79 protein-coding genes (1 of these 79 running past the window's edge) are annotated in these 81,770 nt (G+C 59.7%); 25 read left to right on the forward strand and 54 right to left on the reverse strand.

Going from position 1 to position 81,770, the window contains the following annotated elements; translation table 11 throughout:
* A protein-coding gene (locus DW58_RS11385) for a histidine phosphatase family protein (protein ID WP_322785758.1) crosses the window boundary here: on the forward strand, positions 1–404 show its 3' portion. It extends 52 nt beyond the left edge of the window; the window shows 404 of its 456 coding nt (coding positions 53–456); its start codon lies off the left edge, out of view; the stop codon is at positions 402–404.
* 174 nt (positions 405–578) lie between these two features.
* Here the strand turns inward: DW58_RS11385 and DW58_RS11390 are convergent, their stop codons facing one another.
* The 4 genes from DW58_RS11390 to guaB all read right to left on the reverse strand — a co-directional run bounded on the left by DW58_RS11390 (position 579) and on the right by guaB (position 4,647).
* Positions 579–824 carry a DUF2543 family protein gene (locus DW58_RS11390; RefSeq protein ID WP_024548619.1) on the reverse strand — a complete coding sequence of 82 codons (246 nt, stop codon included), beginning with the start codon at positions 822–824 and terminating at the stop codon, positions 579–581.
* 56 nt (positions 825–880) lie between these two features.
* On the reverse strand, positions 881–1,357 hold the full coding sequence (locus tag DW58_RS11395; RefSeq protein ID WP_024548618.1) for a cold-shock protein: 477 nt from the start codon (positions 1,355–1,357) through the stop codon (positions 881–883).
* Between the two features lie 178 nt (positions 1,358–1,535).
* Positions 1,536–3,113, reverse strand: coding sequence for a glutamine-hydrolyzing GMP synthase (gene guaA, locus DW58_RS11400; protein WP_024548617.1), 1,578 nt, complete (start codon positions 3,111–3,113; stop codon positions 1,536–1,538).
* 67 nt (positions 3,114–3,180) lie between these two features.
* Positions 3,181–4,647 carry an IMP dehydrogenase gene (gene guaB, locus DW58_RS11405; RefSeq protein WP_024548616.1) on the reverse strand — a complete coding sequence of 489 codons (1,467 nt, stop codon included), beginning with the start codon at positions 4,645–4,647 and terminating at the stop codon, positions 3,181–3,183.
* A 170-nt stretch (positions 4,648–4,817) separates the two neighbouring features.
* On the opposite strand from guaB, the gene xseA reads away from it, so the two are divergent.
* The 3 genes from xseA to DW58_RS11420 all read left to right on the forward strand — a co-directional run bounded on the left by xseA (position 4,818) and on the right by DW58_RS11420 (position 7,649).
* Positions 4,818–6,197 carry an exodeoxyribonuclease VII large subunit gene (gene xseA, locus DW58_RS11410; protein WP_024548615.1) on the forward strand — a complete coding sequence of 460 codons (1,380 nt, stop codon included), beginning with the start codon at positions 4,818–4,820 and terminating at the stop codon, positions 6,195–6,197.
* A 76-nt stretch (positions 6,198–6,273) separates the two neighbouring features.
* The gene (locus DW58_RS11415) at positions 6,274–7,299 is read left to right on the forward strand and encodes a M4 family metallopeptidase (protein WP_024548614.1); all 1,026 of its coding nucleotides are present in this window, start codon (positions 6,274–6,276) and stop codon (positions 7,297–7,299) included.
* Entirely contained in the window at positions 7,299–7,649 is a 351-nt protein-coding gene (locus tag DW58_RS11420) for a protealysin inhibitor emfourin (RefSeq protein ID WP_024548613.1), read from the forward strand. The genes DW58_RS11415 and DW58_RS11420 overlap by 1 nt, the downstream gene beginning before the upstream one ends.
* On the opposite strand, the gene DW58_RS11425 is transcribed toward DW58_RS11420, so the two are convergent.
* The 9 genes from DW58_RS11425 to ndk all read right to left on the reverse strand — a co-directional run bounded on the left by DW58_RS11425 (position 7,646) and on the right by ndk (position 17,193).
* Positions 7,646–7,867 (reverse strand): zinc ribbon domain-containing protein, encoded by a 222-nt coding sequence (locus DW58_RS11425; RefSeq protein ID WP_024548612.1) that lies wholly within the window; start codon positions 7,865–7,867, stop codon positions 7,646–7,648. The genes DW58_RS11420 and DW58_RS11425 overlap by 4 nt on opposite strands.
* 162 nt (positions 7,868–8,029) lie before the next feature.
* Positions 8,030–9,505: a ribosome biogenesis GTPase Der gene (gene der / locus DW58_RS11430; protein ID WP_024548611.1), complete on the reverse strand. Its 1,476-nt coding sequence runs from the start codon at positions 9,503–9,505 to the stop codon at positions 8,030–8,032.
* 121 nt (positions 9,506–9,626) lie between these two features.
* A complete protein-coding gene (bamB, locus tag DW58_RS11435; protein WP_024548610.1) occupies positions 9,627–10,808 on the reverse strand; it encodes an outer membrane protein assembly factor BamB in 1,182 nt (393 codons plus the stop codon).
* 10 nt (positions 10,809–10,818) lie between these two features.
* Positions 10,819–11,439, reverse strand: coding sequence for a YfgM family protein (locus DW58_RS11440; protein ID WP_024548609.1), 621 nt, complete (start codon positions 11,437–11,439; stop codon positions 10,819–10,821).
* Between the two features lie 33 nt (positions 11,440–11,472).
* Entirely contained in the window at positions 11,473–12,747 is a 1,275-nt protein-coding gene (hisS, locus tag DW58_RS11445; protein ID WP_024548608.1) for a histidine--tRNA ligase, read from the reverse strand.
* A 115-nt stretch (positions 12,748–12,862) separates the two neighbouring features.
* Positions 12,863–13,981, reverse strand: coding sequence for a flavodoxin-dependent (E)-4-hydroxy-3-methylbut-2-enyl-diphosphate synthase (gene ispG, locus DW58_RS11450; protein ID WP_024548607.1), 1,119 nt, complete (start codon positions 13,979–13,981; stop codon positions 12,863–12,865).
* A 24-nt stretch (positions 13,982–14,005) separates the two neighbouring features.
* Positions 14,006–15,019 carry a cytoskeleton protein RodZ gene (rodZ, locus tag DW58_RS11455; RefSeq protein ID WP_024548606.1) on the reverse strand — a complete coding sequence of 338 codons (1,014 nt, stop codon included), beginning with the start codon at positions 15,017–15,019 and terminating at the stop codon, positions 14,006–14,008.
* A gap of 405 nt (positions 15,020–15,424) precedes the next feature.
* The gene (rlmN, locus tag DW58_RS11465; protein ID WP_024548604.1) at positions 15,425–16,591 is read right to left on the reverse strand and encodes a dual-specificity RNA methyltransferase RlmN; all 1,167 of its coding nucleotides are present in this window, start codon (positions 16,589–16,591) and stop codon (positions 15,425–15,427) included.
* A 170-nt stretch (positions 16,592–16,761) separates the two neighbouring features.
* On the reverse strand, positions 16,762–17,193 hold the full coding sequence (gene ndk / locus DW58_RS11470; RefSeq protein WP_024548603.1) for a nucleoside-diphosphate kinase: 432 nt from the start codon (positions 17,191–17,193) through the stop codon (positions 16,762–16,764).
* Between the two features lie 486 nt (positions 17,194–17,679).
* Between ndk and DW58_RS11475 the strand changes: the two genes are divergently transcribed.
* The 4 genes from DW58_RS11475 to DW58_RS11490 all read left to right on the forward strand — a co-directional run bounded on the left by DW58_RS11475 (position 17,680) and on the right by DW58_RS11490 (position 22,313).
* Positions 17,680–19,224: a PTS transporter subunit EIIC gene (locus DW58_RS11475; RefSeq protein WP_024548602.1), complete on the forward strand. Its 1,545-nt coding sequence runs from the start codon at positions 17,680–17,682 to the stop codon at positions 19,222–19,224.
* A 12-nt stretch (positions 19,225–19,236) separates the two neighbouring features.
* The gene (locus DW58_RS11480; RefSeq protein WP_024548601.1) at positions 19,237–20,601 is read left to right on the forward strand and encodes a 6-phospho-alpha-glucosidase; all 1,365 of its coding nucleotides are present in this window, start codon (positions 19,237–19,239) and stop codon (positions 20,599–20,601) included.
* Between the two features lie 93 nt (positions 20,602–20,694).
* Positions 20,695–21,537, forward strand: coding sequence for a 3-mercaptopyruvate sulfurtransferase (sseA, locus tag DW58_RS11485; RefSeq protein ID WP_024548600.1), 843 nt, complete (start codon positions 20,695–20,697; stop codon positions 21,535–21,537).
* A gap of 2 nt (positions 21,538–21,539) precedes the next feature.
* On the forward strand, positions 21,540–22,313 hold the full coding sequence (locus DW58_RS11490) for a MurR/RpiR family transcriptional regulator (protein WP_024548599.1): 774 nt from the start codon (positions 21,540–21,542) through the stop codon (positions 22,311–22,313).
* A 27-nt stretch (positions 22,314–22,340) separates the two neighbouring features.
* Here DW58_RS11490 and sseB read toward each other — a convergent pair whose 3' ends face one another.
* The 11 genes from sseB to trmJ all read right to left on the reverse strand — a co-directional run bounded on the left by sseB (position 22,341) and on the right by trmJ (position 31,319).
* The gene (sseB, locus tag DW58_RS11495; protein WP_024548598.1) at positions 22,341–23,120 is read right to left on the reverse strand and encodes an enhanced serine sensitivity protein SseB; all 780 of its coding nucleotides are present in this window, start codon (positions 23,118–23,120) and stop codon (positions 22,341–22,343) included.
* Between the two features lie 74 nt (positions 23,121–23,194).
* Complete coding sequence (pepB, locus tag DW58_RS11500; protein WP_024548597.1) at positions 23,195–24,484, reverse strand: aminopeptidase PepB; 1,290 nt, start codon at positions 24,482–24,484, stop codon at positions 23,195–23,197.
* A gap of 145 nt (positions 24,485–24,629) precedes the next feature.
* Positions 24,630–24,830 (reverse strand): Fe-S cluster assembly protein IscX, encoded by a 201-nt coding sequence (iscX, locus tag DW58_RS11505; RefSeq protein WP_024548596.1) that lies wholly within the window; start codon positions 24,828–24,830, stop codon positions 24,630–24,632.
* Position 24,831: 1 nt separating this feature from the next.
* Positions 24,832–25,167 (reverse strand): ISC system 2Fe-2S type ferredoxin, encoded by a 336-nt coding sequence (gene fdx / locus DW58_RS11510; RefSeq protein ID WP_024548595.1) that lies wholly within the window; start codon positions 25,165–25,167, stop codon positions 24,832–24,834.
* A gap of 1 nt (position 25,168) precedes the next feature.
* On the reverse strand, positions 25,169–27,019 hold the full coding sequence (gene hscA, locus DW58_RS11515) for a Fe-S protein assembly chaperone HscA (protein WP_024548594.1): 1,851 nt from the start codon (positions 27,017–27,019) through the stop codon (positions 25,169–25,171).
* Between the two features lie 38 nt (positions 27,020–27,057).
* A complete protein-coding gene (hscB, locus tag DW58_RS11520; RefSeq protein WP_024548593.1) occupies positions 27,058–27,573 on the reverse strand; it encodes a co-chaperone HscB in 516 nt (171 codons plus the stop codon).
* Positions 27,574–27,700: 127 nt separating this feature from the next.
* On the reverse strand, positions 27,701–28,024 hold the full coding sequence (gene iscA, locus DW58_RS11525) for an iron-sulfur cluster assembly protein IscA (protein ID WP_024548592.1): 324 nt from the start codon (positions 28,022–28,024) through the stop codon (positions 27,701–27,703).
* Positions 28,025–28,118: 94 nt separating this feature from the next.
* Positions 28,119–28,511, reverse strand: a complete 393-nt coding sequence (gene iscU, locus DW58_RS11530; RefSeq protein WP_024548591.1) for a Fe-S cluster assembly scaffold IscU — start codon at positions 28,509–28,511, stop codon at positions 28,119–28,121.
* A 28-nt stretch (positions 28,512–28,539) separates the two neighbouring features.
* On the reverse strand, positions 28,540–29,754 hold the full coding sequence (locus DW58_RS11535) for an IscS subfamily cysteine desulfurase (RefSeq protein WP_024548590.1): 1,215 nt from the start codon (positions 29,752–29,754) through the stop codon (positions 28,540–28,542).
* 124 nt (positions 29,755–29,878) lie between these two features.
* Positions 29,879–30,370: a Fe-S cluster assembly transcriptional regulator IscR gene (gene iscR, locus DW58_RS11540; RefSeq protein WP_024548589.1), complete on the reverse strand. Its 492-nt coding sequence runs from the start codon at positions 30,368–30,370 to the stop codon at positions 29,879–29,881.
* A 211-nt stretch (positions 30,371–30,581) separates the two neighbouring features.
* Positions 30,582–31,319 (reverse strand): tRNA (cytosine(32)/uridine(32)-2'-O)-methyltransferase TrmJ, encoded by a 738-nt coding sequence (trmJ, locus tag DW58_RS11545; protein WP_024548588.1) that lies wholly within the window; start codon positions 31,317–31,319, stop codon positions 30,582–30,584.
* 238 nt (positions 31,320–31,557) lie between these two features.
* Here trmJ and suhB point away from each other — a divergent pair, with 238 nt between their 5' ends.
* Complete coding sequence (gene suhB, locus DW58_RS11550; RefSeq protein ID WP_024548587.1) at positions 31,558–32,361, forward strand: inositol-1-monophosphatase; 804 nt, start codon at positions 31,558–31,560, stop codon at positions 32,359–32,361.
* A gap of 59 nt (positions 32,362–32,420) precedes the next feature.
* Here suhB and DW58_RS11555 read toward each other — a convergent pair whose 3' ends face one another.
* Both DW58_RS11555 and DW58_RS11560 read right to left on the reverse strand, forming a co-directional pair.
* The gene (locus DW58_RS11555; RefSeq protein ID WP_024548586.1) at positions 32,421–33,407 is read right to left on the reverse strand and encodes a nickel/cobalt transporter; all 987 of its coding nucleotides are present in this window, start codon (positions 33,405–33,407) and stop codon (positions 32,421–32,423) included.
* Positions 33,398–34,033 carry a DUF1007 family protein gene (locus DW58_RS11560; protein WP_024548585.1) on the reverse strand — a complete coding sequence of 212 codons (636 nt, stop codon included), beginning with the start codon at positions 34,031–34,033 and terminating at the stop codon, positions 33,398–33,400. The genes DW58_RS11555 and DW58_RS11560 overlap by 10 nt, the downstream gene beginning before the upstream one ends.
* A 136-nt stretch (positions 34,034–34,169) precedes the next feature.
* Between DW58_RS11560 and csiE the strand changes: the two genes are divergently transcribed.
* Positions 34,170–35,450 carry a stationary phase inducible protein CsiE gene (csiE, locus tag DW58_RS11565; RefSeq protein ID WP_024562672.1) on the forward strand — a complete coding sequence of 427 codons (1,281 nt, stop codon included), beginning with the start codon at positions 34,170–34,172 and terminating at the stop codon, positions 35,448–35,450.
* On the opposite strand, the gene DW58_RS11570 is transcribed toward csiE, so the two are convergent.
* Positions 35,447–36,586, reverse strand: coding sequence for a 3-phenylpropionate MFS transporter (locus DW58_RS11570; RefSeq protein ID WP_024549973.1), 1,140 nt, complete (start codon positions 36,584–36,586; stop codon positions 35,447–35,449). The two genes, csiE and DW58_RS11570, sit on opposite strands and share 4 nt — an antisense overlap.
* A 210-nt stretch (positions 36,587–36,796) precedes the next feature.
* Between DW58_RS11570 and DW58_RS11575 the strand changes: the two genes are divergently transcribed.
* The 3 genes from DW58_RS11575 to yghU all read left to right on the forward strand — a co-directional run bounded on the left by DW58_RS11575 (position 36,797) and on the right by yghU (position 39,751).
* Positions 36,797–37,417, forward strand: a complete 621-nt coding sequence (locus DW58_RS11575; protein ID WP_024549974.1) for a DUF2238 domain-containing protein — start codon at positions 36,797–36,799, stop codon at positions 37,415–37,417.
* A 297-nt stretch (positions 37,418–37,714) separates the two neighbouring features.
* On the forward strand, positions 37,715–38,731 hold the full coding sequence (locus DW58_RS11580; protein ID WP_024549975.1) for an alpha/beta hydrolase: 1,017 nt from the start codon (positions 37,715–37,717) through the stop codon (positions 38,729–38,731).
* A 153-nt stretch (positions 38,732–38,884) separates the two neighbouring features.
* On the forward strand, positions 38,885–39,751 hold the full coding sequence (gene yghU, locus DW58_RS11585) for a glutathione-dependent disulfide-bond oxidoreductase (protein WP_024549976.1): 867 nt from the start codon (positions 38,885–38,887) through the stop codon (positions 39,749–39,751).
* Positions 39,752–39,787: 36 nt separating this feature from the next.
* Here the strand turns inward: yghU and DW58_RS11590 are convergent, their stop codons facing one another.
* The 3 genes from DW58_RS11590 to glyA all read right to left on the reverse strand — a co-directional run bounded on the left by DW58_RS11590 (position 39,788) and on the right by glyA (position 41,905).
* Positions 39,788–40,168, reverse strand: coding sequence for a carboxymuconolactone decarboxylase family protein (locus DW58_RS11590; RefSeq protein WP_024549977.1), 381 nt, complete (start codon positions 40,166–40,168; stop codon positions 39,788–39,790).
* A 57-nt stretch (positions 40,169–40,225) separates the two neighbouring features.
* On the reverse strand, positions 40,226–40,588 hold the full coding sequence (locus DW58_RS11595; protein ID WP_024549978.1) for a MerR family transcriptional regulator: 363 nt from the start codon (positions 40,586–40,588) through the stop codon (positions 40,226–40,228).
* A 63-nt stretch (positions 40,589–40,651) separates the two neighbouring features.
* Positions 40,652–41,905, reverse strand: coding sequence for a serine hydroxymethyltransferase (glyA, locus tag DW58_RS11600; protein ID WP_024549979.1), 1,254 nt, complete (start codon positions 41,903–41,905; stop codon positions 40,652–40,654).
* Positions 41,906–42,216: 311 nt separating this feature from the next.
* On the opposite strand from glyA, the gene hmpA reads away from it, so the two are divergent.
* Positions 42,217–43,407, forward strand: coding sequence for an NO-inducible flavohemoprotein (gene hmpA, locus DW58_RS11605; protein WP_024549980.1), 1,191 nt, complete (start codon positions 42,217–42,219; stop codon positions 43,405–43,407).
* 68 nt (positions 43,408–43,475) lie between these two features.
* On the opposite strand, the gene glnB is transcribed toward hmpA, so the two are convergent.
* From glnB to purL, 5 genes are all read right to left on the reverse strand, one after another.
* A complete protein-coding gene (gene glnB / locus DW58_RS11610; RefSeq protein WP_024549981.1) occupies positions 43,476–43,814 on the reverse strand; it encodes a nitrogen regulatory protein P-II in 339 nt (112 codons plus the stop codon).
* A 98-nt stretch (positions 43,815–43,912) separates the two neighbouring features.
* On the reverse strand, positions 43,913–45,250 hold the full coding sequence (gene glrR, locus DW58_RS11615; RefSeq protein WP_024549982.1) for a two-component system response regulator GlrR: 1,338 nt from the start codon (positions 45,248–45,250) through the stop codon (positions 43,913–43,915).
* Entirely contained in the window at positions 45,247–46,041 is a 795-nt protein-coding gene (gene qseG / locus DW58_RS11620) for a two-component system QseEF-associated lipoprotein QseG (RefSeq protein WP_024549983.1), read from the reverse strand. Before qseG ends, glrR begins: the two co-directional genes overlap by 4 nt.
* A complete protein-coding gene (gene qseE / locus DW58_RS11625; RefSeq protein ID WP_024549984.1) occupies positions 46,038–47,474 on the reverse strand; it encodes a two component system sensor histidine kinase QseE/GlrK in 1,437 nt (478 codons plus the stop codon). The genes qseG and qseE overlap by 4 nt, the downstream gene beginning before the upstream one ends.
* A gap of 598 nt (positions 47,475–48,072) precedes the next feature.
* Entirely contained in the window at positions 48,073–51,960 is a 3,888-nt protein-coding gene (gene purL, locus DW58_RS11630) for a phosphoribosylformylglycinamidine synthase (protein WP_029592927.1), read from the reverse strand.
* Between the two features lie 267 nt (positions 51,961–52,227).
* Here purL and mltF point away from each other — a divergent pair, with 267 nt between their 5' ends.
* A complete protein-coding gene (gene mltF, locus DW58_RS11635) occupies positions 52,228–53,778 on the forward strand; it encodes a membrane-bound lytic murein transglycosylase MltF (protein ID WP_024550571.1) in 1,551 nt (516 codons plus the stop codon).
* Here the strand turns inward: mltF and tadA are convergent.
* The 4 genes from tadA to murQ all read right to left on the reverse strand — a co-directional run bounded on the left by tadA (position 53,669) and on the right by murQ (position 57,199).
* On the reverse strand, positions 53,669–54,172 hold the full coding sequence (tadA, locus tag DW58_RS20135; RefSeq protein WP_071789308.1) for a tRNA adenosine(34) deaminase TadA: 504 nt from the start codon (positions 54,170–54,172) through the stop codon (positions 53,669–53,671). The two genes, mltF and tadA, sit on opposite strands and share 110 nt — an antisense overlap.
* A gap of 112 nt (positions 54,173–54,284) precedes the next feature.
* Positions 54,285–54,920 (reverse strand): phosphatidylglycerophosphatase C, encoded by a 636-nt coding sequence (gene yfhb / locus DW58_RS11645; RefSeq protein ID WP_024550569.1) that lies wholly within the window; start codon positions 54,918–54,920, stop codon positions 54,285–54,287.
* Positions 54,921–54,923: 3 nt separating this feature from the next.
* The gene (locus tag DW58_RS11650) at positions 54,924–56,285 is read right to left on the reverse strand and encodes a PTS transporter subunit EIIC (RefSeq protein WP_024550568.1); all 1,362 of its coding nucleotides are present in this window, start codon (positions 56,283–56,285) and stop codon (positions 54,924–54,926) included.
* 17 nt (positions 56,286–56,302) lie between these two features.
* Entirely contained in the window at positions 56,303–57,199 is an 897-nt protein-coding gene (gene murQ, locus DW58_RS11655) for an N-acetylmuramic acid 6-phosphate etherase (protein ID WP_024550567.1), read from the reverse strand.
* A gap of 117 nt (positions 57,200–57,316) precedes the next feature.
* Between murQ and DW58_RS11660 the strand changes: the two genes are divergently transcribed.
* Together DW58_RS11660 and DW58_RS11665 are read left to right on the forward strand one after the other, a co-directional pair.
* Positions 57,317–58,165, forward strand: a complete 849-nt coding sequence (locus tag DW58_RS11660) for a MurR/RpiR family transcriptional regulator (RefSeq protein ID WP_024562425.1) — start codon at positions 57,317–57,319, stop codon at positions 58,163–58,165.
* A gap of 56 nt (positions 58,166–58,221) precedes the next feature.
* Positions 58,222–58,482: a YfhL family 4Fe-4S dicluster ferredoxin gene (locus DW58_RS11665; protein ID WP_024549696.1), complete on the forward strand. Its 261-nt coding sequence runs from the start codon at positions 58,222–58,224 to the stop codon at positions 58,480–58,482.
* Here the strand turns inward: DW58_RS11665 and acpS are convergent.
* The 11 genes from acpS to rpoE form a co-directional block, all read right to left on the reverse strand.
* On the reverse strand, positions 58,479–58,859 hold the full coding sequence (acpS, locus tag DW58_RS11670) for a holo-ACP synthase (protein WP_024549695.1): 381 nt from the start codon (positions 58,857–58,859) through the stop codon (positions 58,479–58,481). The genes DW58_RS11665 and acpS overlap by 4 nt on opposite strands.
* On the reverse strand, positions 58,859–59,590 hold the full coding sequence (gene pdxJ / locus DW58_RS11675) for a pyridoxine 5'-phosphate synthase (RefSeq protein ID WP_024549694.1): 732 nt from the start codon (positions 59,588–59,590) through the stop codon (positions 58,859–58,861). The genes acpS and pdxJ overlap by 1 nt, the downstream gene beginning before the upstream one ends.
* Before the next feature lie 89 nt (positions 59,591–59,679).
* A complete protein-coding gene (gene recO, locus DW58_RS11680; RefSeq protein ID WP_024549693.1) occupies positions 59,680–60,396 on the reverse strand; it encodes a DNA repair protein RecO in 717 nt (238 codons plus the stop codon).
* A gap of 11 nt (positions 60,397–60,407) precedes the next feature.
* Positions 60,408–61,319 carry a GTPase Era gene (gene era, locus DW58_RS11685; protein WP_024549692.1) on the reverse strand — a complete coding sequence of 304 codons (912 nt, stop codon included), beginning with the start codon at positions 61,317–61,319 and terminating at the stop codon, positions 60,408–60,410.
* Positions 61,316–61,996, reverse strand: coding sequence for a ribonuclease III (gene rnc / locus DW58_RS11690; RefSeq protein ID WP_024549691.1), 681 nt, complete (start codon positions 61,994–61,996; stop codon positions 61,316–61,318). The genes era and rnc overlap by 4 nt, the downstream gene beginning before the upstream one ends.
* Positions 61,997–62,276: 280 nt before the next feature.
* Positions 62,277–63,251 carry a signal peptidase I gene (lepB, locus tag DW58_RS11695; RefSeq protein WP_024549690.1) on the reverse strand — a complete coding sequence of 325 codons (975 nt, stop codon included), beginning with the start codon at positions 63,249–63,251 and terminating at the stop codon, positions 62,277–62,279.
* A gap of 13 nt (positions 63,252–63,264) precedes the next feature.
* Complete coding sequence (gene lepA / locus DW58_RS11700; RefSeq protein WP_024549689.1) at positions 63,265–65,064, reverse strand: translation elongation factor 4; 1,800 nt, start codon at positions 65,062–65,064, stop codon at positions 63,265–63,267.
* A gap of 204 nt (positions 65,065–65,268) precedes the next feature.
* On the reverse strand, positions 65,269–65,748 hold the full coding sequence (gene rseC, locus DW58_RS11705) for a SoxR-reducing system protein RseC (RefSeq protein WP_024549688.1): 480 nt from the start codon (positions 65,746–65,748) through the stop codon (positions 65,269–65,271).
* Positions 65,745–66,698, reverse strand: a complete 954-nt coding sequence (rseB, locus tag DW58_RS11710) for a sigma-E factor regulatory protein RseB (protein ID WP_024549687.1) — start codon at positions 66,696–66,698, stop codon at positions 65,745–65,747. The genes rseC and rseB overlap by 4 nt, the downstream gene beginning before the upstream one ends.
* Positions 66,698–67,339 carry an anti-sigma-E factor RseA gene (gene rseA / locus DW58_RS11715; protein WP_024549686.1) on the reverse strand — a complete coding sequence of 214 codons (642 nt, stop codon included), beginning with the start codon at positions 67,337–67,339 and terminating at the stop codon, positions 66,698–66,700. The genes rseB and rseA overlap by 1 nt, the downstream gene beginning before the upstream one ends.
* A 31-nt stretch (positions 67,340–67,370) precedes the next feature.
* Positions 67,371–67,946 (reverse strand): RNA polymerase sigma factor RpoE, encoded by a 576-nt coding sequence (rpoE, locus tag DW58_RS11720; RefSeq protein ID WP_024549685.1) that lies wholly within the window; start codon positions 67,944–67,946, stop codon positions 67,371–67,373.
* Positions 67,947–68,330: 384 nt separating this feature from the next.
* Here rpoE and nadB point away from each other — a divergent pair, with 384 nt between their 5' ends.
* A complete protein-coding gene (nadB, locus tag DW58_RS11725; RefSeq protein ID WP_024549684.1) occupies positions 68,331–69,950 on the forward strand; it encodes an L-aspartate oxidase in 1,620 nt (539 codons plus the stop codon).
* Here the strand turns inward: nadB and trmN are convergent.
* Positions 69,935–70,672, reverse strand: a complete 738-nt coding sequence (trmN, locus tag DW58_RS11730) for a tRNA(1)(Val) (adenine(37)-N(6))-methyltransferase TrmN (protein WP_024549683.1) — start codon at positions 70,670–70,672, stop codon at positions 69,935–69,937. The two genes, nadB and trmN, sit on opposite strands and share 16 nt — an antisense overlap.
* Positions 70,673–70,802: 130 nt before the next feature.
* Here trmN and srmB point away from each other — a divergent pair, with 130 nt between their 5' ends.
* Entirely contained in the window at positions 70,803–72,137 is a 1,335-nt protein-coding gene (gene srmB, locus DW58_RS11735; RefSeq protein WP_024549682.1) for an ATP-dependent RNA helicase SrmB, read from the forward strand.
* 47 nt (positions 72,138–72,184) lie between these two features.
* Here the strand turns inward: srmB and grcA are convergent, their stop codons facing one another.
* Positions 72,185–72,568 (reverse strand): autonomous glycyl radical cofactor GrcA, encoded by a 384-nt coding sequence (gene grcA / locus DW58_RS11740; RefSeq protein ID WP_024548819.1) that lies wholly within the window; start codon positions 72,566–72,568, stop codon positions 72,185–72,187.
* Positions 72,569–72,882: 314 nt separating this feature from the next.
* Between grcA and ung the strand changes: the two genes are divergently transcribed.
* Positions 72,883–73,566, forward strand: coding sequence for a uracil-DNA glycosylase (gene ung, locus DW58_RS11745; RefSeq protein WP_024548820.1), 684 nt, complete (start codon positions 72,883–72,885; stop codon positions 73,564–73,566).
* A 40-nt stretch (positions 73,567–73,606) separates the two neighbouring features.
* Here ung and DW58_RS11750 read toward each other — a convergent pair whose 3' ends face one another.
* The gene (locus DW58_RS11750) at positions 73,607–74,656 is read right to left on the reverse strand and encodes a tRNA/rRNA methyltransferase (protein ID WP_024548821.1); all 1,050 of its coding nucleotides are present in this window, start codon (positions 74,654–74,656) and stop codon (positions 73,607–73,609) included.
* 197 nt (positions 74,657–74,853) lie between these two features.
* Here DW58_RS11750 and trxC point away from each other — a divergent pair, with 197 nt between their 5' ends.
* The 5 genes from trxC (at position 74,854) to DW58_RS11775 (ending at position 80,575) form a co-directional block, all read left to right on the forward strand.
* On the forward strand, positions 74,854–75,273 hold the full coding sequence (trxC, locus tag DW58_RS11755; RefSeq protein WP_024548822.1) for a thioredoxin TrxC: 420 nt from the start codon (positions 74,854–74,856) through the stop codon (positions 75,271–75,273).
* Positions 75,274–75,340: 67 nt separating this feature from the next.
* Positions 75,341–76,042, forward strand: a complete 702-nt coding sequence (locus tag DW58_RS11760; RefSeq protein WP_024548823.1) for a tRNA-uridine aminocarboxypropyltransferase — start codon at positions 75,341–75,343, stop codon at positions 76,040–76,042.
* Between the two features lie 35 nt (positions 76,043–76,077).
* Positions 76,078–78,738 carry a bifunctional acetate--CoA ligase family protein/GNAT family N-acetyltransferase gene (locus tag DW58_RS11765; RefSeq protein WP_024562424.1) on the forward strand — a complete coding sequence of 887 codons (2,661 nt, stop codon included), beginning with the start codon at positions 76,078–76,080 and terminating at the stop codon, positions 78,736–78,738.
* Positions 78,739–78,852: 114 nt separating this feature from the next.
* Complete coding sequence (pssA, locus tag DW58_RS11770; RefSeq protein WP_024550666.1) at positions 78,853–80,208, forward strand: CDP-diacylglycerol--serine O-phosphatidyltransferase; 1,356 nt, start codon at positions 78,853–78,855, stop codon at positions 80,206–80,208.
* A gap of 43 nt (positions 80,209–80,251) precedes the next feature.
* Positions 80,252–80,575: a YfiM family lipoprotein gene (locus DW58_RS11775; RefSeq protein ID WP_024550665.1), complete on the forward strand. Its 324-nt coding sequence runs from the start codon at positions 80,252–80,254 to the stop codon at positions 80,573–80,575.
* Here DW58_RS11775 and DW58_RS11780 read toward each other — a convergent pair.
* A partial coding sequence (locus DW58_RS11780; protein ID WP_235810696.1) for an MFS family transporter occupies positions 80,572–81,770 on the reverse strand: 1,199 nt, incomplete at its 5' end. The genes DW58_RS11775 and DW58_RS11780 overlap by 4 nt on opposite strands.

Raw genomic sequence — 81,770 nt, forward strand, 5'->3', positions numbered from 1 at the left:
CCCTCTCCGCAAGCGACATGGCGGACTGGATTGCGCACTACGATCTTGTCGGTATCGTCCACGACATACCGCCTGACGCAGGCGGCGAACTGGCCCGCCGGGCGCGGATAACGGTCAGCAGCCCGCTTCCCAGGGCACTTGCCTCCCTGAAGGCGCTGGGACGCGAACCGCGTCTTGTTGATGAGGTTTTCAGCGAGGCAGCGCTGCCGGTCTACTCCCTGCCCGGCCTCCGCCTTTCGCCTGCGAGCTGGGCCGTACTGTTTCGCGTCATGTGGCTGTGCGGTCTGTCGCGCAACGTCGAATCCCTCACCATGGCAAAACGGCGCGCCCGTCAGGCTGCCGGGACGCTGATAAACATGGCAAACGAAGATGACGGCCCCGTATTGCGATGGGACACGGGATGATGAATCGGCTTATTGGCAGGGAGTTGATGGCGCAGGGCTGGACGACACGCTCACGCCATGGAAACGCCTACTGGAGCGCGGGCGTTTATCAGCTGGGGTAAGGTGCGGGCCCGCGCGACGGGTAGCAACGGATACCACCGCACTGGCGGTATCCGCATCGCAGGGTGACCGGCGTTACTCGTTGCCCCACTGGTTCAGGAAGTTGGCAATCTCATCGATGCGTCCGGCATCAATACCGGCTTCGTCAGCCATCGTCTGCTGTGCCGCTTCGTCGATCTCTTCGTTATTCATCAGCCGCTCGATCAGCAGCTGGAAATAGCGTGCCAGCGCGTCGCGTTCCGATTCGCTCACCGGCTTTGCCGTTTCCGTCGAATACTCATCCGCGATGTCATAAAATTTCAGCGGTATTTCCTGGTTCATAGGTCGTCCCCGAAGGTTAAAGTCTGTTATCCGCGTCTGGTCGGCTCAGGGAGGTTTTACACCTTGAGCATTTTCACCGTGGCATCAATGTCTATCTCATCTTCCGTGAAAATCAACGTATTCCCCTGGAAGGTTACGATCGCCAGTTTTTTCAGCGTGCGCATTTCATCCGGCTTCGCGGCGGATTTTGGTCTGATATTACTCATCAGGCTGCCCACGGAGAGCACCGCATTCTCTTTATCGATGCGAGTATCGGCCGGTACTTCTTCGCTGTACACCACGAAGGATTTGATTGACGCAAGCTTGAGGCGCTCGCCTGCGATAAAGATGTATTTGCTGTCCGGCACCACCTTCACCGCATAGGCCGACAGACCTTTGTTGTTGGTGGTCGGTTCGAACGTGACCGCCGCATCTTTCTTAATCAGCTCGGGATTGGCGACCTTAATCACATGAAAATAGCGGTTGTCGCCGTTCTCATCTTTGATAAATCCAAAGCCTTTATCTTTAAACCACGTTGTGATTGTTCCGTTCATCGCCCTTACCGCCTGATTGATCGTTTAGCTACGTAATTTTTGCAGGGCGCAGTGTAAAGCACAATGCCTGCGCAGACCATGCCTTTGCTTTTGCGATCGCGATATCGGCTTTCCGCCCGCCGGCCACAAAAAAGCCCGCATTACGCGGGCCTGATGTTTTAGCTGACGAGGACGGGGTTTATTCCCACTCAATCGTAGCCGGCGGCTTACCGCTGATGTCATACACCACGCGGGAGATGCCGTTGACTTCGTTGATGATGCGGTTCGAGACGCGGCCCAGGAAGTCATACGGCAGGTGCGCCCAGTGCGCGGTCATGAAGTCGATGGTTTCCACCGCACGCAGGGATACCACCCAGTCGTACTTACGTCCATCGCCCATCACGCCCACAGAGCGTACCGGCAGGAACACGGTGAACGCCTGGCTTACCTTGTTGTAGAGATCGGCGCGGCGCAGTTCGTCGATGAAGATAGCATCGGCGCGGCGCAGCAGGTCGCAGTACTCTTTTTTCACTTCGCCCAGCACGCGCACGCCCAGACCCGGACCCGGGAACGGATGGCGGTAGAGCATGTCGTACGGCAGGCCCAGCTCCAGACCAATCTTACGCACTTCGTCTTTGAACAGCTCTTTGAGCGGTTCGACGAGGCCCATCTTCATCTCTTTTGGCAGACCGCCCACGTTGTGGTGCGACTTGATAACGTGCGCTTTGCCGGTGGCCGATGCCGCGGATTCAATCACGTCAGGATAGATGGTGCCCTGCGCCAGCCACTTCACGTCCTGCAACTTAAGGGCTTCTTCGTCGAACACTTCCACGAACACGCGACCGATAATCTTACGCTTGGCTTCCGGGTCATTTTCCCCCGCCAGCGCGTCAAGGAAGCGCGCTTCTGCCGGCACGTGAACGATGTTCAGACCGAAGTGGTCGCCGAACATATCCATCACCTGCTCGGCTTCATTCAGGCGCAGCAGGCCGTTGTCCACGAACACGCAGGTCAGGCGATCGCCGATGGCGCGGTGCAGCAGCATCGCGGTGACGGAAGAGTCCACGCCACCAGAGAGGCCGAGGATCACTTTATCGTTACCGACCTGCTGACGAATGCGTTCTACCGCATCGTCGATGATTTTCGCCGGCGTCCACAGGGCTTCGCTTTCGCAGATATCGATAACGAAGCGCTCAAGCATACGCAGACCCTGACGGGTATGGGTCACTTCCGGGTGGAACTGCACGCCGTAGAAACGCTTCTCTTCGTTAGCCATGATGGCAAACGGACAGGTTTCGGTGCTGGCGACGGTAACGAAGTCGGACGGGATGGCGGTAACTTTGTCGCCGTGGCTCATCCAGACGTCGAGCAGCGGTTTGCCGTCGGCGCTCAGGGCGTCTTCAATCCCACGCACCAGCGCGCTGTCGGTTTTCACTTCCACCTGCGCATAGCCGAACTCACGCTCGTCGGAACCCTGCACGTGGCCACCGAGCTGCATTGCCATGGTCTGCATACCGTAGCAGACGCCCAGCACCGGCACACCAGCTTCAAACACGTACTGCGGGGCGCGCGGGCTGTTCTCTTCGGTGGTGCTTTCCGGGCCGCCGGAGAGGATGATGCCGTTCGGGTTGAACTCGCGGATCTGGGCTTCGGTGACGTCCCACGCCCAGAGTTCGCAGTAAACGCCCAGTTCACGCACGCGGCGCGCGACCAGCTGAGTGTACTGCGAGCCGAAATCGAGGATAAGAATGCGATGCTTATGGATATTTTCCGTCATTGACGCGTTTTCCAGAAAGTAGCTGACAATAAAAGTAACGCCCGGCGCAGGTGCCGGGCGAGAAAAATCAAGAACCCATACGGTAGTTCGGCGACTCTTTGGTGATGGTCACGTCGTGGACGTGGCTCTCCTGGATACCGGCCCCGCTGATGCGCACGAACTCGGCTTTGGTACGCAGCTCGTCGATGGTGCCGCAGCCGGTAAGGCCCATGCAGGAGCGCAGGCCGCCCATCTGCTGGTGAATGATCTCTTTCAGACGGCCTTTGTATGCCACGCGGCCTTCGATGCCTTCCGGGACCAGTTTGTCGGCGGCGTTGTCGGTCTGGAAGTAGCGATCGGACGAGCCTTTGGACATCGCGCCGAGCGAGCCCATGCCGCGGTAGGATTTGTACGAGCGGCCCTGATAGAGTTCGATTTCGCCCGGAGACTCTTCGGTACCCGCCAGCATGGAGCCAACCATAACCGCGCTGGCGCCTGCCGCGATGGCTTTGGCGATATCACCGGAGAAGCGGATACCGCCGTCGGCGATAACCGGAATGCCGGTGCCTTCCAGGGCTTCAACCGCGTCAGACACGGCGGTGATCTGCGGCACGCCCACGCCGGTGACGATACGGGTGGTGCAGATGGAGCCTGGGCCGATACCGACTTTCACGGCGCTCACGCCCGCTTCCGCCAGCGCACGGGCGCCAGCGCCGGTTGCCACGTTACCGCCGATGATTTGCAGGTCCGGGTACTTAGCTCGGGTTTCACGAATACGTTGCAGAACGCCTTCGGAGTGACCGTGAGAGGAGTCGATCAGCAGTACGTCAACGCCGGCGGCAACCAGCGCATCCACGCGCTCTTCGTTACCCGCGCCCGCGCCAACCGCGGCGCCAACGCGCAGACGACCCTGCTCATCTTTACAGGCGTTAGGCTTACGCTCTGCTTTCTGGAAGTCTTTTACGGTGATCATGCCGCGCAGATGGAAGCTGTCATCCACCACCAGCGCTTTTTCAACGCGCTTTTCGTGCATTTTGGTCAGCACCACGTCGCGGGACTCGCCTTCGCGCACGGTGACCAGGCGCTCTTTCGGCGTCATGTAGACGCTGACCGGCTGGCTCAGATCGGTCACGAAACGCACGTCGCGACCGGTGATGATGCCGACCAGCTCCATGTCTTCGGTCACCACCGGGTAGCCGGCGAAACCGTTACGCTCGGTCAGGGCTTTCACTTCCTGAAGCGTGGTGGTAGGCAGCACGGTCTGCGGGTCGGTGACGACGCCGCTTTCGTGTTTCTTCACGCGACGGACTTCTTCAGCCTGGCGCTCGATGGACATGTTTTTGTGAATAAAGCCGATGCCACCTTCCTGAGCCAGAGCAATCGCCAGACGCGCTTCGGTCACGGTATCCATGGCTGCGGAGAGCATAGGAATGTTCAGGCGAATGGTTTTGGTCAGATGGGTGCTGAGATCTGCGGTGTTAGGCAGAACGGTAGAGTGTGCTGGAACAAGGAGAACGTCGTCAAACGTCAGTGCTTCTTTAGCGATTCGTAGCATGGCAATATCTCAACCTGGGGGTGAATGAGAACAGATAAAATATTGCCGCGGCATTATACAGAGCGTAACCGATTGCTTCCACACTTATTTACCAAAAAACCTTGCTAATGCGCAGTTCCGCGTTACTATCGATTGATTAACTCCCTGATTTAAAATTTGATCCCGCTCACATGCCAGCATCTACCAGCGCCAATATTTTTACCGTTAGCCGCCTCAATCAGACCGTTCGTCTGCTGCTTGAGCAGGAGATGGGCCAGGTGTGGATCAGCGGCGAAATCTCGAATTTTACCCAGCCTGCATCCGGGCACTGGTACTTCACCCTGAAGGACGATACCGCCCAGGTACGCTGCGCGATGTTCCGCAACAGCAACCGTCGGGTGACCTTCCGTCCCCAGCACGGACAACAGGTGCTGGTGCGCGCCAATATCACCCTTTACGAGCCGCGCGGCGATTATCAAATCATTGTCGAGAGCATGCAGCCCGCGGGCGAAGGGCTGCTACAGCAGAAATACGAGCAGCTCAAACAGCGACTTGCCGATGAAGGGCTGTTCGCCCAGCATCTGAAGCAGCCCCTGCCCTCTCCAGCCCATCAGGTGGGGGTCATTACCTCCAAAACCGGCGCGGCGCTGCACGATATCCTGCACGTGTTACAGCGTCGCGATCCCTCGCTGCCGGTGGTGATCTACCCCACGGCGGTACAGGGCGACGACGCCCCGGCGCAGATCGTGCGCGCTATCGAACGGGCCAACCGCCGCAACGAGTGCGACGTGCTGATCGTCGGGCGCGGCGGCGGTTCGCTGGAAGATCTCTGGAGCTTCAACGATGAGCGCGTGGCGCGGGCGATCTTCGCCAGTCGCATTCCGGTGGTCAGCGCCGTCGGGCACGAGACCGATGTCACCATCGCCGATTTCGTGGCCGACCTGCGTGCGCCAACGCCCTCCGCCGCTGCGGAAGTGGTGAGCCGTAACCAGCAGGAGCTGCTGCGTCAGGTTCAGGCCGCACGCCAGCGGCTGGAGATGGCGATGGATTACCTGCTGGCAAATCGCACCCAGCGTCATACCCGGTTGCAGCATCGCTTACAGCAGCAGCACCCCCAGCTGCGTCTGGCGCGCCAGCAGAATACACTCATCCGTCTGCGCCAGCGCATGGGGGCGGCCATCGACAACCAGCTGCGCCGCGCCAGCCAGCGCGAGCAGCGTGCGGTGCAGCGTCTTAACCAGCAGCATCCGCAGGGCCGTCTGCACCGGGCGCAGAACCGCTTCCAGCAGCTGGAGTACCGCCTCACGCAGACCATCACGACGCGCCTGAGCGGCACCCGTGAGCGTTTTGGCAGCGCCCTGACCCATCTGGAAGCCGTCAGCCCGCTGGCGACTCTGGCACGCGGCTACAGCGTCACAACCGCCCCCGATGGCGCCGTCCTGAAACAGACGCGTCAGACGAAGGTGGGGGAGGTGCTCACCACCCGGTTGCAGGACGGCTGGGTTGAGAGCGAAGTAAAAGCGGTCACGCCGGTGAAGAAAACACGCAAGCGTAAACCGGATAATCCGTAAGGGCATGCCGGTCGGTCATTAACTATACTGCTGATATTCCTTTTTTTACGGCACGCGCCATAACAAGGAGATCGGCATGACAGCATCCCGCTTTGCTTCAGTAATCCCGCCCTACATTCTGCGTAAAATCATCGACCACGGGTCTGAGCTGCAGCAGCGCTGCGCGCGGCAGACCCTCACCCACGTCCAGACCCTGATGGCCCACGGCATTCCAAAGCCCGTCGCGCCGCACGTTTCGAAAGCGGGCGAGCTGAGGCGCGATATCTATGACGCACAGCACAAAGAACAACTGCCGGGCGAGCAGGTGCGCGCCGAAGGCCAGCCCTCCAACGGCGATGTGGCAGTGGATGAAGCCTATGACTACCTTGGGGTGACCCACGACTTCTTCTGGAAAAACTGGCAGCGCGACTCGCTGGATAATCAGGGGCTGGTGCTCTCCGGCACCGTGCATTACGGCCAGGAATACCAGAACGCCTTCTGGAACGGGCAGCAAATGGTGTTTGGCGACGGCGACGGCGAGATTTTTAACCGCTTCACCATCGCCATTGACGTGGTGGCCCATGAGCTGAGCCACGGCATCACGGAAACCGAAGCCGGGCTTATCTATTTCGAACAGGCGGGAGCGCTGAACGAATCGCTCTCTGACGTGTTTGGCGCGCTGGTGAAGCAGTACCACCATAACCAGACCGCCGATCGGGCCGACTGGATTATCGGCGAAGGGCTGCTGGCGGAAGGGATTCAGGGAAAAGGGCTGCGCTCAATGTCCGAGCCGGGCAGCGCCTACGATGACCCGCTGTTAGGCAAAGATCCGCAGCCTGCCCATATGAAAGACTTTATCAAAACCCGGGAGGATAACGGCGGCGTCCACCTGAATTCGGGCATCCCTAACCGGGCGTTCTACCTTGCAGCAACAACGCTTGGGGGTTATGCCTGGGAAAAGGCCGGTCGCGCCTGGTATGACACAGTTTGTGACCGCTCACTTGCGCAGAATGCCGATTTCGCCAGCTTCGCGCAGCTTACTGTCCATCACGGCGAAAAACGCTTTGATACGGCCGTTGCACACGCCATCGAAGAGGCGTGGAAGGCGGTGGGAGTGCTGTAATGAATCTGCCCGATCTCACCGATGATGCGGTGATTGAGCTGGCGCGTGAAGGCGGCGTCGCGTTTATTCCGCGACTCTCCGCCCCGCGGCGTATCGTGCTTGCCGAGCTGAGCCCGGAACAGCGGGAGCGGCTGGCGGAAATCCTGCGCCAGGCGCTACCCCAGGCGCATCCGCCCGGACAGCCTGATTCGCCCGGTCGCGGTGACCAGCGCTATTACCGTATTCAGATTGCCTGGACCCATCACGACAGTTCGGGCTATGCCGATATCGTGCTGCTGGTGCCGGAAAACAGCGCCCCGCCGGCGCTGCAAAACCTGTGGAAGCGCGGCGAGGACTGCATCTGCGATTAACGGGCCGACACGGCCCACTCAACGCGTTTTTTGGAAATCAGCCCGTGGCCGTGCTGACAGAAGTAATCCACCGCTCCGCAGGCCTTCAGTACCTCAAGCGACTGATGGCAGTCGGGGCAGCGCGCTTGCGCCGTGAAATCACGCTGGCAGTGTTCGCAGTGCGCGCCGTTCCCGGTTTGCACCAGTTCATTACCGCATTCAGGACAGACAGGTTGCATAGGGCCTCCGAGGTCGGTTTCCCTCATCCTGGTTTTACAGGGGTGATGCTCAGGGTGAGGTACGGCTGGTAACGTACTGCCCCATCGGGAGACAGAGCAGCGCAGCGTTCTGCCATCACAGGCATTTCCCCTCTCCCGCCGGGAGAAGGGAAACGTGAGGGCTTACTTGCCTTTCTTGAGGTGCTTAATCAGGCGCTTACGCTTACGCAGCTGGTTTGGCGTCAGGGTATTGCGCTTGTTGGCAAACGGGTTGTCGCCGTCTTTGAACTGGATGCGGATTGGCGTACCCATCACGTCCAGCGACTTGCGGAAGTAGTTCATCAGGTAGCGCTTGTAGGAGTCCGGCAGGTCTTTCACCTGGTTACCGTGGATCACTACAATCGGCGGGTTGTAACCACCGGCGTGCGCATACTTCATCTTCACGCGACGACCGCGTACCAGCGGCGGCTGATGGTCTTCTGCCGCCATGTTCATGATGCGGGTCAGCAGCGCGGTGCTGACGCGGCGCGTGGAGCTGTCGTAGGCCTCGCGGACCGATTCGAACAGGTTACCGACGCCGCTGCCGTGCAGGGCGGAGATAAAGTGAACGCGGGCAAAGTCGATAAAGCCCAGACGGTAGTCGAGGGTCTCTTTAACCTGATCACGCACTTCCTGGCTCAGGCCGTCCCACTTGTTCACCACGATCACCAGCGAACGCCCGCTGTTGAGAATGAAGCCCAGCAGGGAGAGATCCTGATCGGAAATCCCGGCGCGGGCGTCAATCACCAGCATCACTACGTTAGCGTCTTCAATCGCCTGCAGGGTTTTGATGACTGAGAATTTCTCAACCGTGTCGGTGATTTTTCCGCGCTTGCGCACCCCGGCGGTGTCGATAAGCACGTACTCGCGCTCGTCACGCTCCATCGGAATGTAGATGCTGTCACGGGTGGTGCCCGGCATATCGAAGACCACCACGCGATCCTCGCCGAGAATACGGTTAGTAAGCGTAGACTTACCAACGTTCGGACGACCGACGATAGCCAGCTTGATCGGCAGATCCTGCGGGTTGAAGTCGTCTTCCTCTTCCTCAACGCCTTCGCCGTTTTCCTGCTCGAACTGCGCCCAGTATTCGGCGTCTTCATCCACCTCTTCCTGCGGATCGACGTCGTCCATCCACGGCACCAGCACCTGCTCCAGCAGGCTGGTAACGCCGCGCCCGTGAGAGGCGGCGATAGGGTGAATTTCACCGAGGCCCAGGGAGTAGAAATCGGCCACGGCCTGATCCGGATCCAGACCGTCAGTTTTGTTCGCCACCAGGAAGGTCGGCTTTTGACGGGAACGCAGATGCTGGGCAATGGCTTCATCGGCAGGCATCAGGCCAGCGCGCGCATCCACCATAAACAGCACAACATCGGCCTCTTCAATCGCCAGCAGCGACTGCTCAGCCATACGGGTTTCAACGCCTTCTTCCGTACCGTCAATACCACCGGTATCGATACAGATGAATTCGCGCCCTTCTACTTCAGCACGACCGTACTTACGGTCGCGAGTCAGCCCCGGGAAATCCGCTACCAGCGCATCACGAGTACGCGTTAAGCGATTAAATAATGTGGATTTTCCAACATTAGGGCGCCCGACCAGCGCGACCACAGGTACCATTTTGAAAGCCTCTTAACTCAATAAATCATTATTTCGATGACGCGGAAATGCGTCATTTTTAAAAACAGCAAACGGCCCCTGCTCATTACAGGGACCGTTTTTATCGTCTTACACGTCGTAATTAACGCGTAATGGCGTACAGCGTACCGTCTTTCGCCTGAATAAGCAGTTTGCCTTCCGCGACGACCGGTTCGGTGCGCAGACCGGAGCTATCCAGTTTCTGCTGCGCGACAAAACGACCATCGGCAGTGTTCAGCCAGTGCAGGTAGCCTTCACCATCGCCGACCACCAGATTACCATTATACAGTACCGGCGCGGTCAGGTTACGGTGCAGCAGATCGCTTTGGGTCCAGAGGGTAACGCCGCCTTCGGTGTTCAGGGCAACCACGCGGTCGTTCTGATCCACCAGATAGATACGGTTGCCGTCGACGATGAAGTCGTGAACGGAGCCAATCTCACGTTTCCACATCACCTGGCCGGAGCGCAGATCCAGCGCGGTCAGGTTGCCGTTATAGGCCAGGGCGTAAACCACGTTGCCCGCCACAACCGGCGTGGTATCAACGTCGCTCAGACGGTCGATTTCAGTTGCGCCGGTCGCCTGGGAGATACGCTGCTGCCAGATCATCTGGCCCTGTTCCATCAGCACCGCGCTGACGCGGCCATTATCACCGCCCACGATCGCTGCACCGAATGCGGTTGCCGGCGCGGATTCACCGCGCAGCGACAGCGCAGGAATGTCCAGGTTCACGGTCCATTTTACCGCACCGTCATTTTCATTCAGCGCCTGCAGGATGCCGTTGCTGGTGTGAATCAGCACGGTACCGTCGGCAATCACCGGACGGGAGATCGCTTCACCGGCGACTTTGGTCTGCCAGGCAATGCCGCCGTCAGCAATGTTCAGCGCGTAGACCTGCGCTTTTTCACTGCCGATATAGACGTGACCACCGGAAACCGACAGGCCGCCAGAGAGCAGAGCCGGACGATTCGCCGAGAAGAAACCGGTTTTTTCTGCCAGATCCACAGACCAGACTTCGGTGCCGTCGCTCAGGTTAACTGCTTTAACTTTACCGTGACGGTCAGCCGCGTAGGCGATACCGTCCTGCACCGCGGGGTGGAGGTTAGAGTAGAAATCGCCGATACCATCGCCAACGGAGGTGCTCCAGTTGGTTTGCGGTTCGAACTGGTTTTCAACGGTCGGCAGCGGTGACATCTTCACCACGTCTTCTTCCCCGCTAAACAGGGAACAGCCACTTAACAGCGTTACGGAAAGCAGGCCTGGCAGGAGTAATTTACGCAATTGCATCGGGTCCCTCTCAGACGGACAAATTATTGATTTTCATCTGCAACATTTCGCTCAGCGCCGGGGAGGTATTCAACGCCGCCCCTTTACGCCAGGCATCAAGCGCACCCTGCTTGTCGCCTTTGCTGAGCAGTGCTTCACCGCGCAGATCGGCAACGATCATCGCCCAGCCTTCACCCTTGATAGTATCGAGCGTGGCAAGTGCGGCATCCGCCTGCTTCTGCTGTACCTGAACGCGGGCAAGACGCAGGCTCACGATGGCCTTCATGTTCTCATCTTTGGTGCCGGCCTGGGCCTGACTCAGCAGCTGCGCTGCTTTATCGAGCTGGTTTTTGTCCACGTGCTGTTGAGCAAGCTCAAGCGAGGCGAACACGCCGTAGATATTTTTGTTATCCGCAGCAAACTTCTCAACCGGCGCCAGCGATTTTGCATCATCAGCTTTTACCGACGACATGGCATTGTCGTAAGCCAGAGAAAGCTCGCGCGCGGACTCGGCCTGGTGATTGTTCCAGAAGCGCCAGCCAATCAGTGCAGCCACGCCCAGAACCACACCGACCGCGAGCGCTTTGCCGTTCTCGGCAAAGAAGCGTTTTACCGCTTCCATCTGGTCGTTTTCGTTTTCGTAGATTTCCACGCAGTCCTTCTCCTTAACGATAAATTACCGGGATTACCCCAGCAGCGCCTGAAGATGAGCCGCTACATCGCGCTGGGCGACGGTTTGCTGCTCACCGGTGCGCAAATCCTTCACCACCACGTCGCCGTTGGCCACTTCGGACTCGCCCAGCACCAGGGCCACGCGTGCGCCCCACTTGTCTGCACGAGCGAACTGCTTCTTGAAGTTGCCACCGCCGTGGTTGGTCATCAGTTTGATGCCTGGGACGGCGTCACGAATCTGCTCCGCCAGCCCCATCGCCGCCGTCTGCGTACCCGCACCGGAAGCCACCAGGTAAATATCGACAACCGAATCGGCTTTAAATTCCGGGTTCACGGCCTGAACCAGTAAAACCAGACGCTCCAGCCCCATGGCAAAGCCCACCGCTGGCGTTGCACGCCCGCCCAGCTGCTCAACCAGACCGTCATAGCGGCCACCGGCGCATACGGTTCCCTGGGAACCGAGGCTGTTGGTGACCCACTCAAACACGGTGCGGTTGTAGTAGTCGAGACCGCGCACCAGGCGCTGATTCACGGTGTAGCTAATGCCCGCCGCGTCGAGAAACGCGCACAGACCAGCAAAGTGTTCGCGCGATTCGTCGTCGAGATAGTCGCCAAGCGTCGGGGCATCGCCCAGCAGCGCCTGTACGTCCGGGTTTTTCGAATCCAGCACGCGCAGCGGGTTGGTGTACATCCGGCGCAGGCAGTCTTCGTCGAGCTTTTCTTTATGCTGTTCCAGGAACGCCACCAGCGCGTCGCGGTAGCGAGCACGCGCCTCAAGGGAGCCGATGGAGTTAATCTCCAGCGCCACGTGATCGGCGATGCCAAGCGCACGCCACCAGCGGGCGGTCAGCATGAGCAGCTCGGCGTCGATATCCGGGCCCTGCAAACCAAAGGCTTCCAGACCGAGCTGATGGAACTGGCGGTAACGCCCTTTCTGAGGACGCTCGTGACGGAACATTGGCCCGATATACCACAAGCGCTGTTCCTGATTGTACAGCAGACCATGTTCGATGCCGGCGCGCACGCAGCCCGCGGTCCCTTCCGGACGCAGCGTCAGGCTGTCGCCGTTGCGGTCTTCGAAGGTGTACATCTCTTTTTCAACCACGTCGGTGACTTCACCGATAGCGCGCTTGAATAACGGGGTCTGCTCTACAATCGGCAAACGGATTTCGCTGTAACCGTAGCTGCCGAGTACCTGCTTGAGGGTACCTTCAATGCGCTGCCAGAGGGCGGTCTCGGCAGGCAGGTAGTCGTTCATGCCGCGGATGGCTTGAATATTTTTTGCCACGTTAGTTCTCTGCTGTCTGATACAAAAAATGAACCCGTTCCCGGCGACACCGGCATGCCGGGCGCCTCGCGGGTTCAATCATACACGGGAAGCCATCGGCTTCCCATTGTTGAGATTATTTTTCAAGTTGATGGACGTGGATGCGCTGATTTTCATCCAGCATCGAGGCCTTGGCACGGATGCGGGCTTCAAGCTGCGCGATCATGTCATCGTTGTCGAGACGGTCCTTACGCAGGCCGTCTTCATAGAAGCCGCTCTTACGGTTGCCGCCGGTCACGCCAAGGGTTGATACCAGCGCTTCGCCCGGTCCGTTCACCACGCAGCCGATAATGGACACGTCCATCGGCGTGATGATGTCTTCCAGGCGCTGCTCCAGCGCGTTGACCGTGCCGATGACGTCAAACTCCTGACGGGAGCAGGTCGGGCAGGCAATGAAATTAATACCGCGTGAGCGGATACGCAGGGATTTGAGGATGTCGAAGCCGACCTTGATCTCTTCAACCGGATCCGCCGCCAGCGACACGCGCAGCGTATCGCCGATGCCTTCCGAGAGCAGCAGCCCAAGGCCAATCGCTGACTTCACCGCACCGCTGCGCGCACCACCGGCTTCGGTAATACCGAGATGCAGCGGCTGATCGATCTGTTTTGCCAGCAGGCGATAGGACTCCACCGCCAGGAAGACGTCGGAGGCCTTCACGCTGACCTTGAACTGATCGAAGTTGAGACGATCGAGATGATCGACGTGACGCATGGCGGATTCCAGCAGCGCCTGAGGCGTCGGCTCGCCGTATTTTTCCTGCAGATCTTTTTCCAGCGATCCAGCGTTAACGCCGATGCGGATAGGAATATTTTTGTCGCGCGCGCAGTCCACCACCTGGCGGATACGCTCTTCGTTACCGATATTGCCTGGGTTGATGCGCAGGCAGTCAACGCCGTACTCCGCCACTTTCAGGGCGATACGGTAGTCAAAGTGAATATCGGCCACCAGCGGCAGATTAACCTGCTGCTTGATGAGTCTGAACGCCTCGGCGGCATCCATGGTAGGAACGGAAACACGTACGATATCCGCACCGACGCGCTCAAGCGCCCTGATCTGGTTCACCGTCGCTTCCACATCCGTGGTGCGGGTGTTGGTCATGGACTGAACGGCAATCGGCGCGCCGTCCCCAATCGGGACGTTACCTACATAAATCCGTTTCGATTTTCTGCGCTGAATGGGCGCTTCGTTATGCATACATTCTCCCCAATCGCCCGTCTGTTACTGTGCTGTTGATTGTTCGGCATTGAGGGTAAGACGAGCAACCTGGTTTGTTCTGATAAAGCGGCTCAGATCGACAGGTTTTCCCTGGAACTGAATCTGAACGGCGGAAGGTGCGCCAATTTTAAGGCGGTACGGCGTCTGACCAGCGAGGCTGAGGTTGCCACCGCTGCGCTGCATGCCGCTGAACAGTTTTTTGCCGGTGGCATCGGTCACTTCCAGCCAGCAATCGGCGTTGAAGGTCATGACCAGGGCATTCGGATCGCCCGCCGGCATTCCCTCAGAGACGGTTGCAGGTGCCATGGCCGGCGTCTGGGCCGTGGTGCCGGTGTCGGTGTCGGTCTGGGTCGGCGCAACCACCGCCGCGGCAGGCGCGTTGGTGGACGGCGCGTCGGTCGCGCCCGCAGTGGCCTGTGCTGAGGATGCAGCAGCGTCAGGCGCTGGCTGAGCGGTGCTCTGCTCTACCGGGGCGGGCGTGGTTTCGGGAGTCGTGGCGGCGTCCGTGGAAGGCGTGGTGTTCAGTTCGATAGGCTGGCTGGTCTGACTGTCGTCATTTAACTGCGCGGAGGAGCGATCGGCCATCGTGGTGATCTCTTCCTGCTGCGCTTTGTGGTTTTGCCACCACCACGCACCGGTCAGACCAATCACGATAAACAGAACGAGCAGCGTAAAGCTCCACAGCCATCCATCACGTTTTTTACGGCGCTTACCGAGCGTCATCCCCTGCACCGTGTTCACTTTAGGACGGAAAGGCTCTTCCTTCTTAGCGGCAGGCAACAGCTCTTCTTCAGGGATATGAACGACGCGGGCATAGGAGCGGATATAACCGCGCAGGAACGTGGCCGCCAGATCGGCAGGCAGGTTGTCCTCTTCTATGTCACGGACGGTGGAGACCTTCAGGCACAAGCGTTCAGCGACTGCCTGCTGGCTCAGTCCGAGTTGTTCACGAGCGGTGCGCAGGCGCTGGCCCGTGGAGAGTGCTGTATTTTGTTCGTGAGTGGCTTCAGTATTCATTAGCTAGGACTGCTGATACGGTGATGTAAAGAACCTGGTGCAGAGCATGAACCCGTTGGTTCCAGCCCGCACCGCGTAAACGCTATGCGAAAAGCGGTGATTCCCGCTGCCCACCCGGAATAAGCGATGCATTCCCTGCAGATTAACCGTCGGCGCGATATCGGTATCGTCAGCTCTGTTAACCATAGACAGCTTTTTCGCCACTGTCTGCGCATGCCAGCCTGCTTCCGAGGGTGCCATTCTGCTAACCTGTTGTTGTGCCGCTACATACTGCCTTAAACCGGGAAAAAACGCACCGTAATTATTACCCCGGGCGGCACACCGCTTCCGTTAACCGTATTGATACGTCGATACCGGTATAAAAAAGGCCGTTCGTACGGGTGCTGAACGGCCTTTTACTCAGTCTCAGACGGCTTTCACGGCGATTGGTTCACCCTGCTGGCGCTTTTTCATCGTCCGTTTAGTACGGTCGATAACCTCACCCGCAAGCTGCCCGCACGCGGCGTCAATATCATCGCCACGGGTTTTACGCACGATAGTGGTAAAGCCGTAGCTCATCAGCACCTTGGAGAAGCGGTCGATGCGGCTGTTTGAGCTGCGATCGTAGGGCGCGCCCGGGAACGGGTTCCACGGGATCAGGTTGATCTTGCACGGCGTATCTTTCAGGACTTCAGCCAGCTGGTGCGCGTGTTCGGTGCCGTCGTTCACGTGATCGAGCATCACGTATTCGATGGTTACACGGCCCTGGTTGGCATTCGATTTTTCCAGATAACGGCGCACTGCGGCCAGGAAGGTCTCGATGTTGTACTTTTTGTTGATTGGCACGATTTCATCGCGGATCGCATCGTTTGGCGCATGCAGTGAAATGGCCAGCGCGACGTCAATCATGTCGCCCAGCTTGTCCAGCGCCGGCACAACGCCGGAGGTGGAGAGCGTGACGCGGCGTTTGGAGAGGCCGAAACCGAAGTCGTCCAGCATGATTTCCATGGCCGGCACCACGTTGGTCAGGTTGAGCAGCGGTTCACCCATGCCCATCATCACCACGTTGGTAATCGGACGCGTACCGGTCACCTTCTGGGCGCCGATAATTTTCGCGGCGCGCCACACCTGGCCGATAATCTCCGATACCCGCAGGTTACGGTTAAAGCCCTGCTGCGCGGTGGAGCAGAATTTGCACTCAAGCGCACAGCCGACCTGCGAGGAGACGCACAGCGTGGCGCGATCGTCTTCCGGGATGTACACGGTTTCGACGCGCTGATCGCCTACGGCGATGGCCCACTTGATGGTGCCGTCAGAGGAGCGCTGCTCTTCGACCACTTCCGGCGCGCGGATTTCCGCCACTTCCTTCAGTTTGCCGCGCAGCACTTTGTTGATGTCGGTCATCTCATCAAAATCGTCGCAGCAATAGTGATACATCCACTTCATTACCTGATCGGCACGAAACGGTTTTTCGCCTAACGTTTTGAGGAATTCACGCATCTGCTGACGGTTGAGATCCAGCAGGTTAATTTTTTCAGCTTTCGGGGAAAGCGCTGAGGAGGTCGCCTCAGGCGTGGTGGTGCATTCAGACATAATGTTCTTCCGGCCTCGTTGTTACACGTTATGGCCCCAGGAGGGTGAATAAAAAGGCCCCGGCAAGCGAGCTTGTCCGGGGCGCAGAATTATACAAATTTTATGATGGCGATGCCATCACTGAACGCGAACGGGGGGTAAATAAAATGTAACAGTCCCCTGCAACGCGATTAACGGGTGCGCGGGCACACTTCGCCTTCTGCGAAGAAGTAGGCGATTTCGCGGGCCGCAGATTCCACAGAGTCGGAACCGTGGGTGCCGTTCTCGGTGAAGCTGTCAGCGTAGTCTGCACGCAGGGTGCCTGCCAGGGCGTTCGCCGGGTTGGTTGCGCCCAGGATGTCGCGATGACGCTGAACCGCATTTTCGCCTTCCAGCACAGATACCACGATCGGGCCAGAGGTCATGAATTCCACCAGACCGTCAAAGAACGGTTTGCCGTCGTGCTCAGCGTAAAAGCCGCGCGCCTGCTCAACGCTCAGGTGCAGCATTTTGGTGCCGACGATTTTGAAACCCGCGGCTTCAAAACGCGCGAAAATTGCACCGATTACGTTTTTAGCGACGGCGTTCGGTTTGATGATGGAAAACGTACGTTCAATAGCCATGATTACCTCTGTGAGTTGTTCTGTTAGCACCAGCAACCGCTGCCGGTTTTGACGTGGCGCGGATTATAAAGGCCCGATGCGCCCTTGCCTATGGATGAAGGTAACATTTTTTTAAAATAAGACGACTATCAGCAACACTGCGCACTTAAGACGCAATTCACGGCGTTTCGCGACGTAAACCGCCGTCCGGCGGGGCTTTCCGCACTGACGTTTTCATCTTGTGCCGCTCAGGGCAGCGCAGCGGCGGCGCATTTCCGGACTTTCGCCAGCCACTCTCTTCACCAGCGCTCCCCCTCACCTCTGCGCCAGCCCTCCGCGCCTGGAAATGCTGTCGGGATCACATCCTGAAACGTTACATGTTACTTTCGGGGTTATTTGTTTTTAAAACAATCAGATAGTTAGCTTTCTTTCCTGCCACGTTGCTACCTTTATTGCATCTCGCACCCCGGTGCGCATTTTAGCCAGATGATAACAAGAGAGCGCTAAATGAGACGAGCCGTTAATGCCCTGCAAAACTTCGGTAAATCCCTCTACGGTCCGGTACTGATCCTGCCCATCGTCGGGCTGTTTATTGCCTTCGGCAATATTCTCGGAAACGGCAACCTGGCCGAGTACCTGCCGTTTCTTGGTCATCCGGCGGTGCAGAACACCGGGCAGTTTATCGCGAAGTCGGCGGTATCGGTGCTGGCGAACCTGGCGATGGTGTTTGCCGTGGGTATTCCCATCGGCCTTGCCAGCCGGGACAAAGGCTATGCGGCGTTGATCGGGCTGGTGACCTTTATCGTTTTCATCAACGCCATGAACGTCACCCTGCAACTTCAGGGCGATATCGCCCCGGCAGACCAGATGCGCTCCGCCGGACAGAGCATGGTACTGGGCGTACAGGTGCTGGAGATGGGCGTGTTCGCCGGGATCCTCACCGGGGCGCTGTCCGGCTATATCTACAACCGCTACTCCGGGGTGCAGTTCTCCGGGGCGATGGCGATTTACTCCGGCCACTGCTTCGTGGCCATCATTATGCTGCCGGTATCAATGGTGCTCGGAGTGGTCATGAGCGAGCTGTGGCCATTCGCCCAGCAGGGTATCAGCGCAATGGCCGTGGGGATTAAAGGCGCGGGCGCGTTTGGCGTGGCGATCTACGGCTTCCTGGAGCGCATTCTGGTACCGACCGGCCTGCATCACCTGGTCTATACCCCGTTCCTCTATACCGAGCTGGGCGGCACTCAGGAAGTCTGTGGCTCGGTGTATCAGGGTGCGCGTAACATCTACTTTGCCGAGATGGCCTGCCCCGGCGTGCAGCAGCTCAGTGCCACCACGGTGTGGGATGCACGCGGCATCAGCAAGATGTTCGGCCTGCCCGCCGCCGCGCTGGCGATGTACATGATGGCGAAACCGGAGCGTAAGGCTGCCGCCAAAGCCATTCTGATTCCCGCCGCCCTCACCTCAATGCTGGTGGGCGTCACCGAACCTATCGAGTTCTCCTTCCTGTTCGTCGCCCCGCTGCTGTTCGTGGTGCATGCGGTGCTGACCGGCATCGGCATGATGCTGTTCTACCTGTTCGGGGTACACGCCATCGGCGCCAACGGCTTTATCGATTTCATTCTCTATAACCTGCCGCTCGGCACCACCAAATCAAACTGGCCGATGTACATCCTGGTCGGGCTGATTATGGCCGCCCTCTACTTCGTGGTGTTCCGCTTCCTGATTGGCTATTTCAACATGAAAACGCCGGGGCGTGAGGAGGATGACGAAGAGACACGCCTCTACAGCAAGCAGGAGTACCAGGCGAAAGGCGATAACAACGGGCTGGGCGCGGCCATCGTCGCCGGGCTTGGCGGGCGCGACAACATTGACGTGGTGGACAACTGCTACACCCGCCTGCGCGTCACGGTGCGCGACGTCGGGGCGATTGATGAGCCACGGCTGAAGGCTACCGGCGCGAAGGGCGTCATCAAACAGGGTAATAACGTTCAGGTGGTCTACGGGCTGCATGTGAAGAAAATGCGAGAGGCGGTCGAGCCGCTGCTCTGACGGAGACAAATTATGCTGAAATCCCCTTTTATCTTAGCCATCGCCGGCGGTGGTAGCACCTATACGCCGGGCATCGTAAAGAGCCTGATGGTACGGCTTGAGGACTTCCCGCTGGCGGAGATCCGCCTCTACGATATCGACAGCGCGCGCCAGGATACCATCGCACCGGTGGTCGAGAAGGTGATTCGCGACCACAGCCAGACCATCACCTTCACCACCACCAGCGACCCGGAAACCGCGTTCCGCGGCGCCCATTTCGTGTTCGCCCAGATGCGCGTCGGCCAGTACCGGATGCGCGAGCAGGATGAGAAGATCCCGCTGCGCCACGGCGTGCCGGGTCAGGAAACCTGCGGCCCGGGCGGGCTGGCCTACGGGCTGCGCACCATCCTGCCGATGGTGGAACTTATCGATAGCGTCGAACGCTATGCCGATCCCAAAGCGTGGATCGTCAACTACTCCAACCCGGCGGCGATCGTTGCCGAAGGGGTGCGCCGGCTGCGTCCCCACGCGCGGGTACTGAACATCTGCGACATGCCGGTTGCGGCGATGCGCAATATGGGCGCAATCCTCGGGGTGGATCGCCACAAGCTGGAGGTGGATTACTTCGGTCTCAACCACTTCGGCTGGTTTACCCGCGTGCTGGTCGACGGCGAGGATCGCCTGCTGGAGCTGCGTCGCCATATTGCCCGTTTTGGCCTGTTGACCGAGGACGCAGCGCAAACCGACCCGCAGCACTCGGATCCGTCGTGGGTGAAAACCTGGCGCAACATCAAGCCGATCATGGACCACTTCCCGGACTATCTGCCGAACCCGTACCTGCAGTACTACCTGATGCCCAACGACATCGTGGCGCACCAGCGGCCGGACTACACCCGCGCCAACGAAGTGATGGACGGCCGGGAGAAGAAGCTGTTCGCCGCCGCGGAGGAGTATAAGCGCACCGGCATTCTACCGGACGCGTTCCACGTGGGCGTTCACGGCGCGTTTATCGTCGACGTTGCCTGCTCGCTGGCCTTCGATCTGCGCCAGCGCCATCTGGTGATCGTCGAGAATAAAGGGGCGATAGCCAACCTGCCCTACGATGCGATGGTGGAAGTGCCAGCCTATATCACCGCCAACGGCCCGGAGCCGGTGCGTATGGGGGCGGTGCCGCTGTTCCACCAGACCCTGCTGATGCAGCAGCTCGCCTCCGAACAGCTGCTGGTGGAAGCCACCATCGAAGGCAGCTATGAGAAGGCGCTCCAGGCCTTTACCCTCAACCGTACCGTGCCGAGCATGCAGCACGCGAAGGCGATTCTGGATGAGATGATTGAGGCCAATGCCGACTACTGGCCTGAGCTGAAAAAGGCCTGGCAGGATGGCGAGGCGGTGAAATAAATCCAACCCGGGTCGCGACTTAGCGGGGGTACGCTTGTCGGTATGCTAAAAAACACCGACAATCCGTTAACCCTGTATGAAACGGAGGCACCTATGTCGACCCCTTTCTTTGTCGCTGCCGACTGGCTGGCTGAACACATCAACGACCCGGAAATTCAAATCCTTGACGCGCGCATGGCTCCGGCCGGCCAGGAGGATCTGGATATCGCCGGGGACTACCGCGCCGGGCATATTCCCGGCGCGCTGTTTTTCGATATTGACGCGCTGTCTGACCACACCAGCACCCTGCCGCATATGTTGCCGCGCCCGGAAACCTTCGCCGTGGCCATGCGCGAGCTTGGCGTCAGCAGCGATAAGCATCTGGTGGTCTACGACGGCGGCAATCTGTTCTCCGCCCCGCGGGCCTGGTGGATGCTGCGTAAGTTTGGCGTGGTGAACGTCTCGATACTGGCGGGCGGGCTGGCAGAGTGGCAGCGCGACGGCCTGCCGCTTGAGCAGGGCGAGGTCTCTGCCCCGGAAGGCGATTTCACCGCCACCTTCGATCCGGCGCTGATCAAACGGCTGCCGGACGTGATGGTCGCCAGCTTTGAAGGCACGGCGCAGATTGTCGATGCCCGCTCGGCTGCCCGTTTCAACGCCGAAGCCGACGAGCCGCGCCCTGGCCTGAAGCGCGGCCATATTCCCGGCGCCTTCAACGTGCCCTGGACCGAACTGGTGATCAACGGGCAGTTAAAAACCACCGATGAGCTACAGGCGATTTTCGACCGCGCCGGCGTGGCGTTCGATAAGCCGATTATCGCCAGCTGCGGCTCCGGCGTTACCGCTGCGGTGCTGATGCTGGCGCTGGAAACTCTGGAGGTGAAAAACGTCTCGCTGTACGACGGTTCCTGGTGTGAATGGGGCAGCCGCAGCGATACGCCTGTCGAACCGGCGTAACCATGGACAATCGCCTGGCGTCACTCCTGCAGCGCGGTGAATCCCTGACCCGCGCCGAGTACCGCGTGCTGTCGCACCTGACGGAACACCCGCTGCTGGTGGGCAATATCACGGTGCGCCAGCTGGCCCAGGCGACCTTTGTGTCAACGGCAACTATTATGCGGCTGTGCCAGAAGCTGGGCTTCAGCGGCTACAGCGAGCTTATCTGGCACTGCAAGCAGCTGCTGGCCGACTCGCCGCATATCGCTGCGTTTCCCGCCGCCGCGGGGGACGAGCTGCCCGCGCTGTTCGAACCTTTTCTGGCCAACTACCGCCAGACCTTTCGCTGGGTCACGGCGGATAAGATGGCGGCCTTTTCGCAGCTGGTGCGGGAGAAAGAGCACTTCTTTCTTTACGGGGCGGGCTTCTCTTATCTGTTCGCCGAGTACCTGACCAAAAAGCTGCAGGTGCTGGGTAAAACGGCGTTTATCTCGGGGCCGGGCGACAGCCGCAATATTTTTCTCAGCAACGCGTCGCGCTATGAGGTGTTTGTCGCGGTGTCGCGCAGCGGGGAGACGGAACAGGTGCTGGATAAGGCGCGCATCGCGCAGAACGTGGGGATGTGCGTCGTGGCGTTTACCCGCGCGTCGCCCAACACGCTGGCTGGGATCGCGGATCTGCATTTTCCACTTTATGACGAGGCGGTGCACTTTGCTGCCGAAGCCGCGGGCATCACCTCATTTGAATCGAACCTGGTACTGCTGATGGATCTGCTGCTGCTTAACGCCACGGAGTAACCCTGCCCGTGTCAGGCAGGGTTGCCATCAGATGATACGGTTGTTTTTGAAGTCGCGCAGGAAGCTGCCCCAGCGGCGTTCGTAGAACGGCGTGATGTGGGCCATCATAAAGTGGCTGATGCCCTTCTCCCCTTCCACGACCTGACAGATATCGATGGGCTCATCCCCCGGCAGCGTGTCGGTGGCGACACTGCCGACCGTCTGGATCACCGACTCAATATCCCCGTCCGCCTCGATGCCGATCAGCAGGTTCGGCTGTTCGTCCGCCTGTTCCTTAATGGAGCAGATAAACGCCCGCTTAACGGTTTTCAGATCCTTAAACAGGGTGGTGAGCGAGTCAATCATCTGGGCTGGCGGTTCGGCCACCTCCGAGAGCAGCAGCGATGTCCCGCCCTCCAGCACGTGCTGGGTGCTGAGCGGGTTGCCGCCGTCCTGGCCGATGAGGTGCTGCACTTCGTTAGGGGTAAACTCTTTGCCGGCGGGCAGTTTCGGGTTAAGGAACAGCGTTTCGCCGAGCGTCATCTCAAACAGGGTGCGCACCGGCATCACGACAAACGCCTGCTCGGTCTCCACCACCTGCTTGAGGGCATCCAGCGAGCTGAAGAACGGGATCACGCTCGCCCCGTCGTCCTTCTCCCAGTGCTGCAGGTCAAGCTCGGTGTCGGCATCAACCGCCTCGCCTTGCGCTGCGCTGCCCGGTACCCAGACCGTGGCGTCCAGCAGTTCGCGAAAGAACGCCGGGCGATACGCAGGTTCCGTCGCCGCCTGCTCAAGCAGGGTCTCCAGTCTGTTTTTTTCGTATGTCATGGTTTTACTCTGTGGATCGTCTGACGCCCTCGCGGTGCCCCCTTCCGAAGAAGCGGGTACGCGAGGGCAACCTTTTACTCTGCGGTTAACAGGTTCGCGATAGTCCGCACGCCTAGCCCGGTCGCGCCCGCAGACCACTGCTCTACCGCTGCTTTGCGATAGGTTGCAGAGCAGTCAATGTGCAGCCAGCCCTGACGGTAGTTTTCCACGAAGTGCGACAGGAAGCCTGCGGCGGTGCTTGCACCCGCCGGGTAGGCGGCGCTGCCGGTGTTGTTCAGTTCGGCAAAGTTAGACGGCAGCTGGTGGCGGTGGAACTCGGCCAGCGGCAGACGCCAGAACGGCTCGTTTTCCGCCGCCGCGCTTGCCATCAGCTTGTTCGCCAGCGCATCGTCAAAGCTGAACAGCGCGTGGTAGTCGTTGCCGAGCGCGGTTTTCGCCGCCCCGGTCAGGGTTGCCGCGTCGATCAGCAGCGTCGGCTTCTGGGCACAGGCGTCGATCAGGCCATCGGCCAGCACCAGGCGGCCTTCGGCGTCGGTGTTCATCACCTCAACGTTTTTGCCGTTGCGGTAGCGAATGATATCCCCGAGCTTAAAGGCGTTGCCGCTGATCATGTTGTCGGCACAGCACAGGTAGAGCTTCACGCGCTTATTCAGGCCGCGGGTGATAGCAAACGCCAGCGCGCCTGCTACGGTCGCCGCGCCGCCCATGTCGGATTTCATCGAATCCATGAAAGCGCTCTGCTTGATGCTGTAGCCGCCGGAATCGAAGGTAATGCCTTTCCCGACCAGGCAGGCGTACACCGGCGCGCTCTCATCCCCGGTTGGGTTGTAGTCGAGGGCCAGCAGCACCGGCTGACGCTCAGAACCACGGCCTACGGTGTGCAGACCCATGTAGTTCTGCTCGCGCAGATCTTCACCTTTGGTGATGCGGTAGCTGACGTGGTCGCCGCCGGCTGCGCTCAGTAGATCCACCGCGCGCTGCGCCAGCTGCTCCGGGCCAAGCTCTTCTGCCGGGGCGTTGATGGTATCGCGCACCCAGTCGATGATTTTCAGGCGGCTGGTCAGCTCGCGCTGCTGCGCGTCGTCGAGCGCAGCCCACTCCACCTTACGGGTGCCTTTCGGCCCCTTGTAGCCCTGCCAGAACGCCCAGCTGGTTTCCGTATCCCAGCCTTCGCCGGCCAGCTGCACGTGTTTGATACCCATGCCGTCAATCTTACGCGCCGCGCGCTGAATCAGCGCGAGGTCGTCTTTGCCATTGAGGTGCAGCGTCACGCCGTCCTGGTTGATGCTGTACGTCGCGTTGTCACCCCAGCGCGCATCGGCGGGTTGAGTGGTAAGGGTGATTTTCATGGCTTCTGTTGTCATTGTTGTGTCCTTGTTGGCTCATGAGTAAACATGAAAACGGGCCGCCCGGAGGCAGCCCGCTATACCCTGAATGATGTGCGTTGCAGAAAGATGGCAGCGGCGAGCGCGGTCAGGCTTTCTGCATCCCGTCATATGAGGGGTATGATTATTCTGCTTCATCTAACCAGACTAGCAGAATTGCTTCGAGTATTTTCTCGTTTGATGCCTGAGGATCGTCTTCAAAATCCTCAAGATCGCAAATCCACTGGTGCAGATCGGTAAAGCGTACCGTTTTCGGGTCAATATCCGGGCGGCTGTCGTACAGCGCCTCGCCGATTTCACGGCTGTCGGTCCATTTCAGGCCCATATCAGTGCTCCCGCGCGTGGTTGACGGTGTAGCGCGGCATTTCAATCACCAGATCTTCATCGGTGACGCGCGCCTGACAGCTGAGACGGCTTTCCGGCTCCAGACCCCAGGCTTTGTCGAGCATGTCGTCTTCGTCTTCGCTGCTCTCGGGCAGTGAGTCAAAGCCCTCACGCACGATGCAGTGGCAGGTGGTGCAGGCGCACGATTTTTCGCAGGCGTGTTCAATGTCAATGCCGTTGCGCAGCGCAACGTCAAGGATGGTTTCACCGCTTTTCGCTTCCAGAACTGCACCATCCGGACAGAGATCCGCATGAGGCAAAAAAACAATCTTTGGCATATTAAACCTCGTCCACGGAATGGCCCTTCAGCGCGCGACGAACCGACTGGTCCATACGGCGTGCGGCGAATTCCTGGGTTTGTTTGTCTACGTTTTTAATGGCGTGTTCTATTGCGTCAGCCTCATCGCCGGCGGCAGCGGCGCGCAGGGCGTCGGCAGCCTCGTCGATGATCTGACGCTCAGCGGCGCTTAACAGCGCGGCATCGGCAACGAGCGCACCGTCCAGGCTCTCCAGCACGCGTGCGGCTTCCACTTTCTGTTCCGCCAGCATACGCGCCTTCACATCCTGTTCGGCAAAGCTCATTGAATCCTGAATCATGGTGGCGATTTCGCCGTCGGTCAGCCCATAGGAGGGCTTCACCTGAATCGACGCTTCCACGCCGGTGGATTTCTCCATCGCCGTGACGCTCAGCAGACCGTCGGCATCAACCTGGAAGGTGACGCGGATATGCGCCCCGCCCGCCGGCAGCGCCGGGATACCGCGCAGCGCAAAGCGCGCCAGTGAACGGCAGTCCTGCACCAGCTCGCGCTCGCCCTGCATCACGTGGATGGACATCGCGGTCTGGCCGTCCTTGAAGGTGGTGAACTCCTGGGCGCGGGCCACCGGAATGGTGGTGTTACGCGGGATGACCTTCTCGACCAGCCCCCCCATGGTTTCCAGCCCGAGCGACAGCGGGATCACATCCAGCAGCAGCATTTCGCTGTCCGGCTTGTTGCCCACCAGAATATCGGCCTGAATACCGGCGCCGATGGCGACCACTTTATCCGGGTCAATCGCGGTGAGCGGCGTGCGGCCAAAGAAGGCCCCAACCTGCTCGCGCACCAGCGGCACGCGGGTGGAGCCGCCGACCATCACCACTTCCAGCACCTCGCTTGCCTCCACGCCGGCGTCCTTCAGGGCGCGACGGCAGGCCAGCAGCGTGCGTTTCACCAGCGGTGCGATAAGCGTTTCAAACTGCTGGCGGGTAATGGTCCCCTGCCAGCCGGCGACGTCAATCGCCGCGCTGTCGGCATCGCTCAGGGCAATTTTGGCGGCGATGGCCGCGTCGAGCAGCTGACGCTGCACGCGGTTATCGCTGCGGTCGTGCAGGCCCATCTGCTCGCGGATGTAATCCGCCAGCAGATGGTCAAAGTCGTCGCCGCCGAGCGCGGAATGGCCGCCGGTTGCCATGACTTCGAACACGCCGCGGCTTAAGCGCAGAATGGAGATATCAAAGGTGCCGCCGCCGAGATCGTACACGGCAATCACCCCTTCCTGACCGGAGTCCAGCCCGTAGGCGATGGCCGCGGCGGTGGGTTCGTTGAGCAGGCGCAGCACGTGCAGGCCCGCCAGACGCGCCGCGTCTTTGGTGCCCTGTCGCTGTGCATCGTCAAAATAGGCCGGGACGGTAATCACCACGCCGTCCAGCTCACCGGCCAGCGCGTCGCTGGCGCGGGCCGCAAGGGCTTTAAGGATATCGGCCGAGACGCGGACAGGGTTCAGCAGCCCCGCCGGGGTGGCGATCATCGGCAGGCCGTTTTCGCTGGCCTGAAGCTGATACGGCAGGTACGGATAGCGCGTCTGGATATCGGCCAGGGAGCGGCCCATCAGGCGTTTTACCGAGCTGATGGTATTGACCGGATCCTGCGCGGCCTGAGCACGTGCTTCGTAGCCGACCGTCTGACCGGTCGCAGTGTAGTGCACCACCGACGGCAGCAGATGACGCCCCTGGCTGTCGGCCAGGGTTTCCGCCTGGCCGCTGCGCACGGTCGCCACCAGCGAATTGGTGGTACCTAAGTCAATACCAGCCGCAAGACGGCGCTGATGAGGCGCGGCACTCATGCCGGGCTCACTGATTTGGAGTAAGGCCATGTTGAGCTTCCAGAAAAATAGGGCCTGACAGTCAGGCTTTAAAAATCGAGCAGTTTTTCTTCGAGTTGTTCTGCTGCGCTGCGCAGTTTATCGAGAAAGCGCAGTTTACGCACGGTATCTGCCGCCCGCTCCCACGACTCGCTCGCCAGGTCGTCCACCATCTGCTGATGGCGCACCTTCACCATGCCGTCAACGCGTGCCATAAAGGTGGTCAGCCGGGCGTCATCGCAGGCCTGCTCGATCTCGTCAAGCTCCTCGCGCAGCGCCAGCTGCTCCATCAAAAAGGCGGTGTCGCGCACGGTGTGCTGCTCGGACGCTAAGTCGAAGCCGTGCAGCGAGAGCAGATACTCTGCCCGGGCCAGCGGATGACGCAGCGTTTGCCAGGCCTGGTTGATGGTGGCGGACTGCTGCACCGCGGCCAGCTGTTCCGCCTGCGGGTGGCTTGCGAATTTGTCGGGATGGAACCGGCGCTGTAAATCCTGATAGCGAAGCGTCAGCTGTTCAGCATCGAGTGGATAGCTAACCGGTAACCCAAAGAGGGTGAAGTAATCCATAGCGTTCTCGGAGTTCTGCGTGTGCGTTTGTCGACGCCGTGTGTCGCGCCGCGCCGCCGGAAAAGGGGTCGCCTGGTAAAACAAAACCCCACGCGCTGTGACGCGGTGGGGTAGACGTATTGCGGTATCAGACGTTGAAGCTTTCGCCGCAGCCGCACTCATCCTTCACGTTCGGGTTGGTAAATTTGAACCCTTCGTTGAGCCCTTCTTTGACGAAGTCGAGCTGAGTGCCGTTGAGGAACTGCAGGCTTTTGCCATCGACAACTACCTTGACGCCTTTGTCTTCAAACACCGTATCTTCCGACTGGGGTTCGTCCACAAATTCCAGCACGTAGGCCATGCCGGAGCAGCCGGAAGTGCGCACACCAAGACGCAAACCAAAGCCTTTACCGCGGTTGGCGAGAAAGGCGTTTACACGTGCGGCAGCACTGTCGCTAAGGGTAATCGACATACAACAACCTCAATAATTAATTCGTCATGCTTCACATTGCGCGGCGACGCCGGCAGGCCAGGCTTTCCTCAGCCCGCCGGGTCAGCAGGGCGACTTACTTAGTGCCCGCGTCGCGTTTGCTTTTATAATCCGCAATGGCCGCTTTAATAGCGTCTTCCGCGAGGATTGAGCAGTGAATTTTCACCGGCGGCAGTTCAAGTTCATCGGCAATGTCGGTGTTCTTGATAGCCTGCGCTTCGTCCAGAGACTTGCCTTTTACCCACTCGGTAATCAGCGAGCTGGAGGCAATCGCGGAGCCGCAACCGTAGGTTTTGAAGCGCGCGTCCTCAATGATACCTTCATTGCTGACCTTGATCTGTAGCTTCATTACGTCGCCACAGGCCGGCGCACCGACCATGCCGCTGCCTACGCTGTCATCGTTGTTGTCGAAAGAACCCACGTTGCGCGGGTTTTCGTAGTGATCGATTACTTTTTCGCTGTATGCCATGATAATTTTTCCTTACGTCGTAAACCGATTAGTGATGTGACCATTCGATGGTGTTCAGATCGACGCCCTGCTTGAACATCTCCCACAGCGGAGAGAGATCGCGCAGACGACCAATCGATTTGCGTACCAGTTCGATGGTGTAATCAATCTCTTCAACGGTAGTAAAACGACCTAAAGAGAAACGGATTGAACTGTGCGCCAGCTCGTCGTTCATTCCCAGCGCGCGCAGCACGTAGGAAGGTTCGAGGCTTGCAGACGTACAGGCAGAACCGGAAGAGACCGCGAGATCTTTGAGCGCCATGATCAGCGACTCGCCTTCAACGTAGTTAAAGCTGACGTTGAGGATGGTCGGTACGCCCTGCTCCAGTGAACCGTTCAGGTACACTTCTTCGATATCTTTCAGGCCGTCCCACAGACGATTGCGCAGGCCGCGCAGACGGTCCATTTCGCTCGCCATCTCTTCTTTCGCGATGCGGTAGGCTTCGCCCATACCGACGATCTGGTGTACCGGCAGGGTACCGGAACGCATACCGCGCTCGTGACCGCCGCCGTGCATCTGTGCTTCGATGCGGATACGCGGTTTACGACGCACGTACAGACCACCGATACCTTTCGGGCCATAGATTTTGTGGCCGGAGAAGGACATCAGGTCCACTTTCAGCTGGGTCAGGTCGATAGGCAGTTTGCCCACGCTTTGGGTCGCATCAACGTGGAAGATAATCCCGCGCGCGCGGCACAGATCGCCGATGGTCGCGATATCCTGCACCACGCCGATTTCGTTGTTCACGTGCATGATGCTGACGAGAATGGTGTCGTCACGCATAGCCGCTTCAAGTTCTTTCAGATCGATAATGCCGTTAGGCTGCGGTGCCAGATAGGTCACCTCGAAGCCTTCACGCTCCAGCTGACGGCAGGTATCCAGCACGGCTTTGTGTTCGGTCTTGCTGGTGATGATGTGCTTGCCCTTTTTCTGATAGAAATTGGCCGCACCTTTGATCGCCAGGTTGTCAGACTCGGTCGCCCCGGAGGTGAAGACGATTTCACGCGGGTCCGCGCCAATCAGCTCCGCCACCTGGTTACGGGCGATATCCACTGCTTCTTCCGCCTGCCAGCCGAAACGGTGGGAACGGGACGCCGGGTTACCGAACGTGCCGTCCATTGTCAGAAACTGCATCATCTTCTCAGCAACACGCGGGTCGACAGGCGTGGTCGCGGAGTAGTCGAGATAAATCGGTAATTTCATTGCTCTTAAGCTCCGTACATCACTTCAATATGTTAAATCAGGCCACCGGCGTCTTTCGCGCCAGTTTCGCAGGGCAACGTATTGCCCCGGCCTGATTCAATTAAGACGGTAGATATGCTCAGGTTTACGCGCGCAGCTTAACGTCGATATCGCCCTGGCCGCGGCCCTGGTGCTGCGCTTCATGGCTGTGCTGACGATCGGAGACGTCCAGCACTTCCTGGTTGTTCACCAGTTCGCCCAGCGTAATGTTGTTCAAAAAGCCGGTCAGACGGTCGCTGAGATCGCGCCACAGCGCGTGGGTCAGGCACTTGTCGCCGCCCTGGCAGCCGCCTTTACCCTGACAACGGGTCGCATCGACCGACTCGTCCACCGCGCTGATTACTTCGCCTACGGCAATGCTGCCTGCTTCTTTACCGAGCAGGTAACCACCGCCCGGACCGCGAACGCTCGCTACGAGGCCATTTTTGCGCAGGCGGGAAAAAAGCTGTTCCAGATAGGAGAGCGAAATTCCCTGACGTTCGGAGATATCAGCCAACGGCACCGGGCCCGCTTCAGAGTTCAGCGCAACGTCCAGCATTGCGGTCACGGCATAGCGCCCTTTAGATGTCAGTCTCATGTCTTACCTCAAAAATGCCCCTCGTGGCGGGGGTTTCGAATGGATTGTATGTCACATAGCAGGCGCAAGTCTGACATTCCCGACTAAAATGGTCAACTATTTACCTGAGTATTTTACTCAAGTATTTACCCCTTCATTTAGTCGGGACATATTGCCCTGCCGCATCCATTTATTACCCCCTGCGCCGGGTCGTATTTCCGGCGCGCTGAGGTCACTGCTGAGGCTTATCTTTCTGAGAAATTGACGCCAGCATGCCGCGTAAAATATTCAGCTCCTGGCTCTCGGGGCGGGCGCGCGTAAACAGGCGACGCAGCTTGTTCATCACCTGGCCCGGATGGCTGGCGCGGATAAAGCCGGTTTCCAGCAGCACCTGCTCCAGATGCCCGTAGAAGCGCTCCAGATCGTCCACCAGCGGGTACGGCGTCTCTTCCGGCGCGGTATCCGCAGCAGGATTTTCCTGGGTGGCGAGCCACGCCATGCGGACTTCGTAGGCGATAACCTGCACCGCCATCGCCAGGTTCAGCGAGCTGTACTCCGGGTTCGCGGCGATGGCGACGTGGTAGTGGCACTTTTGCAGTTCGTCATTGGTCAGGCCAACGCGCTCGCGGCCAAACACCAGCGCCACCGGGGTCTGCTGGCCTTCGGCCACGCTTTTGATGCCGCACTCGCGCGGGTCGAGCATCGGCCACGGCAGCGTGCGGGAGCGCGCGCTGGTGCCCACCACCAGGCTACAGCCGCTGATCGCTTCGTCGAGCGTATCGACGATCTGCGCATTGCCGATGACATCGCTGGCCCCGGCGGCAAGCGCGATAGCCTGCGAGTCCGGTTTGACCAGCGGATTGACCAGCCAGAGGTTAGTCAGGCCCATGGTTTTCATAGCGCGGGCGACGGAGCCCATGTTGCCGGTGTGAGAGGTTTCAACCAGCACAATACGGATGTTTTGCAGCATAGCGATTCGGTACGAGGGAAAAATATGGCGGCATCCTACCATAAAGAACGCTGATAATCCGCTCCTGCAGTGTGGATGCCACAGCTCACACAAACTACAAGGGGATGCGCGCAGCACACTCTGAACCTGACAGACCGCCATGATATGACATTTTCGCCATCGAGGTTGCAAGCGCAAAGCCTGGGGGTATATACTCCGCCCGTTTTTTCCGTTCTTTAACATCCAGTGAGAGTAACCGATGCATCCGATGCTGAACATCGCCGTGCGTGCCGCGCGTAAAGCAGGTAACGTAATTGCCAAGAACTATGAAACGCCCGACGCTGTAGAAGCGAGCCAGAAAGGCACCAACGATTTCGTCACCAACGTCGATAAAGCGGCAGAAGCCATGATTATCGAGGTGATTCGCAAATCCTATCCGCAGCACACCATCATCACCGAAGAAAGCGGTGAACATGAAGGTACCGATCCGGATGTGCAATGGGTTATCGATCCGCTGGATGGCACGACCAACTTCATCAAACGTCTGCCCCACTTCTCTGTTTCTATCGCCGTACGCATTAAAGGCCGTACTGAAGTCGCGGTAGTTTACGATCCGATGCGTAATGAACTGTTCTCTGCCGTTCGCGGCCAGGGCGCACAGCTCAACGGTTACCGTCTGCGCGGCAGCTCCGCGCGCGATCTGGATGGCACCATTCTGGCAACCGGCTTCCCGTTTAAGGCGAAGCAGCACGCCACCCCGTTTATCAATATCGTTGGCAAACTGTTCACCCAGTGTGCCGACTTCCGCCGCACCGGCTCCGCCGCGCTGGATCTGGCCTACGTTGCCGCCGGTCGTGTTGACGGTTACTTCGAACTGGGCCTGAAGCCGTGGGATTTCGCCGCGGGTGAACTGCTGGTGCGTGAAGCAGGCGGCCTGGTGTGTGACTTCACCGGTAACCACAACCACCTGACCAGCGGTAACGTTGTCGCCGGTAATCCGCGCGTGGTGAAAGCGATCCTCGCCTCAATGCGTGATGAGCTCAGCGAAGCAATGAAGCGCTAATCTTCAGCGCGTAAAAAAAGGCAGGTGCTCACGCATCTGCCTTTTTTATTGCCCGCGATTCAGAACGGGCGCAGCCCACCCCCCGGCGGCTGCGCGCTGAGCCACATTACGACCGCAGCGCCCACCAGAATCGCCCCGCCGGTTAACGCCAGGGTCGCGTTCCCGACCCGCCGCCACAGTGCCGGCGTGCGGTCTACGCTAAGCCGCATCGCCAGATGCCGGAACGCGTGCACCAGCAGCGCCAGCGCCGAGATGGTCAGCGCGGTTCCCGCCGCCATCGCCAGCGCAGACACCACACCCCAGCCGAACACGCCCGCCACTTTGCTGAACAGCAGCACCATGATGGCTCCGGAACAGGGGCGCATGCCCATCGAGAAAATAATCGCCAGACGGGCGCGCCAGTCATCGCTGCGCGCCAGCTGCTCGCTGTCCGGCAGATGCTGGTGCCCGCAGCCGCAGCCGCAGCCGGCGTGGTGGTGGTGATGCGACGTAAACGCGGTAAAGCGGCGCGGCCGCGGTGCCAGACGGCGCAGAGCCTTGATTGCCCGATAGCAGAGTAGCAGACCCAGCACGCCCACCAGCAGGTAGCTCCCCTTCTCCAGCCAGAAGCTGCTGAGGTGCAGCGAGCGCGCCGGCAGCTTCAGCAGCGCCAGCACCACGCTGACCAGCGCAATCGCCACCACGCCCTGCAACAGCGAGGCGGCAAAAGTCAGACGCAGGCTGGTTTTCAGCTTCGACGGGTGGGTGGCAAGCCAGGTGGCGATCACCACTTTGCCATGGCCTGGGCCTAAGGCGTGCAGCACGCCATAGGTAAAGCTGAACACCAGCAGCGACACGCCGACGCGAAGGGGATTGTCCGCCACGCCCTTGAGCAGCTGGCTCATCTCAATATTGACCGTCCGCTGCCAGCGGATGCTGTTGAGCATCACCTGCGGCCAGTAGTGCCAGAGCGCGAGGCACCCCAGCCCGGCGAGCAGCACAAACAGCGCCAGCGGCCAGAACGGCAGCCAGCGGCGTGAAGGAGAAATCGGGATCATCACTGACATTGAAGCGTTACCTGTTGAGCAAACTGTTTACCGAGGTTCATGTCCTCGGGCGGCGCATCGGCTTTATCCAGGGAATTGGCAAAATCCAGCACCTCGTCGCCCGGCGTCGGGGTCGTCACCTTCAGGGTGCAGCGCGAGGCGAGATCCGCCGGCAGACGCGCATCCTTATCATCATCGTAATGCATATCGACATAGTAGCTGGGATCGAAGGTCGAGAAGGTGTACGTCTGGCCCGCCAGCGGCTGCGGCGTCGCCAGCGGCAGGACGAAGCTGAGCACCGCCTGATGGTTTTCACGCGCCAGACTGTAGGAGGTGGGGCGATCGCGAAACGTCACCTTTTTCCCGTTGTGCCACACCTCGGTAAAGTAGTGCTGGCCCAGCACGTTCGCCATCACCTCAGCGGCAAGCTTTTTCCACACCTCCGATCCGGCCGGGGCATCACCCGTGTCATAGAGAAGATCCGCTGAAGTGATTTCATCCATGGTCCAGCGCATTTTCAGGGCATAAAAGTGTTCGTCAGCCACCATCACCTCGCTTTGCAGCGAAATGAAGCTGTGCGGATGCGCTAACGCCCCCTGCTGACTGGTCAGCAACCACAATGCCGCCGCGCCCGTTATCCTGTGCATCAATGTGCGCATTTTTCCCTCAAATAAAAAATTCTGTGAGCCAGCCAGAATTCCGTGACGAAAAGCACCCTGTCTCGCTTTCAGCCGGGTTTACGTTAGCTACTCTTAACCTTATTCACCATACCTGGAAAATCAGATGATGACACTATTATGCCCGCCGCCATCTGAGCTCTCCAGTCCGCAGCGCCGCTGCCAGGTGCTTCTGATGCTGTATCTCCCGGGCCAGACCGTCACCCCGGAGATACTGGGGCGCATTAACGGTGTTGATGGCCTCGTCGCCCGGGAAGATATTAACCTGACCCGGGAAGAGATCGCGCGTTACCATCGCCTGACGATTATCACCGAGCAGGATGGCAGCTACCGGATTGAAGGCTCCGCTTTAGACAGACGACTCTGCCTGCTGCACTGGCTGCGCCGCGGCCTGCGGCTGTGCCCGCACTTTATCCAGCAGCAGTTTACCCCGGCCCTGAAGGTTTGCCTTCGCCAGCAGGGGATCGCCACGGCGCTCTACGATGACACCAACCTGCATGCGCTGGTCAACCTCTGCTCCCGGCGTCTGAACCGCAACTTTGAGAGCCGCGATGTGCAGTTCCTGCGTCTGTACTTGCAGTACTGCCTGCTGCAGCATCAGGACGGCCTGACGCCGGAGTTTACTGAGCTGCAGCAGCAGTGGACCCAGGCGCGCGCCGAATACCTTGCCGCGCAAGAGATCGTGCGTCACTGGCAGCGGCGCGTCATGCAGTTGCCCCACGAAAACGAACACCTGTTTCTGGCGCTGCTGTTTATGATGCTGCGCACCCCGGACCCGATCAACGACAGCCACCAGCAGGATATCCGACTGCGGCTGGCCATCGGCCAGATGACGGCGCGTTTTCGTGAGCTTTCGGGGATGACCTTCAGCGACGAGCAGGGGCTGGCGGACCAGCTCTACATTCATCTGGCCCAGGCGCTGGAGCGATCGCTGTTCGGCATCGGCATTGATAACAGCCTGCCCGAAGAGGTGTACCGCCTCTACCCGCGCCTGATGCGCACCACCCGCGAGGCGTTTCAGGGCTTCGAAACCGAGTACGGCATTGCGTTTTCCGATGAAGAAGTCGGGCTGGTGGCGGTGATTTTTGGTGCCTGGCTGATGCAGGAGAGCGATCTGCATGAGAAACAGGTGCTGCTGTTAACCGGTAACGACGCGGCGCTGGAACAGGAGATCGAGCGGCAGCTGCGCGAGTTAACGCTGTTACCGCTTAACATCCGCCACCTGACTGTACATGCGTTTCAGAAGGAGGGGGCGCCCAAAGAGGCGACGCTTATCGTTACGCCCTACGCCACCACCCTGCCGCTGTTCTCGCCGCCGCTGATCCACGCCACGATGCCGTTAGGGGAGCAGCAGCAGGCGCGGATCCGCGACATTCTCGAAGCCTAACGCGGGGCGGTCACCCCTGGCCGGAGCAGCAGCGCCGGCAGGGCCACCAGCGCCATCACCCAGAACACGCCGTTATCAAGATGCTGATACAGGTAGCCGGCAAACATGGTCATGATGGCAATGCCGCCGCCCATGGCAACCGCGGAGTACATCGCCTGCAGGCGAATCACCTGCGCCCCCTGGCGCGCCGAGATATAGCGCATGGCGGCCAGATGGCAGACGGTGAAGCTTCCGCAGTGCAGCAGCTGCATCACAATCAGCCACGGCAGCGCCGTGGTCCAGCCCATCAGCCCCCAGCGCACCATCCCTGACACGCACGACAGCAGCAGCAGACCGCGCACCGTGGCGCGACGGAACAGCGTGTTGCTCAGCGCGAAGACCACAATTTCCGCTACCACGCCCAGCGACCAGAGATAGCCCACCACCGACGCCGAATAGCCAGCCTTCTGCCAGTAAATAGCGCTAAAGCCGTAGTAGGCGGCGTGCGCCCCCTGAAGTAACGACACGCAGGCGAGAAAGCGCCAGCTCTCACCAATGAGCGAGCGCCACGCCGGCCAGCCGGCACCCTCGCGGGTTCGCGCCTCGCCCTGCGGCATGACCGAAGGCCGCAGCAGCATCCCCAGCAGCATGGAGGCGATGCCGAGTGACAGCAGCACCAGAATCGCCTGGAAATCAAACAGGCTGACCAGCTTGCCGGTCAGCGCCGAACCGACCACAAAGGCAAGCGATCCCCAGAGGCGCACCCGGCCATAGTCCATGGTGATTTGCTTCTGCCAGGTGCCGGCGAGGGCATCGGTAAGCGGCACCAGCGGCGAGAAGAACAGGTTAAAGCCGACCATCACCACCAACAGCCACGCGGCGGTCGTGCCCAGCCAGAAGGCCAGCGCGAAGACCAGCGTCAACAGCGCCAGCAGCCGCAGGGCAAACACCAGGCGGGAAGGGTCCTGCACCCGCGGGGCCAGCAGCAGGCTACCCAGAAAACGGGCAATAAGCCCCGCGCCCAGCAGCAAACCGATGGTTTCCGCCGGCAGGCCGATACCCTGAAGCCAGACGCTCCAGAACGGCAGGAAAATGCCGTAGCTGAAAAAGTAGGTAAAGTAGCTGAGCGCCAGCCAGTTCCTGGAATGCAACACCATGAATCCCTCCTGTTTTCGACGGCGATAGTCTCGCGGGTTCTTACCGACCTTGCAAGATGTAACATTGATTTAACAATATCGGTGCGCATGCCACATCGCCTGTTGCAGTCGCTCACGCTTCTTTGGTTGGGGCGGTTAACCGCATGACGGATATTGTTTTTTCTGGCCTGCAGTCGGATAGTAGCGCTTTCCCTGCGTAAAGGAACGATCATGCAATCCACCCTCTCTCCCCGGCTGCTGGCGTGCGGTGCGGCACTCCTGCTGGCGCTGATTATCCTCACCGGCATCGCCACCGCCGACAGGGCGACCTGGCTGATGGAAGTTACCCCGGTCATCATCGTGGTGCCGCTGCTGTGGGCCACGGTTCAGCGCTACCCGCTAACGCCCCTGCTTTACGTGCTGATTTTTTTCCATGCGGTGATCCTCATCGTTGGCGGCATGTACACCTACGCGAAGGTGCCCGTGGGGTTTGAGGTGCAGAGCTGGCTGGGACTGGATCGCAATCCTTACGATAAGCTCGGCCACTTTTTCCAGGGGCTGGTGCCGGCCCTGGCGGCGCGGGAGATCCTGCTGCGCGGCGCTATCGTGCGCGGCAGACGGATGCTCGCCTTTATTGTCTGCTGTATTGCGCTGGCGATAAGCGCCCTGTATGAGCTGATTGAGTGGTGGGCGGCGCTGGCGCTGGGCCAGGGCGCGGATGATTTCCTCGGGACCCAGGGCGACCCGTGGGATACCCAGTCGGACATGTTCTGCGCCCTGCTCGGCGCGCTGTTTACGGTAGTGGTGCTCGGCAGGTGGCACTCGCGCCAGATAGCGCGTCTGCGCCGCTGAGGCAGGCATCCGGTGTGGCGCTGAACACCGCCACACCGATAATCAGAGTAAAGCGCTGTTGATGTACCGCCTGAATTCCCCGCAAAGACAAATAAAACCGAATTAAACGAAATCATCAGACTATTACGTCACCTTAATCCAGTCTTCCCCTTAGCATTCCCCATTAAAATAGCGCACAATCTAATTGCTCGATAAATTACTGCTTGCAACTAAAAAACCAGGCGCTATAGTTCAGCTCATCAACCGGCACTTACGCCGCCATTTAAATAGCACGCGATATAATAGCAGGAGATAAAAATGACCATCAAGCACGCCGTTCTCGCCGCTGCCATTCTGGCCTCCACCGCTGCTCCTTTTGCGCAGGCCGATAATACCCCTGCCCCGACCGTGGGCGTGGCCGCCTTCCTGAAAGTGCTTAACGCCGGCGGCGGAAAGCCGATTGAACAGCTCTCCCCACAGCAGGCGCGTGACGTGCTGATCGGCGCGCAAAAAGGCGCGGCGCTGCCCGCCGCTGAGGTCAGTGAGAAGACCATTACTGCGCTCGGCAAGCCGCTGACCCTGACCATCGTCAAGCCGGTTGGCGCAACGGGTAAACTGCCGGTATTTATGTTCTTCCACGGCGGCGGCTGGGTGCTGGGCGACTTCCCGACCCACGAGCGTCTGGTGCGCGATCTGGTGAACGAATCCGGTGCCGCGGCGGTGTTTGTGAACTACACCCCGTCCCCGGAAGCGCACTTCCCGGTTGCCATTACCCAGGCCTACGAGGCGACAAAATGGGTGGCTGAGCACGGCGACGAGATTGGCGTTGACGGCAGCCGTCTGGCGCTGGCGGGCAACAGCGTGGGCGGAAACATGGTCGCCGCCGTAGCGCTGCAGGCGAAGCGTAACCACACCCCAGCTATCCGCTATGACGTGATGCTCTGGCCGGTGACCGATGCGCGCTTCGATACCGCCTCCTATGAGCAGTACCAGAACGGCTATTTCCTGAGCCGCAATATGATGAAGTGGTTCTGGGATAACTACACCACCCGCGACGCCGACCGTAACAACATTCTGGCCTCCCCGCTGCGCGCCACCACGGAAGAGCTGAAAGGCCTGCCGCCGACGCTTATCCAGACCGCGGAGCTTGATGTCCTGCGTGACGAGGGTGAAGCCTTTGGCCGCAAACTCGACGCCGCTGGCGTGCCGGTGACCGTCACCCGCTATAACGGCATGATCCACGACTACGGTCTGCTGAATGCTCTGAGCCAGGAGCCTGCCGTGCGCACGGCCATCTCCCAGGCCGCGTCAGAACTGAAAACCCATCTGAAATAACGTCCCTCAGGCGGCGAAAGCCGCCTTTGATACCCGCATTTTCGGCGTCGGCCCGCGGCCATCCCGCGGCGAGCTTAACGCCCCATCCTGCTAAACCCGGTCTGCGCTTCCTGCTACACTCGAAGAGTCAACTCAGGCAAACGGGGCAATAATATGTCGGAAAATCAATATCAACCGCCAAAAGTCTGGACCTGGAAACAGGGCGGCGCAGGCACATGGGCATCCATCAACCGTCCAGTCTCCGGTGCAACGCATGAAAAAGCGCTGCCGGTCGGCACACATCCGCTACAGCTCTATTCACTGGCAACACCGAACGGTCAGAAGGTAACGATTCTGCTGGAGGAGCTGCTGGCACTGGGCGTGACGGCGGCAGAGTACGACGCCTGGCTGATTCGTATCGGCGAGGGGGATCAGTTCGGCAGCGGCTTTGTTGGCGTTAACCCGAACTCTAAAATTCCGGCGCTGGAAGATCGGTCTGTCACCCCGCCGCTGCGCGTGTTCGAGTCGGGCGCCATTTTGCTCTATCTGGCGGACAAGTTCGGCTATTTCCTGCCCAAGGATCACGCCGGGCGCACTGAGGCGCTGAACTGGCTGTTCTGGTTGCAGGGCTCTGCCCCTTACCTGGGCGGCGGCTTCGGGCACTTCTACCACTATGCGCCGCTGAAAATCGAGTACGCCATTGAGCGCTTCTCGATGGAAGCCAAACGTCAGCTCGACGTGCTGGATAAGCAGCTCGCCACCCGCCGCTACATCGCCGGGGACGAGTACAGCATCGCCGATATCGCGATTTTCCCGTGGTATGGCGCGCTGGTGCTGGACGGTATCTATGAGGCCGCCGAGTTCCTCGACGTGAAATCGTATAAGAACGTGGTGCGCTGGGCAGAACTGGTGGCGAGCCGTCCGGCGGTGAAGCGCGGACGTATGGTGAACCGGCTCACCGGTGAGCCAGCCTCACAGCTTCACGAGCGTCACGACGCGTCGGACTTCGACACCCGCACCGCCGATAAGCATCAGGATTAACGGCTATCACCTCCCTGCCCTGGCGGCAGGGATTCTTCAGGCATCCGCCACCTCGTTGAACACCGCTTTGGCAGTAAACATCGCATTAAGCGCTGCCGGAAAACCGGCATAAAGCGCCATCTGAATAATCACTTCGATAATTTCATTCCGGGTGCAGCCGACGTTGAGCGCCGCGTGCAGGTGGACGGCAAGCTGCGGCTGGGCGTGGCCCAGGGCGGTGAGCGCGGCGATGGTCGCCAGCTCGCGGCTTTTCAGGTCCAACCCCGGCCGGCTGTAGATATCGCCGAAGCCGAATTCAATTACGTATCTGCCGAGATCGGGGGCCACGTCGGCCAGCGCGGCAATCACGTTCTCGCCGGCGGCGCCGTCAATTTCAGCAAGGCGCGCAAGGCCGGTGTCATAGCGGGATGGGGTCATGATGTTGTCTCCTGTGTGAATGTGAAGACAACGGTAAACCTTCGAGTTAACTCCAGGTCAAGCGCCGTTTTTTAGCAGTTCGCCGTCATACCAGGCCATCTTGGCCTCAAGCTGAATCAGATGCGCCTGCTGTTCGGCAAGCCGCTGCGCCAGGCGATCGGCGTGATGTGCCAGCAGCGTACGGCGTTCGGCCAGCGTGCTGTTGCCCTGGCTGCGCAACCGGGCATAGCGCTGGATTGCCTCAAGCGGCATCCCGGTCTCTTTCAGGCGCTTGATGAAGCTTATCCACTCCACCTCGTTTTCCCGGTAGTCCCGGTGACCGCTGGCGTTACGCCCCGGATGCAGCAGGCCGATTTTTTCATAGTAGCGCAGCGTGTGGACCGACAGACGGGTCAGCGCCGCAAAGGTCTGAATGCGCATATTCCCTCCGCTATCAGGCAAAAAAAAAGCCGCCCGCGGCGGCTTTTTCAACAGGGCTGACGCTTATGCGTAAACCGGGAAGCGTGCGCAGATGTCGAGCACCTTGCCTTTCACGCGCTCAATGACCGCTTCGTCATTGATGTTGTCCAGAATGTCACACATCCAGCCAGCCAGCTCTTTGACTTCTGCTTCCTTGAAGCCGCGACGGGTCACCGCCGGAGAACCGATACGGATACCGGAGGTCACGAACGGGCTCTTCGGATCGTTCGGCACGCTGTTTTTGTTGACGGTGATGTTGGCGCGGCCCAGGGCTGCGTCAGCTTCTTTACCGGTCAGGTTTTTATCAACCAGGTCCAGCAGGAACAGGTGGTTTTCCGTGCCGCCGGACACCACTTTGTAGCCGCGGTTCAGGAACACGTCCACCATCGCTTTAGCGTTCTTAGCCACCTGCTGCTGATAAACTTTAAACTCTGGCTCCATCGCTTCTTTCAGCGCCACCGCTTTCGCCGCGATAACGTGCATCAGCGGGCCGCCCTGCGCGCTTGGGAATACCGCAGAGTTCAGTTTCTTGTACAGCTCTTCGTCACCGCCTTTCGCCAGGATCAGGCCACCGCGTGGACCCGCCAGGGTTTTATGGGTGGTGGTAGTGACCACGTGCGCGTGCGGAACCGGGTTCGGGTAAACGTCTGCGGCGATCAGGCCTGCCACGTGCGCCATGTCAACGAACAGGTACGCGCCGATGCTGTCGGCGATTTCACGCATTTTTGCCCAGTCAACGATGCCGGAGTAAGCAGAGAAGCCACCGATGATCATTTTCGGTTTGTGCGTCTGCGCCTGCTTCGCCATGTCTTCATAGTCAATTTTGCCTGACTCATCGATGCCGTAAGGGATGATGTTGTAGAGCTTACCGGAGAAGTTAACCGGGGAGCCGTGGGTCAGGTGGCCGCCCTGCGCCAGGTTCATACCCAAAACGGTATCGCCCGGCTGCAGCAGCGCGGTGTAGACGGCGAAGTTAGCCTGCGAGCCGGAGTGCGGTTGGACGTTAGCGTAGTCGGCGCCGAACAGCGCTTTGGCGCGATCGATAGCCAGCTGCTCAACGATATCGACATATTCGCAGCCGCCGTAGTAGCGCTTGCCCGGGTAGCCTTCCGCATATTTGTTGGTCAGCTGAGAGCCCTGCGCCTGCATCACGCGCGGGCTGGTGTAGTTCTCGGAGGCGATAAGTTCAATGTGCTCTTCCTGACGTACTTTTTCCTGCTCCATAGCCTGCCACAGTTCGGCATCATAATCGGCAATGTTCATTTCACGCTTTAACATCCGCATCTCCTGACTCAGCTAACAGTATATTTTTCGCCTGCGGGTCGCACCCTGCCCGGCAACGGCCCCCAGTATAACTGATTAAAAGTGCGATAACAGGTCTTGACAAAGGTTTTTACGCAAACGATTGGCATGGCGTCACGCAAGGCTTTGACGATGAAAGCACAACCCTGGTTTTCACGAATTCTTTTCATTTTTGAGATGTGGATTTTTCATCTGGCGCAGCGGCAGGGAGCCCATTTCCCCCTTTACAACACAGGGGTATTAGCTATAACATGCATTTCAAATACAACATTAAAAAAGGACCTGCTATGTTAGACGCTCAAACCATCGCCGTTGTGAAATCCACCATCCCCGCTATCGCCGCCACCGGTCCCAGGCTGACGGCGCACTTTTATGACCGCATGTTCCAGCACAACCCCGAGCTGAAAGAGATTTTCAATATGAGCAACCAGCGCAATGGCGATCAGCGTGAAGCGCTGTTCAATGCCATCTGCGCCTATGCGACTAACATTGAAAACCTGGCGGTGCTGCTGCCGGCGGTGGAAAAAATCGCGCAGAAGCACACCAGCTTCCATATCAAACCGGAGCAGTACAACATCGTGGGCGAGCATCTGCTGGCGACCATTGATGAGCTGCTGAGTCCGGGTCAGGAGGTGCTGGATGCGTGGGGTAAAGCCTATGGCGTGCTGGCCGGGGTGTTTATCAACCGCGAAGCGGAGATCTATCAGAGCAATGTCCAGAAAACCGGCGGCTGGGAAGGCACCCGCGCGTTTCGTATCGTCAGCAAAACGCCGCAGAGCGCGGTTGTCACCAGCTTTGAGCTGGAGCCGGTGGACGGCGGCCCGGTCGCTGACTACCTGCCCGGCCAGTACACCGCGGTCTGGATCAAGCCGCAGGAGTTTGCCCATCAGGAGATTCGCCAGTATTCGCTCACCCGCAAGCCGAACGGCAAAAGCTACCGCATCGCGGTGAAACGTGAAGGCGAAGGCCAGGTGTCGAACTGGCTCCATCAGCATGCGCAGCCGGGTGACGTGATTCACCTTGCCGCCCCGGCAGGGGATTTCTTTATGGACGTCGCGCCGCACACGCCGGTGACGCTCATCTCCGCTGGCGTCGGTCAGACCCCGATGCTGGCCATGCTGGACACCCTGGCTAACGCCGGGCATCCGGCGCAGGTTAACTGGTTCCATGCCGCGCAGAGCGGCGAGGTGCATGCCTTTGCCGACGAAGTGGCCCAGCGCGGTGCCATGCTGCCGCATTTCGCCTCCCACGTCTGGTACCAGACCCCGGCGGAAGCGGATCGCGACGCGGTGCGCTTCGACAGCGAAGGGCTGATGGAATTAGCGCAGCACGAGGCGGCCTTCAGCGATCCCACCATGCAGTGCTACCTGTGCGGGCCGGTCGGGTTTATGCAGTTCGCGGCACAGCAGCTTGTGGCGCTGGGCGTTGACCAGGACCGCATCCACTACGAGTGCTTCGGCCCGCACAAAGTCCTGTAATCCCTCTCCAACGGCAAAAACAAAAAAGGCAGGTCACATGACCTGCCTTTTTTAGCGTGCGCGGAGAATCAAATCGCCGCGTCGTCCTCTTCGCCGGTACGGATACGCACCACGCGCGCCACGTCGAAGACGAAGATTTTGCCGTCGCCGATTTTCCCGGTCTGCGCCGTGCGGATGATGGTATCAACGCAGGTTTCGACGATGTCATCGGTGACCACGATTTCAATCTTTACCTTCGGCAGGAAATCCACCATATACTCGGCGCCGCGATAGAGTTCGGTATGCCCTTTCTGACGACCAAAGCCTTTTACTTCGGTCACGGTCATGCCGGTGATGCCAACTTCCGCCAGCGCTTCGCGCACATCATCCAGTTTGAATGGTTTAATAATCGCATCAATTTTTTTCATCGTGGGTCCTTAAACTCTGCTCGCCGGTCAGGTGTTCTGCAGTGTGCGTAATCGGTTGCTCACCGTATCATATTCTGCGTGCCAATGGATGCCGAAAACTACTCTTTAAAGTCGTTGGCATCCAGCTCATGGCGCGACAGCAGCTTGTAAAATTCGGTCCGGTTGCGCCCCGCCATGCGCGCCGCATGGGTGACGTTGCCTTTGGTGATCTGGAGGATTTTCCTCAGGTAGTTCAGCTCGAACAGGTTTCGTGCTTCGACAAAGGTCGGCAGCACCGTGTTCTCGCCCTCAAGCGCCTGCTCCACCAGCGCATCGCTGATCACCGGCGCTGAAGTGAGCGCTACGCACTGCTCAATCACGTTCACCAGCTGGCGCACGTTGCCCGGCCAGCTGGCGGTCATCAGGCGCTTCATGGCGTCGGTCGAGAAGCTGCGCACAAAGGGCTTATGCCGATCCGCTGACTGGCGCAGCAGGTGCGCCGCCAGCAGCGGAATGTCCTCGGCGCGCTCGTGCAGCGCCGGGATCTTCAGGTTCACCACGTTGAGGCGATAGAACAGATCCTCGCGGAACTCACCGCGCTCCATCGCTTTAGGCAGGTCGCGGTGGGTGGCGGAGAGGATGCGCACGTCAATATCCAGGTCGCGATTGCTGCCGAGGGGACGCACTTTGCGCTCCTGCAGCACGCGCAGCAGCTTCACCTGCAGCGGGATCGGCATGTCGCCAATCTCGTCCAGAAACAGCGTGCCGCCCTCCGCGGCCTGGAACAGCCCTTCGCGGCTGCTCACCGCCCCGGTAAAGGCACCGCGGGCATGACCGAACAGCTCGGACTCCAGCAGCTGCTCCGGCAGCGCGCCGCAGTTGATCGCGATAAAGGCTTTCTTACTGCGCGGGCTGGCGTTATGAATCGCCTGGGCGAGGATCTCTTTCCCGGTGCCGCTCTGGCCGTTGATCAGCACGCTGACGTCGGACTGCGCCACCATGCGCGCCTGCTCCAGCAGACGCAGCATGATCGGGCTGCGGGTTACGATGGATTCCCGCCACAGATCGTCGCTGGTCGAGACGGTGTGCAACAGCGCGTCATCAATGGCTTTGTACAGCGCGTCGCGATCCACCGGTTTGGTCAGAAAGCTGAACACGCCTTGCTGCGTGGCGGCGACCGCCTCCGGGATCGAACCGTGGGCGGTGAGAATGATCACCGGCATGCCGGGCTGCATTTTCTGGATCTCGGCGAACAGCTGCAGACCGTCCATCTCGTCCATGCGCAGATCGCTTATCACCAGGTCAATTTTTTCGCGCGCCAGCACGCGCAGCCCTTCGGCTCCGCTTTCGGCGGTTTCGACGCTGTAGCCTTCGCTGGTCAGGCGCATACCGAGCAGCTTAAGCAGCCCCGGATCGTCATCCACCAGCAGCAGGCGGGCAGGTTTATGCTGCGTCATTGGGCAGGTTCCTCCTGCGCCGGGGTGGCGCTGCTATTGTCCGGTTTCTCAACTTCATCAGTGGGCGGCGTCGCTTTACTGCCGTCCGGTGCCGGGTGCGCGTTGTCCTGCATGTAGCTGCTGGCCGGTTTACGCGAGGAGAGCTGACGCTCGATATCGGTGAGGTTTTCCAGCTTGCGGGTGGTCAGGTCAAGCTGGCTGCGCAGGTGTTGTTGCTGCTGGCGCAGGGTATCCAGTTCGCCGTCGGTGCTCTGCTGCAGCTTGCTATAGCGCGTTCGCTCGTCGGAGAGCTGCAGCAGCGAGGCCTGCCCGTCGCGCCACACCTGAAACAGCGGGCGCACCTGCGCCGGGATGCCAATGCTCAGATCGTCCAGCGCCGTAACGTAGCGGCGACGCTCGCCGGGGGTAATTTTCGCATTGGCCAGCAGAATGCCGCGTTTGAAGGTGTCCTGCCAGGTGGTGTTCGACCAGCGGCGCGCCTGGGCGCGTGCCTCCGCCGGGGTCAGGCGCAGCGCGCAGTCCATGCCGCGCAGCCAGTAAAGCGGGTTGGTCTCGGTGCTGTGTCCACCGAGCTGCCAGATATCCAGGCAGTCGGTTGAGAGAAAATCAGCGAGCTGATGATCCGGAAGCTGCGGTTCATTTTTATTTTTAATCGAGCTTTTCACCGGATGGGCAACGCATCCGCTCAGCAGCGCGCCGGCAAGGCTTGCGCAAAGAACGGTACGAAGCGCGCGTGGGCGCAACAGACGCGACAAAACGGGCCGCAGTAAATTCATAACTCGTAGACTCATTGTTGTGATGTTTCCGGCTCAAGGGCAGGTAGTTCAATACGAAAACAGACGTCTGCGTCGTTTTCATCCACCAGACGAAGCTCGCCGTGCATACGACGAATACAATCCTGGGCAATGCTCAGGCCCAGGCCGCTGCCTTTGACCGCGCCCTTACGCTGCAGGCTTCCCTGAAAGAAAGGTTCGAAGATCATCTCCCGCTCCGCCTCGGGGATCGGTGTTCCGGTATTTGCCACCTCAATGCGCAGGCGCGATCCAACGTTGCGGCTGCGGATATAAATGGTACCGGATTCACTCCCATAGTGCACCGCATTGGAATAGAGATTATCAAGTACGCTCATCAGCAGCATCGGTTCGGCCAGGCACACCGGCTCTTCCAGCTCCACCTCGGTATGCATCATTTTAGCCCGTGCAGGCAGACTGTGAGCGGAGATAACCATATCTACCAGCGGTTCGATCTCGACCTCCTCCAGCTCGACCTGGGTGTCCGCCAGCTTGCGGTTGTAGTCCAGCAGCTGTTCGATAAGCTTTTGCAGATTACGGCTGCTGGTGTCGAGAATATCGACCACCTCTTTCTGCTCCGTGGTCAGCGGGCCGACCACTTTATCAGCGAGCAGTTCGGTGCCTTCGCGCATACTGGCCAGCGGGGTTTTCAGCTCGTGGGAAAGATGCCGCAGGAACTGGTGGCGCTGGGACTCCAGCCAGGCGAGACGTTCGCTCAGCCAGATGATGCGCTGCCCGACGGAGCGCAGCTCCCGCGGGCCTTTGAACGCCACGGTGTGGCCCAGCGAGCGCCCCTCGCCAAGGCGGTTGATCATCCGCTCAATGCCTTTTACCGGACCGATAATCATGCGCGTGAAGAGCATCACCAGCGCGAGGCTTACCAGGAACAGGATCAGCGCCTGCCAGCCGAAGAACTGGCCGCGTTCGGCGATTTCCTGCTGAAGCTGCTGGCCGCGTGAAAACACCACCGCCCGGGTGGCCTGCACCATTTCGGTGTTGTTGCTGGCGAAGGCTTCAAGCCTGGCGGCGGCGGCGCTGTCCGGGCCGCTGTTCTTGCACTGGAGCAGCGTCAGATCGTTGAGGTTCTCGCGCAGCGCCTGATAAAGCTTTTCATCCGGCAGCACGCCGGCATGGGCATCCAGCATCTGGGCGTAGCGCTTGCGCTGGCTCTGGTAAACGCGCGCCAGGGTCGGGTCGTCCAGCACGCAGTACTGGCGATAGCTGCGCTCCATCTCCAGCGCGGCATTGGTCATCGCTTCGCTGCGGCGGGCATCCACCAGCGTGGTGCGGTTGGTCAGCGCAGCCTGATCGCTCAGGGCGTTGAGGCTCTGCCACGCCTGCCAGGCCAGCACCAGCAAAGGCACCAGAATCAGCAGGAAGGCCATCATCACCAGCTGGCGAAGCGAACGGGGGAACAGGGACCAGCGTTTCAACGGGTTGTCTCACGTTTACGGGAATAACAGGATGCTAACGGAGAGCGGCAGCGGTGGGAAGCGCTGGCTGTCAGAAACAACAAAGGCAGGGTAATTACCCTGCCTTTGTCGCGAAATAGGCGGTGCCTTACTCAACGTGTCGCCCTGGAGTCTGATAACGCGAAGCGATAATCAGGAGTTGGACGGCAGGCACCTTGTTGTGCGTCATTCTGAGGTTTATGTAGCGCTCCCGAAGGGTCTGACATAAGAAGGTGAATGAGCCACTGGTAATATACTTGCAGGATGCGTGCCAACACTCGAAAATAATTCGCAAAACTATGATAAATAAACCATTTAATCGCTTTTCATCTCAAAGCGCTTTTGCTCAGTTGTGCGCCAGAGTGTCGCCTTAAACCAACACCCCGCACGCCATAAAATTAAGTCCATATAAATCAATGAATTAAATGTCACCTTTTGGCGACAGCGACAGGCGCCGGGTGTCGCAGTTTCCCGACACCTTTGCGGGGAGCATCACAGATATTATGTAATCTCACTGCAAACGCTTTGCCGGAAAGCGAAGGCGGTAATAAAAAAGGGGAACGAGTCGCTCCCCTTCTCATTAGCCCAGCTGCTTACGGGCGTTGCGGAAGATGCGCATCCACGGGCTGTCCTCGCCCCACTCTGCCGGGTGCCAGGAGTTCGCCACGGTGCGGAACACGCGCTCCGGGTGCGGCATCATGATGGTGACGCGCCCGCTTTCGCTGGTCACCGCGGTAATCCCGTTCGGTGAACCGTTCGGGTTGGCCGGATAGGTTTCGGTCACGTTGCCGACGTTGTCGATGTAGCGCAGCGCCACCAGGCCTTTGCTCTCGATCTGCGCCAGATGGGCGGCGTCACGCACTTCCACGCGCCCTTCCCCGTGGGATACCGCGATCGGCATGTGCGAGCCAACCATACCCTGCAGCAGCAGCGACGGGCTGGTAGTCACTTCCACCAGGCTGAAGCGGGCTTCGAAGCGGTCAGACTGGTTACGCACAAAGCGCGGCCACAGGTCGCTGCCCGGGATCAGTTCGCGCAGATTGGACATCATCTGACAGCCGTTGCACACCCCGAGCGCCAGGGTCTGCGGACGATGGAAGAATTCCTGGAAGGTCTCGCGCACCCGTTCGTTAAAGAGAATGGATTTCGCCCAGCCTTCGCCCGCCCCCAGCACGTCGCCGTACGAGAAGCCGCCGCACGCCACCAGCGCCTGGAACGCCTCCAGGTCGAGACGACCGGCCAGCAGATCGCTCATGTGAACGTCGATGGCGTCGAAGCCCGCCCGGTGGAACGCCGCCGCCATCTCAACGTGGGAGTTAACGCCCTGCTCGCGCAGCACCGCCACTTTCGGACGCGCACCTTTAGCGATATACGGCGCCGCCACGTCATCGTTGATGTCGAACGTCAGCGTCACGTTGAGGCCCGGATCGCTGTCGTCGGCTTTCGCGGCATGCTCCTGATCGGCACACGCCGGGTTGTCGCGCAGGCGCTGCATCTGCCAGGTGGTTTCCGCCCACCAGATGCGCATCGCGGTGCGGCTTTCGCTGAAGAGGGTTTCGCCCTGCGCGGTCAGCGTAAAGCGATCGCCCTCGACCGCCTGACCCAGATAGTGCACGCAGTCCGCCAGACCGTGAGCGTTCAGCACGGCTTCCACCGCCTGACGATCGGCGGCGCGAACCTGAATCACCCCGCCCAGCTCTTCGTTGAACAGCGCGGCCAGCGCATCGCTGCCAAGGCTGCTGATGTCGGCTTCAATGCCGCAGTGACCGGCAAACGCCATCTCTGCAAGCGTAACCAGCAGGCCGCCGTCTGAGCGGTCGTGCCAGGCCAGCAGTTTGCGATCTGCCACCAGCGCCTGCATCGCGTCGTAGAAGCCTTTGAGCTGCGCGACGTCGCGCACGTCCGCCGGCTTATCGCCGAGCTGACGCCACACCTGCGAGAGCGCGGTGGCGCCCAGCGCGTTGTGGCCTTTCCCAAGGTCGATCAGCAGCAGGGCGTTATCCTCGGTGACAAGCTGCGGCGTCACGGTGCCGCGCACGTCCTCCACACGACCAAACGCGGTGATCACCAGCGACAGCGGGGCCGTCATCTCGCGCTGTTCATCGTCCTGCTGCCAACGGGTTTTCATCGACATGGAGTCTTTGCCCACCGGAATGGTCAGACCCAGCGCCGGGCAAAGCTCTTCGCCTACCGCTTTCACCGCCTCATACAGGCCGGCATCCTCGCCCGGATGGCCTGCGGCGGCCATCCAGTTTGCCGACAGCTTGATGCGTTTGATATCGCCAATCTGCGTGGCGGCAATGTTCGTCAGCGCTTCGCCCACCGCCAGACGGGCAGAGGCGGCGAAATCAAGCAGCGCCACCGGCGCGCGCTCGCCCAGCGACATCGCTTCCCCGTGATAGCTGTCGAGGCTGGCGGTGGTCACCGCGCAGTCGGCCACCGGGATCTGCCACGGACCCACCATCTGGTCGCGCGCCACCATACCGGTGACGGTACGGTCGCCGATGGTCACCAGGAAGGTTTTTTCCGCCACCGTCGGCAGGCGCAGCACGCGCTTCACCGCCTCGGCGAGGGTCATCCCGCTGCGATCCAGCGGCTGGCCCTCGGCGCGCAGGCGCGCGACGTTGCGGGTCATTTTCGGGGTTTTACCCAGCAGCACATCCAGCGGCATGTCGATCGGCTGGTTATTGAAGTGGCTATCGTGGAGCGACAGGTGACGCGCTTCGGTGGCTTCGCCGATTACCGCATACGGCGCGCGCTCGCGACGGCACAGCTCGTCAAACAGCGGCAGCTGATCCGGGGCGACCGCCAGCACGTAACGCTCCTGGGATTCGTTACACCACACTTCCAGCGGGCTCATGCCCGGCTCGTCGTTGAGGATGTCGCGCAGCTCAAAGCGCCCGCCGCGTCCGCCGTCGCTCACCAGCTCCGGCATGGCGTTCGACAGCCCGCCCGCGCCGACGTCGTGAATAAACAGAATCGGGTTGGCGTCGCCGAGCTGCCAGCAGCGGTCGATCACCTCCTGACAGCGGCGCTCCATTTCCGGGTTATCGCGCTGCACCGAGGCAAAATCGAGATCGGCATCGGACTGGCCGGAGGCCATGGACGAAGCCGCCCCGCCGCCCAGCCCGATATTCATTGCCGGTCCACCGAGCACAATCAGCTTCGCGCCCACGGCGATCTCGCCTTTCTGGACGTGATCGGCGCGGATGTTACCGATGCCGCCCGCCAGCATGATCGGCTTGTGGTAGCCGCGCAGCTCTTCGCCGTTGTGGCTGGTCACTTTCTCTTCATAGGTACGGAAATAACCGGTCAGGGCCGGGCGTCCGAACTCGTTGTTAAACGCTGCGCCGCCCAGCGGGCCGTCGGTCATAATATCCAGCGCGGTCACAATCCGATCCGGCTTGCCGAAGTCCTCTTCCCAGGGCTGTTCGAAGCCCGGAATACGCAGGTTGGATACCGAGAAGCCCACCAGGCCTGCTTTCGGCTTCGCGCCGCGACCGGTGGCGCCTTCGTCACGAATTTCGCCGCCTGAACCGGTGGCCGCGCCCGGCCACGGGGAGATGGCGGTCGGGTGGTTATGGGTTTCAACTTTCATCAGGATGTGCGCCTCTTCCTGATGGTAGTCATAGCGTCCGGCGCTGTGGTCGGCGAAGAAGCGGCCAACCGACGACCCTTCCATCACCGCGGCGTTGTCTTTGTAGGCAGACAGCACGTGATCCGGGGTTTTCTCGAAGGTGTTTTTGATCATTTTGAACAGCGACTTCGGCTGCTGCTCGCCGTCAATCACCCAGTCGGCGTTGAAAATCTTATGGCGGCAGTGCTCGGAGTTCGCCTGGGCAAACATATAGAGTTCGATGTCGTTCGGGTTGCGCCCCAGACGGGTGAACGCGTCCTGCAGGTAGTCAATTTCATCGTCTGCCAGCGCGAGGCCGAGACGCACGTTGGCCTGCATCAGCGCATCGCGCCCCTGGCCGAGCAGATCGACGCTCTGCACCGGCGCTGGGGTATGGTGGGCGAAGAGCTGCTCTGCGTCGTTCAGATCGCGATAGACGCTCTCCATCATGCGATCGTGCAGTTCGCCGGCGACCGCCTGCCACTGCGCTTCGGTCAGGGTCTCGGCTTCCACATACCAGGCCACACCGCGCTCAAGGCGGGCAATCTGCGCCAGACCGCAGTTGTGCGCGATGTCGGTCGCTTTCGATGACCAGGGAGAGATGGTGCCCGGACGCGGCGTGACCAGCAGCAGGGTGCCGCCCGGATTGTGGCTGCTGAGGCTTGGACCATACTGCAGCAGGCGGGCTAAGCGGGTGTGTTCATCCGCACTGAGTGGCGCATCAAGGTCGGCAAAGTGAACGTATTCGGCGTATACCGCCGTTACCGGCAGGTTAAGCGCCTTGAAACGGTCCAGCAGTTTGTTAATACGGAATGCAGACAGGGCGGGCGAACCACGCAGAATTTCCATCATAAGTCTCTCGTCTTTGCAGCGCCAGCGCAGCGCTGTCAGTGGGCGCAGGGGGAAAACGGGCGCCATTATAGTGAATCCAGCGCGCCGACGAAACCGTTTGCGTAGAAATAAAATTTGTTGCCGTTTCGCCTGTTTGATGCCGCCAATCGCTCTAATTAGTTGCCAACTGGCTCATTGTTAAGCAAAATGCCGCTCAATTCGTCAGTAACCCTGCCATTTAAACGACAATAACAGCTGAGGCTCGACGTACTACAGAGAATTAACTGATTGAAAAAATTTAAGCTTAATTATCTGTTTATCTGCATCGTGTCTGTGCTGCTGGCGTTAGCCTTGTGGCCCGCCATCCCGTGGTTCAGCGGCGGTGAAAACCGCGTCGCAGAGATCAAAGCCCGCGGGGTACTGCGCGTCAGCACCGTCTCCTCACCGCTGATCTACACCACCGTCAACGGCAAAGCCTACGGCCTCGATTACGAGCTGGCCGAGCTGTTCGCCCGCTACCTCGGCGTGCGGCTTGAGATGACTCCGCGTCAAAATATCAACGAGCTGTTCGACGACCTCGACAACGACGATGCCGACCTGCTGGCCGCCGGGCTGGTGTACAACGCCACGCGCAGCACGCACTACGAGCCGGGCCCGACCTATTACTCGGTTTCCCAACAGCTGGTGTACCGCGTTGGCTCTCTGCGCCCGCGCACCCTCGGCGCGATTGACGAGAATCAGCTGGTGATTGCGCCGGGCCAGACGGTGTTAAACGATCTCGAAGCGCTGAAAGCGAAAAAGTACCCGTCGTTGAGCTGGACCGTGGACGCCAACAAGAACAGCAACGCGCTGTTAAGCCAGGTACTGGAAGGAAAAATCGACTACACCATCGCCGACTCGGTGGCGGTGAACCTCTTCCAGCGCGTGCATCCGCAGCTGGCGGTGGCCCTCGACGTGACCGACGAGCAGCCGGTCAGCTGGTATACGCGCCGCGACGGCGACCATACCCTGGCCGCAGCGATGCTCGGTTTCTTCAACCAGATCAACGAAGACGGTACCCTGGCGCGGCTGGAGGAGAAATATCTCGGTCACGGCAACGACTTTGACTATGTGGATACCCGCAGCTTCCTGCGCGCCGTGGACAACCTGCTGCCCGAGCTGCAGCCGCTGTTTGAAAAATACGCCACCGACATCGACTGGAAGCTGCTGGCCGCGATTTCATATCAGGAATCGCATTGGGACCCGCAGGCCACCTCGCCCACCGGCGTGCGCGGGCTGATGATGCTGACGCGCAACACCGCACAGAGCGTCGGGCTGACCGACAGGCTCGATCCCGAGCAGAGCATCAGCGGTGGCGCGCGCTACCTGAGCGACATGATGAAAAAGGTGCCGGAGACGGTGCCGGAAGAGGAGCGCATCTGGTTTGCACTGGCGGCCTATAACATGGGGTACGCCCACATGCTGGACGCCAGGGCGCTGACGGCGAAGCAAAAAGGCAATCCGGACAGCTGGGCGGACGTCAAACAGCGCCTGTCGCTGCTGAGCCTCAAGCCCTACTATACCCAGACCACCTACGGCTACGCCCGCGGGCATGAGGCTTACGCCTACGTGGAAAATATCCGTAAGTATCAGATTAGCCTGGTCGGCTATTTGCTGGAGAAAGAGAAAAAGGCAGCGCGGCTGGCGAAGATCGCCCAGGACTATCCGATCGTCCGTCCGCAGGAGCTGATCAAACCGCCTTTCGGGCCGCTTCCTTTAGGGCCTTTTTCTCAAGACGACGCATTTGAAAGAACGCACTTAGTAAGGCCGAACACGCTGGTGCCAGTACCCCACTCGTAACCTGCATCGCGTGGTTCATCCCAGGATGTCCGGGAACGTCCATCAGCGACCCCACCGCGCCGGTTTTGGCATCCCGCGCCCCGAACACCAGATGCCCGATGCGGCTATGCACCATCGCCCCGGCGCACATCACGCAGGGTTCAAGGGTCACATACAGGGTGGTATCCAGCAGGCGGTAGTTTTGCAGCACCAGCCCGCCCTGACGCAGGGCCATGATCTCCGCGTGGGCGGTAGGATCGTGGCGGCCAATTGGCCGGTTCCAGCCTTCGCCAATCACCTGGTTGTTATGCACCAGCACAGCCCCGACGGGCACCTCACCCTCATCCCACGCACGTTGTGCGAGAGTCAGCGCGTGGCGCATCCAGTATTCATGGGTAAATTCGCTGTCTGACACAGATAACTCCTGACCGGTTAAAGGCGCCGCATTATACACAGCGATGATGTTTAGCGAAATCCGGAAGGAGAACGGGCGGCGTCACGTGCTGCCGCCCGGTGAACAGGCCTGGTCACTCAAGCTGCTGGAGTTCGCCCTGGGGCGTGACCCGCCAGCGGTGCTGGCAGAAATAGAGCAAAGGGTTGTCCTGCTTGCTGTCGCTGTAGCCGCTGTAGAGCCGCAGCGGCGTGCCGATCTGCTGCTCAAGCTGGGCCACCTTTTCGTGGCCGAGACAGCGCAGGGTCAACACCCAGCCGCCGTAGCGGCGGGTGATCTGGCTGGCGATGAGGTTGACGCGCGGCAGCCAAGGGGTATCGACATAGACCTGCTCTACCAGCGGCATCGGGGAGCCGGTAATCAGCCAGACGTCGGCATCGGTACTGGCGAGGTACTCGGTTAAGCGCGCCTGCACCACCGGAAAGGCGGTAACGTGCGTCCGGAACCAGGCAACGAAGCTTTTCTCCAGCGCTTTCAGCCGCGCTTCGCTGTGCCCGAAGGTGCATCCCCACAGCAGCAGGCTCATCGGCCAGCGCGCCGCACGGCCTTTAATCAGCAACCCGAGGCCGATAACCGGCAGCAGCGGCAGCACCAGCAAGGCATTCAGCGGCTGCTGGCGCAGGAGATAGCGCATAAAGGTGCCAAACATATCCTGCTGATGCAGTGTGCCATCCAAATCAAAAAAGACTACCCGACGCTCGTTATCTGCCAAACCTCACTCCTCTGGATCGTTAAAGCCAAGGCACCATGTGAAAAGAAATCCTGCGGCAACTGCCAGTAAATAGCCTAACAGATAGAGGACAACTTTTCCGGTTACGATGGTTAACGCCAGCGGCAGGCCGGAAATACCAAAGGTCACGACCGTAGCCACTTTGAAGTAGCTGATGGCCGCCCCGCCGACGGCGCCGCCGAGACAGGCCCCGAGGAACGGTCTGCCAAGCGGCAGCGTAACGCCGAAAATCAGCGGCTCCCCTACCCCCAGCAGCCCGACGGGCAGCGCGCCTTTAATCAACTTTTTAAGCCGCGCGTTGCGGGTTTTCAGCAGCACCGCGATGGCGGCACCAATCTGGCCCACGCCGGCCATCGCCAGCACCGGCAGGAGGGCATTCGCCCCGTGCGCCTGCACCAGCTCAACGTGGATAGGCACCAGCCCCTGATGCAGGCCGGTGAGCACCAGCGGCAAAAAGGTGCCGGCCAGCAACGCGCCCACCAGCAGCCCGCCTTTGTCGATAGCCAGCGTGGCGCCGTGCGCGATGGCATCGGAGATCATCCCCCCCACCGGCTGTAGCGCCACGATCGCCACCGACGCGGTGATAAGCGTGGTCAGCAGCGGGTTAAGGATCAGCTCCACAGAGCCGGGCAGCAGCACACGCAGGCGCTTCTCTATCCAGCACATCAGCGCCACCACCAGCAGCACCGCGATCACCCCGCCGCGGCCAGGCTGGAGCGCCTCACCGAACAGGGTAATCTGCGCCAGCTGCGGGCTGGAGAGGATCCCCGCCATTACACCGCCCATCGCCACGGAGCCGCCGAACACCCGCGCGGCGTTGACCCCCACCAGGATATTCATGATCGCGAACACGGCGCTGCCGAAAATCCCCAGCAACCCAATCAGGTTGGGATACTGGGTCGCCAGGTCGCCGACGATATCGGGCCGCTTAAGGATATTCACGATGCCGGTGATAAGCCCGGAGGCGATAAACGCCGGTATCAGGGGGATAAAGACGTTGGCAAGCTTGCGCAGCGCGTCGCTCATCGGGGCTTTGTAGCGCGCCGTGGCCTGCGCCTTGTTGTGCGCCGCATCGCCAACCACCTCAGGCGCGCCGCCGGTCATCAGGGCGTTCATGGCGTCCACCACCTGTGCCGCGCGCCCCGGACCAACAATCACCTGATGCTGCACGCCCTGTTTGACGTAGCCGCTCACCCCCGGCAACGCTTTTAGCGCGGGGATGTCCAGCTGCGCGTCGTCATGCACCTCAAGGCGCACGCGCGTCATGCAGTTCTCCAGCCGGTGAATATTGCTCTGCCCGCCGACGCCGCGCAAAATTCCGCTGGCCAGCGCTGAGGTTTTGTCCATGACCCGTCCCCGTAGAGTTAGTGGTGCGCTAAGGCCGCACGTAAAAAGCCGTTGTGCTGCTCAAGACGCGACCGCGCCGTGGCCGCATCCACCCCGCTCAGGATCATCAGAATCGCGGGTTTCACGTCATTGCCGGTCTGCGCCAGCACCGCCTGCGCCTCATCGCGCGGCGCGCCGGTGGCCTCCATCACCATGCGGCAGGCGCGGTCCACCAGCTTCACGTTGGTTGCCTGCATATCCACCATCAGGTTCTGCCACACCTTGCCCCACTTCACCATCGCCCCGGTAGAGATCATGTTCAGCACCATCTTCTGTGCGGTGCCGGACTTCAGGCGCGTGGAACCGGTCAGCGCTTCCGGGCCGACCACCGGCGAGATAGCAATATCGGCAAGAGCCGCAATGGGCGAGGCGGGATTGCAGGAGACGGCGACGGTGGTGCAGCCCACCCGCGCGGCATACTCCAGGCCGCCGATGACGTAAGGCGTGCGGCCGGAGGCGGCCAGCCCAACCACCAGATCCTGCGCTGTCAGGCTGAGATTCTGCAGATCTGCCTTGCCGAGCGCCGGATCGTCTTCGGCTCCCTCCACCGCTTTCAGCAGCGCCCCAGGGCCACCGGCGATCAGGCCGATCACCTTTCCGTGCGGCACGCCGAAGGTGGGCGGGCACTCGGAGGCATCCAGCACGCCCAGACGCCCGCTGGTGCCGGCGCCCATATAGATAATGCGCCCGCCGGCACGCAGCGCCCCGGCGGCGGCATCCACCGCTTTCGCGACGTCGGGCAGCGTAGCGCGTACCGCATCCGCCACCTGCGCGTCCTGCCGGTTGAAACATTCCACCAGTTCTGTGGTCGAAAGTGAGTCGAGATCCATGGTTTCCGGGTTACGGGATTCCGAAACCAGCGCGCCAAGATTCATATTGCACCCCTGAATATTTAATTCATAATAACCACGCTATAATGGAATATAAAATTCATTCGGGCGAGTTTATTTCACGCCTTTATGTCAACGATCACACTTGCCGGGGAGCGATCCGTGAATTGCCTTATCCGTATTCGTCAGCGCTATCCGGTGCTGGCGCAGAGTGACAGAAAACTGGCGGACTACATCCTGGATAACCCGGATGCCGCACGCCATCTCAGCTCCCAGCAGCTGGCGGTTGAGGCGGGCGTGAGCCAGTCGAGCGTGGTGAAATTTTCGCAGAAGCTTGGCTTCAAAGGATTTCCGGCGCTGAAGCTGGCAATCAGCGAAGCGCTGGCCAGCTCGCCCACGCCGCACTCGGTGCCGGTACATAACCAGATCCTCGGTGACGATCCTCTGCGGCTGGTGGGCGAGAAGCTGATTCAGGATAACTACGCCGCGATGCTGGCGTCGCTGGATATCAACAGCGAAGAGAAGCTGCTGACCAGCGTGATGATGCTGCGTAACGCCCGTCGTATCGTGATTACCGGCATTGGCGCCTCGGGGCTGGTGGCGAAAAACTTTTCGTGGAAGCTGATGAAGATTGGCCTGAGCGCCGTGGCGGAGCTGGATATGCACGCCCTGCTGGCCACCGTGCAGGCGATGGAGTCGCAGGATGTGCTGCTGGCGATCTCCTACTCCGGCGAGCGCCGGGAGATCAATCTCGCCGCCGACGAAGCGCTGCGGGCCGGTGCGAAGGTGCTGGCGATCACCGGCTTTACGCCGAACGCCCTGCAGCAGCGCGCAACGCACTGCCTTTATACCATCGCCGAGGAGCAGGCAACGCGCAGCGCGGCAATCTCCTCCTCCAGCGCCCAGATGATGCTGGCCGATCTGCTGTTTATGGCGTTGGTGCAGCAGGATCTGGAGCACGCGCCGGAGCGGATCCGTCAGAGCGAGGCGCTGGTAAAAAAACTGGTCTGATGGGGGAATGGGCGTATAATGCCCGCCCTGTTTGTGTTGTTTCTGAGACTGTCCCGATGGCGTTACTTATCACAAAAAAATGCATTAACTGCGATATGTGCGAGCCGGAGTGCCCTAACGAGGCGATCTCCATGGGAGAGAACATCTACGAGATCAATGCGGATCGCTGCACCGAGTGCGTGGGGCATTATGAGACCCCCACCTGCCAGAAAGTCTGCCCTATCCCTAATACCATTCTGAAGGATCCGGCGCGCGTCGAAAGTGACGAGCAGCTGTGGGACAAGTTCGTCCTGCTGCACCACGCCGATAAGATCTAACCTTCGATAATCACCGTCGCGCAGGCGTAGTGCCGCTCGTCGGCCAGCGTCACGTGCACCGAGGTAACGCCCATTCTGGCGGCCAGTCGCTCAGCCTCATCGCGCAACCGCAGGCGCGGTTTGCCGAGGGCATCGTTGTACACTTCAAACTGATTGAACGCCAGGCCGTTGCGGATCCCGGTGCCGAAGGCTTTGGCCGCGGCCTCTTTCACTGCAAAACGCTTGGCAAGGAAACGCACCGGCTGCTGATGCGCCTGATACTGCGCCCATTCGCTTTCGCTGAGCACGCGCTGCGCCAGGCGGTCGCCGGAGCGGGAGATCACCCCTTCAATGCGGGCGATCTCCACGATATCGGTGCCTAAGCCGAGAATAGCCATTAGCGGCGGGCTTCCTGCATCAGACGCTTCATTTCCGACACGGCTTCCTTCAGGCCGCTCATCACCGCACGGCCGATGATGGCGTGGCCAATATTCAGCTCGTGCATCTCCGGCAGCGCGGCGATGGCCTGCACGTTATGGTAGGTCAGGCCATGCCCGGCGTTCACCTTCAGCCCTTTGCTGGCGGCATAGGTCGCCGCCTCGGCGATACGCGCCAGCTCGCGGGCGCGGGAGGCTTCGTCAACGGCGTCGGCGTAACAGCCGGTGTGAATTTCGATATAGGGCGCCCCCACCTCAACCGCGGCGTCAATCTGGCCATGGTCAGCATCGATAAACAGCGACACCAGAATGCCGGCATCGGCCAGACGCTGACAGGCGGCGCGCATTTTATCGCGCTGCCCTGCCACATCGAGGCCGCCTTCGGTGGTCACTTCCTGACGTTTCTCTGGCACCAGGCAGCAAAAATGGGGTTTGACTTCACAGGCGATGGCCAGCATCTCGTCGGTCACGGCCATTTCAAGGTTCATGCGGGTATCGAGGGTCTGGCGCAGCACGCGCACGTCGCGATCGGTGATGTGGCGACGGTCTTCGCGCAGGTGAACGGTGATGCCGTCCGCCCCGGCCTGCTCGGCGATAAACGCGGCCTGAACCGGGTCGGGATACGCGGTTCCACGGGCGTTACGCAGCGTGGCAATGTGGTCGATATTAACGCCTAACAGCAATTCAGCCATGACTATCCTCGTAAGTAAACGTTGCCTTCTGAGAGGCTTATCGGTGGGCTACCGCCGCCCGTAGTGTACACGTTTGCCTTAAACGCTGACTACGGCGACGCCTTTTTTGGCACAAACTGACGGAACAGCTCCCGGCTCTTAAGCGGCCTGCCGCCCAGATAGGGTTTCAGCGCGATGCGGGTAAAGCGCTTGGCAGCGCGCAGCCGGTCTGCATCGGGAAACTCTCGGCTGGCGAGCGCCCGGAGCTGGCTGCCGGTAAAGGTGGCATTGTCGATAACCAGACTGGCGATAAAGCCCTTCTCTTCCCGATAGCGGTAGGTCATGTCATCGGCGACCTCGTCTCCGCTGCCGGCGCAGTGCAGGAAATCGACCCCGTATCCCAGATGCCCCAGCAGCGCCAGTTCGAAACGGCGCAGCGCAGGTTCCGGCGAGCCGGTTGCGCCCGCCAGCGCCTGGATACAGTGCAGGTAATCGAAGAAGAGTTCGGAGAAGCGGGTTTCGGGTTCCAGCACCCGGGCGATGAGTTCGTTGACGTACAGGCCGCTGTAGAGCGCGGTGCCGGTCAGGGGTAAGGCGAGGGAAACCGCTTCGGCGCTGCGCAGGGTTTTTATCTCCCCGCGCCCGCCGAAACGCACCAGCAACGGTGTGAAGGGCTGTAAGGTGCCTTTAAGGCTGGAGCGCTTAGCGCGGGCGCCTTTGGCTATCAGACGAACCCGGCCCGACTCTTCGGTGAAGAGATCGAGCATCAGGCTGGTTTCGCTCCAGGGGCGACTGTGCAGCACGAAGGCGCGTTGCCACCCTTCCATCAGGCTCGATCCTAGCGTTCTTCGCCGTAGCCGAGACTGCGCAGGGCGCGCTCGTCGTCAGCCCAGCCGGATTTCACCTTCACCCACAGCTCAAGATAGACTTTGGTGTCGAACAGCTCTTCCATGTCCCTGCGGGCTTCAATACCGATGGTTTTGATTTTGTCGCCTTTATTGCCGATCACCATCTTCTTCTGGCCTTCGCGCTCAACCAGAATCAGCCCGTTGATGTCGTACCCGCCGCGCTCGTTAGTCTGGAAACGCTCGATTTCCACGGTCACGGAGTAAGGCAGTTCGGCACCCAGGAAGCGCATCAGCTTCTCACGGATGATTTCCGAGGCCATGAAGCGCTGGGAGCGATCGGTAATGTAGTCTTCCGGGAAGTGGTGCTCGGACTCCGGAAGGTGCTTGCGCACGATAGACGCGATGGTATCGACGTTCACGCCGGTCTCAGCCGAAAGCGGCACGATATCCAGGAAGTTCATCTGCGCGCCGAGGAACTGCAGGTGCGGCAGCAGGTCCGCTTTCTCCTGCACGTTATCGACTTTGTTAACCGCCAGAATCACCGGCGCTTTGCTGTCGCGCAGCTTGTTCAGCACCATTTCATCATCCGCGGTCCAGCGCGTGCCTTCCACGACAAAAATTACCAGCTGAACGTCGGCGATTGAGCTGCTCGCGGCTTTGTTCATCAGGCGGTTAATGGCGCGCTTCTCTTCCATATGCAGGCCCGGCGTATCGACGTAGATCGCCTGATACGCGCCTTCAGTATGGATACCAACAATGCGGTGACGGGTGGTCTGCGCTTTGCGGGAGGTGATAGAGATTTTCTGCCCCAGCAGTTTGTTCAGCAGGGTGGATTTCCCTACGTTCGGGCGGCCAACAATGGCGATAAACCCGCTATAGCTTTTTTCGTTTTCGTCGCTCATTCCAGCTCCAGTTCTTTAAGTGCCTGCTCAGCGGCTGCCTGCTCCGCTTTACGGCGGCTGGAACCCGTGCCGACCACCGGTTCACCCAGGCCACTCACCTGGCAGTGAATGGTAAATTCCTGATCGTGGGCTTCACCACGCACCTGAACCACCAGATAGGACGGCAACGGCAAGTGGCGTCCCTGTAAATATTCCTGCAGACGGGTCTTGGGATCTTTCTGCTTGTCGCCAGGACTGATCTCGTCAAGACGGGTCTGATACCAGTTCAGGATCATGCGCTCAACGGTGTTGATATCGCTGTCGAGGAACACGCCGCCGATTAAGGCTTCCACGGTGTCCGCGAGAATCGACTCGCGACGGAAACCGCCGCTCTTCAGCTCACCCGGCCCCAGGCGCAGGCATTCGCCTAACTCAAACTCACGCGCAATCTCAGCCAGCGTATTGCCGCGCACCAGCGTGGCGCGCATACGGCTCATGTCGCCTTCATCAACGCGGGGAAAGCGATGATAAAGCGCGTTTGCGATAACGTAGCTAAGAATGGAGTCGCCCAGGAATTCAAGTCGTTCGTTGTGTTTACTGCTGGCGCTACGATGGGTCAAGGCCTGCTGTAACAACTCCTGATGTTGAAAAGTGTAGCCCAGCTTGCGCTGCAGCCGATTTATTACGATGGGGTTCATGCGATACCAATTAATGAATGCGTCAACTATTCAGCACACGGAACAGACCTGATGACGATCAACGCTGTTTCGTGTGCCGTGGCACCCTGTTCGGGGCCAACCAAACTTCGGGAAATTATTCTATACAGAACTACCGGGGATGTCGTTAGCCAGACGATATTTATATTCTAAATAATTTTAAAAAGCGCAAAGGCATATTATGGAATTCCCGGCCACGCCGTCTGGCTGTGGCCGGGAATGAGGAGGTAACGCGTAGCGGGTTACGTCACGCGGCAGGCGATCAGTGAATACCACCGATACGGTTCAGACGTACACCGGTCGGCCACTCGCCTTCCTGCTTCTCGAAACTCATCCAGATAGCGGTCGCTTTACCCACCAGGTTTTGCTCCGGCACGAAGCCCCAGTAGCGGCTGTCGGCGCTGTTGTCGCGATTATCACCCATCATGAAGTAATAGCCCGGCGGTACAATCCAGCTGGCAATCTGCCCACGGTTCTGGCGGAAATAGCCGCCCACGTTGTCCTGCGCTTCCGGGTTAAGCAGAATGCGGTGCGTAACGTCGCCCAGCGTCTCTTCACGCTGTGCCAGACGTACGCCCTGCTCCATGCTCTCGCCCTGCGGAACGGTAAAGAAGCCTTTGCTGGACTCCACGCCGCCGGCAAAGCTGAAGGTCTGGACGAAATCGCTCGGCTTCGCATCGGAGTAAGTCACCGCCAACGCGCTTTCACACGCCTGGCCTGAGGCACAGTTCGGCTCAATGGTGACCTGCTTGCTGAACGGATCGTAGCTGACGCGATCCCCCGGCAGACCCACCACGCGCTTGATGTAGTTCACGCGCGGATCGTTCGGGTATTTGAATACCGCAATGTCGCCGCGTTTCGGGTGACCGGTTTCGATCAGCGTTTTCTGGTACAGCGGATCCTTAATGCCGTAGGCAAACTTCTCCACCAGGATGAAGTCACCGATCAGCAGCGTCGGCATCATGGAGCCGGACGGGATCTGGAACGGCTCATAGATGAACGAGCGCACCACCAGCACCAGCGCCAGCACCGGGAAGACCGAGGCACCGGTTTCCAGCCAGCCGGGCTTCTGCCCGACTTTCTTCACGGTATTCGCATCAAGCGCCCCGCCTGCGGCAGCCTGCGCCGCAGCCTGACGCTCACGACGTTTGGGTGCGAAAACAAATTTGTCCAGGCACCACAGGATGCCCGTCACCAGCGTCGCGATTACCAGGATCAGCGCGAACAGATTCGCCATGACTACTCCTTAATTATTTACCGTCTTTACCGACGTGTAAGATGGCGAGGAACGCTTCCTGCGGCAGCTCGACGTTGCCGACCTGCTTCATACGTTTCTTACCTTCTTTCTGTTTCTGCAACAGTTTCTTCTTACGGCTTACGTCACCACCGTAGCACTTCGCCAGTACGTTTTTACGCAGCTGTTTCACGGTAGAGCGGGCAATAATATGGTTGCCGATGGCCGCCTGAATCGCGATATCGAACTGCTGGCGTGGGATCAGATCTTTCATCTTCTCCACCAGCTCACGACCGCGATACGGCGCGTTGTCGTTATGGGTGATCAGCGCCAGCGCATCCACACGCTCGCCGTTGATCAGCACGTCCACACGCACCATGTTAGAGGCCTGGAAGCGTTTGAAGTTGTAGTCCAGCGACGCATAGCCGCGGGAGGTGGACTTCAGGCGGTCGAAGAAGTCGAGCACCACTTCCGCCATCGGAATTTCATAGGTCAGCGCCACCTGGTTGCCGTGGTAGACCATGTTGGTCTGCACGCCGCGTTTCTCAACGCACAGCGTCATCACGTTGCCCAGGTACTCCTGCGGCAGCAGCATATGACACTCAGCGATAGGCTCGCGCAACTCTTCGATATTGTTCAGCGGCGGCAGCTTCGACGGGCTGTCGACGTACACCACCTCTTTACTGGTGGTCTGCACTTCATACACTACCGTCGGTGCGGTGGTGATGAGGTCGAGATCGTATTCACGCTCCAGACGCTCCTGGATGATCTCCATGTGCAGCAGGCCGAGGAAGCCACAGCGGAAGCCGAAGCCCAGCGCGGTGGAGCTTTCTGGCTCGTAGAACAGCGAGGCGTCGTTGAGGCTCAGCTTGCCAAGCGCATCGCGGAAGTTTTCGTAGTCGTCGGAGCTAATCGGGAACAGACCGGCATAAACCTGCGGTTTCACCTTTTTGAAGCCCGGCAGCGCTTTTTCCGCCGGGTTACGCGCCAGCGTCAGGGTATCCCCCACCGGTGCGCCAAGGATATCTTTGATGGCACACACCAGCCAGCCTACTTCCCCGCACTTCAGCTCGGTGCGGTCAACCTGCTTCGGCGTAAAGATGCCCAGACGGTCAGCGTTGTACGTCTGCCCGGTGCTCATCACTTTAACTTTGTCGCCTTTACGCAGGGTGCCGTTCTTCACGCGGATCAGTGACACCACGCCGAGGTAGTTATCGAACCAGGAGTCGATAATCAGCGCCTGCAGCGGGCCATCGGGATCGCCCTGCGGAGCAGGGATATCGCGCACCAGGCGCTCCAGCACGTCCTGTACGCCCACGCCGGTTTTCGCCGAGCAGCGCACCGCATCGGTGGCGTCAATGCCGACGATGTCTTCAATCTCTTCTGCCACGCGCTCCGGATCGGCAGCAGGCAGGTCAATTTTGTTCAGTACCGGCACCACTTCCAGATCCATTTCCATCGCGGTGTAGCAGTTCGCCAGGGTCTGGGCTTCTACGCCCTGCCCGGCATCCACCACCAGCAGCGCACCTTCACAGGCGGCAAGCGAGCGGGAAACTTCATAGGAAAAGTCAACGTGGCCAGGGGTGTCGATAAAGTTAAGCTGGTAGGTTTCGCCGTCAGCCGCTTTATAGTCGAGCGTTACGCTCTGCGCTTTGATAGTAATGCCACGCTCGCGCTCCAGATCCATCGAGTCGAGAACCTGCGCCGCCATTTCGCGATCGGTCAGGCCACCGCAAATCTGAATAATGCGGTCAGACAGCGTCGATTTACCGTGGTCGATGTGGGCAATAATGGAAAAGTTACGTATGTTCTTCATATTTTGGATTTTTATGCCTTACGTGTGCCTTCAGGGCTTCGCGCAACGCGCAGTTCGAGCCTTCTGTCTGTGGCTGTCTGTGGTCTGAAACGCCGCATTCTACACTACAACCAGAAAGCGGGGAAATGCTCATCCAGCGCGCGTGGTCGCGGAAGGGAGTGTGAGATTCGGAAGGTCGACGGTAACGCGGTGCAGACGGCGAAATCAGCGGCCGTCCTGCGCGGAAAAGGTGTCGACGCGTACGGCATCGGGCGGTAAACCGACGCTGATGATCACCGGCTGCCACTCGTTACGGCGCGTCAGCTTTTCGCCGAGACCACGCGCCAGCAAAAAGCCGCCGGTACCACCGAGCAGCGCCCCGCTCATGGCGGCCAGATCGCTGCCAAACAGGGCCTGGAACAGGCCGGCCATGATGAACAGGCCAACCAGCGGTGCCATATACACCAGCAGCGCCGAGCTGAGCAGGCTGCGTTCGGCAATGCCCAGTTCGACTTTCTGCCCCGGCACCAGCGGCTGGGCACTGGAGACCGCGATAGTATGGACATTCTGCGGCCCGAGCTTGTTCAGCACGCGGCTACCGCAGCCCGCCCGTGAGGCACAGCTGTTGCAGGAAGCTTTTACGTCGCAGCTCAGGAGCGCTTCGCCATTTTCCCACGACACGACCGTGGCCCACTCTTTGATCATTGGCTTGCCTTAAATTTGATGCTGTCAGCGATGCGCTTGGCGGTTGGCGGCGGCAGTTCGCCGACCACCGTGATTTCGGCATTATTGCGCACCGAGGTGTTCACCGTTCGCCGGCCGGTGCGCAGCGTCTGATCGGCACTGCCGCTGGTCGCGCGGTTGATGTTGACCGAGAAGCTGAACAGTCCATCAGAGTAGAGGCGGGATTCAATCGGCAGCTCTACGCCCGGCAGCGGACGACGACTTTTAGACACTTCGCTGAAGCCCTGCGGCAGCCACGTCGGCGCCCAGTTGAAGTTCACCTGCTCCGAGGCCGGAACCGACAGCAGCGGCGGCAGACTCGCTTTGGCGAGGTTCTGCATGGTGCTTTCCACCTGCTGATTGACGGTAAAGTCGATCACCCGGAACTGCTCCAGCGTCTCACCGTCGCGATCGAGCAGGTCGACGCGGAGCGGGAGATGGGTTTCGCTGTCGAGCCAGGCGATATAGCTGTAGCGCGTACCGTCGCGTGCCACCACGCGAATCACCTCACACAGCCGATCGGCGATGCGGTTGCGACCCACGGGAATAAAGTCGTAGTACGACGCGAGGCGTTTGAAGTCGGTATAGGCGAGTGACGGCAGCGAGTCGACGATGTATTCGCCGGTAAGCGTGAAAGGTTCAAGACCAGGCTCGAAGTAGCTGATTTCGCTGCCGCGTTGCACCACTTCCCGGCGCGGCCCGTCCATCTGCAACAGCTGGGCAAGCGGCGTGTTGTTCAGCACCGCATGACGATAGCGCAGCGACTCAACGCCCTGCTTGTTGATGCTGATAAAAGCCAACTCGTAATTCAGGGACTGGCTCGCCGCGTTCATCTGCTGCAACAACGCCCCGGATGCAGTATCAGCCAGGGCGTTTGTTGAGAGGAACAGGGTACCAGCCATAAGGGACATGGCGCACCAAAGCTGCTTCATTACTGCGATTGAGTTCCTAAAGTCTGGGTTCCTGGGACCTGAACGGCGGCCTGCTGCGTCTCATCCGACTGGATTTGATCGGCATGCAGACGGCGCTGCAGTTCATAATCCTGCAGCATCGCATTAATGCGACGACGCTGCTCCTGCATCTGCTGCGGGGCGGTACCGGAGAGATTGTCAGCCGGCACGCCGAGGCTCACCGGGCTGGCTTTACCCATTACCGGTAAGGTATTAAATACCGGCGTCTCGGGCTGCGCGCTGGCATCGCCTGGGGTGTTGTACTGCTGTACGCCTACGATAACGGCAAGCGACACGCAGGCAGCAACACCCATCTGGGTCAGCTGGCTGGCCCACGGACGGACTTTATGCCAGAACGGCATTTTCTGCCAGCGCTCCGGTTCCGGCTGTGCTTCAGGAATTAACGGTGCCACGCCGTGCGCAGGTTCGTTTTCCAGAGCGGCCATCACGCGCGCTGAGATATCGAAATGCAGTACGTCGCTGGTATCGCCGCGCATGGTGTCGCGAATCAGGTGATAGTGCTCCCAGGTTTGCTGCAGCGACGCGTCTTTTGACAGCTCCGCCAGCAGCGTGCTGTCAACCGTTTCACCATCCATCAAAGCGGAAAGTTGTTCTTTCTGCATGCCTAATACCTTTTCCAGTATCCCGCTATCGTCAACGCCTGATAAGCGGTTGAACTTTATTGTCAATTGCTTCACGCGCACGGAAAATACGCGAACGAACCGTACCAACCGGGCAGTCCATGATGACCGCTATCTCTTCATAGCTTAGGCCATCCAGTTCACGCAGCGTAATCGCCATACGTAAATCTTCAGGAAGCGATTCGATGGTGCGGAAAACAATTTGTTTCAGTTCTTCAGACAACATTAAGTTCTCAGGGTTCGAAATTTCTTTCAATGCACCGCCACTTTCGAAATTTTCCGCATCAATAGCATCAACATCGCTTGATGGGGGACGGCGTCCCTGAGCAACCAGATAGTTCTTTGCGGTGTTGACCGCTATACGATAAAGCCAGGTGTAAAAGGCGCTATCGCCCCGGAAAGAGTCCAGCGCGCGATAGGCTTTAATGAAGGATTCTTGTACCACATCAGGAACATCCCCGGAGGGCACATAGCGGGAAACCAGGCTCGCCACTTTATGCTGGTAACGTATCACCAGTAAGTTAAACGATTTCTGATCGCCTTTCTGGACCCGCTCTACAAGAACCTGATCCGTTAACTGCTCGCTCATCCGAGGTAATGTCTCCCCAAAACTCATCTCCACGCGTAATCGGACCGATTCCGCGTCCCTGCTACTGTTGCGAGCAGGATTATGACCACGAATCGTCCAGGTAATTCCGTTACGCCATTGTTTTTATACACTGTTCAGCCTGAACAGACGCTCGCTATTCATTATACGTGCCGCTGCAGTGAAAGGGCGGCGTTTCGCAAAGAGGATACAGGCCGACCGCGTGCAGGTTAACGCAAGCGCGGCATTATTTCATCTCTTAAAATTACCCTGCTTATTTAGCGCCGACGCGTTTAGTGACTATAACCTGGTGTGCAAAAACCGCTCCCTGTTTCCGAAATGCAGTGCTATGCTGCCCGAACCTTGTTTAGTAAATTAAACACACCTATGACTACCGCACCTGATTTTAGCTGTGATGTTCTCATCGTTGGCAGCGGCGCTGCTGGACTGTCGCTGGCGCTGCGCCTCGCGGAATCTGCCCGCGTTATTGTGCTGAGTAAAGGCCCGGTCAGCGAAGGCGCAACCTTTTACGCCCAGGGCGGCATCGCCGCCGTGTTTGATGAGACGGACAGCATCGCCTCGCACGTGGAAGACACCTTAATCGCCGGGGCTGGCCTGTGCGATCGCCACGCAGTTGAGTTCGTCGCCGCCAATGCGCGTCACTGTGTACAGTGGCTTATCGATCAGGGGGTGATGTTTGATACCGAAATTCAGGCCAATGGCGAGGCGGGCTACCACCTGACCCGCGAAGGCGGGCACAGCCATCGCCGCATTCTGCATTCGGCTGACGCGACCGGAAAAGCGGTGGAAACCACGCTGGTCAGCCAGGCGCTCAGCCACCCCAACATCCGCATTCTCGAACGCTTTAACGCTGTGGATCTGATCCTTTCCGATCGCATCGGCATTGACGGGCCACGCCATGTGGTCGGTGCCTGGATCTGGAACCGTAATAAAGAACAGGTGGAAACCTGCGGGGCGAAGGCGGTGGTGCTGGCGACCGGTGGCGCATCGAAGGTGTATCAGTACACCACTAACCCGGACGTTGCGTCGGGCGATGGCGTTGCGATGGCCTGGCGCGCGGGCTGCCGCGTGGCGAATCTGGAGTTTAACCAGTTCCACCCTACCGCGCTTTACCATCCGCAGGCGCGTAATTTCCTGCTGACGGAAGCCTTGCGCGGCGAAGGGGCCTGGCTTATTCGGCCTGACGGCAGCCGCTTTATGCCTGAGGTCGATCCCCGTGCCGAGCTGGCGCCCCGCGATATCGTGGCCCGCGCTATCGATCACGAGATGAAACGCCTCGGTGCCGACTGCATGTACCTTACCATTGCGCATAAGTCGCCCGACTTCATTCGCCACCACTTCCCGACCATCTACGAGAAGCTGCTGACGCTTGGGATCGATCTCACCACCGACCCGGTGCCGATTGTACCGGCGGCGCACTACACCTGCGGTGGCGTCATGGTGGACGATCACGGGCGTACCGACGTCGAGGGGCTGTATGCCATCGGGGAGGTGTCGTGCACCGGTTTACACGGCGCGAACCGCATGGCGTCTAACTCGCTGCTGGAGTGTCTGGTGTACGGCTGGTCCGCGGCGGAAGATATTCGCGCTCGCCTGCCCGAGACCCCGATGTACCACGCCTTGCCGGCCTGGGATGAAAGCCGGGTCGACGATCCCGATGAGCGCGTGGTGATTCAGCATAACTGGCACGAGCTGCGGCTGTTTATGTGGGACTACGTGGGCATTGTCCGTACTACACGGCGACTTGAGCGCGCCCTGCGGCGCATCACCATGCTGCAACAGGAGATCGACGAGTACTACGCCCATTTCCGTGTCTCGAATAACCTGCTGGAGTTGCGAAACCTGGTTCAGGTGGCGGAGCTGATCGTCCGTTGCGCCATGATGCGTAAAGAGAGCCGCGGGCTGCACTTTACGCTCGACTACCCGGAGATGGCCGAAGACGCCGGCCCGTCAGTGCTGGCACCGCCGCACTACATAAAGAGGTAGAATGCCTGGGTCAGGCCGCAGTAGGCGTCTGAATAACGCTGGTCTGGCCCGCGGATCGCCAGCCGGTCGCTAAACATCTCTCCGGCACGCGGCGAAAAGGCCAGCAACACCCGGTGCGGCAGCCGGGCGTCGGTTTCGGCAATGTCAGTGCGCAGCCGTTGATGCCAGCCCATATCCAGCGCCTTTTGCGTAAAGGCCGTGCCTTCAGACTCGGGCAGCACCACGCAAAAAAATCCCTCTTCGGTAATGCACTGTGCGGCAGCGTGCAGTAATGCGCTATGATCGAGCGTAGTGGTATAGCGCGCCTGTTGCCGTTCCGGCGTGGCGCACTCCACGCCCTGAGGATAGTAAGGCGGGTTGCTGACGATAAGCTCGTAGCGCTGGGTTTGCTGCTGCGCCCAGCTCTGAATATCCGCCGTGTGCAGGGTGATGCGCTGCCGCCAGGGCGATGCCTGAAAGTTTTCCATCGCCTGCTGTGCGGCCTGCGGATCAAGCTCAACCGCATCAATGTACACGTCATCAGCGGTGCGTTGCGCCAGCATCAGTGCCAGCAGTCCGCTGCCGGTGCCGATATCAAGAATACGCTTCACCCGGGCGACCGGCGCCCAGGCGCCAAGCAGGATGCCGTCGGTCCCCACTTTCATGGCGCAGCGATCGTGAGCGACAAAGAACTGTTTGAAGGTAAAACCATCGCGGCGTAACGGGGATTTTGGCTGGGACATCGTCTACGACCTTATCAGAAATCCGGTTTAGCATAGGCCAAAGCGAGACGGCTTAAAAGCCATAACCATACAAACAGATGAACATTACAGCCTGAAGGTCTATAATCGGCGGCCCACACTGAGGTAGAACATGACTGTAACGACTTTTTCCGAACTCGATCTCGACGATAGCCTGCTGGATGCGCTCCAGGATAAGGGTTTCACCCGCCCCACCGCCATTCAGGCCGAGGCTATCCCGCCCGCGCTGGAAGGCCGTGACGTTCTGGGCTCTGCACCGACAGGCACCGGTAAAACGGCAGCGTACCTGCTGCCCGCGTTGCAGCATTTGATCGATTTTCCGCGTAAGAAATCAGGACCGCCGCGTATCCTGATCCTGACCCCGACCCGTGAACTGGCGATGCAGGTTGCCGAACACGCTCGCGAGCTGTCAGCCCATACGCACCTCGATATCGCCACCATTACCGGCGGTGTCGCATACATGAACCATGCGGAAGTATTTAGCGAAAACCAGGATATCGTGGTGGCTACCACCGGTCGCCTGCTGCAGTACATCAAAGAAGAGAACTTCGACTGCCGCGCCGTTGAGACGCTGATCCTCGACGAAGCCGACCGTATGCTCGACATGGGCTTTGCTCAGGATATCGAAACCATCGCCGGTGAAACCCGCTGGCGCAAGCAGACCATGCTGTTCTCCGCCACGCTTGAGAGTGAAGTCGTCACCGACTTCGCCAAACGGCTGCTGGAGGATCCGGTTGAGGTCTCCGCCTCGCCGTCCGTGCGCGAGCGCAAAAAGATTAACCAGTGGTACTACCGTGCCGATGATATCGAGCATAAAAAAGCGCTGCTTATCCATTTGCTGCAGCAGCCGGACGCCACGCGCTCTATCGTGTTTGTCCGTAAGCGCGAGCGAGTGCACGAGCTGGCAACCTGGCTGCGTGAAGCGGGCATCAACAACTGCTATCTCGAAGGTGAGATGGTGCAGAACAAGCGTAACGAAGCCATCAAACGTCTGACCGATGGCCGGGTTAACGTGCTGGTCGCCACCGACGTCGCCGCGCGCGGGATTGATATTCCCGATGTCAGCCACGTCTTCAACTTCGACATGCCTCGCACCAGCGATACCTACCTGCACCGTATCGGGCGTACCGGCCGTGCGGGACGTAAAGGTACGGCGATTTCACTGGTGGAAGCGCACGATCACCTGCTGCTGCTGAAAGTGGGCCGCTACCTGAGCGAACCGCTTAAAGCACGCGTGATTGACGAGCTGCGTCCCACCAGCCGTGCGCCGAGTGAAAAGCTCACCGGCAAGCCGTCCAAGAAAGTGCTGGCGAAACGCGAAGAGAAGAAGAAAGAGAAAGATAAAGAGAAGCCGCGCGTCAAAGTGCGTCATCGCGATAAGAAGAACATCGGCAAACGCCGCAAGCCTTCTGCCGCCGCGGCGAGCTCGCCGGAAAAGGGCGAGTAAACCAATAAAAAACGGCGGGATATCCCGCCGTTTTTTTTCGCCTGTGATTACAGGCTTTCGGTAAAGGTACGAGCGATAACGTCGCGCTGCTGTTCCGGCGTCAGCGAGTTAAAGCGCACCGCGTAGCCTGAAACGCGAATGGTCAGCTGCGGGTATTTTTCCGGGTGTTTCACCGCGTCTTCCAGCGTTTCACGACGCAGCACGTTGACGTTCAGGTGCTGCCCGCCTTCCACACGCACTTCCGGTTTCACTTCCATCGGGATTTCGCGATATTCAATCTGTCCCAGTTCAGCAACCGGTACAACGTCATCTTCAGCAAAACCGCCTTTTGCACACAGGCAGCGCGCTTCGCCTTTTTCGTTGTCCAGCAGCCAGAAGGAGTTCAGTAACGCGTCGTTTGCTGCTTTAGTGATCTGGATACCTGTAATCATTGTATGCCTCCCGGGCGATGAGTCGGTGATTGACTAGCCTTCTCTGGCTAATTGGTAAAACCATTGTTGCTATCCTGTTTATATACCAGCCAGCGACGGTCAATTCTTTGACCAAAATCAATAAAATCCACATGCCGCGAAGGGCTATAGGGTCAAATTATTGTTTAGCATCAAATTTTTCGCTTTGCCGCTGCGTAAATAAAAGTGTTACTTTTCAACCGTTTTTGAGAAATATGCCGTTAGCGGTTGCCGACGGTTGTTCTTCATGGATAAGGCGTTAAGCTAGCGGGAGATAACCATCGCAGGAGAGCGAGATGACAAGCCACCTGACCTGGCATGATGTGCTGGCCGAGGAAAAACAGAAACCCTATTTTCAGCAGACGCTGCAAACCGTCGCCGCCGAGCGCGATGCCGGCACCACCATCTATCCGCCTCAGAAGGACGTGTTCAACGCGTTTCGCTTTACCGAACTAGGGGACGTGAAGGTAGTGATCCTGGGCCAGGACCCCTATCACGGGCCGGGCCAGGCGCACGGGCTGGCGTTTTCGGTGCGTCCGGGCATTGCCCCGCCACCGTCGCTGGTAAATATGTACAAGGAGCTGCAAAACTCCGTCGAGGGGTTCGAGCGCCCGTCACATGGCTATCTGGAGAGCTGGGCGCGTCAGGGTGTGCTGCTGCTGAACACCGTGCTGACGGTGCGGGCGGGACAGGCCCACTCCCATGCCAGCCTCGGCTGGGAAACCTTTACCGATAAGGTGATCGCCTTGATTAACGAGCATCGTGAAGGGGTGGTTTTCCTGCTGTGGGGCTCTCATGCGCAGAAGAAAGGGGCGATTATCGATACCGATAAGCACTGCGTGCTGCGCGCGCCACACCCCTCTCCGCTTTCCGCCCATCGCGGCTTCTTCGGCTGCGACCACTTCGTTAAGGCCAATGCCTGGCTGACTGAACACGGCGAGAAGCCCATCGACTGGCAGCCGGTGCTGCCCGAGGCGTAGCGACCATAAAAAAAGCCAGCGTTGCGCTGGCTTTTTTTGCTTAGCTGAGGCGCTGTCGCCACCACTCGGCAAGCAGAATCCCGGTCGCGACCGACACGTTAAGGCTCTCTACCTTACCGGTGCCGTCAATGGCGATATTGAGATCCGCCCCGGCGAAGGTCGCGTCTGACACGCCCTCTTTTTCCTGACCAAGCACCAGCACCATTTTCTTCGGCAGCGTGGCTGAAAACAGCGGCGTGCCTTTATGGCTGGAGGTGGTGACAATCGCATAGCCCGCGTCGCGGAACGCGTCGAGCGAGGCCTGGAAGCTGTCGCCGGTAATGGCTTCGACGTGCTCAGCGCCGCCTTCAGCGGTACGGATCGCCGCACCGGACTCCAGCAGACCGGCATCCTGCACCACAACGCCCTTCACGCCGAAATGCGCGCAGCTGCGCACGATGGCGCCCAGGTTGTGCGGGTTGCCAACGTCTTCCAGCGCCAGCACGCAGTCGGTGTCACTGGCTTTGCTGAGCCACTGGGACACGCTGATGCCGTTGCGTTTTTTAATGATGAAGCACACGCCGCCGTGATGTTCGGTGCCGGAGGCTTTCACCAGGTCGGCGTCCTCAACCACGTGATAGGCTTTGCGGTTGGCGGCCATCCAGCGCAGCGCTTCTTTAAAACGTGGGGTCACGCTCTGAACGAACCAGGCACGGACAATGGCGTCCGGACGGCTCATGAACAGCGCCTGACAGGCGTTCTCACCGTAGACGCGCGCTTCTTCAGCACGCTGTTTGCGGATAACTTCCGGATCGACATAGCCTTTGGGTAAAGGAGCGTCGGTTCCGGCATCCTGCGCGACGTCCTCACGCGGCGGTCGGGACACGGTGCGCCACGGTGACGAACCCTCTTCGCGTTGACCGCGACCGGCGTCACGGCTGCGGTTTTCATCGCGGGGGCCGCGGCGGCCACCTTCAGCGCGGGAGGAGCCTTTTGCGCGGCTGCCACCTTTCCCGGTGCGGGGATTTTCAGACCGTTTATCGGCGTTATCGTCTCCGCGGACATACATTACGCGGACCTTACCGCTCTTACCTTTTAAATCATCGTTCATGCTTTTCTCCACCAGCGCTGCGCGAAGCGCGAAGATTACCCGATGTCCTGGCGCTTAGCCATGATCTTCTCTTAAAAGCTAACATCTATTGTACTCATTGGATAAATCGGGTTGTCGTAATTATTTGAGGGAATGATAATGCTTAACATCTATGAAACATTCCCGGTAAAACCGACGAACCTGTCCTGAGGTTATCTATGAATACCGTCTGTACCGCCTGCCAGTCCCTTAACCGCATTCCGGAAGATCGCATCAACGATGGCGCTAAATGTGGGCGCTGCGGTCACGAACTGTTTGATGGCGATGTCATCAACGCGACCGGCGCCACGCTGGATGCGTTACTGAAAGACGACCTGCCGGTCGTGGTCGACTTCTGGGCCCCGTGGTGTGGTCCGTGCCGTAACTTTGCGCCGATCTTTGAAGACGTGGCGGAAGAGCGTAGCGGTAAGGTTCGCTTCGTCAAAGTGAACACCGAAGCTGAGCGCGAACTGAGCGCCCGTTTCCGCATCCGCAGTATCCCCACCATCATGATTTTCAAAAACGGTGAGGTGGTGGACATGCTGAATGGCGCGATGCCAAAAGCCCCCTTCGACAGCTGGCTGAACGAGTCGCTGTAACCTGCCGGGCAGGCTTGTACCCTGCCCGTACCTCTGCGAAAATGGCGGTTTTTCCAGGCCTCTCCCCATGACTGAAAACGCCGTTCTCCGCCTGCGGGCTGAGCGTCTGGCCCGTGCCACCCGCCCGTTTCTTGCCCGCGGCAACCGCATTCGCCGCTGCCAGCGCTGCCTGCTCCCGTTAAAACAGTGCCTGTGCGCCACGCTGACGCCCGTTAGCGCGCGCAGTCACTTCTGTCTGGTGATGTTCGACACCGAGCCCATGAAGCCGAGCAACACCGGGCGGTTAATTGCCGATATTCTTCCCACCACCACCGCTTTCCAGTGGTCACGCACCGCACCGCCGCAGGCGCTGCTGGAGCTGGTCGCCAGTGAGGATTACCAGCCGGTAGTGGTTTTCCCTGCTTCCTATGCGGATGCCGGGCGCACGGTGCTCACCGCGCCGCCCCTGAGCGGTAAGCCGGTGCTGTTTATTATGCTGGATGGCACCTGGACCGAAGCGCGCAAGATGTTCCGCAAAAGCCCGTGGCTCGACAGGCTGCCGGTGATGTCGGTGGATCTGTCGCGGGTCTCCGCTTATCAGCTGCGTGAAGCCCAGGTTGAGGGGCAATATTGCACCGCCGAAGTGGCCATCGCCCTGCTCGATCTGGCGGGCGATACCGCCGCGGCGCAGGGCTTAAGCGATCACTTCACGCGGTTTCGTCAGCGCTATCTGGCGGGTAAAACCCAGCATTCGGGCAGTGTCACAGCAGGCGCGACGGAAAACGTTTAAAATCATTGGGTCACTTCGCGTAACGGAGAATACCCATGAGCCAACGAGGGCTGGAAGCGCTGCTACGTCCGCGGTCTATCGCCGTCATCGGTGCATCCATGAAGCCAGACCGCGCGGGCTATCTGATGATGCGCAACCTGCTGGCCGGGGGGTTCAGCGGCCCGGTACTGCCGGTCACCCCCGCCTGGAAAGCCGTGTGCGGGGTGCTGGCCTGGCCGGATATTGCCAGCCTGCCCTTTACGCCTGACCTGGCGGTGCTCTGCACTCACGCCACGCGCAACCTGGCGCTGCTGGATGCGCTGGGTGAAAAGGGCTGCAAAACCTGCATTATCCTCTCCGCCTCCCCTGATCAGCACGCCGCCCTGCTGGAGTGCGCCAGTCGCTGGAACATGCGCCTGCTGGGGCCGAACAGTCTCGGACTGCTGGCGCCGTGGCAGGGGCTGAATGCCAGCTTTTCGCCGGTCCCGATCCGCAAAGGCAAGCTGGCGTTTATCTCGCAGTCAGCAGCGGTGTCCAACACCATTCTCGACTGGGCGCAGCAGCGTGAGATGGGTTTCTCCTACTTTATCGCGCTGGGCGACAGCCTGGATATCGGCGTCGACGAGCTGCTGGATTATCTGGCCCGGGACAGCAAAACCACTGCCATCCTCCTTTACCTCGAACATCTGCGTGATGCGCGCCGCTTTGTTTCCGCCGCGCGCAGCGCATCGCGCAACAAACCGATCCTGGTGATTAAAAGCGGCCGAAGCCCCGGAGCGCAACGCCTGTTAAAAGCCGATCCCGGGTCCGATCAGGCCTGGGATGCGGCTATTCAGCGCGCCGGTCTGCTGCGCGTGGAGGACACCCATGAACTCTTCTCGGCGGTGGAAACCCTGAGCCATATGCGCCCGCTGCGCGGCGAGCGGGTGATGATCGTCAGCAACGGCGCGGCGCCTGCGGCCCTGGCGCTCGACCAGCTGTGGCGGCGCAACGGCAAGCTGGCTACGCTCAGCGAAGAGACGCTCGCGGAACTGCAGGCGCAGCTGCCCGGCAGCGTCACGCCGGGCAATCCGCTGGATCTGCTGGACGACGCCACGGCCCAGCGCTATCAGCAGGCGGTGAGCGTGCTGCTCAACAGCCAGGATGTGGATGCGTTAATGGTTATCCACTCCCCCAGCGCCGCCGCGCCAGGCAGCGACAGCGCCAGAGCGCTGATTGACGCGGTCGCGCGCCATCCGCGCGGAAAGTACGTCACGCTGCTGACCAACTGGTGCGGGGAGCACTCTTCTCAGGAGGCGCGCCGTCTGTTCAGCGATGCCGGCATTCCCACCTACCGCACCCCCGAAGGCACCATCACCGCGTTTATGCATATGGTGGAGTATCGCCGCAACCAGAAGCAGCTGCGTGAGACGCCCGCCCTGCCGCCGAATCTGACGGCCAACACCGGGGATGCGCACCGGCTGTTGCAGCAGGCGCTGCGCGAAGGCGCGGTGGCGCTCGACACCCATGAGGTGCGCCCTGTGCTTGCAGCCTATGGCCTGCAGACGCTGCCCACCTGGATTGCCAGCGACAGCAGCGAGGCGGTGCATATCGCCGAACAAATTGGTTATCCGGTGGCGCTGAAGCTGCGCTCGCCGGATATTCCGCATAAGTCAGACGTGCAGGGGGTAATGCTCTACCTGCGCACCGCGGCAGAGGTACACCAGGCGGCAACCGCCATTTTCGATCGCGTCAGAATGACCCTGCCCCAGGCCCGAATCCATGGCCTGCTGGTCCAGAGTATGGCCAATCGTGCCGGGGCGCAGGAGCTGCGTATTGCCGTCGAACACGATCCGCTGTTCGGGCCGCTTATTCTGCTCGGCGAAGGGGGGACCGAATGGGATACCCAGAATGCCGCCGCTGTTGCGCTGCCGCCGCTCAACATGAACCTTGCCCGCTACCTGATAATCCAGGCCATCAAACGCGGCAAAATCCGCGCCCGAAGCGCACTGCGCCCGCTGGATATCGCCGGCCTGAGTCAGGTTCTGGTGCAGGTATCCAACCTGGTGGTGGACTGCCCGGAGATCAACCGGCTCGACATTCACCCTCTGCTGGCGACCGGCAGCGAGTTTATCGCCCTGGATGTCACGCTGCAGATAAGCCCCTGGCAGGGCGACCCGGAAACCCGGCTGGCCATTCGCCCCTATCCTCATCAGTTTGAGGAGTGGATAGAGATGAAAAACGGCGCGCGCTGCCTGTTCCGCCCCATTTTGCCGGAGGACGAACCGCAGCTGCGCCGCTTTATCGATCGGGTGACAAAAGAAGATCTTTATTACCGTTATTTTAGCGAGATCAATGAATTTACCCATGAGGATTTAGCCAATATGACCCAGATCGACTACGATCGGGAGATGGCGTTCGTTGCGGTACGTAACCCCGGACCGGAAGAGGAGATCGTCGGCGTGACCCGCGCGATTTCGGATCCCGATAACAGCGACGCTGAATTTGCCGTGCTGGTGCGCTCCGATCTCAAAGGACTGGGTCTGGGCAGGCGCCTGCTGGAAAAGCTGATTGCTTATACCCGCGAGCACGGCATTGCGCGCCTCAACGGTATTACCATGCCGGGTAACCAGGGAATGGTCGCTCTGGCGCGAAAACTCGGTTTTCAGGTAGATGTTCAGCTTGAAGATGGAATCGTCGGCCTGACTTTACCGCTTTTACCACCCGCGGTTCTGTAAGTAAGGTACTGGAAATGTTGACCACATTCCCTGGCAGTAGTGGTATTATCCTCCGCTTCTGTCATCTGTACCGAACAGAAGACCGTCTATCGTATAGAGAAGATATGCACTGTGATGTTGTCAAAATTTAAACGCAATAAACATCAACAACACCTTGCCCAACTACCGAAGCTTTCTCAGTCTGCTGACGATGTAGCGTTCTACTACTCACCGGCGACGTTCCGGGAAACGCTGCTTGAGAAAATCGCCGGTGCCACCCAGCGCATTTGCGTGGTGGCGCTCTATCTGGAGCAGGATGATGGTGGTAAGGGCGTACTTACCGCACTGTATGACGCTAAGCGTCAGCGTCCTGAACTGGATGTCTGCGTGCTGGTCGACTGGCACCGCGCGCAGCGTGGGCGTATCGGTGCTGAGGCCGCCAATACCAATGCCGACTGGTATACCCGTGTAGCGCAGGAGAACCCGGATGTCAGCATCCCGGTGTATGGCGTACCGGTGAACACCCGTGAAGCGCTGGGCGTGCTGCACTTTAAGGGCTTTATCATCGATGACAGCGTCTTTTACAGCGGCGCCAGCCTCAACGATGTCTATCTGCACCAGCATGATAAATACCGCTACGATCGCTACCAGCTGATCCGCAACCCGCGCCTGGCAGACGTAATGTACACCTGGGTTCAGCAGAACCTGATTCAGGGGCGTGCGGTCAACCGCCTTGATGATGCCCATCGCCCGAAAAGCCCAGAAATTAAAAACGATATCCGCATGTTCCGTCATGAACTGCGCAGCGCCGTTTTCAACTATCAGGGCGATGCGGACAATACGGAGCTGTCGGTGACACCGCTGGTCGGTCTCGGCAAATCCAGCCCGCTCAATAAAGCCATTTTCCATCTGATGCCCTGCGCTGAGCAGAAGCTGACGATCTGTACACCCTACTTCAACCTCCCTGCCGTGCTGGTGCGTAACATTATTCATCTGCTGCGCAGCGGGAAGCAGGTCGAGATTATCGTCGGCGACAAAACCGCTAACGATTTCTACATCCCGGAAGATCAGCCGTTCAAGATCATCGGTGCGCTGCCGTATCTCTACGAGATCAACCTACGCCGCTTCCTGAGCCGTCTGCAGTATTACGTCAGCAGCGGGCAGCTTGTGGTGCGCCTGTGGAAGGACGATGACAACACCTATCATCTGAAAGGCATGTGGGTGGACGATGAGTGGATGCTGCTGACCGGGAATAACCTCAACCCGCGCGCCTGGCGTCTCGATCTGGAAAACGCGGTGCTGATCCACGACCCGCAGCATGAGCTTACCGAGAAGCGCGACCGTGAGCTTGAGCTTATCCGCACCTACACCACCGTGGTGAAGCACTACCGCGATCTGCAGAGCATCTCTGAATATCCGGTGAAAGTGCGCAAGCTGATTCGCCGTCTGCGTCGTATCCGCATCGACCGGCTGATAAGCCGCATCCTCTGATATTCCTCAGCCCTGTTCGCAGGGCTTTTTTATGGAGACAGCTATGCGCTCGCTCTGGTTGCTTTTCGCAGTATTGCTCACCGGCTGTAGCCATCAGGCGCAGGACGCCTGGTCCGGTCAGGATAAAGCCCAGCACTTTATTGGCTCTGCGATGCTGGCCGCCGCCGGTAACGACGTCGCGCAGCATCAGGGCATCAGCCGCGATCGCAGCGCGGCGTTCGGCTTTATGTTTGCTGTCAGCCTGGGCGTATCGAAAGAGTTATGGGACAGCCGCCCGGCGGGGAGCGGCTGGAGCTGGAAAGATCTGGCGTGGGATGTGGCGGGCGCAACCACCGGCTACGCCCTCTGGCAGCTGTCACACCATTAGAGCGCGATCCCTTTTCCACGCCGGTGCAGCATCAGCGACACCACAAACGCCAGCGCACCCATCGCCGAGACGTACCAGAAGAAAGCCGTTTCCGATCCCGTTGATTTCAGCCACAGCGCCACATACTCTGCCGAGCCGCCGAACAGGGCGTTAGCCACCGCGTAGGAGAGCCCCACGCCCAGCGCGCGAACCTGTGCCGGAAACATTTCGGCTTTGAGGATCCCGCTGATAGAGGTGTAGAAGCTAACAATCACCAGCGCCAGCATCACCAGCCCGAACGCGGCCCACGGCGAGGAGACGTTTTGCAGCGCGGTGAGAATGGGTACGGTACAGAGCGCCGCCAGCGCGCCAAAGCACAGCATTGAGCTTCGGCGTCCAATGCGGTCAGAGAGCGCGCCGACAAAAGGCTGCAGCAGCATAAAGATAAACAGCGCGCCGGTCATGATGGCGCTGGCGGTGTTAGCATGCATACCCGCGGTATTGACCAGGTATTTCTGCATATAGGTGGTAAAGGTGTAGAAGCTCAGCGAGCCGCCGGCGGTAAATCCCAGCACCATGATAAAGGCTTTGCGGTTACGCCACAGACCCTTCAGCGAACCCGCCTCTTTTAGCGCACGCGTCTCTTTTTGCGAGGTCTCTTCCAGCGAACGACGAAGCCACAGCGCAACTACCGCCAATACCGCGCCGATGGCGAACGGAATACGCCATCCCCATGCATAGAGATCCTGCTCATCCAGTACCTGCTGAAGGATGACCACCGTCATCAGAGCCAGCAGCTGTCCGCCAATCAGCGTGACGTACTGGAAGGACGCGAAAAATCCCTTACGTCCTTCGATGGCCACTTCACTCATATAGGTGGCGCTGGTACCGTACTCCCCACCCACCGACAGCCCCTGAAACAGGCGGGCCAGCAGCAGCAGAACCGGCGCCAGCGTGCCGATTTGCGCATACCCCGGCAAGCAGGCGATGACCAGTGAGCCAAAGCACATCATGCAGACTGAAATGAGCATCGAGGTCTTACGCCCGTGCTTATCGGCGATCCAGCCAAACAGCCAGCCGCCCACCGGACGCATCAGAAAGCCCGCGGCAAAGATACCGGCGGTTTGCAGCAGCTGGGTGGTGGGATTACCGGAAGGGAAAAAGATGTGGGCAAAATAGAGCGAGCAGAACGAGTATACGTAGAAGTCGAACCACT

The organism is Siccibacter turicensis LMG 23730, from assembly GCF_000463155.2.
GTDB classification, from domain to species: Bacteria; Pseudomonadota; Gammaproteobacteria; order Enterobacterales; family Enterobacteriaceae; genus Siccibacter; species Siccibacter turicensis.

Excerpts from the sequence above, each read along its gene's own strand:
- DW58_RS11390 (WP_024548619.1), bottom strand. The coding sequence starts at position 824 with ATGAACCAGGAAATACCGCTGAAATTTTATGACATCGCGGATGAGTAT.
- DW58_RS11395 (WP_024548618.1), bottom strand. The coding sequence starts at position 1,357 with ATGAACGGAACAATCACAACGTGGTTTAAAGATAAAGGCTTTGGATTT.
- guaA (WP_024548617.1), bottom strand. The coding sequence starts at position 3,113 with ATGACGGAAAATATCCATAAGCATCGCATTCTTATCCTCGATTTCGGC.
- guaB (WP_024548616.1), bottom strand. The coding sequence starts at position 4,647 with ATGCTACGAATCGCTAAAGAAGCACTGACGTTTGACGACGTTCTCCTT.
- xseA (WP_024548615.1), top strand. The coding sequence starts at position 4,818 with ATGCCAGCATCTACCAGCGCCAATATTTTTACCGTTAGCCGCCTCAAT.
- DW58_RS11415 (WP_024548614.1), top strand. The coding sequence starts at position 6,274 with ATGACAGCATCCCGCTTTGCTTCAGTAATCCCGCCCTACATTCTGCGT.
- DW58_RS11420 (WP_024548613.1), top strand. The coding sequence starts at position 7,299 with ATGAATCTGCCCGATCTCACCGATGATGCGGTGATTGAGCTGGCGCGT.
- DW58_RS11425 (WP_024548612.1), bottom strand. The coding sequence starts at position 7,867 with ATGCAACCTGTCTGTCCTGAATGCGGTAATGAACTGGTGCAAACCGGG.
- der (WP_024548611.1), bottom strand. The coding sequence starts at position 9,505 with ATGGTACCTGTGGTCGCGCTGGTCGGGCGCCCTAATGTTGGAAAATCC.
- bamB (WP_024548610.1), bottom strand. The coding sequence starts at position 10,808 with ATGCAATTGCGTAAATTACTCCTGCCAGGCCTGCTTTCCGTAACGCTG.
- ispG (WP_024548607.1), bottom strand. The coding sequence starts at position 13,981 with ATGCATAACGAAGCGCCCATTCAGCGCAGAAAATCGAAACGGATTTAT.
- rodZ (WP_024548606.1), bottom strand. The coding sequence starts at position 15,019 with ATGAATACTGAAGCCACTCACGAACAAAATACAGCACTCTCCACGGGC.
- rlmN (WP_024548604.1), bottom strand. The coding sequence starts at position 16,591 with ATGTCTGAATGCACCACCACGCCTGAGGCGACCTCCTCAGCGCTTTCC.
- ndk (WP_024548603.1), bottom strand. The coding sequence starts at position 17,193 with ATGGCTATTGAACGTACGTTTTCCATCATCAAACCGAACGCCGTCGCT.
- DW58_RS11475 (WP_024548602.1), top strand. The coding sequence starts at position 17,680 with ATGAGACGAGCCGTTAATGCCCTGCAAAACTTCGGTAAATCCCTCTAC.
- DW58_RS11480 (WP_024548601.1), top strand. The coding sequence starts at position 19,237 with ATGCTGAAATCCCCTTTTATCTTAGCCATCGCCGGCGGTGGTAGCACC.
- sseA (WP_024548600.1), top strand. The coding sequence starts at position 20,695 with ATGTCGACCCCTTTCTTTGTCGCTGCCGACTGGCTGGCTGAACACATC.
- DW58_RS11490 (WP_024548599.1), top strand. The coding sequence starts at position 21,540 with ATGGACAATCGCCTGGCGTCACTCCTGCAGCGCGGTGAATCCCTGACC.
- sseB (WP_024548598.1), bottom strand. The coding sequence starts at position 23,120 with ATGACATACGAAAAAAACAGACTGGAGACCCTGCTTGAGCAGGCGGCG.
- pepB (WP_024548597.1), bottom strand. The coding sequence starts at position 24,484 with ATGACAACAGAAGCCATGAAAATCACCCTTACCACTCAACCCGCCGAT.
- iscX (WP_024548596.1), bottom strand. The coding sequence starts at position 24,830 with ATGGGCCTGAAATGGACCGACAGCCGTGAAATCGGCGAGGCGCTGTAC.
- fdx (WP_024548595.1), bottom strand. The coding sequence starts at position 25,167 with ATGCCAAAGATTGTTTTTTTGCCTCATGCGGATCTCTGTCCGGATGGT.
- hscA (WP_024548594.1), bottom strand. The coding sequence starts at position 27,019 with ATGGCCTTACTCCAAATCAGTGAGCCCGGCATGAGTGCCGCGCCTCAT.
- hscB (WP_024548593.1), bottom strand. The coding sequence starts at position 27,573 with ATGGATTACTTCACCCTCTTTGGGTTACCGGTTAGCTATCCACTCGAT.
- iscA (WP_024548592.1), bottom strand. The coding sequence starts at position 28,024 with ATGTCGATTACCCTTAGCGACAGTGCTGCCGCACGTGTAAACGCCTTT.
- iscU (WP_024548591.1), bottom strand. The coding sequence starts at position 28,511 with ATGGCATACAGCGAAAAAGTAATCGATCACTACGAAAACCCGCGCAAC.
- DW58_RS11535 (WP_024548590.1), bottom strand. The coding sequence starts at position 29,754 with ATGAAATTACCGATTTATCTCGACTACTCCGCGACCACGCCTGTCGAC.
- iscR (WP_024548589.1), bottom strand. The coding sequence starts at position 30,370 with ATGAGACTGACATCTAAAGGGCGCTATGCCGTGACCGCAATGCTGGAC.
- trmJ (WP_024548588.1), bottom strand. The coding sequence starts at position 31,319 with ATGCTGCAAAACATCCGTATTGTGCTGGTTGAAACCTCTCACACCGGC.
- suhB (WP_024548587.1), top strand. The coding sequence starts at position 31,558 with ATGCATCCGATGCTGAACATCGCCGTGCGTGCCGCGCGTAAAGCAGGT.
- DW58_RS11555 (WP_024548586.1), bottom strand. The coding sequence starts at position 33,407 with ATGTCAGTGATGATCCCGATTTCTCCTTCACGCCGCTGGCTGCCGTTC.
- DW58_RS11560 (WP_024548585.1), bottom strand. The coding sequence starts at position 34,033 with ATGCACAGGATAACGGGCGCGGCGGCATTGTGGTTGCTGACCAGTCAG.
- csiE (WP_024562672.1), top strand. The coding sequence starts at position 34,170 with ATGATGACACTATTATGCCCGCCGCCATCTGAGCTCTCCAGTCCGCAG.
- DW58_RS11570 (WP_024549973.1), bottom strand. The coding sequence starts at position 36,586 with ATGGTGTTGCATTCCAGGAACTGGCTGGCGCTCAGCTACTTTACCTAC.
- DW58_RS11575 (WP_024549974.1), top strand. The coding sequence starts at position 36,797 with ATGCAATCCACCCTCTCTCCCCGGCTGCTGGCGTGCGGTGCGGCACTC.
- DW58_RS11580 (WP_024549975.1), top strand. The coding sequence starts at position 37,715 with ATGACCATCAAGCACGCCGTTCTCGCCGCTGCCATTCTGGCCTCCACC.
- yghU (WP_024549976.1), top strand. The coding sequence starts at position 38,885 with ATGTCGGAAAATCAATATCAACCGCCAAAAGTCTGGACCTGGAAACAG.
- DW58_RS11590 (WP_024549977.1), bottom strand. The coding sequence starts at position 40,168 with ATGACCCCATCCCGCTATGACACCGGCCTTGCGCGCCTTGCTGAAATT.
- DW58_RS11595 (WP_024549978.1), bottom strand. The coding sequence starts at position 40,588 with ATGCGCATTCAGACCTTTGCGGCGCTGACCCGTCTGTCGGTCCACACG.
- glyA (WP_024549979.1), bottom strand. The coding sequence starts at position 41,905 with ATGTTAAAGCGTGAAATGAACATTGCCGATTATGATGCCGAACTGTGG.
- hmpA (WP_024549980.1), top strand. The coding sequence starts at position 42,217 with ATGTTAGACGCTCAAACCATCGCCGTTGTGAAATCCACCATCCCCGCT.
- glnB (WP_024549981.1), bottom strand. The coding sequence starts at position 43,814 with ATGAAAAAAATTGATGCGATTATTAAACCATTCAAACTGGATGATGTG.
- glrR (WP_024549982.1), bottom strand. The coding sequence starts at position 45,250 with ATGACGCAGCATAAACCTGCCCGCCTGCTGCTGGTGGATGACGATCCG.
- qseG (WP_024549983.1), bottom strand. The coding sequence starts at position 46,041 with ATGAGTCTACGAGTTATGAATTTACTGCGGCCCGTTTTGTCGCGTCTG.
- purL (WP_029592927.1), bottom strand. The coding sequence starts at position 51,960 with ATGATGGAAATTCTGCGTGGTTCGCCCGCCCTGTCTGCATTCCGTATT.
- DW58_RS11650 (WP_024550568.1), bottom strand. The coding sequence starts at position 56,285 with ATGGACAAAACCTCAGCGCTGGCCAGCGGAATTTTGCGCGGCGTCGGC.
- murQ (WP_024550567.1), bottom strand. The coding sequence starts at position 57,199 with ATGAATCTTGGCGCGCTGGTTTCGGAATCCCGTAACCCGGAAACCATG.
- DW58_RS11665 (WP_024549696.1), top strand. The coding sequence starts at position 58,222 with ATGGCGTTACTTATCACAAAAAAATGCATTAACTGCGATATGTGCGAG.
- acpS (WP_024549695.1), bottom strand. The coding sequence starts at position 58,859 with ATGGCTATTCTCGGCTTAGGCACCGATATCGTGGAGATCGCCCGCATT.
- pdxJ (WP_024549694.1), bottom strand. The coding sequence starts at position 59,590 with ATGGCTGAATTGCTGTTAGGCGTTAATATCGACCACATTGCCACGCTG.
- recO (WP_024549693.1), bottom strand. The coding sequence starts at position 60,396 with ATGGAAGGGTGGCAACGCGCCTTCGTGCTGCACAGTCGCCCCTGGAGC.
- era (WP_024549692.1), bottom strand. The coding sequence starts at position 61,319 with ATGAGCGACGAAAACGAAAAAAGCTATAGCGGGTTTATCGCCATTGTT.
- rnc (WP_024549691.1), bottom strand. The coding sequence starts at position 61,996 with ATGAACCCCATCGTAATAAATCGGCTGCAGCGCAAGCTGGGCTACACT.
- lepB (WP_024549690.1), bottom strand. The coding sequence starts at position 63,251 with ATGGCGAATCTGTTCGCGCTGATCCTGGTAATCGCGACGCTGGTGACG.
- lepA (WP_024549689.1), bottom strand. The coding sequence starts at position 65,064 with ATGAAGAACATACGTAACTTTTCCATTATTGCCCACATCGACCACGGT.
- rseC (WP_024549688.1), bottom strand. The coding sequence starts at position 65,748 with ATGATCAAAGAGTGGGCCACGGTCGTGTCGTGGGAAAATGGCGAAGCG.
- rseB (WP_024549687.1), bottom strand. The coding sequence starts at position 66,698 with ATGAAGCAGCTTTGGTGCGCCATGTCCCTTATGGCTGGTACCCTGTTC.
- rseA (WP_024549686.1), bottom strand. The coding sequence starts at position 67,339 with ATGCAGAAAGAACAACTTTCCGCTTTGATGGATGGTGAAACGGTTGAC.
- rpoE (WP_024549685.1), bottom strand. The coding sequence starts at position 67,946 with ATGAGCGAGCAGTTAACGGATCAGGTTCTTGTAGAGCGGGTCCAGAAA.
- nadB (WP_024549684.1), top strand. The coding sequence starts at position 68,331 with ATGACTACCGCACCTGATTTTAGCTGTGATGTTCTCATCGTTGGCAGC.
- trmN (WP_024549683.1), bottom strand. The coding sequence starts at position 70,672 with ATGTCCCAGCCAAAATCCCCGTTACGCCGCGATGGTTTTACCTTCAAA.
- srmB (WP_024549682.1), top strand. The coding sequence starts at position 70,803 with ATGACTGTAACGACTTTTTCCGAACTCGATCTCGACGATAGCCTGCTG.
- grcA (WP_024548819.1), bottom strand. The coding sequence starts at position 72,568 with ATGATTACAGGTATCCAGATCACTAAAGCAGCAAACGACGCGTTACTG.
- ung (WP_024548820.1), top strand. The coding sequence starts at position 72,883 with ATGACAAGCCACCTGACCTGGCATGATGTGCTGGCCGAGGAAAAACAG.
- DW58_RS11750 (WP_024548821.1), bottom strand. The coding sequence starts at position 74,656 with ATGAACGATGATTTAAAAGGTAAGAGCGGTAAGGTCCGCGTAATGTAT.
- trxC (WP_024548822.1), top strand. The coding sequence starts at position 74,854 with ATGAATACCGTCTGTACCGCCTGCCAGTCCCTTAACCGCATTCCGGAA.
- DW58_RS11760 (WP_024548823.1), top strand. The coding sequence starts at position 75,341 with ATGACTGAAAACGCCGTTCTCCGCCTGCGGGCTGAGCGTCTGGCCCGT.
- DW58_RS11765 (WP_024562424.1), top strand. The coding sequence starts at position 76,078 with ATGAGCCAACGAGGGCTGGAAGCGCTGCTACGTCCGCGGTCTATCGCC.
- pssA (WP_024550666.1), top strand. The coding sequence starts at position 78,853 with ATGTTGTCAAAATTTAAACGCAATAAACATCAACAACACCTTGCCCAA.
- DW58_RS11775 (WP_024550665.1), top strand. The coding sequence starts at position 80,252 with ATGCGCTCGCTCTGGTTGCTTTTCGCAGTATTGCTCACCGGCTGTAGC.